Origin of the sequence: Mesorhizobium sp. BR1-1-16 (assembly GCF_020165495.1) — a bacterium.
Classification (GTDB): domain Bacteria; phylum Pseudomonadota; class Alphaproteobacteria; order Rhizobiales; family Kaistiaceae; genus Kaistia.
The window spans coordinates 1-111,601 of record NZ_JAIUIE010000001.1; the positions used below are offsets into that span (position 1 = coordinate 1).

Genomic DNA, 111,601 nt, shown 5'->3' on the forward strand with positions numbered 1-111,601 from the left:
GGGGGGGCGCCGAGATAATCATGGATGATCTCGCCCGCGACGAGCGTGAAATCGGCGCGCCAGAAGAATGCTTCCAGCGGCTCGACGACAGGCAGGCGGAAGATCGGCGCCTGCGCATTCGGCCGAAGCTCGACCGTCGCTGGCCCCTGCCAGCATTCGTGCACGACGACATCGGTCAGCTTGCGCGAGGTGATCTGGCGGATCGCCGGGCGGCCATCAATATGGTTGATCGCCTTCAGATTGAGATTGGTGGCGAAATCGAAATGGCGACGCATTTCCGAAGGATCGACGGCGCGCTGCTTGTAGGGCGTCGTCACGGTCAGCACGTCGATACCGTTGCGCGCCACCGTCCCGACGATCAGGTCGCCGCGCGCCTCCAGCGTCGGCTCGGCGAATTTTTTCGGCTGGCCATGCACTTCGCGGCCATGGGCGACGCCGCCATCGGACGCCAGGAACAGATACGGGGAATAGGCGCCGGAGCGGCCATTCGGCAGCTTCGCGCCGAACATGACATTGGCCTCGTGATACGGCCCGATCCAGCTCGTATCGTTCATCTTGTAGATATGGACCGCGACGACATCGCCGGTCGGCTCGACGGGTGGCGGGCACAGGAAGGCGACGGCCTCGGGGTCCGTCCGCCAGAAGACGGTCAGGATCTCGGCGTTGCGGAAGGTGAACGGGAATGGCGGGATGAACGGGGCATCCCACGGCGTCGAGAAACCGCCGCCCAGAATATCCTCTTCCGTGACTTTGGGGATGCCCCAGCGACGCTCAGTCATTTTGGCTCTTCATCATCATTGGGGTTGCGACTTCAATGAGGCCTGGGTTGAGGTGAGCACGTGGTTCATGTGCAGGATCATGGCTGCACGCGCGGCTGCGGGATCGCGACCCTTGATCGCTGCGACGATGGCGCGGTGATCCTCGATCGAGGTTGTGATCACGTCCGGCGTTTCCGAAGCGATCTTTCGAAATTCGAGGCCAAGCACGTTGAGGCTCTGCGCGGCGCGGGCCAGGAAGTCGTTGTCGGCAAGCTCGGCGAGGCGGCGGTGGAAGGCGGTATCGATTTCGCGATAGCGCTCCGGATCGTCCTTGGCCGTTTCCTGCGCCACAATCGAGGCTTCGAGCTCGGGCAGGGTGACCGGGTCTCCGCGCTCGGCGGCCAGCGCCGCAATCTCGCCCTCGATCAACCGGCGCGCCTCATAGAGCTTGCCGACTTCCGTGCCGCGGAGCGTCAGGAAGAAGGCGAGCGGCGCGAGCAGATCGCTCGCCTGGAGCTGCGAGACGAACACGCCGCCGCCATGGCGCACTTCCAGCACGCCGAGGACAGCCAGCGCACGCAGCGCCTCGCGCAGGGTCGGACGTGAAATCTCGAATGTTTCCGCGAGCTTGCGCTCCGAGGGCAGCTGATCACCAGCCTTCAGATTCCCGGTCGTGACGAGACCGAGGATGCGCGCGACCAAAAGGTCGGTCAGCCCCGTCCGCTTCAGCGGCATCTGCCCACTGAGATCGCTCGCAACCAAGCGCGCCACTCCCTCACTCACCGCGTCAGGCCACAGTCATCAGCGACAATTGGCCAAGTGGTCTGACCAATTATTGACCTAGCAGCCGTCCCGGTGCTAGTCAATCGATCACCGGAACCGGTCATTTGCGAAACGCTGTCATCCAGAGCCATACCCATGCGCCTCGGCCCGATCAGGACCTATGTCATTCGTTATCGCGACACCAATGATCACGGAAACCTGCGTCAGACGGTGCTCGTCCGCGTCGAGACGGTGGACGGCGTGGTCGGCTGGGGCGAAGGCATCGCCATGTGGCCGGAGGCCTGCTGGGCGACCAAGGTCCTGATCGACGGCGCCTTCGCGCAGCTTCTTCAGGGCGCCGCCGAGATCAGCATCGCCGATGCCTGGGCGATGATGCGCGGCCATGCGTGGTGGTACGGCGAAGGCGGGATCGCCTGCTTCGCCTATTCCGCGCTCGACATGGCGCTGTGGGATATCGAGGGCAAGATCGAGGGAAAGCCGCTCTACGAACTGCTCGGCGGCAAGGTGCATGACAGCCTCCCGGCCTATGCGAGCTGCCACGTCAACAAGGCGACCCGCGCGGCGAATGTCGAGGCGGTCGTCGACTATCAGCAGGCGGGCTTCGTCGGCGTCAAGCTCGGCTTCGGCAAGCGGGGCTTTTCCGATATCGGCCAGGACCCGGAGAATGACATCGCCTTCGTGCGCGAGCTCCGCGAGGCCCTCGGCCCCGATTTCGAGATCATCGTTGACGCCGGCAACGGCGTGAAATGGGACCGCGCCACCGCGATCGACACGGTGAGCCGGATGGCCGAATTTGGCATCGGCTGGATCGAGGAGCCGTTCTATCCGACGCAGATCGACGACTATCGGGCGCTGAAGGCGGCGGTCGCGGTCCCGATCGGCACTGGCGAGCGCGAATTCACCGTCACCGGCTACCAGCGGCTGATCGAGACCGGCACGGTCGATGTGCTCGGGGTGGATCCGTCCCGCGCCGAGGGCGTCACCGGCTTCCGCAAGATCGATGCGCTCTGCGGCGCCGCGGGGATCACCATCAACGCCCATGCCTGGAGCACGGCAATCCTGTCGGCTGCAAGTCTGCATCTCTCCCTTGCCTCGCCGAATGCGCGGTTGTTCGAACTGAAGCCGACCCGCGTCAGCGTCCAGGCCGACCTTGTCGATAGGCCGATCTGGCTTGAGGATGGCGCCGTTCACGCGCCCGAAGGCCACGGCCTTGGCATCACCGTCGATGAGGCCCTTATCGAGCATTTGGAACTGCGCTAGCCGGAAGCGGCCCATTCAGCAGACGCGCCGCAGCGGCACCGCGAACAGCGTTGCCACTCGTTCGAGCGCCGCTGCGTGCACACCCGGTGCCATCACGCCGTGATGCGTCGGGCCTTCGGCGGCCCAGGCCTTGATGAAACCGCGAAGACCGAGTGGGAAACGGACACGGCAATTGGTGTCGCCGAGCATCATGGGCGGACCCCCGACAATCTCGCCCTCGGCGACGACCATCACGAAGCGCCCGTCGCCATTCTGCGTCAGCGACAGCAGCGTCATCGGCCCGAGCTTCGGATAGGTCTGGGTCAGGAAGCCGGAACCGGTCTTGCCGTGGAAGACGGACGAATGCTTCAGCGTCGGCTTTTCCGCGGAAATCGTGACGTCGGCTGCGCCTGAATGGCCGAGGATGACGACATCGTCGTTGAAATCCATCGAATAGAGCTCGGCAAGGGTCGCCGTGCCGGCCACCGCCTTCAGCATCAGCATTGCGAGCGCCGTCTTGATATCCGCCTCGACCGGACAGGCGATTCCCTCCGCCATCAGGACAGAAAACGCCGGGTTGGATGCGGCAAGCACCGCTTCATGGTCCGCGCGCACCGCCCCTTCGTAGTGGTTCGGCAGGGCACAGAGCGCCTCGCGCGCGATCAGCCGGTCAAGGCCGGCGAGAACTCTCGCGATGGCCCCGAGCGGCGCGCCCTCGACATCCTTGGGGATCGCAAAGGCCGCGCGGAGCGCAGGCAGCCGCGCCTCGGCGTCGTCTTCGGACACGTCGGTGGCGGCCTTGGCGATATCGTCCCAGTTGAGGTGCTTCGTATAGGCGCCGAAGGCCGCGAAGAAGGCCGTCTCGTCGATCGAGAGATCGGTCATGCCCGGATAGGGGCGACCAAACAAGCCGAAGCTCTTGGTGCGCAGCGTGCGCCGTATCGAGGCGGCGTCGAGCCAGGACGAGAGTTCGCTGGCCAGAGCCGCGTCACCCTCGAGATGGCCGGTCACGACATCGAAGCGCTTGCCGATCCGCCGCAGCGAGGCGGTCATTTCCGGCAGTGCGGCGCAGGAGATCGCGACGCCGAGCCAGTCGCCGATGCCATGCACCTCGGCCATATCGAGCTTGCGGACGGACTGGACGTTGAGGAGAACGATCGGCACGTCGAGTTCGGCCACCGCGATCAGCAGCGGCTCGGAGGTGGCGTAGGTCGTCAGATGAACGAAGACGGCGTCGACATCGGCAGCGGCGAGGCGCGCTGCTGCGGCGCGGGCGCCGTCGATCGTATCGACGAGCCCGATCTCGATACGTTCGGCGGCCGGGCCGATGATGTCGAGGAGGCGGGCGTGGTGGCCCAGGATGGCGTCGCGCATGCCGGGAAATTGCGGCCAGTAGGCCGCGAGCCCGACGGCCAGGATGCCGATCCGCGGCTTCGCCTTGAGCGCCATCGATCTCCCTCCCAAGGCCTCCATGCGGATTTCGACCTATCACTTCGCAACTTGACTGACAAGTTGCGAAGTGAGATGCGTTTACCGCTGCGTCGTCTCGGAGGAGGGAAGCAGCTGGGAATTACGGGCGGCTCGGACCGCCTTGGGAGGATTAGAGCTATGAAGAAACTTGCCAGGGCGCTTGCGCTCGGGGTGGCCTCGGGCCTGCTGTTCTCGGCCGCCGCTCTTGCTGATGATTTCCACGGCTTCGACCCCGCCAAGTATGACGGCACGCGCCTTTCGGCGGACCAGTACAAGGCAATGGTCACCGATGCGATGGCGGTGAAGCCGCCCCGCAACGGCAAGAAATATGTGATCGGCTTCGCAAACCTGCAGCGCGACATAACTTTCGGCGTCGTCGTCGAGAAATCGATCCAGGCCAATGCAGATCTCGCCGGTGTCGAACTTCTTGTCGCCGACAACCGCCTCGACGGCCCGACCGCGCTCGCCAATGCCCAGTCCTTCGTGCAGCGCAATGTCGACTACGTGATCGAATTCCAGACCGACAGCAATTTCGGCCAGACGGTCATGAACGTCTTCAACGAGGACGGCACCAAGGTCGTCGCTATCGACATCCCGATGCCGGGCGCCACTTTCTTCGGCGCCAATAATCCGAAGTCGGGCTATATGAGCGGCTCCTATCTCGGCCAGGCCGCGATCGCCAAGTTCGGCAAGGATAAGGCGATGACGGGCTATTTCGTCGTCGGCGAGCTGCCGCAGTCGGGCGCGATCCCGAAGATGCGCACCGAGGGCCAGGTCAACGGCTTCCTTTCCGCGCTGCCCGATTTCGACAAGGCCAAGATGCTGCGGATCGATACCAAGAATACGCTGCAGGAATCCTACGCGCAGATGACGAACGTCCTCAGCCGCATTCCGGACGGCGTTCCGATCATGGTGACGGCGATCAACGACCAGTCGGCGATCGGCATGCTCCGTGCCATCAAGCAGGCCGGCCGCGAGGCCGATGCCGTGGTGGTCGGCAACGGCGCTGACGAGACCAAGGCGCTGGTCGACGAGCCGCAGCTCTATGGTGCAACGGGCTATTTCCCCGAGACCTACGGCAACTATCTGCTGCCGATCGCCCTGTCCTCGCTCGCCGGCAAGCCGCTGCCGCCGGCCGTGCTGGTCAGTCACGTGATGATCAACAAGGCCAATGTCTGCAAGTATTATCCGGACTTCAAATGCACGGATAAGGCCGAATTTGAGTATAAATTCCCGCAGGAAGCCTTCGAGGCCTATCTGACGGAACTGCGCAAGGAGCCTTTCCTGAAGGGCTTCGAGGATCTGGTCCCCGCGAACTGATCGAGGACGAGCCCGGGATGCGTGGCGTGCCGCGCATCCTGGAACTTCGGATCACTATTGCAGCGAGTTGAGGCCATGGCCGACAAAAGACTTCTCGACATGAGCGGCGTTCGCAAGTCGTTCGGCGGCGTCCCCGTCCTCGTCGATGTCGGCTTCCATCTCGATGCCGGTGAAGTGGTTGCGCTGCTCGGCGCGAACGGCGCCGGCAAGTCGACGCTGATGAAGATTCTCTCCGGAAACTACACCCGCGACGCCGGCGCGATCGCCATCGACGGCAGCCCGGTCGAGATTCGCTCCCCGGCTGATGCGCTGGCGCTCGGCATCCGCATGCTGCCGCAGGAACTCTCGATCTTCCCCGACATGACCGTCGCCGAAAACATCATGATCGGCGCAATGCCGCGGAAGGGCCTGCATGTCGATGCCGCGGCGATGGAAGCGCGCGCGACACAGCTTCTGAAGCGCCTCGGCCTCGACTGGCTGTCGCCGCGCACCCGCATGGGCACGCTCTCACATCATGTCCAGCGCATCGTCGAGATCGCCCGCGCCATGAACGGCAATGCGCGCGTCCTCATCATGGACGAGCCGACCGCCTCCCTCGCAGCCGAGGAAGTGCAGCTGCTGTTCGACATCATCCGCCGCCTCCAGGCGGAAGGCATCTCGATCATCTACATTTCGCATTACCTGAAAGAGGTGTTCGCGATCTCCGGCCGGGTCGTTGTCCTCCGCGACGGCCGCAATGCCGGCGATTTCGCCACTGCGCGGACCGATGTCGACGAGGTGCTGCACGCCATTGTCGGCAACCGCGTCGGCGATCTCTATCCGGCCTTCTCCGCCTCATCTGGCGCCGGCGACGACGTCGTTACCGTCGAGGGGCTCACCGTCGAAGGCTGGCTCCGTGGCGTCGATTTCACCGTCCGCCGCGGGACCATCACCGGTGTGCATGGGTTGATCGGCTCGGGTGCCGAGATGATCGGCCGCTCCCTTTTCGGCGCCGTGCCGCGCACGAAGATTGCGAGCGCCACAGTCGGCGGCAAGCCCTACACCATCACGACGCCCGGCAGGGCTGTCGAGGCCGGTCTCGGCCTCGTCGCAGCTGAGCGCAAGCGCGAGGGCATCATCGCGATGCTGACGCTGCGCGAGAATCTCTCGATCGCCAACATGCCGCTGTTCACGCGCGGCATGACCGTCGACCGCGAGAAGGAAGCGACGACAGCCGCCGAATGGATCCGCCGGCTCTCGATCCGCGCCCGCGGTCCCGAACAACCGATCGGCACGCTTTCGGGCGGCAACCAGCAGAAGGTCTGCCTCGCGCGCTGGCTACTCGGCGATCTCAGCGTACTGATCCTCGAGGAACCGACCCGCGGCGTCGATGTCGGCGCGCGGCAGGAAATCTACCGCCAGATCCGGCAATTGGCCGATCAGGGGCTCGGCATCTTGCTGATTTCCTCCGACGCCGAGGAAGTCGCCGGTCTTGCCGATCGCAGCATCGTGCTCGCCGGCGGCGTCGTCACCGAGACCTACGAGCAGCCGACCGATGCGTCGGCGCTCATGAGCGCGGCCAGCAAGCCTGCCGTCGCAGCCTGATTTCCAAGGAACGCCCCATGTCGCAGCACGTCAACACCACCGCCGCCGAACACAAGGCCATAACGACAGCGCAACGCTCGCGCAATCTGCTCGGCCATCCCTATGCCGGCGTGGTTATGCTGCTGGTCTTCTACCTGATCCTGGCCGCCGTCTTCACGACGCTTTCGCCCTACTTCCTGACCTTCAAGAACCTGGTCTCGATTGGCTCGAACATGGCCTTTATCGGCCTGATGGCGGCTGCCGGCACGCCGCTGATCATTGCCGGCGGCCTCGATCTCTCCGTCGCTGCCGTCGCCGGCATATCCGGCGTCGTGGTGGCGATGTGCTATGCCAACGGCATCGACATCTGGGTCTCCTGCGGCATCGCGCTGGTGATCGGAGCCGGCATTGGCGCCGGCAACGGCGCGCTGACCAACGGGCTTCGCCTCAACCCCTTCATCGTCACGCTTGGCACCATGTCGATCATCACCGGGCTGTCGTTGGTGTTGACCGGAGGCCTGACGCAGCCCCTGCTGACCGAGGGCTTCAACTGGATCGGCTCCGGCAAGATCTATGGCATGCCGGTGCCGCTCCTGATCATGCTCGTGATCTTTCTGCTGATCTGGTGGGTGATGGCGTTCACGCCGTTCGGCCGCTTCATCTATGCCTCGGGCGGCAATCCGGAAGCCTCGCGCATGCTCGGCATTCCGGTCGACCGGACACAGATGATCCTCTACGTCGTCTCGGGCCTCTCCGGTGCGCTCGCCGGCATCATCGTCGCCGCCATGCTCGGTGCCGCTGCCCCCGATTCGGTCGGAAAGCACCTTCTGACCGTCATCGCCGCGATCATCCTTGGCGGCACGTCGCTGTTCGGTGGACGTGGTTCGGTCTGGGGCACGCTGCTCGCCGTGCTGATCCTCGGGACGCTGAATAACGGGCTGACGCTTCTGAACGTTTCGAGCTTCTGGCAGGACGTTACCAAGGGCACAGTGCTGCTCCTCGCCGTTGGCCTCGACCAGCTGCGCGTCCGTTCGCAGAACTGAGGACAATGTCCATGAACCCGCTCGACCAGTTGAAGCCGATCGATACCAAGCCCTCCGCTTCCGAACGGGTGGCCGAGCGCCTGATGGCGCTGATCGCATCCGGCAATATCGCACCGGGAGACAAGCTCCCGAGCGAGAACGAGCTGACCAAGGCGCTGCATGTCTCGCGGCCCGTTGTTCGCGAAGCCCTTCGCGGCCTCGCCATGCTTGGTGTCGTCGAGAGCAAGCAGGGCGGCGGCTGCTATGTCACCGATCTGAAGCCGAACCGGTTGATGGCACCGCTCTCCTTCGTGCTGAGCCTGCAGGATTACAGCCTCGACAGCCTGTTCGCCGCCCGGACCGTGATCGATTGCGGCCTCGCGGCAAGCGCCGCACGCAACGTCACGGCATCGCAGCTGGAGCGCTTCGCCGAGCTGATCGAAGTTGCCTACCAGACCGTCCGTGACCCGGTCGCGTTTCGGTTGGCCGACAGCGAGTTCCACGAACTGATCGGCACGGCGTCGGACAACGCCTTCCTCGATCGCGTCTCGCGCTCGCTCTATAGCCTTGCCATCGACCAGCGTCGCAAGGCTTCAGAAACGCCCGGTGTCCTCGATCAGTCGGCCCGGGATCACGATGACATCGTCAAGGCGCTGGTTGCGCGCGACCCCGAAGCCGCACAGGCCGCGATGGCGGAGCATGTCGAGCACATTCGCAAGACCACGCTCGACGTGATGGGTGACGTGCCGCCCATTCCCTTCCGGTCGAGATAGGAGGTCGCCATGCTTCTCGAAGGCAAGCGTGCCATCGTCACCGGCGGCTCCCGCGGCATCGGTCGCGGCATCTCGCTGGAATTCGCGCGGCAGGGCTGCGACGTCGTGATCAACTATTTTGGCGCCGCCGATCATTACGTGACCCATGCGGAAGCCGCGGAGGAGGTCGTCGCCGAAATCCAGGCACTCGGCCGAAAAGCGATTGCTGTCGAGGGCGATATTGCCGATCCGCAGGTCAGCCATGACCTGGTGAAGAGCGCGGTCGAGGCCTTTGGTGGCGTCGATGTGCTCTCGTCAAATGCCGGCATCTGCCCGTTCCACAGCTTCCTCGACATGCCGCCGGAGCTTTTGCAGACAGTTCTGGGCGTCAATCTTTCCGGCGCCTTCTACATCACCCAGGCTGCGGCGAACCGCATGAAAGACCAGGGCCAGGGCGGCGCCATCGTCGCGACCTCCTCGATCTCTGCCCTTGTCGGTGGTGCCATGCAGACGCACTACACCCCCACCAAAGCCGGCGTGCACTCATTGATGCAATCCGTCGCCATTGCGCTTGGACCCTATGGCATTCGCTGCAATTCAGTCATGCCGGGCGCCATCGCCACCGACATCAACAAGGATGATTGGTCGGACCCGGCGAAGCGCGACTATCTGAACGGCCGCATTCCGCTCGGCCGGTTCGGCCAGCCCGCCGATGTCGCCAATGTCGTGGCGTTCCTCGCCTCCGACATGGCCGCCTATGTCACCGGCGCGTCGCTGCTGGTCGATGGCGGCCTCTACGTGAACCTGCAATAGGAGGCTCGAAATGCCCGAACGCATTGCCTTCCGCATGAAGGTCCACCCCGGCAAGATTGCCGAATACAAGAAGCGCCATGACGAACTCTGGCCCGATCTCGCCAAGGCGCTGAAAGATGCCGGCGTGTCGGATTATTCGATCTGGCACGATCCCGAGACGAACTATCTGTTCGCCACCCTGATCCGGAGCGACGACCACACCATGGCCGACCTGCCTGCGACCGACGCCAACAAGCGCTGGTGGGCCTTCATGGATGACGTCATGGATTACAATGACGACGGCACGCCGACGGCCGTCAATCTCACCCAAGTCTTTCATCTTTCCTGACAAACGCCGGACGGACGCGCCTCATGGCCAATCAATTTGAGATCACGGACGTCCGTGTCTATCTCGTCGAGAGCGAAGGCAATGGCGGCGATTATTTCCAGCAAGGCAAGGGCCACTGGCTGATCGACACACTGATCGCCAATCCGATGTCCGGCTATGAGAAATACAAGGCGTCGCGCTCGTCATGGGGCATCGGCGTGATGGGCTCGATCGTGGTCGAGATCGAGACGGCGAGCGGCGCATGCGGCATCGCAACAGGCTTTGGCGGCCATCCCGCCGCGTGGCTGGTGAAGAACCATTTCAGGCGCTTCCTCGTCGGCGAGGACGCGCGCAACGTCAACAAGATCTGGGACCAGCTGTTCCGCGCTTCGATGCCCTATGGCCGCAAGGGCATGCCGATCGCGACGATCTCGGTCGTCGACCTCGCACTCTGGGACCTCATCGGCAAGGTGCGCGGTGAACCGGTGTTCAATCTCATCGGTGGCCTCTGCCATGACGAGATCACCTTCTATTGCACCGGGCCGGAGCCCGCCGCCGTGCGTGACCTCGGTTTCTGGGGCTCGAAGGTGCCGCTGCCGCACAGCCATTTCGACGGCGAGGCCGGACTGGTCAAGAACATCGAATATCTCGCCGCGCAGCGCGCCAAGGTCGGCCCTGACTTCCCGTTGATGGTCGACTGCTACATGTCGCTGACCGTCCCCTATGCCATTCGGCTTGCGGAGGCGGCGAAACCGCTGGGCATCTATTGGTGGGAAGAGGTTCTTCATCCCGACGACATCGAGGGCTACCGGCTGCTGAAGCAGGCGCATCCAACGCTGACATGGACGACGGGAGAGCATGAATATACCCGTTACGGTTTCCGCCAGCTGATTGCGGATCGCACGATCGATATCCTTCAGCCCGATGTGATGTGGGTCGGCGGCATGACCGCGCTGCTGCAGATCGCGGCACAGGCCGCCGCCTATGACCTGCCGATCATCCCACACGGCAGCGGGCCCTACGCCTATCACTTCATCGGCAGCCAGCCGAACGTGCCGCTTTGCGAATATGTCGCGGCGAGCCCTGACGGCCGCTCAATCCGTCCAGTGTTCGGCAATCTCTTCACGGGCGAAGACCTGCCGCAGAACGGACGTCTCAAGATCAGTGACGCACCCGGTTTCGGTATGGAAATCGCCGACCGCGGCTTGCTCAAGCTTTTCGAGTAATTCTCTGCGGCGAATGGCTGAAGCTCGATGCAGCGTCGGCAGAGCGGATTGCAGAGCGTCCAAGCGGCGATCGTCCGTTAGGCCGGCGGTCCAAGCGCTCCCGCTACTTCTTGGGAAAGAGGAACGTGATCGCAAAGCGGGCGCCGAAGCCCTCCGGTCCATTCTCGGGGCTTTCGGCCCAATAGCGCAGCCCGGCGGTGAAGCTGATCGGCTGCTTGTTGACGGTGACGAGCTTGCTGACCATGGCGTTGATCGGCACGGACCAGGTGTCGCCGGTCCAGTCATAAGTGCTCTCGGTGTTGAGCGCGAAGGTCCAGGCGTCGGGCGTCGTATAGGAGATGAAGGGCTGCAGGAAGGTCGAGTTGACGTCGTTGCGGCTCGCATCGCCAGCGAACGACCAGATCTGGTTTGCGAGAATTCCATAAGTCCATGGGCCCGATTGCCGGAGCGCGACCCCGGTTGGTCCCGCGCCCCATTGGGCGCCGCCGAGAAGATCGTCTGTCGCCGTCGGGAGCAGAAATACCGGTCCGGCACCCCAGATGAGCCCGCCGGGGCCGGGTTGCTTCGGTGAGAAGAATAGACTTTGCACGGTGTCGCCGAGACCAAACTGCGTCCCCGTCTCGCCGGCGATATCTTCCTGCCAGGTCACCGGCAGGATGGTGCGCGAGATCATGTTCCAGTCATCGCCGATCGAGATCGGCACCACTGGCTGGAAGTTCATCAGGACGCGCGAGCCGTCGTCCGGTCCGAAACCCGTATCGTAGTTGAACTGGAACGGCACGCTGATCAGCGTGGCGATCGGGTTCGACAGTTGCTTGGCGAGATCGGCGTCCTGCGCAGAGGCCGGCTGCAGCAGCGCAGGCGCGAGCGTCGCCACCGCGACAGACATCAGTAGATTGCGTGACATCACTCGCTCCCTTGCGTCAAAGAATTCGACACGCTGAGACCATCTTCCGAAGCTTGGGTCTCATCATCTGCTAGGGCATCCTCTCAAAATCGCCCGGTTTCCAGCTGCCATCCATAGCCGCCGCTTCCGGCGCGTAGAGCCGCAGGATCGCGAAGAAGCCTTCGCCGGGATTGGTCGCCAGCCAGTTGCCGCCGCCTTCCGGTTTTTTCGGGCCGATGGTGAGGATTGTGCTGCCGTCCGTTTCCGTCGCCGGCTTGTCGAGCTTGCCGAAGGAGGGAAAGGGCTGGCCGTTTTCGAGGCCTGAGGCGTTTTCGGCCTTATAGAGCGTCACCGACCAGAATAGGCGGGCCGGAATGTCTGGCGGCAGCTTGAGCCGGTAGCTTTGGTCTCCGACCAGCGGCTCGCCCTTCGAGTCCTCGAAGGCCACCATGTAGAAGGCGCCCTTGCCGGGGGTCATCGACACCATGCCGGGGCTGATCGAGTAGTAGTCGGTGAACATCCAGGCGCGAGCGTCGAGCGCCCGGACGGGGGCGTCGCGCATCATGAAGTCGATGCCGACAGGAGCGTCCGGGTAGTGGCCGCTGAGGTTGTTGACCGGGTTGACCCATTTCCGATCTTCGAAGACGCGTAGATCCGCGCCGCCCACCTCCGGTCGCATGCCGATGACGCGGCTGGTCTTGTAGGCTGTCGTCGCCGCGGCATCGAGGATGGCGCGGGTCGCCGTGTCGGGCTCGAATGGTTTCCCTTGCACGATGCCGAGGCCTGCCAGCATCCCCAGCCAGTCGGGTCCGCCGAGGTTTGCCCCCTCATGGTCGACGAGCCACTTCAGGTCGTCAAAGGCCGAGGCGTTGGAGCGGGGCAGCATGTTGATCGACATGCCGGAAGCGTCGTGGAACTCCATCGCTTTCGCCTCGTCCTTCTTGCCGAGGGGGTAGAGCACCGACTGCTTCAGAAGATCGACGGCCGGGCTGGTGTCGCTCGGGTCCTGGTAGAAGGCGCGCAGGAAGATGAAGACGTTGTTGGTGCCGGACCGATAGACGTAGTAGCCGTCGGGGACGTCGCCCTTGTAGCCCGGTGGCAGGATCAGGAACTTGCCACCGGCGCCGCCATCCGGTCCGGGAAGCCCCACATCGCCGAAGAACTTGCCGCTGTCCTCGGGGATCGGCCGCTGCCACATGTCGAGCAGGATGCCCTGCATCTTCGGGGGCGCTTCGAAGACGAGCGGACCGGTCTCGGCAAGGTCGGCGAAGGTGATGCCATAGATCAGGTCGGAATTCGGCGTGGTGATGAGGGTCTTGGCGTCGAGCCGCTTCGACCAGATCTGCATCACGTTGTAGCCGGTACCGAAGGCGTCGTTGGCGCCGTCGCGCATGCCCATCGTGTTGAGGAGCGGCAGCGCCCACAGATAGGTCTGCGTGGCGCGCTGGAATGTGAGTTCGTCGAGAAGCGTCTTCGCCGTCGCGTCTGTGGGGCGATTGTGCTCGAAAGGCAGGTTCGCCAGCGCCTCGAAGCGCGCGTCGGCGGCCAGGGCCGGCGCAGCGAAAGTCACCAGGGCACAAAGGGTGGCGGACGATAGAACCGTAGTGCGCATCATCATTGCCTCCTTGATCCGACAGGCCGCGGCGACGTCATTCGACCTTCACGAAGTCGGGCAGCGCCCAGGACTTGTCGAAGAACGGCTCCGTCGGACCGTAGAACCGGAAATACGCGAACCAGCCCTTGTCGGCGTTGGTCTGGATCCAGTTCGCCTCCTTGCCCTCCGGGGCCTTGGGGCCGAAATAGACGTCGATCGATCCATCGGCATTCGTCGCGATATCCTCCTTCCGCGAGGAGATATCGGGACGTCCCTGTTCGGTGATCGGCATCTGCCGGGTTGCCTCGTCATAGGCTGTGACGGACCAGAAGCCTTTCGCCGGCGGATTGGGCGGAACGTGAAGCTTGTAGGTGTTGCTGCCGTTGAGCCAGTTGCCGTCGGCATCCTGATACGCGGCGATGTAGCGCTGACCGACGCCGGGCGTTTCGGTCAGCATGGCCTTGGAGATGACGACGGCCTCGTAGAACCACGCGGCGCGCTCATCGAGCTGGTCGTAAGTGTTGGCCCGCTGATCGACAGATACGACCAAGGCATGCTTCCAATGGGTGCCCGGCCAGAACGGCGGCTCCACGCGCTTGTCGGTCGTGTTGGCCTTCGCCATAGCTTCTCCGACCAAGACGCCGTCGCTCAGCAACTTCGTCTGACGCTCGTCAGGCTCGAACGGCTGGCCACGCTCGATGCCGAGAAACTTGAGCTGCGCCAGCTCCAGCCGGTCCCGGTCGTCAATCGGGTTCCGCTGGATGACTTCGTTCAGGCTGTCCCAATAGGCCATGCCGCGAGGAGGCATCTGGGTCCATTTCTTGTCCCCGGCGGGCCGTGCGAGCATCGGTTTGCCGGCGCCTTCTACGGTCCAGGTGTAGGTCTTGATCTGCGGGATGATCTCCGCGATCGCCTTTTCCTTGTCATCGCCGATCAGGCGAAATCCGGCCAGGACGTCACGGCTCGTCGCCTGCACCACGAAGTAGCCGGGCGCTTCGACCGGTCCATAGCCGGGCGGCATGATGAGATACTTGCCGCCCTTTCCTTTGTCGGGGCCAACGACGCCGAGATCGGCCAGGACGCGTTGCCAGTTGTCGAGGATCATGCCGGCGATGAGGCCGGGAGGCACCTCGATGACGAAGGGCCCCGTTTCCTTGAGGTCGATGAAGGTCGCGATGTAGGGGGTCGTGTAGTTGGGCGTCAGGATGCCGAGCTTCTCTGCGAAGTCGAGATAGGTCAGCATCTCGCCGCTCTTGCCGCCGAAGACGTTGTAGTGGGCCCGGCGCCATTCGTTCAGACCGACGGCCGGGATACCCCAGAGATAGGCCTGCGCAGCGCGCTGGAAATCCATTTCGTCATAGAGCTTTTGAACGGTCTCTCGCGAGGGATAGCCGCTCTCGAACGTTAACTTGCCGATCCGTGTACCGATGGACCCGTTTTCAGGGAGCGCCGCAGATGTGGCGTCGTCGGCCTGAGCAATGAAGGGGATCAGGGCTGTCGAGACCAGCAGGGCGGCAGCGCAGAGATGACGGGCGGTTTCTCTCATCGTTTCCTCCTCGAAGCGGTTCAATCCGAAGCGAGCCGAAGGCTTCCGATGTCCGATCCTAGAAGAACCCCAACAACGCCGATCGCGCTATGCAGTTTTTGCCAATCGTTAAGATGCCCGGTCGGTGGTAGTTTCGCGTGATCGAGCGAGCGTCTCACTCGGCAGTTCGCCAAATAACTCTCGGTATCGGCCGGCCAACCTTCCAACCTCACCAATGCCCCATTGGTTGGCGATCAGAGTAATTGTGCAGGCAGCTTCCACATCGTCGGCGAGAGCTTGGCGGATGCGGTGTAAGCGGACCCGTCGGACATAGGCCTGCGGGGTATCACCCAGGATGTCGTCAAAGGCTCGGTTCAATGTTCGCCGCGATGTGCCGGCTGCGGCCACGATGGCGTCCAGCGACAGCGGTTCGGACAGGTTCGCGTGGATGAATTCGCGCGCTCGCCTCACGATCTCGGCGTGGCGGTCGGGAGCGCGCCCGATCAGAGATACGGGTTGTCGGGCAAGATGCTGGATCAAAGCTGCAAGCAGCAGCGAAACGACATCGCCCTTGTCGGCCGCACCGTCGTGTATCCGTCGAAATGCGATCGCCAGCTTCTGCACACTTGCCTTGTCGAGAAGGCGATCGTGGATGCGCGATCCTCCAAGGGTCTCTTGATCGAGAATGAGATCCTGCCGACCGGCTTCCGCTTCCAGCCGTTCGGCCGAGAGTTGCAGCGCGACGTAAAGCGCTCCGTTCCCGTAAAGGGAGCTGTGCTCGTCCCCCGCGCTGAAAACCGCAACGCCTCCGGTCTCGACTTCGGTCTGCCATTGCCAACACCCCGGAACCAACCGGAGTCCCAGGCCCAGCGTAATCATGTTCTTCGACAGTGGGCCCGAAAGACCAACGCGCCCGTTTATGAGCCCGCTCGTGCAGGCGATCCCATCTTCCTCCGCGAATACCAGACTGCCGGAAAGCGGCATTGTGGACATCTGCACGGCTTCAAGATCCGCATCTCGAACTGCGTCGGCTAGGTCTTCAATACGGTCAATGCCTAACCGACTGAAGGATTTCCGACGACCAAAGTGGGATGGATGCCGAATAGACCCCATGGCTGCCTCGCTCTTTCGCGTCAGCGTCCGATTGCTTCTAGAATAGCTAGACTAGGACGCACACAACGACTTGGCGAGGACCACGCCAAACTCGAATTGATGATCAACCGGCCAACATCGTGGCTCGGCGCGCCATCCTCAGGAAGCCGACGCTTCTAGGCGCCATGTCGCGCTGTATTTCGCGTGGAGCTGCCGCGCCTCAGCGGAAACCGATGGAAACTGCGAAAAGCCAGTCGCAACGCGGCCGCAACATGAAAACGGCGCCACCAGGGCGCGGCGTTTCATAACGAACTGATTTCGTTGGCAGATCTTTGGTACAGCTGGGTGGTCTCGAACCACCGACCTCCGGAGCCACAATCCGACGCTCTAACCAACTGAGCTACAGCTGCCTATCCCAAAGCGAGCGGAACCTAGAAGTAATGCCGCTGCGTTTCAAGCCCTATCCGCGCCGTCGTCAACTGCTTTCGCAAGGCGTTGGCCGGATTGGGCTTTTTGCGGCCGCGACACAAAAAGGGCGCCGCGGCTGATGGCTGCGGCGCCCGATCCTGTTGGTCGCGACAGGCTCAGTTGAGCGTCGCGCCCTTGAAGGCCTTCTCGACGCTTGCCTTGACCGGGCGCGTCGCCTCGGTGACGAACTTCTGCGAGAAATCCTGCAGATCCTTGACCTGGGCGGTCAGGGCTTCGGTCTGCTTGCGGGCAAAGGCCATCTGAAGCTCGAGCGCTTCGGCGAAGGTCTTGGCGCCAATCAATTCCTTGTAGAACGCGAAGGTCGCGTCCGAATTCTGCTTGGCCGCGTCGAGCGACTTGTGGCCAAGTTCGACGGCGCCCGAGCGAGCGGTCTCGATCGTGTCTTCGAACGCCTCGGTCGCCTCTTCGGCGGCGGCCTTCATCTTGGCGTAGGCTTCCTTGCTGCCCGTCAGCGACTTTTCGGCGAAATCACGGAAGGCGGCCGGCATCTCGGCGCTCGGGATATTGAAGCTGAATGCCTCGAACGGCGCTTCAAAAGCCTTGGCAGCCTTGGCGGCAGCGGTCTTGGCGGGCTTGGTGGCGGGGGTATCGGTCATGGGGCTCTCCTTGAGAATGCATGGATCTCGAGAGCGCGGCAGCCGTACACATTCGTGATCGGCATCCGATCGAGATGCATCCTATATAGCCACGACCTTTGTGCGTTGCAACATCATTTTGCGACGCACAAGTGCGAAATTATGAATAGCCGCGATGGAAAGCCGCAATTTGCTTGGTGTCCAAATTAATGCGCGCCGGATTGACCGGGCGCTATGTTGCAGTGCGATGCACAAGAATGAGGCGCGGCTGAGCGAGGCCGCGCCAGTTCCTCAGGGCTTGATCTTTTGCGCTGCGTCCGTGGCGACCTTTGTCAGCACTTCGCCGACGGTTTTGGTCTGGGCCTGCGCTGCAGCGACCTGTCGCTGCACGAAGTCGCGATGGATCGATTGCAACTCCTCGACGGTGCGGGCGCGCACGAGCTTCTGCGCGAACTCGAATGAGGCGGCGACATTTTCTTCAAGGAAGCCAATCGCCTGGCGGTTGACGTCGCGCGCGCCTTCCTGGATCGACTTGGTCGACGTCTCGGCCTTGTCGACGGCCTTGACGGTCGCGGACATGAAGTCGTCGAATGCCTTGCGGGCCTGATCGACGCTCTTGTCGGCGAATGCGCGCATCGGTTCGGGAATTTCGAAAACGGTCTCGTCGGCCATGATGGTCCTCCTGCCCGGTTGGGAAAGGGAGCATAGCCCGATCCGGCCGGACTGGAAATGTGGGTCGCCGATTAACCACGCGCTGCAAGACTGCGGTGGGTGAGGCGGCCAGTGCGTGGACCTTGGCGCGCTACGGCTTTATTAGAGTATTGTTAAGCAAAGGGGCCTGCCAACACGGCGTGGACCCTTGGCGGGGAGCGCGACGCAGCATGAACGGACGCGACTATGCCTTTCTGGATCTGGCGGCGCTGCCGGCGGTCGGATCGGCGCTGCTTGCGCCGCGGCCGACGCTGCTGTTCCAGGCCGACGGCCGCCGCATCCTGTTTGCGAATGCCGCCGGTGCCGCGTTCTTCGGCGAGCGGCGGATGGAAGCACTGCTCGACCGCGCGTTTTCAGACGCACTGCCGGCCACGGAGCAGATCGCTCGCGCCGCGCGAAGCCTTGCTCCTGGCGCCAGCCGGCTCGAGCGTATCCGCTTCGCCGGCAGCGCTGGCTTCTCGAGCGTTGCAGCGGAATGCGTCCGCTTGACCCTGCCGGGCGGCGAGCCGGCTGTGCTTGTCCGCCTGCCGGAGCCGCGCGGGGCTGGTGATACCCACGATGCGGCGCACCGGCTGGTCGATCTGCTCGCCGCCGAGGATTGTCTTGTCGCCGTGCTCGACGCGAATGGCGCGACGATGACAGACAGCGGCGATTTCGATGTCTTTGTCGGCGAGTCCGCGATCACCGATCTGGTCTCCGCTTCGACCCTTGTTCCCGGACGGCCGCTGAAGCGGGCGATCCGCATCGGCGATAGTCGCCGGCCCGCGGGTCTTGCGGCCGTCGAGACCGCCGGCGGCCTCGTGCATCTCCTCGTGGTCGGGCCCGCCGAACGCGTCGAATGGGAAGGCGACGAAACGCTGCCGCTCACCGAGGCACAGACTGTGGCGCCGGTGGAGGCCGACGTGTCCGAGCCTGCCTCTTCCCCTGATCATGGCGTGGCGGAAAGTCCTGCCGCCGAGCCGGAATCGGCCGCCGCAAGCGACGAACCCGCCGAACCGGTGCCCGACCCTGCGCAGGCTGCCGAGCCTGAGCCTCTCGAGGCGGCTGTTGTCGAGGGCTTTGTCTTCGTCGAGCCGGCCGGCCCGGTTCGCTTCGTGTTCCAGATGGACGAAGCCGGGCGTTTCACCTTCGTCTCGCCGAATTTCGCCGAGATCGTCGGGCCGGCCGCTGCCATCGCGGTCGGCGAAAGCTGGGGCGAAATGGCTGCCCGGCTCGGCCTCGACCCGACAGGAGCCGTGGCCAGCCTCATCGCCCGCCGGGATACCTGGAGTGGCGTCTCCCTCGACTGGCCGGTCGAAGGGACCAATCGGCTGATTGCCGTCGATTTCGCCGCATTGCCGGCATTTTCACGCGAGCGCCTGTTTGAAGGCTATCGCGGCTTCGGCGTCATCCGCCCGATGGAGCGGCGTGAGCCCGCGACCGTATCGCCGCCGCGGCCGGCTCTTCCAAGCGCATCCGTTCCCCCGAGCGCGGGTCCTTCCAATGTGATCCGCCTCGCCCGCGCGGCCCCGGAGCAAGAGCGGCTCTCGCCGCCCGAGCAGGACGCCTTCCGCCGCATTGCTGCGGCGCTCGGTGGAACGCCGTCCAGCCGCCCGGCAGCCGAGCCATCCGCCGCCACAGCCTCTGGCCCGGTCGCTGACACGACCGCCGCGATCGAAGCTACCCCGCCTGTCGAAGAGATTGCAGGCGGCGAGGTTGCGGCGACGGGGCGGGTGGCGCCCGAAATTGCAGCCGAGGCGCATCAGGAAGAACAGCTGGTCCCGGCAGAACCGGCACCCGTCACGCCCGTCCCGGAGGCGAAATCGGAGCCGGTTGCAGAACCCGCAGCCACCGAGATCCAGCCCGAGGCTGCCCCAGTTGCCGACCCGGCATTGGGTAGCGCGGCGGCTCAGGACGGCACGCTCACGATCGCGGATGCCGAGGATCAGCCGGCGCCGGAGCTGATGCCGCCTGCGGAAGCCCCGGACGCACCGTTTGCCGAACCGCTGGCCGAGGCTGCGCCGGATCTGGTGCCAGACCAGGATCGGCGACCAATTGCGACCTCTGTGTCGAAGCCCGAGCCAGAGAGTGCGCATTTCATTTCGCCCGATAGCGCGCTGCTGCCGCTGATGCGGCGAGCCGAAACGGAGCTGGTTGGCGCGCGGCAGCGGATCGTCGAACTCGAGGCCATCCTCGACACGGCGACCGATGGCATCATCGTCGTCGACGAGGACGCGCGCATCGAGCGGATCAATCGGAGCGCCGAGGCGCTGTTCGGCGTCGAATCAGCCTCCGTCACGGGCCTCCGCCTGCCGGACCTGCTCGCCGAGGAGAGCCGCCAGTCGGCCCTCGACTACCTTGACGGTTTAGCGCGAAACGGCGTCGCCAGCGTGCTCAATGACGGTCGCGAGGTGATCGGCCGTGTGCCGCAGGGCGGGCTCATCCCGCTCTTCATGACGATGGGCCGCCTGCCCGAAACGGGCAAGTTCTGCGCCGTGCTTCGCGATATCACGCAGTGGAAGAACGCCGAGGGCGAACTGATCAATGCGAAGCGCGCCGCGGAAAGCGCTTCGATGCAGAAGTCGGATTTCCTCGCCAAGGTCAGCCATGAGATCCGTACGCCGCTTAACGCCATCATCGGGTTTTCCGAGGTGATGATGGAGGAGCGCTTCGGTCCGATCGGCACCGAGCGCTACAAGGAATATCTGCGCGATATCCATGTGTCCGGCGCGCATCTCATGAGCCTGCTGAACGATCTGCTCGACCTTTCTAAGATCGAGGCCGGCAAGCTCGACCTGACCTTCGAGGCGGTGGCGCTCAACGAGATCGTGATGGAATGCGTCGCGCTGATGCAGCTGCAGGCCAATCGCGAGCGGATCATCATCCGCACGTCGCTGTCGGGCCAGGTGCCGAACATCGTCGCCGACCCGCGCTCGATCCGGCAGATCGTGCTGAACCTCGTCTCGAATGCCGTGAAGTTCACGCTTGCCGGCGGACAGGTGATCGTCTCGACGGCGATGGAGCCGCATGGCGAGGTGACGCTGCGCATTCGCGACACCGGCATTGGCATGTCCGAGAAGGACATCGAGACGGCGCTGAAGCCGTTCCGCCAGCTCTCGTCCTCGCGCGAGCGGCGGAGCGACGGCACCGGGCTCGGCCTGCCTCTCACCAAGGCGCTGGTCGAGGCCAACCGCGCCGCCTTCGCGATCGACTCATCGGTCGGGCAGGGGACGCTGATCCGGATCACTTTCCCGGCGACCCGCGTGCTGGCTGGATAGACGCGCCGCCCCGATTGTCGCATTTTCGGATCGCGAGCGCTCCGCTTCGCTCGAAATGCTTCGGGACTTCATGCCAGATCTTCAGACCGTCCTCGACGAGATCACCGCCGATTTGAAGACCGCGAGCGAGCGCGGCGCCGTCGCGAGCTATATTCCGGAGCTGGCCAAAGTCGATCCGGGCCATTTCGGCATCGCGGTGCTGACGCCTGACGGGGCGATCCATGCGGCCGGCGATGCCGAGGTGCCGTTTTCGATCCAGAGCATCTCGAAAGTGTTCACGCTGACGCTCGCGCTCGGACAGGTCGGCGACACCCTTTGGAACCGGGTCGGCCGCGAGCCCTCGGGCAATCCATTCAATTCGATCGTCCAGCTCGAATATGAGCATGGCATCCCGCGCAATCCGCTGATCAATGCCGGCGCGCTGGTCGTGACGGACGTGATCCTCGCCGGCTACAGGCCGCGCGAGGCGATCGGCCTGATCCTCAGCTTCATGCGCTCGCTGGCCGGCGACGACAGCATTATCATCGATGTCGACGTGGCCCGCTCCGAGGAGGAGACCGGGTTCCGCAATCGGGCGCTCGCCAACTACATGAAGGCGTATGACAATATCCGCCATCCCGTCGAACTGACGACAGGCGTCTATTTCCATCAATGCGCCATCGCCATGAGCTGCCGCCAACTGGCCGTCGCCGGCAGCTTCCTGGCCGGGCAGGGGCGGCATCCGCTGACCGGCAACAAGGTGGTATCGGCCGAGCGGGCGCGGCGGATCAATGCGGTGATGCTGACCTGTGGCCATTATGACGGCTCAGGCGAATTCGCCTTTCGCGTTGGTATCCCCGGCAAGAGCGGCGTCGGCGGCGGCATCCTCGCGATCGTTCCCGGCAAGGCCTCGATCGCCGTCTGGTCGCCTGGCCTCAACACGGTCGGAAACTCGCTGCTCGGCTCGCGCGCGCTGGAGCGGCTCGCCAAGGCGATGGATTGGTCGGTGTTCGGGCCTTAGGGCGCAGCAGGCGGCCTATTCGCCAGTTGCTCAAAAGCCGTGGGATGCGAAAGCCCGCGCTCGAAATGGGCGAGAATGGCGGCCGCAGACTGTTCGGGCGTGAGCACCGATGTATCAAGTTCGAGATCGTAGATGCCGTGCGCATGCACGTCGCTCTGCCAGCGCTTGACCGGCTCAGGGACGGGAATCGTTGCGCTGCCGCGCGCATAAAGCGTTTCGCGGCCAGGCACTGCGATCTCGCGCCGCGCCATGATCACGTCGACGGGGCAATGGACGCCGACGAGCAGCGCCGGGAGTCCGCCGAGGCGTTGGGCGCAATCGGCAAGGATGCCCAGCGGCTGCGAATGGGCGTCGTGATGGCCAAGATCAGCGACCACGTCGAGGCCGAGCCGGCTATGCGCCGCGATCGATTCGTAGAGGGCGTCATAGAGGCGCGGCAGCAGCGGCTCGAGATCCGGCCGTTCACCACCTGGTCTGAGGCCGATCCCGGGCGAGAGACGCGGCGGCAGCATGCCGGCCATATGCGTGTCGACGCCGAGATTGATCCAGATGCCGTCCTCGCGTGCCTGCAGCGCCTTGACGATCGAGGATTTCCCCGATCGCGGCGCGCCATTGAGGACGACGATGCGGCCGGGTCGCATGGCGCTCACTCGGCCGCGATCCGCATCGAGAGGTTGTCCAGAGAGGACACGATGTGTTCCGCCAGCGCTTCGACCAGCGGTGTTGAGGGCCGGTTCGGCGCCCGCATCAGGCCGATTTCGCAGGGCGAAAGGCGCGGCAGGCCTTCGGCCTCGCCGAGAACGCGCATGCCGGGCCGTAAGGCCGATTCGGGCAGGACGGATATGGCGAGTCCGGCGAGAACGGCGGCGGCGAGGGCGGTCGAGTTGTTGGAGGCATAGAGCAGCCGGTTCTTTCGGCCGATTGTCCCGAGCGCTTCCATCGCGTCCTTGCGCCAGCAGCAGGTATCGCGGCCGAGCGCCAGCGGCAGTACCTCTTCCTCCTCGAGCCGATGCTGATTGGAGACGACCCAGAGCAGCGGCTCCTGGCGCACCACCTCGGCCGTCGTCGTGTCCTTGACGCTGGTCACGATGGCGAGATCGATCGATCCGGCGCGTAGACATTCGACCAGCTGCAGGGTCGGCTCGCAGACGACGGTCACCTCGACACGAGGATTGGAGCGCGAGAAGCGGGCGAGGATCTCGGGCAGAAACCGGTCGGCATAGTCATCGGGCGTGCCGAGGCGAACGCGGCCTGAGAGTTCGTCGTCGTCGAAGGCGGCGACGGTTTCGTCGGAAAGCCGGATCAGGCGGCGGGCATAGCCGAGCAGCCGCTCGCCTTCCTCGGTCAGCTTGGCGCTGCGGCCATCGCGGCCGAAGATCGGCTTGCCGATCCGCTCTTCCAGCCGCCGCATCTGCATCGAGACGGCTGACTGGGTCTTGTGCACCGTTTCGGCGGCCCGCGTGAAGCTGCCGGCGTCGCAGATCGCGACGAAAGTGCGGAGTTGGTCGAGATCGAGCATGGCGGCCATGTGCGATACCTCACATTTGCCCATCGCGTGGGCGATTGCCGAGCAAATTGCGCCACTTGGCAGGAAACGGGTGGCTGGCTGCCGCCGGGCGGTGCATCAAGACAGCAACGGCGCTGTCAAGCATCATCAATTCCGATGGCTGATATTAGAAACATTCGTTGGAATGATCAATGCGAATGCGCCAATGTTCGATTGTTCCCAGGGCGCATGCCGAGCAGCCCCTCCCGAAGAGCGGGAGGACCTCGAAGCGTCAGCCGATGGAGGCACACCATGACGACATTCGAGACGTTCACCACCGAGAGCCGTTCGACGGCGCGCCACGGAATCGCGGGTCTCATCGCGAACGCCTGCGCATCCGCAATGCTCCGTATTCGCGTCTGGAAAAATCGTCGCCAGGTAGCCCGCCTGCTGAGCTGGGACGATCACATGCTGCGCGATATCGGTCTGACACAGGGCGATGTCTACTGCGCCATGGCAACCCGCGTCGACGAGGATGCCTCGGTTCAGCTTTCGATGCTCTCGCTCGAGCGGCGCTTTGCCCGCAACGCGCAGATGCGCGAGCGCCTTGCCCATGGCGCCGAACTCCATGTCGGATCGGCGCGCTACCGGGCCAAGGTCTAGCCTCCAGCGAAGCGAGCCACCTCCCGCTTCGCCGCGAAATCCACCCCATCGGACTCCGGTTCCCGGCGTCCTGTTCCCTGCAGCCGGAACCCTCTCGATCCCCGGGGCGGTTCCGCACTTGGCCCGCCGTTCATCGGCGGGCCTTTTTCGTTTGGGTCAGTCCTTCTTCTGCGGCGCGAACTGATCGAAGATGTGCTCCATCGACTTCCAGTAGGCGTCGGTCATCGACCGGTTCGCATCGAACAGCCGGTCGATCACTTCCTCATTGCTGGCGGGCGCATCGGCAGCGGGCTCCGGCTCCTTCTCGGGCTCGGTGGTCTTGCCGAGAAAGCTGTTCATCAGCACGACGAATGGCAGATCGGGCTGCTTCTGGGCCTTGGGCTTCGGCGGCTGCGTCATGTCCTGCATGAAGCGCATGAACGGATTTTCGATCGTTTCCGTCTGTCGCTGCAGCCCGCCCATCATCATGTTGGCGACGACGGGCATCATGCGCCGCACCACGTCCTGCGTGATGCCGGTTGCCGCCTCGACCTGGAGCGAGACGGCCCGCGCGATCTCCGGCGAACCGAACAGCTTTTCGAGCATGCCGTTGCCATCGTCCATCGCCTTTGGCGACATCGCGGCGAAGGGATTGTCGAAATAGGATTGGTAGGGACCGCTGCCGAGCGCCTGCCAGAACGCGGCGACGCCGAACGGATCGGCGGCGTTCTTGCGCATGCCGAGCCAGAAGGCCGGCATCATCGCCTCGACGGCACGCGCCTGCTGTTCGGCCGACAGGCCGAACTCCTTCTGCATCATCGTGCCGAAAGAACTCTGCTGAGCTTCCCGCATCAGATCGAAGAAGGTTTTCATCGCATGCTCCCCTTGGAGCCGCCATGATCGGGCCGCGCCGGTCATTCGTCAAATCGGCACCGCGCCGGCTGCGTCAGCCGGCGCTCCCGTTGACCGGTCGCCTCAATGCGCCATGAGAATCGGGATCGACTGCTTGTGCAGCATGCCGCGAGTCGCGCCGCCGAGAATCCATTCGAGCAGGCGGCTGTGGCCATAGGCGCCCATCACGATGAGGCCGGCGCCTGTCTCGGTTGCCTGCTGGCGAAGCGCCGCGGCGACATCCTTGTGCGGATTGGGAATCGTGTGGGTCGTTGCCGCAATGCCGTGCCGGGCCAGATAGCCTGTCACGCGCTGGCCGGTCGGCAGGTCCTTGCCGTCATCGACGATGACGATGTCGACGGCATCCGCGGCGGCGAGGAAGGGAAGCGCCGAGCGAACGGCGCGGGCCGCGGTAATGGTACCATCCCAGGCGATGATGACGCGGCCAAGATTGAGGCTCGCGGGGGGCGCAGCGCGCGGAATGATCAGCAGCGGCGCGCCGGCATGGAAGAGAATCGCTTCGATCAGAGGCTCGCGCACGGGCTCGGGCTGGTCGCGATCGTCCTCGGCGACGATGACGAGATCGGCGAGCCGCAGTTCATGGACGACTTCATCGAGGCCGCCGGCCGAAATGATCTCGACGGAGCGCGTCTCTGCCGTGACGCCGTTCGCCTGGACCGCCGCAAGAAAGGCCGCATCGGCCGCCTTGGCGCCCCGCACAGCTTCGTTGCGGGCGCTGACCATGAAATCGACGGGGACCGGAGCAACGGCATAGCCAGGAACGACGGGATCATAGACGAGGCTGAGGCCCGTCAGATGGCCACCGAACCGCTTGGTGAGATCGATCGCCACGGGAAGGGCCGGCCGCTCGCCGCGCTGGTCGACGACGACGGTAATGTCCTTGATATCCATCCTGGCTCTCCTCGATCGATGCCGGCCCCCGGCCGTCAGACGTCAATAAGCATGCCGCCTGAATACTTCGCGAATATCGCCGTGCCAATCGCCATGATAGGCGGCGAGCAGGCGCTCGGCGGGCGTCATGCCGCTGGCGACCGTTTCCTGCAGCGGCGCGAGATAGACGCTTTCATCGACGCCTTCGCTGTTGAGCCGCGCGCGGCGCGCCAGCCCGGCGCGGGCGATCTCGACCATCTCGCCGGCGATCTCGCGCACTGTCCGCGTGCGGAACGGCGTCTTGAGGCCGAGACGGGGAACCATGTCGCGCAGGGACTGACGCTCTTCGGCGGTCCAGTCGGCGATGAGGTCATAAGCGGCGTCGAGCGCGGTCTGGTCATAGAGGAGGCCGACCCAAAGCGCCGGCAGGGCCGTCAACGTGCGCCATGGACCGGCGTCGGCGCCGCGCATCTCGATGTATTTCTTCAGCCGGACGTCGGGGAACAGCGTCGTCAGATGGTTGTTCCAGTCCGAGAGGGTCGCGCGCTCGCCCGGCAGCCCCGGCAGGCGGCCATCGAGCAGGTCACGGAACGACTGCCCGGCGACGTCATGGTAGAAGTCGCCGCGCTTCACGAAATACATCGGCACGTCGAGCGCCCATTCGACATAGGATTCGAAACCGAAGCCGGCGTCGAAGACGAAAGGAATGAGGCCCGAACGCTGGTTGTCGGTGTCGCGCCAGATTTCCGCACGGTTCGAAAGCAAGCCGTTGGCGGCGTTGTCGAGGAACGGCGAATTTGCGAAAAGCGCGGTCGCTACCGGCTGCAGGGCCAGCGAGACGCGCATCTTCTTGATCATGTCCGCCTCGTCGGCGAAGTCGAGATTGACCTGCACCGTCGAGGTCCGGAACATCATGTCGAGGCCGCGGGTGCCAACCTTCGGCATGTAGCGGGCCATGATCTCGTAACGCGACTTCGGCATTACCGGCGTCTCGGCCAGCGACCAGATCGGCGACGCGCCGAGGCCGATGAAGCCGATGCCGAGCGGCTCGGCGCATTCGCGGACCTGCGCGAGATGGGCGTGCAGTTCGCGGCAGGTCTGATGCACGGTCTCGAGCGGCGCGCCGGAAAGTTCGAACTGTCCGCCGGGCTCCAGCGAGATGGCGCCGCCGCCGACCGGATCGACCAGGCCGATGATCAGGCCGCGATCCTCGATCGGCTGCCAGCCGAGCAGGCCTTCCATGAGGCGAAGGATGCGCTCGATCCCGCGCGGACCCTCATAGGGAACCGGCGTGAGGTCATCCTTGTAGAAGCCGAATTTCTCGTGTTCGGTGCCGATGCGCCATTGGCTCTCCGGCTTGCCGCCTGACGCGATCGCCCCGATGAGATCGTCGCGAGATTCGACGATCGTGGAATCGGACACGTCGCGGGCCATGATGTCTCCGGCTTCGAAAAGGATCGGCACATTAGCTACGCCCTCGACGCTCGGCAAGGAAGGTCGTGACGGCAAATTCGCCGCGACCTCACATGGCTGGCTGTGGATCGCCGGATGGACGCGCCGCGGGAAATCATGCAGCGATAGTCCTGAGCCAGAACAGGAGGAACCCATGGCAATGGATGAACGGCAGGTCGCGGTCATCACCGGCGGAACGCGCGGCATTGGGGCGGCAATCGCAAAGGCCCTGGCGGCGCGCGGTGTGGATCTCGTCCTGTTCGGGCGCAATCGCGACGCTGAAGTCGACGCACTTCTGACCGAGCTCGGCGCCGTAACCACGGTCCATTTCGAATCGGGTGACGCCGGCGATCCCGAGACAGCCGAACGCCTCGTCGCAGCGACGCTCGCAAAATTTGGCCGCATCGACTATCTGGTGCCGGCGGCTGGTGGCGCAGTGCCCGGCACGGCGCTCTCGATCAGCCTTGATGCTTGGGACGAGGCGTTCCGCGTCCATGTCCACGCGCCATTCCACCTGTATCGCGCAGCCCATGCCGCGCTCGCAAAGCAGGGCGGGGCGATGCTGCTCGTGTCTTCAGTTGCCGGGTTACGAGGCTGCCCGGGCACGGTCGCTTACCAGACGGTGAAGGGCGCGCTGCCGCAGATGGGCCGTGCGCTTGCCCGCGACCATGGCCACGAGAACATCCGCGTGAACACCATCTGCCCCGGCATCATCGAAACGCGGTTCCATGCGGCGATGACGCCCGAGGCGCGGCAGAATAATCTCGACAACCGCATTCCGCTGCGTCGCTTCGGGACATCCGAGGACGTCGCCAGCGCAGCGGTCGAGCTGCTGACCAACCCCTTCATCACCGGAGAAACGCTGGTGGTCGATGGCGGCATGAGCATGCGGATGGTTTGACGGCGAAGCGGCGCGCGGGAACGAAAAAGCCTCAAGGGGCGTTCTTGTCTACGATCGGTGGCCGTGGTGCCGCCAGAAGACAAGGATAAAAGCCATGAAAATCCGCAGCTTGATCGGTTCCGCCGTCTTCGCCGTCGGCCTCGTGGCGGCAACCGCTGCCGGCGCCCAGGGCGTCATCATCGACCAGGGCGGCGTGCGCGTGGTGCCGCCGTCGCAGGAGGTGGCACCGCCGCCACCCGGCCGTTGGGACCGCGGTCCCGACTATGGCGCCAATGACGAGGAGATCGGTCCGCGTGAGGCGCGCCGCATCGCTCGGTCAGCCGGACTGATCGAGACCTATGGCGTCGATCGCCAGGGCCGCGTCTGGGTGGTGGAAGGCGCTGATCGTCGCGGCCGCGCCATGCGTGTCGTGATCAGCGCGCGCTCGGGCGACATCGTCAATGTCGACCGCGCCCGAAGGGGCTGATCAGCGGCGCCCTACAGACAGGTGCTGCGCGCAGCTTACCCGGATGGCTCGGTGTCACCGTCCGTTGCGTTATCTTTCTTGCGGATTGGCCGCGTCGCGGCCGCCCGCTCTTCGAACTGAAGCAGGCGCAGCGAGCTGATTTCAGCCCGCGCGCCTGCTTCCATATCGGCCTTGAGTGATGCTTCGACATAGGCGATATGCGCTCGCGCCGCCTGCCGGGCGACGTCGCTCTGGCCCGCGACGATCGCGGACAGCAATCCCCGATGCTGGGCGAGCAACTCGTCCCGGGAACCCGAATGACCATAGAGCCGGCTGCGGCTGTAGAAAACGCCGTCCGCGAGCAGGCGGTAGCAGGCCCGCAGCACATGGATCATGACGATGTTGTGTGAGGCTTCGCCAATCGCCTGGTGAAACTCGACATCGAGAGCAGCCTCGCGCCGGAAATCTGCCTCGCCATGCGCCGCCTCCATGGCCGAGAAGATGCGCGCCAGAATGGTGCGATCCGATTCTGTGGCGCGGGCTGCCGCCATGGCCGCTGCCGTCGCCTCCACCTCACGCCGGAATTCGAGATAGTCGGCGCCAGCCTTTTGTGAGCCGGCGATGAGATCGATCACCGGGCCGGCAAAGAGCGTCCCCTCGATCGGCGCGACATAATTGCCGCCGCCATGCCGGCTCTCGATCAGGCCGCGTCCCTCCAGCCCCTTCAATGCTTCGCGCAGCACAGGCCGGGAAACGTCCAGTCGCGCTGCCAGATCCCGCTCTCCTGGCAGCCGGTCGCCCGGATGCAGCACGCCTTCCAGGATCAGCAGTTCGATCTGCCGGCTGACTTCATCAGCGGTGGGGCGGGATTTGATGGGTTGAAACGGCATGAAGATGAGATTATGAGCCTTGGAAGGAGTGGTCAATTAAATGATCCAGTTTTCCGTCGCGCTGGCTGAAGCGGCGGGTTTCCAATAGATGGATGGCATCCATGTCTATCGCGACCGCGACTTCGATCGACGACCTCCGGCTGATGGCGAAGCGGCGCGTTCCCAAGGCCTTTTTCGAATATTGCGATCACGGCTCCTATGCCGAGGAGACGCTGAACGCCAACCGTGCCGACCTGAAGGCGCTGAGGCTGCGCCAGCGTGTGATGGTCGATGTCGCCAACCGCTCGACCGAAACGACCATCCTCGGTGAAAAGGTGGCTTTCCCATTTGCGCTTGCCCCGACCGGCCTGACCGGTATGCAGCATGCCGATGGCGAGATCCTCGCGGCGCGCGCTGCCGAGCGGGTCGGCATTCCGTTCTGCCTTTCCACGATGTCGATCTGTTCGATCGAGGACGTCGCCGCCGGGACCACGAAGCCGTTCTGGTTCCAGCTCTATGTCATGAAGGATCGCGGCTTCGCCAAGTCGCTCGTCGACCGCGCGATCGCCGCAAAGTGCAGCGCGCTGGTCTTGACGGTCGATCTGCAGGTACAGGGCCAGCGTCACCGTGACATCAAGAACGGCATGACCGTGCCGCCGCGTGTCACGCTGGCCAATGTGCTCGATATCGCCACCAAGCCGGACTGGGCTCTGAAGGTCCTGCGCGGCAAGCGCAAGACATTTGGCAATCTCGATGGCTTCGTGAAGGGCATGTCCGGCGTCAAGTCGCTCGGCCAGTGGATCGCGGGACAATTCGATCCCGCGCTCAACTGGAACGACGTCGCCTGGATCCGCTCGATCTGGCCCGGCAAGCTCATCATCAAGGGCGTGCTTGACGTCGATGATGCCCGCGCCGCTGCCGGGACGGGTGCCGATGCCATCGTCGTGTCCAATCATGGTGGCCGCCAGCTCGACGGCGCGCCCTCGGCCATCTCGACCCTGCCGCGCATCGTCGAGGCGGTCGGCGGCGACACGGAAGTGATGTTCGACAGCGGCATCCGGTCGGGTCAGGACGTGCTGCGCGCCCTCGCGCTCGGCGCGAAGAGCTGCATGATCGGCCGCGCCTTCCTTTACGGTCTTGGCGCGGGCGGCGAAGCCGGGGTGGCCAAGGCGATCGACATCATCGGCCGCGAACTGGACGTGTCGATGGCACTCACCGGTCGCCGCACGATTGCCGAGATCGACGGCACGGTCATCGATCGGGGCTAGCCGGCTGCCGGCTTCCTCCCTAGGCTCGACCGAATGATCGAGCTTTGGGACGGACAGATCGGTAATGGGCACGCTTCAATCCGGCGACAGGTCGCAGTTTCCTGATCCGGTCTTCCGCGACACGGTGTTGAAGCCGCTCTTCGACGGCGCACGGCATCACCACGCCGAGGCGCTGCGGCGCATCGATTTCGCCCATCTGGTGATGCTGGTCGAGACCGGCATTCTGGATCCCTCGCAGGGTGGCGCGATCGCCCGCGCGCTCATGGCGATGGAGCGGGAGATCGATCCTGCCGCGCTCGCCTATGGCGGCGATGTCGAAGACTACTTCTTCCACATGGAGAAGGAGCTGAAACGCCGCGCGGGTGCCGATACAGGTGGCCGACTGCATACGGCGCGTTCGCGCAACGACATCGACCATACCTTCCTGAAACTTGGTCTGCTCGCGCGCATCGACCCGTTTCTGGCGGCTCTCCGTCACCTGCTCCAGATGCTGATCGAAACGGCCGCGCGGGACCGGGATACGCTGATCGTCGCCTATACGCATGGGCAGCCGGCGCAGCCCTCGACCTATGGACATTATCTCGCGGCGATCATCGAGGTGCTGATCCGCGATATCCAGCGGATCGAAGCCGCCGGTGCGATCGTCGATCTCTGCCCGCTTGGCGCGGCGGCGATCACGACCACCGGCTTTCCAACCGATCGTCACCGTGTCGCGGAATTGCTCGGCTTCGTCGCGCCGCTGCAAAATTCCTATGCCTGCATCGCGGCGGTGGATTATCTGACGGCTACCTATGATGCGCTGGCGCTGGTCTTTCTTCATCTCGGCCGCCCAGTCCAGGACTTCCTGTTCTGGTCGAGCTTCGAGGTCGGCCAGCTCTATCTGCCGAACGCCTTCGTGCAGATCTCGTCGATCATGCCGCAGAAGCGCAATCCGGTGCCGTTCGAGCATTTGCGCCATCTGGCTGGCCAGACGGTCGGTCGCGCCCGCGCCGTCGTCGACCTCCTCCACAACACGCCCTTCACCGATATGACCGATAGCGAGGCGGAGACCCATGAGATGGGCTACCAGGCCTTCGAGGTCGGACTTCGTGTCCTCGCGCTGCTGACCGCAACGCTTGAGGCGGCGCGCATCGATCCGGAACGTGTCGCCGTCAATCTCGACCGCTCCTGTGCCACGATCACGGAACTTGCCGATCGCCTGGTGCGCGAGGAGGGGCTCCCGTTCCGGCTTGCCCATGAGATCGCCGCCGAGGTGGCGCGGGCGGTCGTCGCGGCGTCCGGAAGCTTGCAGCAAGACGGCTATCCCGCCTTCGTTGCGGCTTTCGAGGCTCATGTCGGGCGCCGCCCGGCGGCCGACATGGCTGCGTTCGCGGATATGGTGTCGCCGGAGGCGTTCATAGCCGTCCGCGATCGCTTTGGCGGCCCGGCGCCCGCGGCGCTCGATGCAGCGCTCGCCGACTATCGATCGGCGCTGGGGGATTTCGAACGGCGGGCCTGTGAAGCTGCGCAGCGCCGGGCCGATGCTGCGGCCATGCTCGCCCGCCGGGTCGAGGAGATCGCGCGCGGCTGAGGCAGGCGTGCCAGCGTGTCGCGGCGGGATCAAGCATCCTGAGAACTATGGTAGCGCAGTCCGGGGGGATCATGATGCGCGAAGGCCCGAGGCGGTTTGCCGACCATCCATTGCGGAATGCCGCGCTACACGAGGTGCATGCGCGGCCGTTCCACATGATCGAGGCGCCGCGCCTCGTCCTCCACTATGCGTTCATGACAGACACCGCGCAGTCGGATGCCGCGCGCCACGATCTCGCGGCGCTCTGCCGAAGGATCGGCGAGCCGCAGCCCGGGCCGGAGGCACGCCATCATGTGATGACGATTGCGGGCGGCTTCCTGCGCTGGGAAAGCCATGCCGAATTCACGACCTATAGCTGGGACGTGCGGGGAGGGGCCGGCGCGCTGCCGGCGGAGACGCCATTCGGGACCGCCTTCGAGCCCCCGGGGCCGCTGATGGTCGCGGCGCGGCTCGATCTCGTTGCCGACCTGCGCCCGCCGGCCGAACTCTTCGCGGCCTTCGACCCCGGATCGCTCGCCGCTTCACAGGCGGCCGGCGGCCGTGCCCTGATCGCCACCGATTTTCGCGAGGATGGCGATGGCTTCACCCGCCTCCTCGTCGTCGATCGCGGCCTCGGCCCGCAGGAGGCTGGCCCGCTGGTGCAGCGCCTGCTGGAGACCGAGACCTATCGCGTGATGGCCATGCTGGGTCTTCCCGAGGCGCAGCGGCTGCAGCCCGAGATCCGCCGCATCGAGACGCAACTCGTCGACGATACGCGCCGCTTCCGCAATAGCGGCGGCTTCGACACCAACCGTCTCCTGCTCGATGATTTGACTGCGCTCGCCGGCGATCTCGAGGCCGGCGCGGCGGAATCGGCGTTCCGCTTCGGCGCCAGCCGCGCCTATGCCGAGATCGTCAGCCTCCGCCTCAACGCCCTGGATGAGCAGCCGATCGAGGGCTATTCGAGCTTCACCGCGTTCCTCGCCCGCCGCATGGCACCCGCGATGCGCACGTGCCTGACGCTGGAGCAGCGCCAGCAGGATCTCTCGCGCAAGCTCGCCCGCGCCGCGGCTCTGCTGCGCGCCCGCGTCGATGTTGAGCTTTCGCAGCAAAATCGCGCGCTGCTCGATTCCATGAACCGCCGTGCCCGCCTGCAATTGCGGTTGCAGCAGACCGTCGAAGGACTTTCGGTCGCGGCCGTCAGCTATTATGTCGTCGGCCTCATCAGCCATCTCGCCGAAGGTGCACCGCTCTTTGGCCTTCACATCGAAGCCGGCGAACTCGCCGCGCTCGCCGTCATTCCCGTCGCACTCGCCGTCTGGTTCATGGTTCGGCGCATTCGCTCGCACCATTCGGCCGCGGCGGATGAGGAATAGCTCGGCGGTCGCGGGGCGAAGGCGTCAACCGCCGATCATCGCCTCGAGCCCGTCGTCCCATGCCGGATGCTCGCCATAGAGACCGGCGAGATAGTCGATGAACAACCGGACCTTGGCGGCGAGATAGCGACGGCTCGGATAGACGGCGTGAACCGCGACGCGGCGCGAGGTGCGATAGGCCGGCAGCACATGCACCAGTTGCCCGGTGCGAAGCTCCGGCCCGACATCCCATGTCGAGCGCAACGCGATGCCGAGACCGCCGAGCACGGCCGCACGCACCACTTCGTTTGAATTGGTCCTAAGCCGTCCGTCGATATGCACGGTCACCGGGCCGTCATTGCCCTCTAGGCGCCAAGGATCCTGTCCGGCGGTGGCGAGGAGCGCATGGCGCGACAGATCGGCGATGCTGGTCGGCGTGCCATGTCCCGTGAGATAGCCCGGCGTCGCGCAAAGCAGGCGATGATTGGGCGCCAGGCGGCGGGCGACGAGGCTCGAATCGGTCAGCTCCGCGATGCGGATCGCGACATCGACGCCCTCCTTCACGAGATCGACGAAATCATCGGAGAGCGCAAGATTGACCGTGAGGCCCGGATTGGCTTCGAGGAAGCGGCCGAGATGCGGCGCGACATGCAGCCTTCCGAACGACGTCGGCGCCGAGATCTTGAGCGTTCCCCGCGCGACATCCGAGCGGCGACTGACATAGGCCTCGGCCTCCTCGATCGAGGCGAGGATCTGCACGACGCGGTCATGGAAGCCGCGCCCGGCCTCGGTCAGCGCGATCTGCCGCGTCGTGCGCTGGAGGAGCCGCGTGCCGAGCCGCTCCTCGAGCCGCTTCAGCCGCTTGGATACGACGGCCGGCGAAAGGCCGAGTTCGCGCCCCGCCGCCGAAAGGCTGCCGGCGGTGATCACCCGCGCAAAGATTTCCATGTCTGTGAAGGCGCTCATGACCGGCATCGTGGCAATAAAAGCCGGCGATTTTCAACCCCAGGGAAACGATGATTGTTGGCGGCGCGGCTTTAGGCGATGGTGGCTCCGTCCTAGAGTGTTCATGCCGTTGCCGACCGGCGGGAGGAACCCATGTCAGCTATCCTGATGCCGAAGCCGGACGAGCGGGTGCTGGCCCGTCGTGACACGATCATTGCCGGCCTCGCGGCCCTGTTGCCACCCGAGGCGCTGATCACGTCCGAGGACGAGCGCCGCGCCTATGAGACCGATGCGCTCACCGCTTATCGGCAGATGCCGCTGGCGGTGGTCCTGCCGCAAACGACTGCGCAAGTCGCGGCCATCCTTGCCTTTTTGAATGCCGAGGGCGTCAAGGTGGTGGCGCGCGGGGCGGGGACGTCGCTCGCCGGTGGCGCGCTGCCGACGGCCGATGCCGTGGTGCTTGGCGTCTCCAAGATGAACCGGGTTCTGAATGTCGATATCCCCAATCGCACCATCCGCGTCGAAGCCGGGGTTACCAATCTCGGCGTTTCCGCCGCGGTCCAGCATCTTGGCTTCTTCTACGCGCCCGACCCGTCGAGCCAGCTTGCCTGCACGATTGCCGGCAATATCGGCATGAATTCCGGCGGCGCGCATTGCCTCAAATATGGTGTCACCACCAACAATGTGCTCGGCGTCAAGATGGTGATGATCGACGGCACGATCGTCGAGATCGGCGGCGAGGCACTCGATGCGGCCGGGCTCGACCTGCTGGGTCTGATTGTCGGCTCGGAAGGCCAGATCGGTGTCGTGACCGAGGCGACGCTGCGCATCCTGCCGCTCGCGGAGGGTGCGCGGCCCATGCTGATGGGCTTCCAGTCGGCCGAGGCATGCGGCGCCTGTGTCGCGGCAATCATCGGCTCCGGGATCATCCCGGTCGCGATCGAATATATGGACCGCCCGGCGATCCGCGTCTGCGAAGCCTTCGCTCATGCCGGCTATCCGCTTGATGTCGAGGCGCTGCTGATCATCGAGGTCGAGGGCTCCGAGGAGGAGATCGCCGATCTCATCTCGCGCATCACCGCGATTGCCGCCGAATTCAACCCGTCGACGCTGAAAGTGTCGCAATCCGAGGCCGAGAGCGCCGCGATCTGGAAGGGCCGGAAGTCCGCTTTCGGCGCCATGGGCCGCATCGCCGACTATATGTGCATGGACGGCACCATCCCGACCGGCCAGCTCCCACGCGTGCTCACAGGCATCGCCGATATCTGCAACGGCTACGGGCTCGAGGTCGCCAATATCTTCCACGCCGGCGACGGCAATCTGCATCCGCTGGTGCTCTTCAACGCCAACAAGCCGGGTGAGCTTGAGAAGGCGGAAGCCGCCGGCGCCGACATCCTGAAGCTCTGCGTCGAGGTTGGCGGCTGCCTGACCGGCGAACATGGCGTCGGCGTTGAGAAGCGCGAATTGATGGTGCACCAGTTCAACACGATCGACCTGGACCAACAGATGCGCATCAAGACCGCGCTCGATCCGCAATGGCTGCTCAATCCGCACAAGGTTTTCCCGCTCGAAGGACGACCAGTTTGACGTCCATACTTCTCCCCGACAGCGAGGCCGAGCTCGAGGCGATCATTGCCGAGGCCGCCGCGACCGCATCGCCGATCGCCATTCATGGCGGCGGGAGCCGCGATATCGGCCGGCCCGTTCAGGCGGCGCGTGTGCTGTCGACGCAGGCGATGACCGGCGTGACCCTCTATGAGCCGCATGAACTGGTCTTGTCCGCCCGCGCCGGCACGCCGCTTGCTGAGATCGAGGCGCTGCTCGACCAGAACCGCCAGCGCCTTGCTTTCGAGCCGATCGATTATCGGCCGCTGCTCGGCACACACGGCCAACCGACAATCGGCGGCGTCACGGCGTCGAATGCGAGCGGCCCACGGCGGATCCAGGCCGGAGCGGCACGCGATCATCTGATCGGGATCCGCGCCACCACCGGCCGCGGCGAGACGATCAAGTCGGGCGGCCGCGTGATGAAGAACGTCACCGGCTATGACTTCGTGAAGCTGCTCGCTGGCTCATGGGGGACGCTCGGCGTGCTGACTGAAGTGACCTACAAGCTGCTGCCGAAAGCGGAGACCGAGACGACGCTCGTTTTTGAGGGTCTCGACGATATCCGCGCCGTCGAGGCGATGACCACCGCGCTCGGAACGCCGTTCGAGATCACCGGCGCCGCGCATCTGCCGGGAACGCCTTCGCAGACGCTGCTCCGCTTCGAGGGCTTCGCCAATTCCTGCGAATATCGCACCGCGCGGCTGCGCGAGCTGCTCGCCGCCTTTGGCGATGCGGAGGCTGTTCGCGATGGCGCATCCGCCGATCTCTGGCGCGCCATCCGCGATGCGGGTCCGCTCGATGCCGGCGAGGACGAGGTCGTCTGGCGCATTTCGGTCAAGCCGACAGACGGCCCGGCGGTCGCCGCACGGCTGCATGCGGAACTCGGCGCACGCTACTTCTTTGATTGGTCGGGCGGGCTCGTTTGGGCCACGATCACGGGCCCGACGGACGGTGGCGCGGCGAGCGTGCGCAGCCTGATGGCGGCGCTCGGTGGCCATGCCACCATGATCCGCGCGCCGCATGGCCTCCGCGCCTCCATCGCAGCGTTCCAGCCGGAAGCGCCGGCGGTCAAGGCGATCACCCGCAGCATCCGCGAGAGCTTCGACCCGGCCGGCGTGCTTAATCCGGGACGGATGGGATAACAATGCAAACCTCGTTCACCCTCGCCCAGCTTGCCGATCCGGACACGCGCGAATCCGAGAAGATCCTTCGGACCTGCGTTCATTGCGGCTTCTGCACGGCGACCTGCCCGACCTATCTGCTGCTGGGCGACGAGCTCGACAGCCCGCGTGGCCGCATCTACCTGATCAAGGACATGCTGGAGGGCGGCAAGCCGGCCAATGACGAGGTCGTCAAGCATGTCGACCGTTGTCTTTCATGCCTTTCCTGCATGACGACTTGCCCATCGGGCGTGCACTACATGCATCTCGTCGATCATGCGCGGGCGCATATCGAGGAGACCTATCGCCGGCCCTTCGCCGATCGTGTGATGCGCAGCCTGATCGCGCATGTGCTGCCCTATCGCAGCCGCTTTCGGCTGGCGTTGGTCGGCGCTGCCGCGGCGCGGCCTTTCGCGCGCAGCATCGGACGCATGCCGGGCCTTGCCCGCATCGGCGCGATGCTGGCGCTCGCGCCGCGCTTTCCCTCGGGTCGCAGCACGTCCGAAGTGCCGGGCACCTTCACAGCGGAGGGGCAGCGGCGGGGGCGCGTCGCACTGCTCGCCGGCTGCGTCCAGCCGGTGCTCGATCCCGCCATCAACGAGGCGGCGATCCGCCTGCTGACGCGCATCGGCGTCGAAGTGGTCATCGCCAAGGGCGACAAATGCTGCGGTTCGCTGGCCCATCACATGGGCCGTTCGGACGATGCGCATGCGACCGCGAAGGCGACGATCGACGGCTGGATCGCCGAGATGGACGGCGCGGGGCTCGACGCCATCCTCGTCACTGCTTCCGGCTGCGGCACGACGATCAAGGACTACGGCTTCATGTTCCGAGAGGATCCGGCCTATGCCGAAAAGGCGGCGCGGGTCTCGTCCATCGCTCGCGACATCACCGAATATCTGGAAACGCTCAAGCTGGAGCGCGCCGCGCCGCCCGAGCCGCTGACCGTCGCCTATCACTCGGCCTGCTCGTTGCAGCACGGCCAGCAGATCAAGGTGACGCCGAAGACGCTGCTGCAGCGTGCCGGGTTCACCGTGCGCGACGTCCCCGAGGGTCATATCTGCTGCGGTTCGGCCGGGACCTACAACATGCTGCAGCCCGAGATTTCGGGCCAGCTCAAGGCGCGCAAGCTCGCCAACATTGCCAAGGTGAAACCCGACATCATTGCCGCCGGCAATATCGGCTGCATGACGCAGCTCGCCTCGGGCACGGCGACGCCGGTGGTGCACACGATCGAGTTGCTCGACTGGGCCTATGGCGGTCCGAAGCCTGAGGGCATCGCGTAAAGCCTTCTGCGAAAGCGCGGCATCTTGAGAATGCCGCGCCTTAGCGATGGCTGCGTCAGCGCCAGCCGAGCGCCGGTGCCACATGCTTCAGGATGGCCTCGATCACATGGGCGTTGTAGTCGACGCCGAGCTGGTTCGGGACGGTCAGAAGCAACGTATCCGCCGCCGCGACAGCTTCGTCCTGCTTCAGCTCCGCGATCAGCGCGTCCGGCTCGGCCGCATAGCTGCGGCCGAAGATCGCCCGCGTGTTCTCATCGATGAAACCAACCTGATCGCGGTCCTGCCCGCTGCGGCCGAAATAGGCGCGGTCGCGGTCGTCCATGATCGCGAAGATGCTGCGGCTCACCGAGACGCGCGGGGTCCGCTCATGGCCAGCTTCTTTCCAGGCCTCGCGAAAGGCTTCGATCTGTTTCGCCTGCTGGATATGGAACGGCTCGCCGGTCTCATCGTCCTTTAGTGTCGAACTCTGCAGGTTCATGCCCATCTTGGCGGCCCAGCGCGCGGTCGCGTTCGAACCGGCACCCCACCAGATGCGCTCGCGCAGCCCTGCCGAAAAAGGCTCAAGCCGCAGCAGCCCAGGCGGATTGGGGAACATCGGCCGCGGATTGGGCTTGGCGAAGCCTTCGCCGCGCAGCACGTCGAGGAACACCTCGGCATGGCGGCGACCCATATCCGCATCCGTCTGGCCCTCGGCCGGCGCATAGCCGAAATGGCGCCAGCCATCGATCACCTGTTCGGGCGAACCGCGGCTGATGCCGAGCTGGAGCCGGCCGCCCGAGATGATGTCGGCGGCGCCAGCATCCTCGACCATGTAGAGCGGGTTCTCATAGCGCATGTCGATGACGCCCGTGCCGATCTCGATGCGCTTGGTCTTGGCGCCGACGGCCGCGAGAAGCGGGAACGGCGAGGCGAGCTGGCGCGCGAAGTGGTGCACGCGGAAATAGGCACCGTCCGCTCCGAGTTCTTCGGCGGCGACGGCCAAGTCGATCGATTGCAGCAGCGTGTCGGAGGCCGACCGCGTGCCCGATTGGGGGGAGGGCGACCAGTGCCCGAACGAAAGAAAGCCGATCTTCTTCATGAATTGAACGCCCGTTGCCCGTGATTCTGTGTGCAGCACAGATGGCCGTTGCTGAAGCTCGGGGCAAGTCGCGCGGGCCTTCGGGCGCGGTGCGTTTCGATGGACGCTCTGTTCACTGCTCGGCGCTGCAGCGCAGATTGTTTGATCGCGTCAGCTTTCCGCTGGTGAAATCGAAGGTGGCCAGCGCCTCGATCACCGGGGTCAATCCATTCTTCTCGATCGAGGCGAGATCTTTGCAGTTCTTCTTGGTCGCCTTTTCGGCGCTGCCGGTCCAGAACACCACCTTGGATGAATCGATCTTGATATCGTCGTCGGAATAGCCGCCTGAAAAGACCTGTTTCTTGCTCGCGAGGTCATAGATCAGCAGGTCGCGGTCCGGACCGGTTCCCGCGTCGATCAGCAAATAATTGCCGACGAGCTTGAGCAGGTAAAACGCGTCGTCGCGAGATCCGACGACGAAGTCCGTCTTCAGCTTCTTGGTGCTGCAGGCTGGCTTCGGCGAGGCCGTGTTGTCACGCACGAGATAGGTGTTGCCGACATCCTCGCCATGCGAAACCTCGACGATCAGATAGGACGCATTCGAGGTGCATTTCGGCGCCGCTAGCGCTGGCGTTGCAAGGCCTGCGGCGAGGGCAATACCGAGGCCGATCGAGCCGCATAACATCCGTCTTGGCCAGGCAGCCATATTCCCCGTCTCCCATCCTGTTCGATCGAGCGGAAGCCCCCGCCAGATCGCAGGATGATCCGTGCGGATAGAGCCCCGCGTCAAGCGATAGCTGGTTCCACAAGCGCGCCCCGGACGATGATCCGCGCCAGACCGCGGGCCTCGTTCTCGATCGCTTCCGCCGACAGTCCACAAACGTCACCGAGCACCACTACGGTTTCGATCCCGGTCAGGAGCGCGAGGCCGTGAACGATGCGATCAAGCGCGGCGGGGGGGAGTTCGGTCGCAACCGGCGTGAGCGCTTGCCGGATCCAGCCCAGCCGCCGTCCGCCGCGCGGCGCCGCAGGCCGCTTTCCACCCCCAACCGAGACGCTGAGAAAGGTGCGGAAGAGCGCCTCGTTGGCCAGCACCAGCCCGATGATCGAGCCGACGATGATCTCGGCGCGTTCGGCGGGAGTGGCCTCATCAGGGGCCTGGGCAAAGCGGACTTCGGCAAATTCGCGGGCTATGGCATCGAGCACAGCCTCCTGCGCCATCGCCTCCGGCGCCGAGAAATAGCGATAGGCCGTGGCGCGCGAGATCTGGGCCCGGTCGGCCGCCTCGGCAACGGTGGGGTGCATTCCTTCCGCCAGAAGATCGCGCGCCGCCGCCAGCAGCGCATTCCGCGTCCGCTGTTTTTGTGCAACCCGCTCGAAACTCTCTTGACTGGCCACAGTAAAACCTCTTATGAGACAAATGTCGCGTAACGATAAAAATGTATCACCAGCAAGGGACTTTCGCAATCATGACTGCCCATCAGACCGTTCAGGCCCAGCCCAAGACCGTCCCCGAGACGATCCACCTGCTTGGCACGCTCGTCACCTTCCGCGCCCTCTCTGCCGATACGGAAGGCGCCTTCTCGCTGGTCGAGGCGCTGACGGCGCCCGGCCAAGGCACGCCGCCCCATCTCCAGCGTGATGACGCGGAAGCCTTTTACGTGCTTGAGGGAGAGTTCGAATTCATGCTCGCGGGAGCCACAGCGCGCAGCGGGCCGGGCGCGTTTCATTATGTGCCGCGCGGCGTTCCACACGGCTTTCGCAATCCGGGCGACAAGCCCGCGCGCATGCTGATCATCAATCTGCCGGGTGGCCTGCATGAGAATTTCTTCCGCGAAGCCGGCGATCCTGTCGCGGATAGTTCGGTGTTTCCGCCGATGACGCCGCCCGACATTCCCCGTCTGGTTGCCGCCGCGGGGCGCTATGGCATCGAGATGCTGCCGCCGGCATGACGCGGCAGCCCAATGCGATCCGGCAGGCTATTGCGCCTTCCGGATCGCGGCGACCGTCAGGTCGATAAGGGCGCTCGTGGTCGTCTTGGCCGGACGGCGCATATAGGTGACGAGGTCGTCGCCGATAGGGCTGGTCCAGCGCTTGTCGATCGCGGCCATGCCCTTCGCCGCGCCGATCGCCGACAGCATCTGTGCAGCGTTGCAGTCGACGTCATGGCCGCAGCCGCCGATAATCGCCAGCGTCTCGTCGAAATCGCCCTCGCCAAACCAGAGCGCGACAACCTGCGCCGCTGCATTTGGATAGGCGTGGATCCAGTTATATTCGACATATTCGGCGTCGCAGCGTGCCCAGGCTGTCTCCCAGTCGGGCGCGGTCTTCGCCGCCTCGAGCGCAAAGCGCACCACCGCGCCATATTCGGTGTCGGCCGGCATCAGCGCGACAGTTTCTTCGGTGAGTGCGCGGAAGTCGTTCGTGACAAATGCGCGGGCGACGAGCACGGCGTTGAACACCTCGCCGAGAATGCCGTTGCCGGTGTGCGAGACTTCGGCGTCCAGCCAGGCGAGACGCGCGGCCTCGCGGGCGCGGCCGGGCGCGACCATGCCGCAGATCGCGCCGCGCATCTGCGCGCCGATCCACTCGTCGAACGGATTGCCATCCTCGGCCGAAAGCGGCGGATAAAGGCCGCGCTTCAGATTGTCGAGGGCGATGGCTTCGGCTGACCAGGCGACGGGAATGAGCCCCACCCAGCGATCGGCGACATCGGCGCTGGTCACGGCATGGCCCTTGTCCTCGAAGGCATAGAGGAAGGCGAGCTCGAAGGTGATGTCGTCATTGTAGGTGTTCGGCGGCCGCATGTAGCGGTCGATCCGTCCGAAGGCGGCCTTCAGCTTTTCGGCCGTATAGCCTTCGAGCGCCGTGCCGACGGCCGCGCCGATGATCTGGCCCCACCAGGCGCCGGCGATCCGGTCGCGGAACCCATCCGCCCCGACGTCGACCGCGACATCGGCCGGAAAGGCTGCGCCGGCCGCGAATTCATCGAAGCGCGCGATGCGGCGCGTCTGTTGCGAGGGATGGTCCGGGTCAGGCGCAGCAGCGCGCAGGACAGCCTTGAGGCGCGCGTGAATCGCATGCAGTCTTTCGTAATCGCCGCGCGCGCAGGCCTCAAGGCCTGACTTGAGCAGATCCTCAAGCGGCGGGACGCGCCAGCCCTTGTTTTCAAGTGACTGCACGGCTGCGACGGCGAGGCTCTCGGGCGCGCCGGAGCCGGGCACATTCGATTGCCAGAACAGCTTCAGCCAGAAATCCTGTTCGCGAATCGCCGCCGACGCATCCCAGGTCTGCTCCTCTTCGGCCAAGAGAACCGGCTCGGCGTTGCGGAGGAGGTCGCGGGCGTATTCCCAGGCTTTCATCGAGGCTCCTGCTAGTGGATGTTCGCGGGCGTTTCCGCGAGCCGGCAGAGGTTAAGGGATTTCACCGGCCTGTCGACAGCCAAGCCGTTCGATATCGAGGAGTTTTCAACGATGGCGAGCTATGTCGCGCTGCTTTATTCGATCGTCCTCGGCGAGGGCCGACGCGTCATGATGGCCGATCTTCGCGCGATGGCCGCTGGACTGGGCCTTGGTCATCCCGAAACCGTGGTCGCCACCGGCAATCTGGTCTTCGACGCCGACGACACCCCGATCGCCACGCTGGAGCAGCAACTGGAAGCAGCCTTCGTCGCGCGGTTCGGCAAGCGGGTCGACATCATCCTGCGCGGTGCCTGGGCATGGCATCGGCTCGCGGCCGGCAATCCCTTCCGCGAAGCTGCTGCCGCTGATGGAAGCCTCGTGCATGTCCGCGTGATGCGGGAAAGGCTGACCGACAAAGAACTGGATCGCCTCGCGCCCTATGCAAGCGGGGGCGAGCAGATGCGCGTCGTCGATGGCGATCTCTGGATCCATTTCGCTGGCCAGCGGCCAAGCGAGGGTCGAATGCTGGGCCAGCTTTCGGCGCGCCGCGGCGGCATCGGAACGGTCCGCAACTGGAACACCGTCGTCAAGATCGCCGCGATGCTCGAGGCTCGCGGACAGGCAGCGGAACCCTAGTGATCATGCTCGGCGAAGGCGAGCGCCGCAGCCGTATCGCCGCTGATATGCGCCTTCAGGAACGCCTCGGTTTCCGGCAGCGCCAGATGGAATTGCGTCAGCGGCTCGACCTGCAACGTCAAGCGGTCGGCCTTGATGTCGAGGACATGTCCGCCCTTAAGGCGATCGCGCGAGATGAAATGAAAATGATAGCCGGCGACGCTGAACGGGCCTGAGAATTCCGGCGACCAGATGCCGACCAGCGTCCCCTCGATATCCGTCAGCGTGAATTCATGCTGGGTCTTCACCGCGTCGACGAGCTTGGTGCCCGGCGGCGGCGGGCTGACCGCGCGAGCCTTCACGGCTGCGAAGCGGCCATCGAGCCGCATCGCGTAGAAGATGTTGCCGGAAGCGCGGAACGGGTCGCAGAGCGCTTCGAGATGGGAAAAGCTCGTCACTTCGGCGATCGCCGCCTGCTGTTCGGAGGCGAAGCGCGTGACGATCGCGAAGGGCACGCCAGCGTCTTCCGGCGCTTCGGTGACGGTGCCCGAAACATCCGCGTGATAGGCGCGGCCATCGAGGATGATCATCTCGCCGTCGAGCCCAGTGAAGGTGCCGAGCCCGAAATCGCCATGGTCGAGGATCGTCGCGACGCTGGCCTCGCGGTCATAGACGCCGGCGACGAGTGCGCCTGACGTTGAAACCTGGAACACGGTGTGCAGCGATGTCTCGAAATAAGCCGCAAGCGCATCGCGGACGATGGCATCGAGGCTTCGGCCGGAGCGCGCGATCTCCGAATGGATGGCGGCGCGCAGAGAGGCCGGGAGCTTGATGTGCATAATGTCCGTGAGCCGGTTCGAAGTTGGAGTCGGCCGCACAGTGCGGCGCGGCGTCCGTCCTGGCAAGGCGCGCGGCAACGTTGCGCGCCTTTCTGCTCAGCCGTTCTCGGCCAGCTGTTTCAGCTTCGCCACCCGCGTCGGCTGGTCCTCTTCCAGCGAGATCGTGCTGGTGAGCGCGCCCTTGCCGTCCATCAGGTAGACGGTCGCCGTGTGGTTCATCGTGTAGTCTCCGCCCTCCGTCGGCACCTTTTCGTAGAAGACGCGATAGGCCTTGGCGAGACTGGCGATCTCGGCCGGTGTCCCCGAAAGACCGGTGATCCGGGGGTCGAAGGCCGAGAGGTATTCCTTGAGCGTTTCCGGCGTGTCACGTTCCGGGTCGACGCTGACGAACAGAACCTTGAGCTTGTCGGCGAGCGGGCCGAGCTGTTCGAGATCGAGTGTCAGGTCCGAAAGCGTCGTCGGACAGACATTGGGACAGCGCGTGAAGCCAAAGAACACGGCAAAGGGCTTGCCGCCGAGATCGGCATTGGTGAACCTTCGTCCGTCCTCCGCCGTCAGATCGATCGGTCCGCCGACCGGATAGCGTGGCGCCGATGGCGCCCCGCCATGCGTCAGATGATAGCCGATCATGCCGGAGACGCCGAGGGCGACGACCGCCGACAGCGCCATGAGGGCGAGCCGCGTCCGGCCGGCCATCTCAGTGATCCATCTTCATGCCGGGCATTGCGTCGCCGCCGTCATGCTTCATCGGCTTCGGATTGGCGCCGATCGCGTCGACGACGTAGTCGACCTCGACCGTGCCCGCCTTCTCGAAGGTGAGCGAGCCATGCACGTTGGTGCCCCGGACAAGCGGCCCCTTCAGGTCAAGGAGCATGAGATGCAATCCGTTCGGATCGAACGTCACCGTTCCATGCGCCGGAATGTCGAGACCGCCCTCGACCTGGCGCATCTTCATCACGCCGTCCTCGACGCTCATCTCGTGAATTTCGGCGCGTCCGGCGATCTCGACGGTTGCGCTGACGAGCTTGTCGGGGGTGTCGCCATCATTGGTCACGGTCAGATAGCCACCGGCGACCTTGGCGCCCGGCGGCGTCGCCCGCGACCAGGGATGGCCGATCTCGATCGCGCCGATCTTGTATTCATGCGCGGCGGCGGCATCGACACCGACCAACAGGAACGCCATCGCGAGAACGGCGATGCCGATCCGCTCTTCGGGGCTTACGAAAAGGCGGCGAAGCGCAACGCGCGCGGAACTGAGGCGGGAAAGCATGGGACTTCATCCTGAAAAAGACGGAACGGCCGCGCGGTGAAGGCCGGCGGCGAAGGGGCCGCGTCTGCGGCCAGCTGCGTTCAGGCGTCTGGAGGCGCGCGCGAGTGGAGCGGAGCCAATTCTGATCGCTCTAGACCGTCTTGCTTTGAAACCGCCGCTTCAAGCACCGCCAATTCATGACTGGTGCCGGGTAGGACGAACGCCGCCGGAGTTGGAACGGCGCCGCCAGTCATGGGGCAGCCGAGCGTGCAGCAATCGACAAGATGCGTCCGGTTGGACGGTTGGCTCGCAGGGCCGGCTGACGACGAGCTGCCTGCAGAGCCGCAGATGACGTCGCTGCGAAGCGCGATTTCGGCCTGCGCACCCGTCGCGAGGCCGCTCAGGAGCGCCTGAATGACGAGGAACAATGCGACGAGCATGACCGCGTCGTCCGCAAGTCCTCCTCTGCGCTGCGTCCGCGTCATCGCCGCCCTGGTCCGTTCCGCTCGGATGCTAGCGTTAGCACTCCGCGCAGCGGAGGCAAACGGCCGGCGGGGCGACATTTGCACCCACCGCCGGCAACGTCAGGATTCAACCGGCGAAAGCTCTTCCGTCACCACCGTGAACCGGGTCAGCACGTTCGGCCCGAATGTGTGGGTCAGCGGTACATCTCCGGCATCGCGGCCGCGCGCGATCAGGACGCGGCCGATGCGGCGCTTGTTGTTGCGCGGGTCGAAGACATGCCAGCGGCCGCCGAGATAGACCTCCATCCAGGCAGCGAGATCCATCGTGGCATAAGGCGGCGGCTCGCCGACATCCGAGATATATCCCGTGCAATAGCGTGTCGGGACGTTGAGCGCCCGGCAGAAGGCGACCGCGAGATGAGCAAAGTCGCGGCAGACGCCGACGCCATCCCGATAGGCGCCGGCGGCGGTGCGGAAGGGGCTTGCGAGCTGATAGTTGAACGTCAGGTGGCGATTGACGAAATTGCAGACCGTCTGAACCCGCTCCCAGCCAGGCGGCGTCGTTCCGAACAACCGCCACGCCTCGTCAGCGAGCTGATCGGACTCGCAATAGCGGCTCGGCAGCAGGAACATCAGCACATCGTCCGGCAGGTCTTCGATCGGATGCTGGATGGCACCGTAGTCGACCGGGTCAGGCAGACCGTCGTCCCAGATGATCGTCCGCGTGCCGAGCGTGAATGGCCCCGGAGGCGCCACGAGCCGGCAGCACTGGTTGCCGAACGTATCCGCATAGGCGGAGACGTTCACGACCGGGGTGGTGACAAGAGTATCGGGGTATTCAAGCGATGGCCCCAGCGAGGGGTGAACGTTCAGCATGACGATCATTGGTGTCGCCACCTGGAACTCGTAGCTGAGCTCCGTGCCGAGCCTGAGGCGCATGTGTGTTCCTTTTGTCCGCGATGTTGCGCCGCCATGGTGGCCGATCGGACTTGCGCCCGTGTCGCCCATGCAGAACGGACCCTGATCCCTCAATCGCCGTGAGGGCGCCCGGTTCCGGTCAGCCACGAAGCCGTGCAAGTTTGATGCCTCGCTGGCCCGCCGCAGGCATTCCGCCGGAAAAGCCTGCCGATACCGGTCATAGGCCGACATGGTCATGGCGTCCATGGCAGGCGGTCGAGCAAGCGTAAGGCCGACAGATTAAATTTGAGGCGTTTCCGATCCCCGACCGACGGCCTTGCGCCCGGCGCCGTCCATGCTAGGTTGCCCGCGTCTCATCGGGGTGCCTCGATCCGTGCGCGGATCCTGGCTGAGAGGCCTTCGGGCTAACCCGCGAACCTGATCCGGATCATGCCGGCGGAGGGATTGAGCCAAGCGCGGCCGGATCATCGTTCCGGAACCAAGGTAACGCGCCCAAGCCATCGTTCCGTCCTGCGCCAGAAGCCAAGGACGAAGAAGTGACCACGACCACCGACAATTTCTCGATCGATGCAGCCGCGGCTGCCCTTGCCGATATGCGCGCCATGCGGCCGCTCGTTCAGAACATCACCAATTTCGTCGCGATGACGATCTCGGCCAATGTGCTGCTTGCAGTCGGCGCTTCGCCCGCCATGGTTCATGCGCCGGACGAATCGGCGGACTTCGCGGCGATCTCGTCCTCGCTCGTGGTCAATATCGGCACGCTGTCGGAGAGCTGGGTCGACGGCATGCGCCGCGCCATCCTGCAAATGAACGAAGACGGCAAGCCCTGGGTGCTCGATCCCGTCGGTTGCGGCGCGACGCCCTATCGGACGGCAGTGGCGGCGGAGTTCGCCCGCCTTTCGCCGGCGATCATCCGCGGCAATGGCAGCGAGATCCTGAGCCTCGCCGGTGCATCCGGCGCAGGCGGCAAGGGCGCCGATTCGACCGCTCGCTCCGAGGACGCCGTCGAGGCCGCCAAGGCTTTGGCGCGCGAGACGGGCGCCGTGGTCGCCATCACTGGCGCCACCGATTTCGTCACCGATGGCACGCGCGTGATCGCCGTCGAGGGGGGCGATGCGCTGATGCCGCTTTCGACCGCTCTCGGTTGCGCCCTGTCGGCGACCGTCGCGGCCTTCGCGGCGGTCCGTCCGCCGTTTGAGGCCGCCGTCGCTGCGCTCGCCGTCTATGGCGCGGCCGGTGCCGTCGCTGCCGCGGACCTGAAGGGCCCCGGCCATCTGCCGGCCGCGCTCTGCGACGCGCTCTATGCCATCGATGCCGCAGCGCTCGCTGGCCATGCCAGCATCCGTGTGGAGGCCGCGTGATGGCAGCGCCCTTCGATCTCTCGCTCTATCTGGTGACCGATGCCGGCCTCGCCGGGCCGCGCGGCGTCGTCGAGACCGTGCGCGCGGCTGTGGCCGGCGGCATCACGCTTGTCCAGTTGCGTGACCCGGCAGCCAAGGGTCGGGCTCAGGTCGAGACGGCGGCGGCGCTCCTCGAAATCCTGCGCCCGCTCGGCATTCCGCTCATTATCAACGACCGGGTCGACGTGGCCCTTGCCGTCGGCGCAGACGGCGTCCATGTCGGCCAGAGCGATATTCCGGCGGCGATGGTCCGCGAGATGATCGGTCCCGACAGGATCCTCGGTCTCTCCGTTTCCTATGCTTCGGAACTGGCGGCGCCCGATCTCGGCTTTGTCGACTATCTCGGGGTCGGGCCGATCTATGCGACGCCGACCAAGACCAATGCCGCGCCGCCGATCGGCTTTGACGGTCTTGCCGCCCTGGCTGCCGCGTCGCCTCTGCCGGTCGTCGCGATAGGCGGGGTCAAGCAGGAGCATGTCGAGCCAATCCTCGCCGCTGGCGCCGCTGGTGTCGCGATCGTCTCCGCCATCATGGCCGCCGACGATCCGGCCGCTGCGGCAGCCGACTTCAGCGCCCGGATCAGACGCTTCCGCAGCGGCTGAAGCGATCGGATTTTTGCGCGGGTGGAAACAGTGCTCGTATCATTGTGCTTGTTTCGTTGAAGACGCCGAAGTGAGAAGGTGTCTTCCAACCCGCCGATCTGCTTGAGGAGAGAGTGATGTCCGTCCACGCCAACCGCCTCGTCGTCACAGGCGCTTCCGCCGAGCGCTATGATGAGATCCTGACGCCGGAGGCGCTGGCCTTCGTGGCCGAATTGCATGGCCGTTTCGATGGAAAGCGCCGGGCGCTGCTCGAATTCCGCAGCGAGCGCCAGAGCTTCTTCGACAATGGCGGCCTGCCGGATTTCCTGCCCGAGACCGCACATGTCCGCGACGGTGACTGGAAGGTTGCGCCGATCCCGGCCGATCTCACCGATCGCCGCGTCGAGATCACCGGCCCGGTCGATCGCAAGATGATCGTCAACGCGCTCAATTCAGGCGCCAAGGTCTTCATGGCCGATTTCGAGGATGCGTCCTCGCCGGTCTGGTCCAACATGGTCGAAGGCCAGTTGAACCTCAAGGATCGTTGGGCTGGCCAGATCGACTTCACCGATGCGAAGACCGGCAAGGCCTACAAGGTCGGCCCCCGCCCGGCCGTCCTCATCATCCGGCCGCGTGGCTGGCACCTGCCCGAGCGCCACATCACCTTCGACGGCGCGCCGGCCTCCGGCTCGCTGGTCGATTTCGGGCTCTACGTCTTCCACAACGCCAAGGCCGCGCTCGCGCAGGGCTCCGGTCCCTATTTCTACCTGCCGAAGCTCGAGAGCCATCTGGAAGCCCGTCTCTGGGACGAGGTCTTCAGTGCTGCCGAGGAATGGGTCGGCCTGGCGCATGGCACGATCAAGGCGACGGTGCTGATCGAGACGTTGCCGGCTGCCTTCGAGATGGACGAGATCCTCTATGAGCTTAAGGATCACATCGTCGGTCTCAATTGCGGCCGCTGGGATTACATCTTCTCCTTCATCAAGACGCTGCGGAACAATGCCGACTTCCTGATGCCGGATCGCGGCCAGGTCGTCATGGGCAAGGCGTTCCTCAAGGCCTATTCGGAACTCCTGATCAAGACCTGCCATCGCCGCGGCGCTTTCGCGATGGGTGGCATGGCTGCGCAGATCCCGATCAAGAACAATCCGGCAGCGAACGAGGCGGCCTTCGCCAAGGTCCGCGCCGACAAGGAGCGTGAGGCCGGTGCCGGCCATGACGGCACCTGGGTCGCGCATCCCGATCTCGTGCCCGTCGCCATGGAAGTGTTCGACCGGATGATGCCGACTCCGAACCAGCTCACGCGGCTGCGCGAGGAAGTGTCCTACGGCCAGAAGGACATGCTGGAGATTCACGAAGGCACGCGTACGGAGGAGGGCCTTCGGCACAACATCCGCGTCGGTGTTCAGTATATCGAGGCTTGGCTCCGTGGCCGCGGCGCCGTGCCGATCTACAACCTGATGGAAGATGCGGCGACGGCCGAAATCAGCCGCGCCCAGATCTGGCAGCAGCTGCATTTCGAGGCGACGCTCGAGGGCGGCGTCAAGGTGACGGAAGAGCTGTTCCGCCGCTGCCTGGCCGAGGAGATGGAGGTCGTGAAGGGCGAGATCGGGCCGGACAACTATGCGGCCGGTCGCTTCCCCGAGGCGATCGAATTGTTCTCGAAGCTCTCCACCGCCCCGACCTTCGAGGCCTTCCTGACGGTTCCGGCCTATGGCCTGATCGACTGATCGCTCAGGCGGCCGGGCGCGTCTCCACCGTGAGATGGGCGAGGCCGTGCATGCCCGAGAGGCGGCGGCGAATATCTGCCGCCTCGACATCGCCCGCGACGCTGACGATCGCCGCATGCGCGCCCGGACCGACGCGCCAGACATGCAGATCGGTCAGGCGCAGTGCCGGCCGTCCCGGTTGCGTCGTCCGCGGCAGAACGCGGTCGCGCAGAGCCGCCTCCATCCCCGGATCGCTGCGATCGAGCAGCACCGCTGCCGTTTCCCGGATCAGCGACCACGACCAGACCGCGATCACCACGGCGCCGACAATGCCCATCACCGGGTCGAGCCAGACCAGCCCGAGATAGCGCCCCGCGAGCAGCGCCGCGATCGCGAGCACGGAGGTCAGCGCGTCGGCCAGCACATGCACGAAAGCCGAGCGCAGATTGTTGTCGCGCTCGTCATGGGCGGCATGGGGATGATCATGATCCTCGCCGTCATGTTCATGATGACCGGCATGGTGGTGCGCGTGGTCATGCCCGTGGCCGTGATGGTGCCCATGCTCATGACTGCCGGCAAGCAGCAGCGCACTGACGAAATTGACCCCGAGACCGACCACCGCGATGACCGTTGCCTCGCCAAAGGCAACCGGCCCGGGCTGCATAAGCCTCAGGACGGATTCGACGCCGATGCCGAGCGCGATGAGGGCGAGAACGAGCGCTGACGCGAAACCGGCGAGGTCGCCGACCTTGCCGGTCCCAAAGGTGAAGCGCGGGTCGCGCGCATGGCGACGGGCAAAGCCGTAAGCGAGCGCGGCGACCCCGAGCGCCCCGGCATGTGTCGCCATGTGAAAGCCGTCCGCGAGCAGCGCCATCGAATTGAACGCGTAGCCGGCAATGATCTCGGCAGCCATCATGATAGCCGTGATCGCCACCACCCAGAGCGTCCGCCGCGCGTTTTCGTCGTGCCGGCTGCCGAGGAACACATGGTCATGTGTCAGTTCGTCGAATTCGCCGTCGAAACTCATGACGTTCTCCTCGCTCCGAAGCGCGCCTATCGGGCGTGGCGACGGATCACCGTGATCAGTTCATCGGCGCCAGCTGTCCGCGCGGCGTCGTCGAGTCCGGGCTTCGCCACATGCTCGCGGATGTGATCGGCGATGAGCTCATCCATCAGCCCGTCGAGCGCCCCGCGCACCCCCGCCACCTGATGCAGCACAGCCGCGCAGCCGGCATCGCCAGCGACGGCGCGCTCGACGGCAGCGATCTGCCCGGCAATCCGCCGAATGCGGGCGAGCAGCGGATCCTTGTTCGATGAGAGGTGCGACATAGGGTAGGGGTGTACCCTATATTTCCGGATATGAACAGTGCCGCCTCTCAGACGAAATGAGTCGTCTCGATCAGGCGCCTTGTGGGATTCGGTTTGTGACCAAGCTACCGGATTAGCTTCCTCAGGAAGCCCTTCGGCGGCTCCGGCCAGGCTGCAGAACGATGATAGCGGCGGGAACCAGGACCAGCGTTGCAAGGCAGGTGAACACCGTCAGCGCCAGGAAAGCGCCGGCGAGGCCGAAAAGGTCGCCGAGCCGGCCGAGCAACAGAACGGGCAGGCAATTGGCCAGATAGGCCGTCACATAGAAGGCCGAGACGAAGGTCGCGCGCTTGTCGGGTGGGGCGATGCGGTTGACGACGCCCGCGGCGCCGACAAAGGCCGCGCCATAGCCGATTCCGATCAGCACCGTTCCCAGGACGAAGCCGGTCGGGCTCGCCACTTCGATCGTGATCAGGCAGCCCAAGGTCGCGACCGCGACGATCACCGTGCCGCCGATCAGCGCCCGATCGGATGAAATCCGGCCTGAGGCCATCTGGCTGAGGCCGCCGACGAGTTGGAACACGGTGACGATCAGCCCGGCGGCGGCCATCGAGGGCAGATGCAGCAATTCGTGCACGAAGCTCGGCCCCAGCGAGGCGAAGCTCGACCCGACCGACCAGACGATGAACACCGACCCGGCGGCGATGGCGAAGGCGGCAAGTCGCGGCGCCCGGGGCGCGGTGGCGGCGGACGGTGCGGCCTGCTCGATCGGCGCAGCAAGACGGATGGGCCGCCACGGCGCGATGACAAGTCCGGCAAGAGCGGCCGCCGCCAGCGCTGCGATGATCAGGAAGGGCAGGCGCAGCGGATCGACGTCGAGCGCCAGGCACAGCGCCGATATGGCCGGACCAACCGCGCAGCCGATCGTGAACACCGATGTCGCCAATACCGCCGAGCGGCGTGTGTCGAGCCGGGGATCGAGTTCGATCAGCGCGGCATTCGCGGCGCCCGTTACCGCGCCCGTTCCGATGCCGGCGAGGAAGCGCCCGATGAACAGGGCATGGATATCGGTGGCGGTTCCGAAGACCAGCGCCCCCGCGATGACGACCAGCAGCGCGGCTCCGATGACCACGCGTCGATCGCGCAGACGGTCGGACAGGCGACCGAGCATGAGCAGCGCCAGCAGCGTGCCGCCAGCATAGACGGCGAAAATGGCGCTGATGGTGAAGGTATCGAGAGACCAGCGGGCCCGATAGACGCCATAGAGCGGCGAAGCGGCCGTACTGTTCAGCAGCGCCACCATGATGGCGAGCGCCACGAAGCTGCGGGCCGGAATATTGCGCGAAGGGGACAAGGCTTTCCAGGGCGCAGGACGACGCGCGAAAAGGGTGTCGGCGCTATCGTCCGGTGACGGGCACCCTTTATAGGATGACGCGCCCGCCGCGGCACGCGGCCATTCGGCGCGGCTTGCCGATCAGGCGGTTTCGATCGCCGGCTCGGCGGCCGCTTCCTCGATCTCGTCCTCGACCGGCTCGTCAGGCTCCTCGGCGGTGATCGAGAGGTTCTTCTCGATCTGGCGCAGAAGCTTGCGCAGACGCTTCACATCCTTTTCGTCGATGCCGGCGAGCGCTTCCTTTTCCAGCCGCTTCCAGCCGCGATCGACATCGGCGATCGTCTCGTTGCCCTGGGTGGTGAGGAAGACATGGGCCTGACGGCCATCGCCCTTCGAGGCGCGCCTTTCGACATAGCCTTGCACCGCCAGCCGGCTCACCATCTTGGTGACGGTGGGCGGCTGCACGGAAAGCGTCTGCGCGAGCTGGCTCATCGACAGCCCATCCTGCTCGGCGAGCGCCTTGAGAACGCTCTCCTGGCCAGGGTGCAGGCCAATGCGCACGAGGTGGCTGCCCGAGCGGCCGCGTGCGGCGCGCGCGGTCTGTGCGAGGCGGAAGGTGACGGTCTTACGATGGTTGAATGCCATGATGGCTTACCTTCGCCGAAAATCATGTCTGCTAGATGACACGGCAAAGCATCGCAGCGCCAGTCATCGCTGCAGACGAAGCCCGATCGTGGCTGTCGTGGTCGGATAGCTGCCGCCCTCGACTGCGCTGGCGAAATATTGCTGCTCGAGACGACCGACGATCCAGGCTTCGCGGTTCAGCTTCCAGGTGCCCTGGATGCCGGCTTCATAAGTGATCTCGTTCACGTCGGCGTCGATATAATGCTGGTGCTGCCAGCCGACATCCGCCGCGAGCGTGAAGTTGCGACGAACATAGCGTTCCACCGAAAGGCCGAGATCGTAGACGATGGTGCTGGACGCATTGATGTCGGTCGCGGGGTCGACGTAAGTCGCTGCGACAAAGGCGACCTGGGTCAGCGGCGAGGGCGACCAGATCAACGAGGCGTCGATGGTCGGCAGGTCGAAGGGCGCAAACCGCGAATCGTCGTAGGTTTCGTGCCTCCAGCCGAGCGCGATCTCGCCCTTGAGGATCGGATCGGCCGAATAGGCAATGCCGCCGCGCAGCGTGATGCCGCGACTGTTGCGGCTGTAGCCGGAGGGATCGTTCGGATTTTCGAAGAGCCGGTTGGAAATCTCAGCCTCGACGAAGGGTGCGATGGTCGGTGTCCACTGATAGCCGATGCGGGCCGCGGTGTTGATCAGCGTGTTGTCGAGATAGGCTTGCGTCACCGCGACGTTGTCGACCTGAAGCGGGTCGTAGCCGGTGTAGGTTGCCGTGCCTCGCAATTGCAGGACGGTTCGCCCGACGCTGCCATCAAGCGTTGCGCCGGCGTCGTAGGTGTTGATGCCAGGCGGGTTCTGGACACCCTCGGGATAGCCGAACTGGCTGCTCGATTGGGTGTCGTAGATGTAGTCCGCCTTCAGCCTCAGCGCCCAGTCGCGTGGCAGGTCGATCCGGCCGTTGGCCTCGACATAGAGGTTGGAATCGGGCTTGACGCTCGTGTCGGTGAAATACTCGTAGTCACCTTTCAGGCGAAACTGGAATTCGTTCGAGGCCCAGTCGGACTTCAAAAGGATGTCCGGTGCGATGGTGAGCGTGCCCGAGGGTCCGCCTGTCGAGGATTGCGCCGCGTTCGAGGTATAGCCGCCCCTAAGTTCCACCGCCGGCAACAGGATGAAGCTGCCCACGCGGATGCCGGTTGGATCATAAGCCGTCTCGTCGCGCGCATCGGACGTCTTGCTGCGCTTGGCGGGGCCATCGTCCTCATTGCCGGTCACGGGCTGCACGCCTTGCACGCGCGTGACCTTGCCATCTTCTGCCAGATCGGGGGTGGTTGTCGTCAGGTTGTCGTCGGTGGCGTCGATGCCCTGCTGGTTCGAAATCTCGACCGGCTGGCCGGAATCGGTGCCGCGCAGCGAGGAGAAATCGTCGCTGGTGTCGAAGGCTATGCCCGGCCCGCTGCCGTTCGCGACGCTTTGCGCGCGCGCCGCCGACATCGGTGCAAGCGCCGCGATCAGCGTCGCCGACAGAAGGGTCCGGTGGATGACGCGCATCGGCCTTGTCGTGTCCTTGCCAGCACGGCTTCAGGCCACTCCCGGCCCGGCTTTATGGTTTCCGAAATGTAAACGGGCTTGGTTAAGAGAAGGTTGTCATGGGCGCTTTCCAGCGGCTGGCGATTTTCGCCGGCGCGCGTGCTACACGATCGCTTCGATGAACGGGTTGAGTGCGGAGAACGGCATGGGTTCCGAGCGACAAGGCACCAAAGCGGGCGAGGATCAGACGCCCGGTGAGGCGCCGGCCATCGACGCGGTCGCTTCGGCACTCCGCACGGTCGCGAGCGAGCAGGCCGGCCTTGCCGAACTGGCGCGGGCGCTGGCCGGCGATCTCGCGGCGGATTTCGCCGCCGTCGTAAGTCTGATCCGCGCCGCGAAGGGCCGTGTCGTCGTTACCGGCGTCGGCAAGAGCGGCCATGTCGGCGTCAAGATCGCGGCAACGCTGGCCTCGACCGGCACACCCGCCTTTTTCGTCCATGCCGCGGAGGCGAGCCATGGCGATCTCGGCATGGTCGCGGCGGCGGACGATGTCATCCTGGCGCTATCCTGGTCGGGGGAGACTGCCGAGCTGCGGCCAATCGTCGAATATGCCGGTCGCTTCAGGAACCCGCTCGTCGCGATCACCGCCAACCCGGAAAGTTCGCTTGCCCGTCACGCGAGCCATGTCCTTCTGCTTCCACGCGCCGAGGAGGCCTGCCCGCATGGCCTGGCGCCGACGACCTCGGCGGTGATGCAGCTTGCGCTCGGCGATGCGCTCGCCATCGCTCTCCTCGAGGCGCATGGCTTCACGGCGCAGGATTTTCGTCTGTTCCATCCCGGCGGCAAGCTCGGCGCCAGCCTGCATTTCGTCACCGCGGTGATGCATGCGGGGGAGGCGATGCCGCTCGCGCCGCTGGGGACGCTGATGGGCGATGCGATCGGCGAAATGTCGGCGAAGCGTTTCGGCTGCGTCGGCATCGTCGATGGCGCGAACCGCCTGGTCGGCATCGTCACCGATGGCGATCTCCGCCGTCACATCGGTCCCGACCTCCTGTCGCGCCCGGTCGAGGCCGTGATGACCCGCGCCCCGAAGACGATCCCGCCCGACATGCTGGTCGGCACCGCGATCGATCTCCTCAACACGACGCGGATCACCGCCTTCTTCGTGGTCGAGGATGGCCGCCCGCTCGGCATCCTGCACATGCATGATCTCTTGCGGATCGGTGTCGCCTGAGACGGATCAGCGTCGCTGCGAACTCAGTCGAGCACCACCGTCGTCGGGCGCTCGCCACCGCGCAGCGGCCGCTCCTCCATCAGGAGCAGCAGCAAGAAGGAGATGATGATGCAGCCCGTCGCTGCGGCGAAGATCCCGCGGAAGGCGTCGGCGAGCGAGATGCTGGACCCGGCGCTGGCGATGAGGCTCTCGACGGAAACGCCGCCGGTCGCGCCGACGCCGGCCAGGAAGATGGCGCCGAACGTCGCCACCAGGATGGCACTGCCGAGGGCGCGCATGAAGTTCACCGTGCCGGTGGCCGTGCCCATGTGATGCGGCGCGACCGCGTTCTGCACCGCGACGACGGTGACTGGAAACAGCGTGCCGAGCCCGGCACCGACGACGACAAGCACGATCTCCATGCCGAACATCGGCAGTTGCCCCGCCGTGACCGTGAGGACGATCATCGCGAGTATGCTGATCGAGAGGCCGATCATCGGCGCCCGCTTGTAATGGCGCACGCGGGCCATGATCAGGCCGGACGTCTGCGCGCCCGCAACGGTACCGACCGAGAGCGGGATGAGTGCAAAGCCGGACGCGGCGGCGTTCATATGCAGCACCGACTGGAAGAACAGCGGCAAATAGATCGAGAGCCCGACCATGGTGCCGATGCCGAAGAAGCCGGCCAGCGTCGCGCTGGCGACGACGCGGTCGCCGAGGACGCCGAGCGGCAGGAACGGCTCCGGCGCCGTCATCAGCCGATAGGCGAACAGCGCCCACGCGACGATCGAACCGGCGAGGAGGCCGATAATCTCGCGTGACGACCAGGGATAGATCACCCCGCCCCAGCTCAGCGCCAGCAGCAGCAGCACGGCCGCCAGCACCAGGAGCCCGGCACCGGCATAGTCGAGCTTGTGGGCGCGCTCATGCCGCGGAAGCTTCTTCAGTGCGTTATAGGTCATGAAGAAGGCGAGCGCGCCGAGCGGCACGTTGATCCAGAAGATCGCTGCCCAACCGACCGATTGCGAGATAATGCCGCCGAGCACCGGCCCCGCGACGCTCGACAGCGCGAAGACGATGCCGAAATAGCCCATGTAGCGTGACCGCTCCTTGGGGGAGACGGCGTCGGCCGTGATGGTCTGCGCCAGCGAAATCAGCCCGCCGCCGCCGAGGCCCTGCACGAAACGGGCGACGATGAGCGCGAACATGCTCGGCGCCAGCGCGCAGGCGATCGACCCGATGATGAAGATGACGATGGCAGCGAGCAGCGTCGTCCGGCGGCCATGGATGTCGCTGATCTTGCCATAGAGCGGCGTCGCAGCCGTGGACGACAGCAAATAGGCCGTCACCACCCACGAGATGTTCTGGAGATCGCCGAGTTCACGTCCGATCGTCGGCAGCGCCGTTGCGACGATCGTCTGGTCGAGCGCGGCGAGAAACATCGCCAGCATGATCCCGATGATGATGGTTCGAACGGTGGCGTGGTCGAGCGGCGCGGGTTCGGCCCGGGTCGAGACGGAAGCATCCATGAAATGGCCATGTTGATTGGGGCCGTCATGCCCTGACGGGGCAGGCGGCCGAGGACAGTCCGTAAGGACACCGAATATTAGCGCGCTGGGCCCGTCATCTCAATGCGGAGCGGCCGAACTTTGTCGTTCGGCCGCTACTTCGTGCATGCGTGCCACATCAATGGCCGCCGCCGCCGCCCGCCGCGGCCCGTGCCGCCGGCTTCTGCGCCAAAGGAACGAGCAGGACGATCGCGGCGAAGAGCACCGCGAGCACGAGGAAGACGTCCGAAAACGCCATCACGAGCGCCTCGCGCTTGGCCGACTGCGTGATCATCTGCAGCGCCGCGAGTTCCGCGTTAGAGCCAAGGGCCGAGAAGCCGCGGCTCAGGGCAGCGAAGCGCTCGGTCGCAGCCGTGCTGCTCCAGGTGACGGTTTCGTGCAGGCGGGCGATGTGCAGGTCCCAACGGTCGTTGAGCAGCGTCGTGATCACGGCGAGGCCGACCGCGCCGCCAAGATTGCGGGTCAGGTTGAAAAGGCCGGAAGCATTCTTGATCCGCTCAGGCGGCAGGGTTCCAAGCGCCAGCATCGAAACCGGGATCATCGACGTCATCAGCGCGACACCGCGCAGCGCCTGCGGAATGAAGAGCTCCGTGAAGGCCCAGTCCTTGGTGATCGGCACCAGTTCGAGGCAGGAAAACGCGAACAGCGACAATCCGGCGGCCATCATCACGCGGGGATCGAGGCGCTGCGCCAGATTGCCCGCGATCGGCGCCGTGATCATCATGAAGATGCCGGTGACGAACATCGTCTCGCCGATCTGCAGCGAATCATAGCCGCGCACGCGCGCCAGATAGACCGGATAGAGATAGACGAGGCCATAGAGGCCGACGCCCAGCATGAACGAGAACAGCGACCCGGTCGCGAAATTGCGGTTGTTGAAGGCCCGGACGTCGACGATCGGCTCCTTCGCCGTCAGGACGCGCCAGAAGAAGGCGATGCCGGCGACGACAGCGACGATGGCCAGGATGGCGATCGACTCGTCCTGGAACCAGTCATTGGCCGACCCCTCCTCGAGCACATATTCAAGGCTGCCGAGAAAGGCCGCGAGTGTCGCAAGCCCGAAATAGTCGAAATGGTCGAGCAGCTTGAGGTTTGGCTTGTCCCAGTCGACGCAGGTGAGGACGCCGATGGTGACGGCGATGCCCGGCAGGACATTGACGAGGAACAGCCAGTGCCAGGAAAACAGGTTGGTGAGATAGCCGCCGATGGTCGGGCCAATGGTTGGCGCGAGCGTCGCGATCAGTCCGACGATCGCCGAAACCATGGCCTGACGGTTCTTCGGGAAGATCGTGAAGGCGGCCGCGAACACCGACGGGATCATGCCGCCGCCGATGAAGCCCTGCAGGCCGCGCCAGATGATCATCTCGGTGATCGTGTTCGCGGTCGAACAGCCGATCGAGGTGATGGCGAAACCGCCGGCCGCGATGGCGAACAGATACCGCGTCGAGAGCGCCCGTCCGAGGAAGCCGGACAGCGGAATCATCACGATCTCGGCGATGAGGTAGGCGGTCTGGACCCAGGAAACCTCGGACGAGGACGCCGAGAGGCCGGCCTGGATCTCTGCCAGCGAGGACGAAACGATCTGGATGTCGAGAATCGCCATGAACATGCCGACGCACATGGCGACGAAGCCGAGGATGCGGCGCGGCGTCATCACGGGCTGTTCGAATGCTGCTGGTCCGGCCATGGCAGGCGCTCCGGAATTCGCGTCGGCGGTCGGCGAGCGGCCTTTCCGGCGTTCTTGTGAACGGTTTGTCAAAGTCGAGAGGGGAAACAGCCGCCGGGGTAGGGACCGCGGATGTTTCCCCTCTCCTTTACCTCCCGGGGGAGGGTCTCGCTTCCTCCCGCAGGAGGATTCTCGCGTCAGTTGGCGACGGCGCCCTGTCCGGTGCGCTTGTCGATCTCGACGGTGACAGAAAGACCGGGGCGCAGTGCTCCGCCGGCGATAGCCGATGCCGGCACAGCGATGCGAACCGGCACGCGCTGCGTGATCTTGGTGAAGTTGCCGGTCGCGTTGTCGGGCGGCAGCAGGCTGAACACCGAGCCGGATGCCGGCGCCACGCTCACCACCTTGCCGTCGAAGCCCTCGCCGTCGGCGGCATCGACGGTGACATGGGCGACCGCGCCCGGCCGGATTCCGGCGAGCTGCGTCTCTTTGAAGTTCGCGTCAATATAGACTTCGGTCAGCGGCACCAGAGCCAGCAGACGCTGGCCCGCGGCGACGAACTCGCCTGGCTGAACCGCGCGATTGCCGACGACGCCATCGAAGGGCGCGCGGACGATCGTGCGGTCGAGATCGAGCTTCCGCTGGTCGAGCGCGGTGCGATACTGGTCGAGCTGGCGTTCGGCTTCAACGCGCTGGGCGGTCAGCACATCGACATTGGCCTCGGCAGATGCGAGGCCCGCCTTGGCCGCTTCGACCGCGGCTGCGGCTTTGTCGTTGGTCGCCTTGGCCTGGTCGACGGACTGCTTGCTGGCGAACTGGCTCGCATTGAGCTGCGTCGCGCGATTGAAATCGGCAACTGCCAGCTCACGGTCAGCATCGGCCGACGTAATCGACGCCTTGGCCTGATCGACGGCGGTCTTCGCGGCGGCAATCTGCTTGTCGATGCGGTCAAGCGCGGCCTGCTGCGAGGCAATCTGGTCCTCGGCCGCCGTGATGGCGACCTTCTGATCCGAATCGTCCAGATAGACGAGCGGATCGCCGGCCTTGACGGAGGCGTTGTCGACCGCGGTCACATTGGCGACATAGCCGGCAATGCGCGGCGCCACCACGGACGAATCGGCGCCGACATAGGCGTCGTCGGTCGAGACCATGAAGCGTCCGGTCGTCCACCATTCATGGCCGTAATAGCTGCCGGCGACGATCGCGACCAACGCAACGGCGCCAAGAATGAAGCGGCGCCGTCCGCCCTTTGCCGGCGGCTTCGTGGCCGGCGCAGGCGGCTGCTGCGCGACGGGCGCGGCGGCAGGCTCATGGACGGGGGGCGCCGCGGGCGTGGGGGAAGTCGGTGCTTCGGCAGTCTTACGTTGCACGGGTGCCAGATCGCTCGATCCGGTATCTCCGGCGTCCTCGACGAGGGCGATTTTGGCCATGGCCCGCTCCTTGAAGAAAGTCATTGACCGAACGGTTCGGTCAGTTGCGGCTTGATTTAGCGGAGCAGTACGCCTAAATCAAGATCGAACTGAACGGTTCGGTCATTTTTTCTACGCAGCTGGCTCGTATGGCCTTCATCGCGGTTGGTGGGGGAGAATGTTTTTGCTAGCGTTGCGCACGATCAAAGCCGAATCCGCTCGATGGACATCAATGGCCGCGAGTGCGGCAGAGAGGACAAGGACGTGATCAGTGCCGAAGCCGAGCTGATGGTCGGCGACCAGGGTGCCGCCGGACATGATCCGCGCAAGCGCAGGCAGATCCTGGACGGCGCGCGGGCCGTCTTTCTCGAAAAGGGCTTCGACGCGGCGAGCATGAACGACATCGCCCGCGTCGCCGGGGTGTCCAAGGGGACGCTCTATGTCTATTTCGAGGATAAGGAGCATCTCTTCGTCGAACTGATCTCGACCGAGAAGCGCGAGGAACTGTTCAGCGTCATCCAGCTCGACCACGACAATCACGACGTCGTGGCGGTGTTGACGGATTGCGGAACGCGGCTCGTCGAGATCCTGACGCGGCCTTACTATGTGCGGGCGATGCGCACCGTGTTCTCGATCGTCAATCGCATGCCGGAGATCGGCGCGGAATTCTACGGCCGCGGCCCGGCGCTCTGCGCCGAGCAGATCGCGGCCTATCTTCAGACCCAGGCCAAAGCCGGTGTGCTGGAGATCGAGGACTACGAACTCGCGGCGTCGCAGTTCATGGAACTCGCCCAGACCGGCGTGCTCAAGAAGTTGCTCTTCGGCATCATCACGACGCCGGATCCCGAGGAAATCCGGCAGCGTGTCGCGCACGCAGTCGACTTTTTCATGAAGGTCTACCGCAAGCCGGCAGGCTGATCGCTGCCGGATCTCCGGGACTGATGAAGGGCCGTCGCGCGCGTCAGCGCACGATCACCTTGGTGCCGACCGGCGTCCGTTCATAAAGATCGGAGACGTCATTATTGACCATGCGGATGCAGCCCGACGACACATTGTGGCCGATGGTCCACGGCTCGCTGGTGCCGTGGATGCGGAACATCGTGTCGCGGCCGCCGTCATAGAGATACATCGCCCGGGCGCCGAGCGGGTTCTGCGGGCCGCCCTTCATTGAGGCGGGCAGGATGCGGCCCTTCTGCTTCTCGCGCTGGCGCATTTCCGGCGGTGGTGTCCAGGTGGGCCATTCCGCCTTGCGGCCAACCTTGACCTTGCCTTGCCAGCCGAAGCCTTCGCGGCCGACGCCGACGCCATAGCGCATCGCCCGGTTGCCGTCCTCGACGAGATAGAGGAACTTAGCGTCTGAATCGATGACGATCGTGCCCGGCGCCTCTTCGCTGACATAGCGCACACGCTGGCGCTTGTATTTTGCAGGAACGGCAGCGCCGGGAACCGCCTCGACGGGCTGGATGTCGAAGCCGCCTGAGAACAGCTTGCGGAAAAACCCCTCGGCATGCGCATCGCCTGCCGTCAGCGTGATCGCGGCTGCCAGGGCAGCCATCCGAATCGTGTTCCAGCCAGCCATCGAACCCTCCGTTTCTTGGTCTTCTACGCTGCCGGGTGAGAACCCGGCCGCGATCTGGACGATAAAAAAGCCTGCCGGTCGCGGCAAGCGACGCCGATCACATGACGATGACGCGTGTGCCGACGCCGACGCGCTCGTAGAGATCGGTCACGTCCTCGTTGCGCATGCGGATGCAGCCTGACGAGACCGCCTTGCCGATCGACCACGGCTCGTTTGAGCCGTGGATGCGATAGAGCGTCGAGCCGAGATACATCGCGCGGGCGCCGAGCGGATTATTGGGGCCGCCTTCCATGTGAACGGGCAGGCCTGGGCGGCGCTTGCGCATTTCCGGCGGCGGCGTCCAGCCGGGCCATTCGGCCTTGCGCGTGATGCGGTGCTCGCCGGCCCATTCGAAGCCTGGCTTGCCGACGCCGACGCCATAGCGGCGGGCCTGGCCACCGGGCTCTACGAGATAGAGATAGCGGGCATTGGTGTCGATGATGATCGTGCCCGGCCTTTCGGGGCCGCTATAGGCGATCACCGCCGGCAGGAAAGCCGGGTCGAACTGCCGGCTCGCAGGCTTTGCCGCGCGTTGCTGCGGGATCGGAACCGGCGTGATGCTGGAGACCATGACCGGCGCGACCGGCTGGCGAACGGTGCGCTGCGAGATGACCGGCCGCTTCTTGCCCGGTGCATATTGCAGCAGCCAGGGCTCCGACAGATCGGGGCTCAGCAGCACGGGCGGACGCGGCACATAGCGGTCGCTGGCAGCATGGGCCGCCCCGGGGATAGCGACGACGGCTGCAAGCGCTGCGGAAAGGATGAGGTTTCGCATGGACGTACTCGACACAAGGCGTCTGGCGACGGGGTTGGCGTCTGGCGACAAGGTTGCGGCAGGCGGGCGCACCAATGCCCGCCTCTTGGACCGGCCGCACGCGGCGCTCCGGCTTCGAGGCAAGACTGAGGCACAGGCTGGAAAAGAAGGATGAACGCGCCGTTTCGGCTCGCATCGTGGTGAATTTTCGGTTAACCGGCCGGCTCTTGCAGCCGCTGCCGGAACCGGGCTAAACAAGAACAAACATCGAACGGGGGTCGAGATGGAGCTACCGGACGGGGTCGTGGCGGGAACCGATGGCCGACCGCGCTGCTGGTGGAGCAGCGGACTTCCCGACTACGAAGCCTATCACGACGGCGAGTGGGGCAGGCCGGTCACCGAGGATCGGCGCCTGTTCGAGAAGCTCTGCCTCGAGGGTTTCCAGTCCGGACTGTCCTGGCTCACAATCTTGCGCAAACGCGAGAGTTTCCGCCGTGGCTTTGCGAATTTCGAGCCGGCGGCGGTGGCTGAGTTCGGCGACGCCGATATCGAGCATCTGCTGGCAGACGCCGGCATTGTCCGCCACCGCGGCAAGATCGTCTCGACGATCAACAATGCCCGCCGCGCGCTTGATCTCATCGCGACGGAAGGTTCGCTCGCCGCCTATGTCTGGAGCTTCGAGCCGTCGGCGGCGGAGCGGCCATCGCGCTTCGATCGGGCTTCGCTCACCGCCGCCTCGACATCGCCGGCCTCAGTTCGCATGTCGAAGGACCTGAAGAAGCGCGGCTGGAGCTTTGTCGGGCCGACGACCGTCTACGCCTTCATGCAGGCGATGGGCCTCGTCAACGACCATCTGGAAGGCTGCCCCTGCCGGAGCGAAGCCCTCGAATTGCGCGCCGAACTGGTCCCGCCCGTCCGCAAGGTTCAGTGAGGGCGCGCCGCAAGAAGGCTTCGGTCGTCGTGAAGTCTTGATTGCCGGGGTGACCCCGGCAATGACCGTTCGGAAGGACCGACTTATGCCGGCATCTGCCCGTCGAGGCGGCCGAGCAGGCGCGCGGCGAGCGGGCTGGTCGCGGAAAACACCATGTCGAGGCGCGTGACCGTGACGCTGCGGGCGCCGGCGCCGGTGCGAAGCCATTCGGCGCACTGGTAGACCTTGGATGCTGGGCAATGCAGCGTCAAAGGCCCGTGCCCGGTGCCGAACGGCGCCGTGGCTCCGAAGCGGTCGTGGGCGACCATCGCCGCGCCCTCGCCATCGCTGACATCGGCGCGGATCTCGCGCAATGAACGGCCAGCCGCCTCCGCTTCGATCCGGTCGAGGATGGTGCGCAGCGCCCCGCGCGCGCCACCGCTCCAGTTGGCAGCGATCGAGGCGACGAGATGCGCTTCCGAGCGCAGGATGACGCCGTCGCCGATAACCTTCAGCGCATTGGCGGCAAGGGTCGACCCCGTCGTCGTGATGTCGACGATCAGATCGGCGGCGCCGGATGCAGGCGCCCCCTCGGTTGCGCCGAGGCTTTCGACGATCCGATAATCGGCGATCCCGTGCTCATGGAAGAAGCGCCGGGTCAGGTTCACATATTTCGTGGCGACAGTGAGCCAGCGGCCATGGCGCGGGCGGAAATCTGCAGCGACATCATCGAGATCGGCCATACTGCGCACATCGATCCAGCCCTCGGGCACGGCGACGACGACATCGGCATGACCGAAGCCGAGCGGCAACACGAGGTCGAGCCGTTCGGCGAAATCAGGCACTTCCTCCTCGACGAGGTCACGCCCGGTGACGCCGAGATGCACGGTGCCCGCAGCCAGTTCCCGCGTGATCTCGGAGGCCGAGAGATAGGCGATCTCGACATCGCCCAGGCCGGTGATGCTGCCGCGATAGGAGCGCTCGCTCCCGGCCTGCTGCACAGGAAGTCCGGCGCGCGTGAAAAAGGCGTTGGCGTTTTCCTGCAGCCGGCCCTTAGAGGGGACGGCGAGCACGAGCGGGGCGGTCATCGGGCCTCCTCCTTGACGCGGTCGAGCCAGAGGGCGAATCCGACGGCCGGCACGCTGGCCTTGGCGCCGAGCGCCGGCAGCAGGCGGTCATAGCGGCCGCCACCGACAACAGGCTGGCCGCTGATACCGGCGGGATCGTGAATTTCGAAGACGAAGCCCGAATAATAGTCGAGCCGGCGGCCGAAGCTGGCCGAAAAATGCAGCCTGGCAATGTCGATGCCACGGCGGGCGAGACCTTCCGAGCGCTTCTCGAAGCTGTCGAGCACGGTGGCCATGTCGATATTTTCGTCGGTGGCGAGGCTTCTGAGGTCAGCGAGCGCCGCTTCCGGCGTTCCGGAAACGGCGAGGAAACGTCCGATCACCGCGCGGGCGCGGTCATCGAGACCGGCTCCGGCCGCGAGCGAGGATTGTTCGAGGAAACGATCGGCGATCTCGCCGGCCGCGCGCCCGCCGACCGAGCGAATGCCGGCAATCGAGAGAAGATCCTCGACGATCCGATGCGCCGCCTCATGGTCGGTGCCGTCAAGCGCCGAGAGGAAGCCGGCATGCGCCGGCGCCTCGGCCGACTTGCCGCCCGAGAGCCGCTCGATGGCCGCTTCGAGGCGTGCATCATCGCCAAAGGCGCGTGCGAGGCGTCGCTTCCAGACCTGGGCGATGCCGAGCGCATCGATCACAGCCGAGAACAGCAGCGAATCGCCGATGCGGACATCCGGAGCGTCGAGCCCGTAGAGGCCGACGGCGTCGATGGCGAGCGCCAGCACGTCGGCATCAGCCGTGATGCGATCCGTCCGGCCGAGCGATTCAATGCCGGCCTGGTGGAATTCACCGCTGGCGCCGATCCGGTGCCGGAACACCGGCCCGATATAGGCATAGTCGGCCATGCGGTGCGCATCGCCGGTCGCAAGGTGATGCAGGCAGACGGGAATCGTGAACTCGGGCCGCAGGCAAAGTTCGCGGCCATCCACGCCCGACGTCATGTAGAGTCGGCGGCGCAGATCCTCGCCGGCGACCTCGAGGAATACGGTCGCATCGGAGAGAATCGGCGGATCGAGGAAACGATAGCCCGCCTCGGAGAGGAGGATGCGCAGCGGGGCGCTGTCGACGGTCATGCGGTACCTCCCTCGACGATACGCCTCACAGCCTCGACCATGTCGGCCTCGGCCACCTCGAACTGCGCCGGCCGACCTTCGCGCCAGGCCGCGTTGTCGGCGATCCCCGCCGACATCTGCTTGCCGAGCGCGAGATCCTTGATCTGCACGACGCCCTTGGCCAGTTCATCGCCGCCCTGGATGATCACGCAGGGGCTGTTGCGCTTGTCGGCATATTTGAGCTGCGCCTTGGGGCCGGAGCCGCCGAGATAAAGCTCGGCGCGGATGCCGGCGTCGCGGAGCGTCTTGACCATGCGCTGATAGTCGCCCACCCGGTCGCGATCGAAGATGGTGACGACGACAGGGCCGGGTTCCGGCGTGGTGGAAATCTTGCCGAGCGCGGTCAGCGCTGCCATCAGGCGGGAAACGCCGATCGAGAAGCCTGTGCCCGGAACGCTTTCCGACCGGAAGCGCCCGACCAGCCCGTCATAGCGCCCGCCACCGCCGATCGAGCCGAAGCGCGCCGGCTCGCCCTTGTCGTTGACCGTCTCGAACAGCAACTCGGCCTCGAAGACCGGGCCGGTATAATATTCGAGGCCGCGGACGACGGAGGGGTCGATCTTGATGCGCTCCGGGCCATATCCCGCTGCGCTTACGAGCGACTGGATCTCCGCAAGTTCGCGTAGTCCATCCGCTTCAATCCCGGACGCGTCGGCCGAAGCGCCGGCCTCTGCGGTCAGCCTCGCGACGACCTTATCGATCGCGACCTGATCCAGACCCGCACCCTTCGTAAAATCGCCGCTCTCATCCTTGCGGCCGGCGCCGAGCAGAAGCCGCACGCCTTCCGGGCCGAACTTGTCGAGCTTGTCGATCGCGCGAAGCACGGTCAGCCTTCGGCCGGCGTTCTCTTCACCCGCAAGCCCAATTGCGTCCATGACGCCGTCGAGCACCTTGCGGTTGTTGACGCGGATGACGTATTGGCCGCGCTCGAGGCCCAGCGCCTCCAGCGTGTCGGCCATCATCATGCACATCTCCGCGTCGGCGGCCGGCGAGGCGGCGCCGATCGTGTCGGCGTCGAACTGCATGAACTGGCGGAAACGGCCGGGGCCGGGCTTCTCGTTGCGGAACACCCAGCCCGCGCGATAGCTGCGATAGGGCTTCGGCAGCGCGTCGAAATTCTCGGCGACAGTGCGGGCGAGCGGCGCCGTCAGGTCGTAGCGCAGCGACAGCCACTGTTCGTCATCGTCCTGGAACGAGAACACGCCCTCATTCGGCCGGTCCTGATCGGGCAGGAACTTGCCGAGCGCATCGGTATATTCGATCAGCGGTGTTTCCACCGGTTCGAAGCCATAAAGCTCGTAGACGGCCTTGATCTTCGCGACCATGGCCTCGGTCGCCTTGATCGTGCCGGCATGGCGATCGACGAGCCCGCGCGGGAGCCGCGCCTTCAAGGCGTTCGTCTTCTTGATATCGGCCATGTCGTTCATTCCCGTGTCGCGCGCCCCGGTTCCGGAGCGGTGCGTTTCGTACCCCATCGACCCCCTCGGGGCAACCTTGGGGCCCCCAAACGAAAAGGCCGCCCCGAAGGGCGGCCTTGACGAAACGCTGAGGCGCGGAGGCTCAGAACGCGCGGCCGAGCTTGGCGTCGACCGAATACTGGTTGGCGCCGCGGAACACGAAATAAAGCGAGGCGAAGAACCACAGCGCCGGATATTCGAAGCCGCCGCCCTGGGCGAAGAAGCCGTTGCCGATATGGACGCTCATGACGGCGACCGCGAGAACGATGGTCGTCGCGACGGCCGCCGGCCGGGTGAAGAGACCGATGGCGAGCAACAAGCCGCCAACGAATTCGCCGAGGCCGGCGAGAACGGCGAGCGGCACGGCCGGCTCGAGGCCGATCTGGCTGAAGAAGCCCGCGGTGCCGGCGATGCCGCCGCCGCCGAAGAGGCCAAACAGCTTCTGGGCGCCATGCGGCACCATCCAGAGGCCGACGGCGACGCGCAGCAGCGCTTCGAACAGCGGCGTGGCACGGGAATATAGGCCGCCAAGGGCAGGCACGATGAGCTTCTGGCTGGAAAGATCGGTCAAGGAACGCACTCCGGAGAGGTGAATAGCTGACCGCTATCTACAGCATTTGGATTGTCTCTGAAAACTACCCGACGAACTACACACTGTTCAATTTTAGTGGACGATCTCGTGATCGCCTGTGAGGGCAGCCACGAGATGTCCTTGAGGATCAGGCAGGGATTGTTGTCGGCGCGGCGTCTTCGATCAGCGTATGCATGCCTTCGTCCGCGCCGATGAGGCGGAGGAAGCGCTGATGCAGCGGCACGAGGCTGGAGCGATGGCCGATCGAGACGACGGTCGTCTCCGGTAGGCGATCGGCGATGAGCTTGTAGATATCGGCCTCGCCGGCCTCGTCGAGCGCGCTGGTCGCTTCATCGAGCAGCAGCCAGTCGGGCTTCGCCAGCAGGGCGCGCGCAATGGCGATTCGCTGCTGCTCGCCGCCCGAAAGCCGATTGCCCCAATTGGCCGGCTCGTCGAGCTCGGCCAAAAGCCGCGCGAGGCCGACGGCGCCGAGCACATCGCTGACGTCCGAATCGGAGATCGCCTCGGGCTCGCGCGGATAGGCGAGGGCGGCCCGCAGCGTACCGAGCGGCATATAGGCGTTCTGCGGCAAGATGAGCAGATCGGCATTCTCGGGGATATGCACGCCGCCGCCGCCGAACGGCCAGATGCCGGCGAGCGCCCGGAAGAGGCTGGTCTTGCCCGATCCGGACGGGCCGGTGACCAGCACGCTCTCACGCGGCTGCAGCGTCAATTCGGGCACCTCGACGACCGGGCGGCCATCCGGCAGGCGCACGACGAGATTCTCGATGGCGAGGCTGGCGGCGCTGTTGTCGGCGGCAAGCTTCGGGCCCTGTTCGGCCTCGGCCTCCACGGTGACCAGCGAACGGTCGAAGCCATCAAGACGATCGACGACGGCCTTCCAGTTGGCCAGTGTGTCGTATGCTGTGACGAAGAACGAAAAGGCGGCCCGCACCGTGCCGAACGCCGATGCGGTCTGCATCAGTCCGCCGAGGTCGGTGGTTCCGGCGAAATAGAGCGGGCTCAGCACGAAGAATGGGAAGATGATCGCGATCTGGCCGTAACCGCTCTGAAAGAAGTTCAGCCATTTCTGGCGCAGCATGAGCTGAAAGAAATTGCCGACGACGTTCTGGAAGCGCCCACCGAGCTGCGCGCGTTCCGCCGGCTCGCCTTGCAGCAGGGCGATTTCCTCGCCGTTTTCGCGGTCCCGCACGAGCGCGAAGCGGAAGTCTGCTTCATAGCGCTGCTGCATGAAGTTGAGATGCACCAGCGGCTTGCCGATCCAGTGCGCGAAGAATGTGCCGACGATCGCATAGGCCAGCGACGTCCAGACGAGATAACCGGGGATGTAATAGCTCTGCCCGAAAAGCACGAGCGGCTTGTCGGAGGAGAGGCCCCAGAGAATGAAGATGAACGAGACCAGCGTGACGATCTGTCCAAGCATCGCAACGCCGATGGATAGCGTTCCGTCGACGAATTGCTGCGTATCCTCTGCGATACGCTGATCCGGGTTGTCGGCCGCGTTCTCAGAAAGGCGCATCCGGTAGTGCCGGGCTCCGCCCATCCAGCGGCCGAGATAGCGCCCGACCATCCACTCCCGCCAGCGGATGCGCAGCCATTGCGACATGTAGGTCTGGTAGACGCCGGAGAGAATCGAGAGCGCCGCGATCCAGCTGAAGACGAAGAAGAGCTGGTAGGCGAAGGCGTCCCAGTTCTTGTTCTGCAGCGAATTATAGAAATCGTTGTTCCACTTGTTGAAGCGGACGTCGAGCCATACGCCAAACAGCTGCAGGCCGATGACGATGGCGAGCATGCCGAGCGCGAACCATTTCTGCTCGGATTTGAAATAGGGGACGGCTAGCCGCGCGATCGTCCTAAAGGCATCGCGGATGGCGCTCAGCTTCATCGTCGGCTCCGATATCAAGGGCAGGACGGGTCACTATGGGGATCGTCGTCTGTCGGCGTGCTTGCCGGAACATTACCGGAAGATGACAGCCGCGTCCGCGCGGTCGCCGCGTGGCGTCGTGATGGGCAGGACTGCTGGCAGGTTTCGGTCTTGCCGCCCGGATCGGGAACGGCAGGTCGAATCGGGAACGGCCGATCCGCGATGACGCGGACACCGGAGCGCGGCGATTCGAGAAGTTCGCCGTGGTGGCTCCGGCCTAGAAAGGCCAGAGCTTGGTGATGTCGAACTTCTTCATCTTGGCCTTTGGCGGATCCGACATCGGCGCATTCGGATCGGGCTCGCGATAGGCGACCGGCGGCTCGGTCAGATATTTGCGGACCGGATTGCCATTGGCGTCAACCGAGCCGCGCTTGCTCTTGTGCAATTCGTCCCAGGCCTGCTTGCCCTCGGCGCGACGCTGCGCGTCATAGGCATTGGCGCTCGCCTGCGCATTGCCGATCGATGTCTGGCCGGCGGGCAGGATGAAATTCGGCGACGGCTTGCCGAACGAGGCCTGCTTGGCCTGCTTGCGCTGCTGCGCATCGACATCGGGATCCTTCGGCCAGTTCGGGTCGGATTCGACCGAAGCCACGGCTGTGGTTGTGGCCGCAGAGCCCGGCACCGGCAATGTGCTGGCATTGGGCGGTGCCACGATATTGCCGCGCGGCCGATAGTCGATCGGCGGCGCCTTGCTGCCGCCAAGGCTGGCGATGCCCATCAGGTCGGACACCGTCTGCTGCTCGGGCGAGATACCGGTGCCATAGGTCGTGCCCGAACAGGCAGCGACGAGGCCGGCCAGGATGCTGATGGCCGGCAGGGCGGCAAGACGCGGAATGCTGAATGCGAGCATGTCGACGGGTTACTCCTCGGCGCCCGACGGTGGACGCAGCATGATCGCCGCAGTTTAGGACGATGAAACGGGCAAAATTCCGGCACGCGTGTGCGGCCGTTCTAAGCGATCGTTTCTCCCTCGGCAACATCGCTGCTGCCCGCGAGGCGCAGATCGACATCCGAGCCGGGCCCGGCGGCAGCCAGAATGGCGCGCGCGGCCAGTGAATCGAGGTCCATCTGCGCGATGAGCGCGTCGATCGAGGTAAAGCGCTCCTCGCCACGCAGGAAGGCGTGAAACGTGACCGCGACCGTCTCGCCATAGAGATCGCCCGCGAAATCGAACACATGCGCTTCGAGGATCACAGCGCCATTGTCGAAAGTGGGCCGGCGGCCATAGCTCGCCACACCGGGAAGGACGGTGCCGTCGGCGCGCGTCAGTGTGACCGCATAGATGCCGAGTGCCAGGCCGCAATCGGCGGCGAGGCGGATATTGGCCGTCGGATAGCCGAGTTCCCGTCCCCGCTTGTCGCCATGCTGCACGGCCCCGACTACAAACCAGCGATAGCCAAGCTCGTCATTCGCGAGCGCGATATCGCCTTCTTCGAGCAGGCTGCGGATGCGGCTCGCCGAATAGGGGGCGCCGAATGCGTCCGTGACAGCGCCGACCACCGTCGTGGTGAAGCCGTGCCGTTCGCCGGCGCTGGCAAGGAAAGCCGGCGAGCCCAGCCGGTCGTGCCCGAACTGGAAGTCGTGCCCGACGACGACCGCCGTGATGCCGAGCCGCTTGACGAGCACATCGGCGACGAACTCCTCGGCGCTGACATTCGCGAATTCGGTGTCGAACTTGGCGACGACCACGCCGTCGAGACCGAAGGCGCCGGCCAGCCTCGCCTTGGCATCGAGCGGCGTCAGGCGGAACAGAGGTTCACCGGGACGCAGCACCGTGCGCGGATGCGGCTCGAAAGTCAGCATCAGCGCCGGAATTCCGCGGGCATCCGCCTCGTTCCGGCTGGCGGCGAACAATGCATGATGGCCGCGATGCATGCCGTCAAAATTGCCGATGGCGAGCGCGGCGCCGCGCAGCCGTGCCGGGACATCGTCGAGCGGGATGAGGGGAGCCGCCGTCAGCATCGGTCCGCCGTCGAGATCCTGAGTGAAAGGGCCGGCGCTCCGACGGCGCCCATGCGCAGCGGAAACTGGCCGCTGGGCGCGTGTCCGTCAAGGCGGCGCGAGACCGTCATGCGCACGGTTCTCACCAGATGAGCCCCGGCAGGAAGGCCGTGGCTCCGAGGCCTTCGTCGGCGAGAAACCGGTGCACCGCCGCGATATCAGGCGCATCGGCCGGTCCGAAATGGCCGGAATGGATGCCGCCGGTCACGAACAGAACATCGATGTCGTGGCGGAACGCGCCCGCAAGGTCGGTCGGCGCGCCATCGCCGATCGCCAGGACTCGGTCGCGGGCCACCGGGCCGCCGCGGATCGCGGCGACGCGTTCGAGGGCCGCCTCATAGATCGGCGCGTGCGGCTTGCCAGCGACGGACGTCGATCCGCCAAGCGCTGAATAGCGCGCCGCCAGCGCACCGGCGCAGTAGACCAGCTGGTGGCCCCGCTCGACCACGATGTCAGGATTGGCGCAGATCATCGGAAGCCCGCGCACCGCCAGAGCCGCAAGCTCTGCCTCATAATCTTCAGGCGTTTCATGAATGTCGTCCCGCAGCCCCGTGCAGCAGACGATCTCGGCCTCCTCCACGCTCGAAAGCGGCAGGTCGAGGCCGTCATAGAGCGTCAGGTGCTGGGCCGGCCCGATATGGCGCAGCCGGGCAGGCGCCTTCTCGGCCAGAAGTGCGCGCGTGACGTCCCCCGAGGTGACGATCGCATCATAGGATGTCGCGGCAACGCCGAGTTCGGCAATCTGCTCGATGATGAAGGGACTGGTGCGCGGCGCATTGGTGATGAGGACCACGGTCCCCCCGGCAGCGCGGAACGCCGCCAGAGCTTCACGCGCGGGCGGGAAGGACGCCATGCCGTTATGCAGCACGCCCCAGACATCACACAGCACCGCGTCGTAGCGCGGCGCCAGGGAAGCGAGACCCGGCACGGGGCCGGGCGCAGAATAATTGGCCATGCGAAGCGCCTATTGGTTTGCAGCGCGAGGGTCAAGCAGAACGCGGATGGTTCCAGCGCGATTATGCATTGTTGCATTGCAACAATATTGCTGCAATGCAACACAAATTTGGAACTCTTTGTTTACCCTGTTCTGCCAGTCTCCATTGCGACAGCGGGAATGCCGCGTCGGAAGAGGGGTCTTCCTGAAATGGGGTTTGTCGGCGGCTCGCAAGGGCCCGTCCAGATTGTGATCGTCGATGCCGATCCGGTGCAGCGCCGGATCGCCGCCGGCCACGCAAGCTTGCTCGCTGGCACGAGCGACGCGCCTGTGGCGTTCGCGACGCGTGCGGAGGCAATCGGCATGCTCGCCAGCGACAAGCGCGCCGTGGTGCTCGCCGATCTCGAAACCGTGGGCGGCGTCGAGGCCCTGACGATCTTCGCTGAAGGCTCCTCGCGGGTGATCGCCACCAGCGCGCGCGGCTCGCTGAATACGGCGGTTGCAGCGATGCGGGCTGGCGCCGTCGATTATCTGCAGAAGCCTTTCGGTGCCGCCGCTCTCATCGAGCGGCTGGAAGCGGCCATCAGGGCCTGGGACTTCAGAGTCGCCCCTGAAGCGGAGAAGCCTGAAGCGACGGGGCCGGCCGGTGCCACCGAGCCGCAACGCGAAGGCTTCGAGAATTTCGTCGGGCGTTCCCCGGCCATGCTCACGGTGTTCGAACAGATCGAGCGCATCGCGCCGTCGCGTGCGCCCGTGTTCATCACCGGCGAGAGCGGCACCGGCAAGGAAGTCTGCGCCGAGGCGCTGCATGCGCGCTCCGGCCGGGGCGGCAAGCCGTTCATCGCCATCAATTGCGGCGCGATCCCGAAAGATCTCATGGAAAGCGAGATCTTCGGCCATGTGCGCGGCGCCTTCACAGGCGCGACTGAGACGCGGGCCGGTGCGGCCGAGCTCGCCGATGGCGGCACGCTGTTTCTCGATGAGATCGGCGAGATGGATCTCGGCCTGCAGGCCAAGCTGCTGCGCTTCATCCAGAGCGGCACGGTACAGCGGGTCGGCGATGCCGCCGTGCGCCGCGTCGACGTGCGCATCGTCAGCGCCACCAATCGCGATCCCTTTGCCGAGATCGCGGCCGGGCGCTTCCGCGAGGACCTGTTCTATCGGCTGCATGTCCTGCCGATCCACATGCCGCCGCTGCGCGAGCGCGGCGAAGACATCCTTCTGCTCGCAAGCACCTTCCTCTCCCGCTATGCCGCCGAGGAAGGGCGCTCGTTCCGCGGCTTCGCTGCCGATGCTGCCGAGCGGCTGATCCATCATCCCTGGCCGGGCAATGTTCGCGAACTCCAGAACGCGATCCGCCGGACCGTGGTGCTCAATCATGGCGGCGAGGTTGCGGCCGCAATGCTTCCGGCAACGATTCGCAGCAGCGCCGCGCCCGGTCTCGTGGAAGAGTCGCCGAGCCCGCCCCGCCGGGACGCCGCGCCGATCATGCCGTTCTGGGAGCAGGAGCGCTCGATCATCGAAAGCGCCGTCGGCGCCTTCGCGGGCAATATCGCACGCGCGGCTGCTGCGCTCGAAATCAGCCCTTCGACGATTTATCGCAAGCGTCAGGCCTGGCAGGAAAAGCGGACGGCCTGAGCCGACCTCGGCCTTTCATGCTCAGCCACCGAAATGCTTGCGCCAGGCGTTGCGGGACGGCATGTTCCGCCTGAACGGGCTGTTCTTGGGCGTGTTTTTGCGCCTTGCGAGGGGTGGGTCATGAGGTCAAGGGCGTCCCGGCTTTCCGGGATCGCGGCGGCGGGTGCGTTCGTGCTCGCCATGTCGGGGCTGGCGGCAACGGCCGGCGAAATCGCCAGCAAGGCGAGCGAAGCCGAGACGCTGCTGGGTGAGGGCAAGCTGCCCGAGGCGGTCGATGCGCTCGACGCGTCGGTGGAAGCCTTCTGGAAGGTAGCGCCGCTCTCGTTCCGCAAGGCACTGTTCGTCGACAGCGTCACCGGCTTCGGCGAATACCAGCCTAGGGCCGATTCGACCTTTGCGCCGAAGACCGAACTGAAGATCTACGCCGAGCCGGTCGGCTTCGGCTGGAAAGAGGTCCCTGACGGCGAGACCGTCACATTCCGGACCTCGATCGAGATCCGCAGCGAGAAGGGGCTGATTCTCGCCAAGTCGGCGTCGCCGGCGGTGCTCCAGAAGACCAGCCGAAGCAAAAGCCGCGATTTCCACATCACAGTCACCTTCGATCTGCCCGCTCTGAAGCCGGGCGCCTACAGATTGATCCTGACCGTCACCGATGAGGCGACCGGCAAATCCGCTCCGATCGAGCTACCACTGACTATTTCCTGAGGACAACGAGTGAGCGCATGTGATGTCGCTCACTGCGCCCGACCGGCAACCATGGTGGAGACGGTCGTCCGCCGGCTGTCCCGGGAACCATCGGGAGCCTCCATGGCAAGCGTCTATGATTTGAAGCCGCGTTTCCAGGCGCTGCTGCGTCCACTCGTTCGTCAACTGGCGCGCGCCGGCATCACCGCCAATCAGGTCACCCTTGCCGCGGCGCTGCTGAGCATCGCGGCCGGCGTGGCTCTCGTAGTGTTTGCGGGCAGCCGCGCCAGCCTCCTGCTGATGCCACTCGTTCTCTTTCTGCGCATGGCGCTGAATGCCATCGACGGCATGCTCGCGCGCGAGCATGGGCAGAAATCCCGGCTCGGCGCGCTCCTGAACGAGATCGGCGACGTGGTGTCAGACGGCGCGCTCTATCTCGCGCTGGTGCCCGCCTTGGCGCCCTTCGGCGCAGCGCCAGCGCCAATCATCTTCTTCGTCTTCGCGGCCATGCTGACCGAATTCACAGGCGTGCTCGGTCTGACGATCGGCGGCTCGCGGCGCTATGACGGCCCGATGGGTAAGTCGGACCGCGCCGCCGCCATTGGCTTCCTCACCTTCATTCTTGCCATCGGCGTCCGTGGCGGAGTCTGGGTGGATATCGTCATGATGCTGCTGGCGCTTCTCGCGGTGTGGACGTCGGTCCGACGCGCCCGAGCCAGCCTTGGAGAAGCCTCATGAGCGGCCAGACTATGATTGATTTCCTGGCTGGGCGCGGTGTTCCCGTCCCACTCGCCGCAACCATCGCCGTCATTCTGGCCGGGCTCGTTTTCGCGTCGGTGTTTGTGCGTCTGCGGCGGCCGGCCGATGAAGCCGGCGCCGCCAAGCGGCGCGAGTTGAAGGCGCGAATCCGCTCCTGGTGGGTGATGGTGACGATCCTCGTCGCCGCCCTCCTGGTCGGGCGGACCGCGATGGTCGTCCTGTTCGCTTTTGTGAGCTATCTGGCGCTCAAGGAATATCTGACCATCATCCCGACCCGCCGCGCTGATCGCGTCGTGCTGCTCATCGCTTACCTCGCCGTGCCCATCCAGTATTACTGGGTTGGCACGGCCTGGTACGGCATGTTCGTCATCTTCGTGCCGGTCTATATGTTCCTGATCCTGCCGGGCGCACTCGTGCTGCGCGGCGAGACCAGCGGCTTCCTGAAGGCGGCGGGTACGCTGCATTGGGGGCTGATGATCGCTGTGTTCGCGCTCAGCCATGCGGCCTATCTGCTCGCCGTCCCGCCGCCGGGCTCGCATGAGGGCACAGGAGCCGGCCTCCTCGTCTTTCTCATCGTGGTGACCGAATTCAACGATGTCGCGCAGTTCATGTGCGGACGGAAGTTCGGCCGCCGCAAGATCACGCCGAAGGTCTCGCCCAACAAGACCGTCGAGGGCTTTCTCGGCGGGCTGGTCGCGACTGTCCTGCTTTCGGCAGTGCTGGCGCCCCAACTGACGCCGATCACGATGCCGGCCGGCGCCGCGATCGGGGCGCTTCTGGCCGTTGCCGGCTTCTTCGGCGACATCGTCATGTCGGCGATGAAGCGCGACCTCGGCATCAAGGATACAGGCACCATGCTGCCCGGCCATGGCGGCATTCTCGACCGCATCGACAGCCTGGTCTTCACGGCGCCGCTGTTCTTCCACACTGTCCGCTACTTCTATTTCTGAGCGACGGCATGCGTCTCCATCTCCGCTCGCTCCTCCGACTGCTGTTCTTCGCGCTGGTCGTCAGGCCGTTCCTGCTGATCGCGATCGGCCTTGCCGTGCGTCATCCCGAGCGGCTCCCCAAGAACGGACCGCTGATCATCGCGGCCAATCACAACAGCCATCTCGATACGCTGGCGCTGATGGCGCTGTTCCCGCTGCGCCGGCTTCGCCGCGTTCATGCCGTGGCAGCCGCCGACTATTTCCTGCAGAACCGCTTCCTGAAGTGGTTCGCGGTCGATCTTCTCGGCATCATTCCTGTCGAGCGGGGGTCGGGCAAGGGTGGCAAGGACCCGCTGGCCGGCGCGCTCGAAGCGCTCGACCGCGGCGAGATTCTCATCATCTTTCCGGAAGGGTCACGCGGGGAGCCGGAACTGCGCCAGGCTTTCAAGCGCGGCATCGGCTACATCGCCCGCAGACGGCCGGATGTTCCGGTGCTGCCGGTGTTCCTGCGCGGGTTCGGCCGTGTGCTGCCGAAGGGCGATCATCTTCCTGTCCCATTCTTCTGCGACATCGTCGTCGGCGCCCCGATGCAGGGCGTGGGCGAAGGCTTCATGCAGCGGCTGGAAAAGGCCGTCGACGACCTCGCCGCCGAGACGCCAAGCCCTGAATGGGTGTGAGTGCGGCGAACAAAAATGCGGCCCGGATTTCACCCGCGCCTTGACATTCCGACCCCCGCCTCCTAGATCGACTGCGCACGTTGGCACTCGCCTATCGGGAGTGCTAACAGCCCAGTTCACCTGAGGTTCCGCTTGGAGCGGAATTTTCACGCGAGGAGAAAATTACGATGGGTTTCCGTCCTCTGCATGACCGCGTTGTCGTCCGTCGCCTTGAAGGCGAAGAGAAGACCAAGGGCGGCATCATTATCCCGGACACCGCCAAGGAAAAGCCGCAGGAAGGCGAAGTCGTCGCCGTCGGCCCGGGCGCCCGTGACGAGGCCGGCAAGCTGGTCGCTCTCGACGTCAAGGCTGGTGATCGCATCCTGTTCGGCAAGTGGTCGGGCACGGAAGTCAAGATCGACGGCGAAGATCTCCTGATCATGAAGGAGTCTGACATTCTTGGCGTGATCGAGACCAAGGCTGCCGGCAAGAAGGCCGCGTAAGGTTCACTCCTTAGCGCGGTTTTTTATTGTCCAGTTAGCATAACAAGGGAGCAGGCCACATGGCTGCCAAAGACGTAAAGTTCTCCGCCGATGCGCGCGAAAAGCTGCTGCGCGGCGTCGACATCCTCGCCAACGCCGTCAAGGTCACGCTGGGTCCGAAGGGCCGCAATGTCGTGATCGAGAAGTCGTTCGGCGCGCCCCGCATTACCAAGGACGGCGTCTCCGTCGCCAAGGAGATCGAGCTCGAGGACAAGTTCGAGAACCTCGGCGCGCAGCTGCTGCGCGAAGTCGCCTCGAAGACCAACGACAAGGCCGGTGACGGCACGACCACGGCGACCGTTCTCGCCCAGTCGATCGTCAAGGAAGGCGCCAAGGCCGTTGCGGCCGGCATGAATCCGATGGACCTGAAGCGCGGCATCGATATGGCCGTGACTGAAGCCGTCAAGGATCTCGAGAAGCGCTCGAAGAAGATCAAGACTTCGGAAGAAGTCGCTCAGGTCGGCACCATCTCCGCCAATGGCGAGAAGGAAATCGGCCAGATGATCGCTTCGGCGATGCAGAAGGTCGGCAACGAGGGTGTCATCACCGTCGAGGAAGCCAAGACCGCCGAGACCGAGCTCGAAGTCGTCGAGGGCATGCAGTTCGACCGCGGCTACCTCTCGCCCTACTTCATCACCAATGCCGAGAAGATGGTCACGGAACTCGATGATCCGTACATCCTCCTGCACGAGAAGAAGCTCTCGAACCTGCAGGCGATCTTGCCGGTGCTCGAGGCTGTCGTTCAGTCGGGCAAGCCGCTCCTGATCATCTCGGAAGACGTCGAAGGCGAGGCTCTGGCCACGCTCGTCGTCAACAAGCTCCGTGGCGGCCTCAAGGTCGCAGCCGTCAAGGCTCCGGGCTTCGGCGATCGCCGCAAGGCCATGCTTGAGGACATCGCGATCCTCACCGCTGGCCAGGTGATCTCGGAAGACCTCGGCATCAAGCTCGAGAACGTCACGCTTGCCATGCTCGGCCGCGCGAAGAAGGTCACGATCTCCAAGGAGAACACGACCATCGTCGACGGCAGCGGCAAGAAGAAGGAAATCGAGGGCCGCGTCGCGCAGATCAAGGCGCAGATCGAGGAGACTTCCTCGGACTACGACAAGGAGAAGCTCCAGGAGCGTCTCGCCAAGCTCGCTGGTGGCGTCGCCGTCATCCGCGTAGGCGGCTCGACCGAGGTTGAGGTCAAGGAGCGCAAGGACCGCGTCGACGACGCGCTCAATGCGACCCGCGCGGCCGTTGAAGAAGGCATCGTCCCCGGTGGCGGCGCTGCTCTCTTGCGCGCCAAGAAGGCCGTCGAGAAGCTGAAGTCCGACAATTCGGACATCGAAGCCGGCATCAAGATCGTGCTTCGTGCGCTTGAGGCTCCGATCCGCCAGATCGCCGAGAATTCCGGCGTCGAAGGCTCGATCGTCGTCTCCAAGGTCCTCGAGAACAAGTCGGACACGTTCGGCTTCGACGCCCAGAACGAAGAGTTCGTCGACCTGGTTCTCGCCGGCATCATCGACCCGACCAAGGTCGTCCGCACGGCGCTGCAGGACGCGGCTTCGGTCGCTTCGCTGATCGTCACCACCGAGGCGCTCATCGCCGATCTGCCGAAGCCGGCTTCCGGCGCTCCGCAGATGCCGGGCGGCGGCGGCATGGGCGGCATGGACTTCTAGGAAGTCCGATCTCCCAAGAGTTCAGGAAGGGCGCGGCGCAAGCCGCGCCCTTTTTGTTTTGCGGTTGGCCTCAAGCTTCCGTCACGGCAATGCTGTCGCGTGAGAACGGCGCGAGCGTTGCCTTTTCCTGCCCGCTCTCGACGATCATGCCGGACAGCGCCGCGACAGGCGCGACGAGGAAAGGCGAGACGGCGCCGATCTTCTCGGAGGATACCAGCGCGATCGTCTCGGCGGCCTGGCCCATCAATTGCCGCTTGATCGCGGCCTCCTCGATATCGCCGGTGGTCAGCCCCGCTTCGGCGTGGATGCCCGTGACGCCGAGGAAATAGATGTCGGCCCGGATGCGGGCGATCTGTTCAGCGGCGATGGCCCCGACCGCGACGATTGAATGGCGGAAGAGCCGTCCGCCGATGATGATGACCTCGACCGCCTGATGCGGCATCAGCGCCAGGGCCGTGCTCGGCGCATGCGTGACGATCGTCGCGCGGAGGCTAGGTCGAAGATGCCGGGCAACTTCCAGCGCCGTGGTGCCGCCGTCGAGGATCACGACCTGGCCGTCCTCGACCATCGCCGCCGCCGCGCGCCCGATCGCCCGCTTTCCGTCTGGGCCGATCGCCTGTCGCGCGGCGAAATCGGCAACGCCGGGGCTCGCCGGCAGTGCGCCGCCATGGACCCGTTGCAGCAGGCACTCTCCGGCCAGCTCGCGCAAATCGCGCCGGATCGTGTCTTCCGAGAGGCCGAGTTCCTGGCTAACGGTCTTGGCGACGACACGGCCGTCGCGCTTCAGCATGTCGAGGATGTGGCGTTTGCGCTCGCTGGTCAGCACGGCATCGATCCCTGCACGATATTGCACGAAAACACACAATCGCGTATAAACGCGGATGTTCGTGCAATCCTGTGTAGAGAAAGCTGTTGCCCATGTCGACAAAGTCCGCGCCTGCCGCCGTACCCATGATCATCCTCGTCGCCGGTCCCTATCGTTCGGGGACGGGGGATGATCCTGCCCGCATGGCCGCCAATCTCCGAACGCTCGAAGCGGCGGCATTGCCGCTGTTTCGCGCCGGCCATATCCCGCTGATCGGCGAATGGCTGGCCCTGCCTCTCATGGCGGTCGCCGGATCAACCGCGATCGGCGATGCCGTCTATGAGGAGATCGCCTATCCGGTCGCCCATCGGCTGCTGCCGCGCTGCGATGCTGTGCTGCGCCTTCCGGGCGAGTCCAAGGGCGCCGATCTCGACGTGAAGATCGCCCGCGAGCGCGGCCTCAAGGTCTATCACCGCATCGCGGACGTGCCAGGTTGCGCCGTGCCGTCCATCTAGTTCGTGCAATTTCGTGCAGAGTTATCGACGCTGCCTGAAAAAGTCGCGCAGCAGCGCCGATGCCGCGCCTGCGGCGATGCCGTCATAGACCTCGGGCGCGTGGTGGCAGGTCGGCTGGCTGTAGAGGCGAACGCCGCTTTCGACGGCTCCGCCTTTCGGATCGGTCGCCGCATAATAGAGGCGTCGGATACGGGCGAACGAGATCGCCGCGGCGCACATCGGGCAGGGCTCCAGCGTCACATAGAGGTCGGCGCCGACGAGCCGTTCCGAGCCCAGCTTTGCCGCAGCTTCGCGGATGACCAGCATCTCGGCATGAGCGGTCGGATCCTTCAGCTCCAGCGTGCGGTTTCCGGCGCGGGCGATGATGATGCCATCGAGCACGATGACCGCGCCGATCGGCACTTCGCCGCGTTCAGCGGCCAGCCTTGCCTCGGCGAGCGCCTCCGCCATCGGCGAAGGGGCCGTTTCGCCGGTCGGCTCCTGCGTCTCATCGCTCATGCCGTCTCGCCTCGCTGGCGGCGCTCTGTTAAGGAAGCGGCCGAGGTGATTACCCATGAAGCCGCCGAAGAAACGCATAGACGACGCCGCCGCCCATCGCCAGAGCAGCGCTGAGGCCGAGACGGAGGGCGAACGCATCGCCAAGGTGCTGGCCCGCGCCGGGCTCTGCTCGCGCCGCGATGCCGAACGCTGGATCGAGGACGGCCGCGTCGCGATCAATGGAACGGTCCTGACGACGCCTGCGGTCAATGTCGGCCGCAAGGACAAGGTGACCGTCGATGGCGTGCCGCTGCCGGCGCGCGAACGCACGCGGCTGTGGCTGTATCACAAGCCGCGCGGCCTCGTGACGACGGCGCGCGATCCCGAGGGGCGCCCGACGGTGTTCGATGCGCTGCCGGAGCATATGCCGCGCGTTGTCGCGGTCGGCCGGCTCGATATCAACACCGAGGGACTGCTGCTGCTGACCAATGACGGCGGTCTCGCCCGCGTGCTGGAACTGCCCTCCACCGGCTGGCTGCGCCGCTATCGCGCCCGCGCCTGGGGCGAGGTGCTGCAGCCCGATCTCGACAGGCTCAAGGACGGCGTCACCATCGACGGTATGCTCTATGGCGCCATCGATGCCCAGCTCGAGCGCATCCAGGGTAGCAATGTCTGGGTCGCGCTGGCGCTGCGCGAGGGCAAGAACCGCGAGGTCAAGAATGTGCTCGCTAATCTCGGCCTCGACGTCAACCGCCTGATCCGCATCTCCTATGGCCCGTTCCAGCTTGGCGATCTGCCTGAGGGCGAGGCGGTCGAGATCAAGGGCCGCGTGCTGCGCGACCAGCTCGGCCAGAAGCTTGCCGACGAGGCCGGCGCCGATTTCGATGCGCCGCTCCGTGAAACCGGGCGGCCATCCCGTGCTTCGCAACGGTCTCAGGATGCGGAGACTGCCGACCGGGATCAGGAACGGCCGGCTGGCCGTGAACGGCCGCAGCGGCGCGAGCGCGTCGAGCCGGAGGGGGATCATCGCCTGAAGCGGCCGAAGCCTGCAGCCTCGCGCCTGCGCGAGACGACGCTGGAAGAACCGGCCCGCCCGGCGCGCGGGGGCCGTGTCCGTTCGGAGCGTCCCATTCCCACGGCAGAAGGCGAGGGGCGGGGCGATCGGCCCCGTCGCGGTCCCGGCCGTATCGACAGCGAGGCTGCTGCCACGCCGCGCGGTTCCGTCCGTGCCGAGCGCGGCACGCGCGGCCGGGCGCGCTTCGAGCATCCCGCCCCAGAAGCGGATGAAGGCAAGCCGGCTGAAAAGCCGCGTGGTCGTTCAGGTTCGCGTTCTCAAGAGGATCGCCCGCGGTCGCAGCGCCATGGCGAAGGCCGACTGACGGCCGGCAAGCCTGTCGGCGCGCGTCCCGCCCGCAGCGAGCGGCCGCAGACATCGCGCCCTGCGCGCTCCGGCGCCGGCGAAAAGCCCTCCCATGGCGAGCGTCCGCCGCGCCGTGAGAAGCCGGCCGGCGGCGAGCGCGCCTCCTATGGCGACAAGCCCGCTTACGCCGACAAGCCCTGGCGAAACGAAAAGCCAACGCGCGGCGGCGACAAGCCGGCGCGCGGCGACCGCCCATCGCGTGACGACGCGCCGCGCGGCAAGCGGCCGGGCTTCAAGGGCGCTGCGCCCGGCGCCGGCCCTGCCGGTGACAAGCGGCCCGGCGGACGCGGTCCCGGTCGTCCGAAGACGCGGGGCACGGATGGCGGCGGCGGTTCGACGGGAGGTGGCGGTGCGAATCGTCGGAGGTGAGTGGCGCGGCCGCACGCTGGGCGCGCCGAAGAGCCAGGCGATCCGTCCAACCTCCGACCGCCTGCGTGAAAGCCTCTTCAACGTGCTCGCGCATGGCTATGACCACAAGGTGGCCGGCGCGCGCGTGCTCGACCTCTTCGCGGGGACGGGCGCGCTCGGCCTCGAAGCGATGTCGCGCGGCGCCAGCTATGCACTCTTCGTCGATGAGGGCGTCGAGGCGCGTGGCCTGATCCGGCAGAACATCGAGACACTTGGACTGACAGGCCGGACGCGACTGTTCCGGCGCGACGCCACCAAGCTCGGACCGGCCGGCACTGTCGCTCCCTTCGATCTCGTCTTCGCCGATCCGCCCTATGATCGGGGCCTCGGCGAGCCGGCGCTCGCGTCGGCAGTCGCGGGGAATTGGCTGGCGCCCGGCGCGCTTATCGTGCTGGAGGAAGCGGCCGACGTGATCATCGAACCGGTCGATGGCCTCGAACGGGTCGAGCGCCGCGAGGCCGGCGACACGCAACTGCTGTTTTTCCGATTCGCCGACCGCAGCTGATATTTTCCTCGCCTCGCCGTTAAGACTATCCTAGGCTTTGTGTCCGGGGGCAGTGGTAACGCGTGTCGAGGACTGATGGACCAGCGTAGCTTGATCCCTGACCGAACCCGCTTTTTGGCGGCGCCGCACCTGTTCATCGCCCTCCTTGTCGTCGTCTGTCTTGCGGGTTTCGCAAGGACGCCGGCCTTTGCCGACGAACCCGTCCGCATCGCGCCCGACGCGACGACCTTCACGCTCGACAACGGCATGCAGGTGGTGGTGGTCCCGGATCACCGGGCACCGATCGTCACCCACATGGTCTGGTACAAGATCGGTGCTGCCGACGATCCGCCGGGCAAGTCCGGCATCGCTCATTTTCTTGAACACCTGATGTTCAAGGGTACCAAGGCGCATCCGGCCGGCGAATTCTCTTCCAAGGTTTCCGAAGGCGGCGGCCAGGAGAATGCCTTCACCACGGCCGACGCCACAGCCTATTTCCAGACGATCGGCAAGGAACGCCTCGGCACGGTCATGGCCTTCGAGGCCGACCGCATGGAGGGGCTTGATCTCTCGGAAAAGACCGTCCTGTCGGAGCGCGACGTCATTCTTGAGGAACGGCGGATGCGGATCGACAACGATCCCGGCGCTCTGCTCGGCGAGGCGATGAACGCCGCGCTGTACCAGAACCATCACTACGGCATCCCCACCATCGGCTGGATGCAGGAGATGCAAGGCCTGACCGCAGCCGATGCGCTGGCGCAGTACCGCCACTACTACACGCCCAACAATGCCATCCTGGTTGTCGCCGGCGACGTCACGCCGGAGGAAGTGCATCGCCTCGCGGATGTCACATTCGGCAGGGTGCCGCGCCGCTCGGAACCTGGTGAGCGCAACCGGCCGAAAGAGCCGCCGCCGCTCGCCGCGCGCTCGGTCGATCTTGTCGATTCGCGCGTCAGCCAGCCGTCCTGGCAGCGCGACTATCTGGTGCCGTCCTACTCGTCAGGCAAGCCCGGCGAAGCCGAGGCGCTCGACGTGCTTGCCGATATTCTTGGCCGCGGCACCACCAGCCGTCTTTACCGCGCTCTCGTGATCGACCAGGGGCTCGCGACGTCCGCCGGCTCTTATTACAGCGGCGAGGCGCTCGACTATGGCCGCTTCGGTGTCTATGCCAGCCCACGCGGTGACGTGCCGCTCGCCAAGCTCCAGACGGCCGTCGATGCTGTGATTGCCGACATTCGCGACCATGGCGTCACGGCCGAGGAGCTTGCATCGGCCAAGCAGCGGACGCGGGCCCAGGCCATCTACGCCCAGGACAGTCAGGCGATGCTCGCCCGCATCATCGGCATGGCGCTCGCGACCGGTCAGCCGCTCGACGCCGTTCAGGGCTGGCCCGCCCGCATTGGCGACGTCACGGTGGAAGATATCTCGGCCGCCGCGAAAACCTTTCTTGACGTACGCCGGTCTGTGACTGGTACGCTGACCCCCGCACCGGCCGAAGGCCGCAGCTGATACGAACGGAGATCGACCTTCATGGCCAAGCTTCTCGTCCGCCTCGGCATGGCCGTATTCGGCCTTCTGGTAATTATTCCCGCGAGCCAGGCCATGTCGATCCAGAAGGTCGTTGGCCCGCCCGGTGTCGAGGCCTGGCTGGTCGAGGACTACACGGTCCCGATGATCGCGATGGACTTCGTGTTTGCCGGCGGCGCGGCACAGGACCCTGCCGACAAGCCGGGTGTCGCCAATATGCTGTCGAGCCTGCTCGACGAGGGGGCGGGCGCCATGAAGAGCGCCGCCTTTCAGAAGGCACTCGATGATCGCTCGATCAGCATGAGCTTCGATGCTGGCCGCGACGGGTTCTACGGAGATCTGAAGACGTTGTCGGAGAATCGCGACGAGGCCTTCGGCCTGCTCGCCGCTGCGTTGCAGGCGCCGCGCTTCGACACCGAGCCGGTCGAGCGCATTCGTGCCCAGATCGCGGCGAGCATCAAGAACGACGCCAGCGACCCGCAGGCGGCGGCAACCCTTGCGGTCTGCGCCAAGGCCTTCCCCAACCATCCCTATGGCCGGCCGCTTGACGGCACGTCCGACAGCCTCGCTGCCATTTCGCGTGACGATCTCGAGGCCTATCGCAGTCATGTCTTCGCCCGCGACAATCTCAAGGTCGCTATCGTCGGCGCGATCAGCCCCAAGGACGCGACTGCGATGCTGGCACGCGTCTTCGGACCGCTGCCGGACCGCGCGCAGCTGACGCCCGTTGCCGACATCGTGCCGCAGGCCGGCATCATCGCCATCGACCAGCCCAATCCGCAGACGCTGATCCGCTTCGGCGGGCCAGGCATCAAGCGCAACGATCCCGATTTCATGGCGGCTTATGTCGTCAATCACATCCTCGGCGGCGGTACGATGTCGTCGCGGCTCTACACCGAGGTCCGAGAGAAGCGCGGTCTCGCCTATACGATCTCGACCTCGCTGGTAACGCTCGCCCACGCAGATGCCTTCGCCGGTGGAACCGCGACCCGGGCCGATCGCGCGCCCGAGACAATCGCGCTGATCAAGGATCAGATTGCCCGCTTCGCTGCTGAAGGCCCCACCGAGGCGGAACTCGCCAAGGCCAAGAGCTACATGATCGGCTCTTATGCGCTGCGGTTTGATTCATCGAGCAAGATCGCGCGCCAGATCCTCGGCATCATGGTCGACAATCTCGGCATCGACTATGTCGAGAAGCGCAACAGCCTGATCGAGGCTATCTCCATCGATGATGCCCGCCGCGCGGCTCGCCGCCTGTTCTCCGAAGGCACCACGATGGTGGCAACGGTTGGACCGGCCAAGACGAAGACGGCGACTGCGGAAACGTCGGTCCCGCCGCAGCTCTGAGCGGCGCGGACTATTCCGCCGCCTCGGCGGTCGCCTTTTCGGCGGCCTCGTTGAGCGCCTTGGACCGCCGCTTGGGTTCGACCAGCGGCTCCGGCTTCAGTTTGCCTTGGATGTCCGTGTAGGAGATCTTGCCGCCGCTCATCTGGATGGCGAGGCGCGCCGCCTCGCGTTCGCGGATCGTCTCCGCAACGTCAGCGATATGGCTTTCGTCATAGCCGAGGCCTTCGAGCGACTTCATGCCGAAGGTGAAGGCCGACTCATAGGTCTCGCGGATCTCGAAATCGACGCCCTGCTGGCGCAGTTTCAAGGTGTGCTGGCGGTCATAGGAGCGCACATAGAGCTTCGAAAGCGGGAATTCCGAACGGATCAGCTCGACGATCAGGTCGGTCGATTCCCGTTTGTCCGTGCAGACCACGACGAGGTCGGCATGTTCGATGCCGGCTGCGCGCAGCACGTCGAGCCGCGTTCCGTCGCCATAATAGACCTTGAAGCCGAACCGCGCCGCGCTCCGCACCATGTCGGCGTCCGAATCGATCGCAGTCACGTCGATGCCTTCGGAAAGAAGGAACTGCGCGGTGATCTGGCCGAAGCGGCCGAAGCCGATCATCAGGACGCGCCCTTCGAGCCCGTCGGCAACGTCGAGATCGTCGACATTGGGCTTCGGCTCCGGCAGCCACTTCAGTGCCATCACGGTGAGCGGCGTCAGCGCCATCGAGATGATCACGGTCGCGGTCAGGATGGCATTGGTGCGGCCGTCGATGATGCCGGCGGTGGTTGCGGCGGCATAGAGCACGAAGGCGAATTCGCCGCCCTGCGCCATCAGGGCCGCGCGCGACAAGGCCTCCTTGCGATTGGCGCGGAAGAGCCGGGCGATGCCGAAAATACCGATCGCCTTGACGATCATGTAGCCGATGACGGCGGCGAGGATGATGTGCCAATCCGAGACCAGCACGCCGAGATCGAGCGACATGCCGACGCCCAGGAAGAAGAGGCCAAGCAGGATGCCGCGGAACGGTTCGATATCCGCCTCGAGCTGATGGCGGAAACTCGATTCCGACAGCATCACGCCGGCGAGGAATGCGCCCATCGCCATGGAGAGGCCGCCGAATTGCATCGCCAGCGCCGATCCGAGCACGACGAGCAGCGCCGCGCCTGTCATCACCTCGCGCGCATTAGCGCCCGCAAGGATACGGAACATCGGATTGAGCAGCCAGCGTCCGGCAGCGACCAGCGCCGCGACGCAGCCGAGCGCGATCAGGCCCGAGAGCCAGAAGGGTTGATGCGCGTCGCTGCTCGTCGCGGGTCCGATCAGGACCACGATCGCCAGCAGCGGCACGATCGCAAGGTCCTCCAGCAGCAGGATCGAGACGATGCGCTGGCCCGAGGGCGAGGCGGTGTCACCGCGCTCGTCGAGAAGCTGCATCACCGTCGCAGTCGACGTCAGCACGAAGCCCATGCCGGCGACGAAGGCGGCGGCGAGCGGTAACCCGACCGCGACGCCGATCAGCGTCAACAGAGCGCCGCAGGCGACGACCTGTGCGAGGCCGAGGCCGAAGATCTCGCGTCGGAGTCCCCAGAGCCGCGTCGGCCGCATTTCGAGGCCGATCACGAACAGGAACATCACGACGCCGAGTTCGGCGACATGCAGGATTGCCTGTGGGTCGGTGAAGAAGCCAAGCCCGAACGGCCCTATGGCGACGCCTGCGGCGAGATAGCCGATGACCGAGCCGAGGCCGATCCGCTTGAAGATCGGCACGGCAACGACCCCCGCTCCAAGCAGGACAACGAGCTGGGCGAGGTCGGCGCCCTGGACTTCGGCAGCCATCAAAAGGTCTCCGTCGCGTGAGGTCATACGATGGGGCGAGGTCGTGCCGGATGCAAGCCGGATGCCGGCTCCCGGCGTGCGCTGCTGGAGCTCCTCGATGCGTCGCGCGCTGCCTTGCCGCAAGGGGTTGTTCCAGAACGCCCCGATGCCTACTAGAGGGGGAACACGGAGACCACGTGATGACAGCCCTTCCGGACCAGTCCCGCCTCGTCGATCGCGCCGCCGCGCTGGTTGAGGCCGCCCGCCGCGCCGGCGCCGATTCCGCCGATGCCTTCGCCGTCCGTCGCGTCGGTCTTTCGATCGATATCCGCAACGGCAAGGTCGACGAGACGACACGCTCGGAAAGCGACGACGTGGCGCTGCGCGTCTTCATCGGCAAGCGCCACGCCAGCGTCTCGACCAATGGTATCGCCCCGCCCGACGAACTGGCCGCGCGCGCGGTGGCGATGGCGCGGGTTGCGCCGGAAGACCAGTTCGCCGGCCTCGCGCCCGCGGATAAGCTCGCCAAATCCTGGCCTGATCTCGACCTGATGGATTCTTCGATCCCCGATCCTGACATGCTCACCGAGCGTGCGCGGGCGGCAGAGGCGGCGGCCCTCGCGGTCAGCGGGATCTCGAAATCGGGTGGCGCTTCTGCCGGCTGGGGCCTGACCGGCGCGGTGATCGCAACGTCGCACGGCTTTTCCGGCGCCTATCTCGGCTCGCGCAGCAGCGTCTCGATGACGGCGATCGCCGGCGAGGGCACGGGCATGGAGCGCGACTATGACGGCGACTCCAAGGTCTATGCGAGCGACTTGCGCGCGCCCGAAGCGATCGGCCGCGAAGCTGCGGAGCGGGCGGTACGCCGACTCAACCCAGCCCGGCTGCCGACGGGACGCGGCCACGTCGTCTATGATCCCCGTGTCGCCGTCAGCCTGATCGGCCATCTCGCCGGTGCGATCAACGGCGCCGCCATCGTGCGCAAGACGAGCTTCCTGCAGTCGGCGCTCGGCACCGCGGTTTTCGCGCCTGGCATCCGCATCAACGATGATCCGCGCCGCCTGCGCGGCCTCGGTTCACGGCCGTTCGACGGGGAGGGCGTCGCCTCCGAAGCGCTCGACCTCGTTGCGGATGGTGTATTGCAGACCTGGCTGCTCGACAGCGCCACGGCACGCGAACTCGGCCTTGAAACGAATGGCCGCGGCTCGGGCGGCGGCGGCGGCCCGCACACGACCAATATGACGCTGCTGCCGGGCGCGGTCAGTCGCGACCAACTGCTCGCCGATATCGGCGAAGGCGTCTATGTCACCGAGCTCATCGGTCACGGCGCCAATGGCGTGACCGGCGACTACAGCCGCGGCGCCGGCGGCTTCCGCATTTCCGGCGGCAAGCTGGCCGAGCCGGTGTCCGAGATCACCATCGCCGGCAATCTCAAGGACATGTATCGGCGGCTCATCGTGGCCGACGACCTCGAATATCGCTACGCGTCCAATGCGCCGACCGTCGCGATCGAGGGGATGATGATTGCCGGACGCTGACGCCGCCTCACTTGCCGAGGATCTCGCGCTGATCTCGGCGGCGGCCATCGAGGCGGGCCGCATCGCGCTCGGCTTCTTCGGCAACAATCCGCGCGCCTGGACCAAGGGCGGCGATTCGCCGGTCACCGAAGCCGACATTGCCTCCGACCGCTCGCTCCATGCCGCGCTGACCGCGGCTCGGCCCTCCTATGGCTGGCTGTCCGAGGAAAGCGCCGACACGCCGGAGCGGCTTGGCCGAAGCCGCGTCTTCGTCGTCGATCCGATCGACGGGACGCGTGGCTTCATGGAAGGCAATATCGACTGGTGTGTTTCGGTCGGGATCGTCGAAAAGGGGAGGCCGCGCGTCGGCGTCCTCTTCGCGCCGGCGCGGCAGGAGCTGTTCGAGGCGACGCGCGGCGGCGGCGCGCGGCTGAACGGCGCGACGATCGCCTCGTCCAGGCCTGCCGAAGGCGCGGCCCTGCATTTCGCCGGCCCTCTCCGGCATATGCGGGCGTTGTCCGGTGCGGGCTTTGAAGTCGCCGATCGCCGTGTCACGCCCTCGCTGGCCTATCGGCTCGCGCTGGTTGCCGCCGGCCGCATCGACATCGCAACGGCATCCGGAGATGCACGTGACTGGGACCTTGCGGCAGCAGACCTTTTGGTGCACGAAGCAGGCGGAACGCTGTGCGATGCGGAAGGCGCGCCCATCCGCTACAATCGGCCTGATCCGCGCCATCCCGCGCTGATCGCGGCGTCGCCGAAGCTCGCGGCCGAGGCTGTAGGGCCTGTCGCCGGAGCCGAGGCTGCCGCCGCGCTGCTCAGGCGTTCCTGATCGGGTGGCTTCACCCGGATGTGATTGTCGCAAAGGAGATCGGCGAAGATGCCGGAGACCAAGAAACAGCTCCTCCATCTGGTGTTCGGCGGCGAGCTCAGCTCCGTCGACGCGGCCGATTTCGCCGACCTCTCCAAGCTGGACATCGTCGGCATCTATCCCGATTACAAGACCGCCTATGACGCCTGGAAGCAGGCTGCGCAGGGCACGGTCGACAGCGCCCAGACGCGCTATTTCATCGTGCATCTGCATCGCCTGCTCGATCCAGATGCGACCGGCGCCTGATCGGTCCCCGCGGAGCCTTGGTCGCGCGACGAAGGCGGGTGATCGAGGATGAATGCGATCGTGAATGACCAGGCCCCCATCGGGTCGGCCGACGAGCCGGCCAGCCAGCCGGCGCCGAAGCCGAGAACGCCGAAACACGTGCTGAAGAAGCTCGGCACGTCCGATCGCGCCGTGCGCGTCGCCGGGCTTGCGGCTGTTGCCTATCTGAAGCTCGTCCGAGCCACCAGTCGCATCACCTTCGAGCCCCAGGACCCGCTGGAAGCCTATCGCGCGTTCCTGCCCGGCATCATGACGATGTGGCACGGACAGCACCTGATGGCGCCCTTCGTGCCGAGCAAGGGCTTCAACCTGAAGGTGATGGTGTCGCGCCATCGCGATGGCGAGATCAACGCGATCATCGCCGAGAAATTCGGTTATGGCACCATCCGCGCTTCGGCAGCGCGCACCCCCTCGCGCACCATCGAGAAGGGCGGGCTGCGCGGCTTCCTGGAAATGAAGAAGGCGCTGGCCGAAGGCGTCACGGTCGCGATGACGGCTGATCTCAGCCATGCCGAATCGCGTCGTGCGGGGCCAGGCATCATCGCGCTCTCGCGTGTCTCGGGCCGGCCGATCCTGCCGATCGCGCTCGCGACTTCCCGCCGTCTCGTCCTCGAGAACTGGGATCGCACCACGATCAACCTGCCTTTCAGCCGCGGCTCGTGCATTTTTGGCACGCCGATCGCCGTGCCGGGCGATGCCGACGAGGCCGTGCGCGAGGAAAAGCGGCAAGAGCTCGAGGCCGAGCTCAACCGGATCACCGCCATCGCCTATGAGCGCGTCGGCGGCAAAGATGACTGACGTAATCGGCAGCAGCGCGCGCGGGCTCTATCGCCTGGCGGGCTACGCCGCGATGCCGTTGGTGCCGCTGCTTCTCGCCTGGCGAACGCGGAAGGGCAAGGAAGAGCGCACGCGGCGTGACGAGCGCTATGGCCGGCCGTCGATCAATCGCCCGGCGGGACCGCTGGTCTGGATTCATGTCGCGAGTGTCGGCGAGACGAATGCCGTCATGCCACTGATCGCGCGGATCGCCGCCGAGGGGCTGACGGTTCTGCTCACCAGCGTGACGGTGACCAGCGCCCGTGTCGCTGCCCAGCGCCTGCCGCGCGGGGCGATTCATCAATATGCGCCGCTCGACATCCAGCCCTTCATCGATCGCTTCCTCGACGCCTGGAAGCCGGATCTGGCGCTGTTCTTCGAGTCGGAACTCTGGCCGACCACGATGACCCGCCTCGCGGCGCGGCGCATCCCGGAGATCCGCATCAATGCGCGCATGACGCCACGCTCCTTCCGGCGCTGGCGCCGGTTCGGCGGCGCCATGGCACCGCTGTTCGAAGGCGTCGAACTGGCTCTGGCGCAGAGCGATGGCGATGCCGAACGGCTGCGCGCCCTCGGGCTCAAGCAGGCGCGCTCGGTCGGCAATCTGAAATTCGACGTGCCCGCGCCCGGAGCCGAGCCTGTGGCCCTGGAAGATTTCCGCCGCGAAACAGAAGGCCGCGCCGTCTTCGTCGCCGCATCGACGCATGAGGGCGAGGAGACGGTGGTCGCTGAGGCGCATCGCGCGGTGCGGGTAGGGCGGCCGGATTTCCTCTCCGTCATCGTCCCGCGCCACCCGGTGCGCGGCCCAGCGCTCGCGGCAAACCTTGCCGCCGCGGGGTTCTCCGTGGCGCTCCGCAGCCGCGGCGACCCGGTGACCGACGCGACCGATCTTTACATCGCCGATACGTTGGGCGAACTTGGGCTCTTCTACCGCGCCGCGCCGGCCGCCTTTATCGGCGGCACGCTGGTGCCGGTCGGTGGACACAATCCGATCGAGGCGGCGCTGCTCGAAACGGCCATCCTGCATGGGCCGCAGGTCGAGAACGCCGCCGAGATCTTCAAGGCGCTCGACCGGGGAACGGGCAGGGCGCCCGTCACCGATGCAGAGAGCCTCGCCGCGGCGCTCGACGAACTTTACGCCGACCCGGCGGCGCTCAGGGCGCTGGCCGAGCGCGGAACGGCAGCGCTGGCGCCGTTCTCGGGCGCGCTTGATGCGACGCTTGCGGCGCTTCGCCCCTATCTGGCGCCGCTGGTCGTGGCCGCGAGCCTCGGCCAGCGCGATATGGTGCGCATGCGTCGCGCCCGGGCGGGCAAGACCGCGGGCCGCAAGTCGTGATCACCGCGCCGCGCTTCTGGTGGCGGCGGCGCGGCGGTGTAACATCGCTGGCGCTGATGCCGGTTGCGGCGATCTGGTCGGCCGTTTCAGGCGCGCGGATGCTCCGGCCGCCGCTCGTCCGCGCACCATTGCCGGTCATTTGCGTCGGTAATTTCGTCGTCGGCGGCGCCGGCAAGACGCCGACGGCGCTTGCGATCGCGGATATCGTCAAGGATCTCGGCTTTCGGCCCGGCTTCCTGACGCGCGGTTATGGTGGCCGCGTCACGGCTGCGCATCTCGTCGATCCGGCGCGCGATGATGCGGCTCTCGTCGGTGACGAGGCGCTGCTTCTCGCTGACAAGGGGCCCGTCGCGGTGGCGGCGGACCGGCCGAAGGGCGTGCCGTTGCTGGAAGCGGCGGGTGTCGACTGCATCATCATGGATGACGGCTTCCAGAACCCCTCGCTCGCCAAGGACTTCAGCCTCGTCGTGGTGGACGGTGTCGCGGGCATCGGCAACGGCAAGGTCATGCCAGCGGGGCCGCTCAGGGCGCCGCTGAGGACACAGCTCGTCCGCGCGGATGCCGTGCTGATCGTCGGTACCGGCGAGGGCGGCGATCATGTCGTGCGCGTCGCGGCGCGAGCCGGGCGGGTGATCCTCCGCGCGTTCCTAGAGCCGGCCCGCCCTGACTTTGTCGATGGCGGTCGCTATCTCGCTTTTGCCGGCATTGGTCGGCCCGAGAAGTTCTTCGCCTCGCTCGAGGCGGCTGGTGCCGAAATCGCGGGGCGCGAACCCTTCCCCGATCATCACCCCTTCAGCGACGCTGATGCCGCGCGGCTGCTGGCCCGCGCCGCAGCGGATGGGTTCCGTCTCGTCACCACGGCCAAGGACCATGCACGGCTCCGCGGCACGTCTGGCGCGCGGCTTCAGCTCGCCGAGAAAGCGGAAGTGTTCGGTGTCCGCATGCGCTTCGAGGATGAGGCGCGGATCAGGCGGCTGCTCGAACGCGCGCTGAAACAGGCTGCCGGCTTGCCCTCAACGGGACGGTAGCGACAGCAGGCGCGTCCTTGCGGTGATCTCAGACCAGCCCGAGCGCCTTGTGGCGGGCGAGCGAGGCGGCTGCGTCGGCATAGGCTTCCTGCTGCGCGACGCTCCAATAGCGGAGTTCGTCGAGCGGAATGGCGACGCCGGTCACGGCGCAGCGCACGAAGGCGCCGGGCGACAGGATCTGGTAATCGCCATCGAGATAGCGGATGCGGGCTTCGCCGCCGCGGCCGGTATTTTCCATGCGGTTCATGGCTGTCCTTATGCTGCGAAACCGCCGGCTTCGCAATCGCCGACCTTATCGGCGTCCGAACAGCCGCTCGATATCGGAGAGTTTCAGCTCGACATAGGTCGGCCGGCCGTGATTGCACTGGCCGGAGCCGGGCGTCGCTTCCATTTCGCGCAGCAGCGCGTCCATCTCTTCGGGACGAAGCTGGCGACCGGCGCGCACCGAGCCATGGCAGGCCATCGTCGCCGCAACGTGATCGAGCTTTTCGGCAAGGCGCGTCGAGCCGTCCCATTCCGCGAAATCATCGGCGAGATCGGCCAGCAGCGCCGCGCTGTCGACGCTGCCGAGCAGCGCCGGCGTTTCGCGCACGGCGACGGCGCCGGGCCCGAAACCCTCGATGACAAGGCCAAGTTCCGCCAGTTCTTCGGCGCGGGCGATGAGCCGCGCAACGTCTTCGGACGGCAGGTCGACGATATCGGGAATGAGCAGGATCTGCCGCGCCGCGCCGGAACGGGCGAGCGCCTGCTTCAGCCGCTCATAGACCAGCCGCTCATGCGCCGCATGCTGGTCGACGATGACGATGCCGTCCTCCGTCTGTGCGATGACATAGGTGCTGTGAACCTGCGCCCTGGCCGCGCCGAGCGGCCTTGCGATCCGCGCATCGGCGGGGCTGTCATGCGCGCGCGCATCGGCCGAGGGCTGATTGACCGCTTCGAAGCCGGTTTGCGGTTCGGCAAAGCTCGGCGCCTCCCAGGCATAGGCCGCCGCGCTGCGCGCTGCCGCATAGGCCGGGCGCGAGGCATGGGCGGATGAGAAAGGAGGCGGCGTGCCGGGACGGAAGGCGGCAATAGTGGCGCCGCCGCCGGTCGACGTCGCGCGATGTCCCGATTGATGGATCGCCTGTCTGAGCGCGCCGACGATCAGCCCGCGCACGAGGCCCGGATCACGAAAGCGCACATCAGCCTTGGCGGGATGGACATTGACGTCGACCTCATGCGGATCGAGCATCAGCTGGAGCGCGGCGACCGGATGGCGGTCGCGGGCCATGACATCGGCATAGCCGGCCCTGAGCGCGCCGATGAGCAGCTTGTCGCGCACCGGGCGACCATTCACGAAGAGATATTGCTGCAGCCCGTTGGCCCGGTGGAAGGTCGGCAGGCCGGCCTGGCCGGCGAGCCGCACGCCTTCGCGCGCCGCATCGATGATCATGGCGTTATCGGCGAAGTCGCGCCCGAGCACTTGCGCCAGCCGCTCGGCGAAACCGCCATCGCCGGTCGAAGGCAGGTCGAGCGCCGTGCGATCGCTGCCCGAGAGGTTGAAGCGGATTTCCGGATGCGCCATGGCAAGGCGCTTCACGACATCGGTGATCGCGCTCGCCTCGGCGCGTTCGCCCTTCATGAATTTGAGCCGCGCTGGTGTCGCGAAGAAAAGGTCGCGGACCTCGACGCGCGTGCCCTTCGCAATCGCCGCCGGGCGCAGCGGCTCGACGATGCCGCCCGAGACCGCGACTTCCCAGCCATGCGGCTCGCCGGCATGGCGGCTGGAAATCGAAAGCCGCGCCACCGCGCCGATGGAAGCGAGCGCCTCGCCCCGAAAGCCGAGCGTGCGGATATCGAGCAGGTCGTCGGCAAGCTTCGAAGTCGCATGGCGCTCGACGGCAACAGCGAGATCGGCCGCGTCCATGCCCGAGCCGTCATCGGTGATTCGGATCAGCGCGATGCCGCCGCCGGCCGTGACGATCTCGATCCGCTTGGCGCCGGCGTCGATGGCGTTTTCAACGAGTTCCTTGACGACGCTCGCCGGCCGCTCGACCACTTCGCCGGCAGCGATGCGGTTGATCATGTCGTCGGTGAGGCGGCGGATAGGCATCGGCGGACTCTGCCGGATTCGGGCGTCCGGGGAAAGTCCGGCTTGGTTGGTGCGCGCTGTGAATTCGCCGCTTCGGCAATTCGTGCGAGGCATTTCTCCGCATGACCGATTGATCGCCGTCAGCAATTCGATGATCTTGACCGATCTAGCGATGGTTGTAGTTTCGATATTCGACTCGGGTCATCGATATCGGGGAATGTCAATGACGGAGCGCCTAATTACAGATCGGCAGCCGGCAGGGAATGGGCCTCCGAAAATCGACCCGTTCCGTCCCTTGATCCATTTTCTGATTGGTCATATCGCCTTTGTGCTGGCGATCCTGGCCGCGATGTTCACGTCGCTTCCCAAGAAGGGCGAGGAGTTGGTTCCGCCGCTCGGCATGGTGCTGGGTGGGGTGCTGTTCTGGATGTCGATCTCGGGCCTGCTCGGCGCGATCTGCGCTCTGATCGCCCACCTGCTGAAGACCAGCTACCTCTTGCAACGCGAAGAATGCCGCAGGCCGCCCTCCAGCTTTCTTGTGGCCTGCCTCGGCCTCCTGCCGATCATCCCGGGCGTTTTCGCCGTCGCCTATGCCATGCGTGGCGGCGCGGCGATGCTGGCGGGAATTCCGACCCTGCCCGACATGTCCTCTCTGCCCGCGCTGGTCTTCTAGGAGGGGCCGAGGCGGGTTATCGCGCGAGCGCCCGCCAACCGATATCCGACCGGCAGAACCCCTCCGGCCAATCGATCGCCGCCACAGCCTCATAGGCACGCTCCTGTGCCTCGCGCAGCGTGGTGCCGCAAGCCGAGACATTAAGCACGCGTCCGCCCGCCGAAATGAGCCCGTCAGGTGTCGCTGCCGTCCCGGCTTGGAAGACTTCGGCGCCGGGCACGGCCTGCGCTGCTTTGAGACTGCCGATCGGCGTGCCTTTCTTATAGCTGCCGGGATAGCCCTTGGCGGCCATGACCACGGTGAGCGCCGCCGCATCGCGGAAACAGGGAACCTCCCCCTCGAGGCGGCCTTCGGCTGCGGCCAGCAGGAGATCGAGCAGGTCGCTCGTCATCCGCATCATCAGCACCTGGCATTCAGGATCGCCGAAGCGGACATTATATTCGATGAGCTCCGGCCCCTTGGCCGTAATCATCAGCCCTGCGAAGAGCACGCCCTGGAACGGCGTGCCGCGCGCCGCCATCGTCGCGACCGTTGGCCGGATGATCTCGGCCATCACGCGCTCGATCATCGCTTCGGTCATCACGGGAGCTGGCGAATAGGCGCCCATGCCGCCGGTGTTCGGGCCCTGATCGCCATCGAAGGCGCGCTTGTGGTCCTGCGCGGCGCCGAACGCGATCGCCGTCGTGCCGTCGGCGATGGCGAAGAAGCTCGCTTCCTCGCCAACAAGGCATTCCTCGATCACCACCTCGGCGCCGGCCGCGCCGAAAGCGCCGTCGAAACAGGCGTCGATGGCCTCGATCGCCTCGTCCAGCGTCTCGGCGACCACAACGCCCTTGCCGGCCGCGATGCCATCCGCCTTGACGACGATCGGCGCGCCCATCGCGCGCGCATAACCGCGCGCCGGCTCGGCCTCCGTGAAGCGCTGATAGGCGGCCGTCGGAATGCCGGCTTCCGCGCAGAGATCCTTGGTGAAGCCCTTGGAGCCTTCCAGCGCCGCCGCCGCCTTGCTCGGCCCGAACACGGCGATGCCGGCAGCGGTGAGCGCGTCGGCAAGGCCCGCCACCAGCGGCGCCTCGGGCCCGACCACCACGAGATCGACAGCCTCGCGCCGGCAGAAATCGACGATCGCGGGATGATCATCGGCATCGAGCGCACAGAGCAGCGCATATTCGGCGATCCCCGGATTGCCCGGCGCCGCATAGAGCCGCTTCAATCGCGGCGACTGCGCCAGCTTCCAAGCGAGCGCATGCTCACGCCCGCCAGAACCGATCAGGAGAACATTGAGGCGCGTATCGGTCATGGATCGGTCCCCGCAAGGCTTTCGGCGGCAAAATGGCGAGAGCCGCGCTTAGCAAGCGGGACGGGGAATGTCGAGGGCGGGGGGATGATGCGGTTGGCGTGCGGTTGGGGCGGACGACGTTCATGCAAGGTCGGACTTGCAAATCAACGGGCTACCGAAATCCGCTTGCGAGATACGACTGCCGGCTGCTTCCGAGCCCATTTCGGTCGTTCGAGGTGCTTCCTTCGCCACTGGAAACTTGCCATTCGTTTGTTCCCCACGGAGGGCTGAGCCGGTCTGTTGAGTGAACTACTGCTTGTCGGGAGCGGAATCAGAAACCAGACGCGCGAGAAAAATAGTCGGTCCGAATCTCGATCGGTGCGCGGAACCTAGTAGCAAAGATAACTTTGCTACTCGATAGCGCCCAAGACGCTGTTCTTGAAAGAAGCGCGGTTACAGTGACCTAGAAGATGCTGTGGTCCACACGCGTCGGGCGCGCCATTCACCGCGGCATCGTCAAGCCCACAGCGTTGTTCGGAGATTGCTTGACGACTATATCGATGTGAACATCACCTCAACCATGAGTCGGCCAAGTGGCGCCATTCAGATATCGCAGCCGCATCAAGGAATTCAACGAGGCCTTCACCAAACAAGTTTCGGCCGATCTGCAGAAGCGGCGCGACGAACTCATCTCTCCCCGGAACGCGCAGAAATTCCAGCATGGCCGTATGTGGAGGACAAAGCCTACCGAGCACGGCGACGAGGCTGGCGAAATGCAGGCGCATTCGTTCGAAGTCCGCTCCCACTTCGACGACGTCGTCAACCACGATCTTGCCAAGTTCGTTGAGACGAGAAAACGTTTGATCGAGGGTCTGACGGCGCAGTTACAAGCTTCCCTCTACCAGACGATCAGCCAGTCCACCGAGAAGTCCGGAAATACAGTTGTCGTCGGCCCGGGTCAGTCTCCTGCCGACGCCTTCCTGGCCGCCCTTGAGATGATCGAGTTTGGCATCGACGAGAATGGCGAGGTCAGTCTGCCGCAGATCCACATGGGACGAGATGCCTTTGAAAAGACTATCGCCGATCTCGAAACGCGGGGACCGGAGTTCATCGAGCGCGTCGAACAGGTGAAGGCGCAGAAGTCCGAACTCGCCAGACAGAGGGAAAGCGACCGACTTGCGAGATTCCCTCTGGCCTGGGAGGGAGACTCGCTTTGAGAGTTCTGATCGCCAGCGGTTGCGACGGCTACGACAATCCGCCCCTCCGGCCTCTTGCGGGCGCGGAAAACGACGCAGCGACAATCTTCGAGCACCTCGTGGCAAAGAACTGGGGGGAGTACGACCAGGCGCGGTCGAAGCTGCTGCTGTCGCCGACGATGGCGGCGTTGCGATCAACCATTGAAGCCGCACTCTTTTCCGGCGCGCCCATCGAGGAACTGACGTTCTTCTTTGCCGGACACGGTGGAGTGAAGGACAACGGCTACTTTCTTTGCCTGAAGGATACTGACTTCGGCCGGATGTCGCTGAGCGCCCTGTCGATGACAGAGCTGTTCAGCTGGATAACCGAGGCGAAGATCCGTCACACCAATCTGATTATCGACGCCTGCCACGCAGGTGGCGTCGTGCATGACATTGGCGTCCTCCTCAACCCCAATATCATTGGAAAGGCTGGATCATTGGCCATTTCGATCTTGGCAGCGGCGGGGTCCGATCAATATGCGGGTGAGTCGGATGGAGCCGGGCATTGCTCGACAACGCTGATGTCGTGCCTGAGAGGAGAAACGCCTGTCCAGACAACCCGACCGTCGCTTGACCTAGTGGAGGTTGGACAAGTCGTGTCAAGAATGATGAAGGGCACAGAGCAGTCTCCGGTCTGCTGGGGTATCAATCTCTTCGGCATTTCCCAACTTGCTAAAAATCCACGCTTCTCCGGAGGTAGTGCACACATTAGCGAAACGTTCCCCGGTCTCGCTTCGGACGGGGCAGGCAACGAGCATATCCGCGCCGCTTCCGCTGCAATTTGGGAGCAGTATCTATCGCTTACCAGAGAGTTTGACGCCGAGCGGTTTCTCGATGTCGTTCAGCCAGTCTGCGCGAACCTAGAGGAGGAGCCTGCAGTCGCTGCGGCTTTCATAAATGGGCTGGCCGCGACATTCGGCGCCCGCATAGCCGCAACGGGCGATGACTTTGACGTTGCCAGACTCCAATCTGCGTGCGCGGTCGCGCTTCTGCCAATGGCTGGGTCCAGCACGCACTGCGCCGATGCGATCATGCAACTATCGAAACAGGTCGTTGCGTCCATACGCGAGGGGACCGATCAGCTTTTGGAAGACTTTGCCGAAAGCTCCTATGCGTTACTCTCGAAGGACGGCGGCACCGCCGACTACTACTTCCTGCCGTTGCGAGTGATGAGCATCCTGGGTTGGCTCGGTGCCGCGGTCCACATCCAGATCATCTCCGGCGAGAGCACAGCGCTGATCGCTCCGAAGGCGTCCGACCTCGTGCGCCTTATAATGGCGCACTACAGCAATTCGATCGTGCCGGTGTCTGACGAGATAACCCCGTTCTACGTGGCTTTTGCGGCTGCCGCCGGTGTCCTAGGCTGCGAGGAGGAGTTGGAATCGATGTCCGGCCTGCTGCTCAGTATTCTTCATCAACGTGGCGGGCGGATCGCTAATCCGGGGCTTAAAGGCAAGGACGCGCTGCGGTTTCTAACCGCCGTGACCGAGGGACGTTGTGATGACTTCCGGAACCTTCTAGCGAATCCGACCAGTCTCTTGCCAGCGGTGCTTTTGATTATGGACCGAAGCGGACTTGCCTCTATCGCCGACGGTGCGATGAAGGGCTTCGACCACATAAATATCAACATCTTTGTCCCCAATGACTTCAGCACATTCGGAGTAGGCTTAATCGAGGACGGGACGAACTTCTCGCTAAACATTGGCCACACTGTGTTCAGCGTCGGTGACCTCGTCGCCGAATGGTTGAAGATTGAAACGCATCTGAGCGCCGACGCGATACTGACGTCTCCCGCGGCCCAGATTTCCAGTGTTCTTGCCTCCCTGCTGCGTCCGGATCGCGTCGCATGGTTTCTAGTTGCCGGACAGGCCTCAAAGCCATCCTAACCGGTCTGTCCGCTCCCCAACCCTTCTCGGCCGTTCTCGCAGGCGGCATGCAAGTCCAACCGATCTGTGCTCACGCTCAACGGCAGTCACGCAGCTCCGAGATTAAACGACGTTCTCCCGGCGACTTATCCGCTCTTCTGCTATTGCCGGGCCTGACCCGGCAATGACCGAAGGGAGAGCGTGGGGCGCGGCGGCTCCTGATTGTCGATCCGCCCAATGTTTCGCACTGGCGCCCTTGGCTGGTATGCCTCATGCCGCTGGCGTTCCGACAATCCCCCCAACCCCCGCCAACAGGAGACCGCATGCAGCCGCTTATTGTCCTCGCCGAGGCGCCGCAGGAAGCGGATCACCAAGCCATTCTCGCGGCTCTGATCGCCTATAATGATGTGGCCGGCGGGCCTTCCGGCTATGAGCCTGTCGCCGTGCTGGTGCGTCATCCAGAGACGGGCGCGACGATCGGCGGGCTGTGGGGGCGGATCATTTATGACTGGCTGTTTGTCGAGCTGCTGGTCGCGCCTGACGAATTTCGCGGGACGGGTCTCGGCACCAAGCTGATGCAGACCGCCGAGGCGAAGGCGCGCGCCAGCGGCTGCGTCGGCGTCTGGCTCGATACCTTCGCCTTCCAGGCGCCGGAATTCTATCGGCGCCTTGGCTATGAACAGTTCGGCACCTTGCCCGATCATCCGAAGGGGCAGAGCCGCCATTTCTTCATGAAGCGGCTCGGCGCCGGGGCCTGAGGGCGCCTATTTCGGGTAGTCGAGATCCGGATACCAGTCCGGTGCGCGCCCTTCGGGGCGCACGTCCAGCATGTGCCAGAGCGGGGCGAGTTCCGGCGCGCCGCGCGGGTCCTGGCCGGGATCGCCCTCGGTCATCTCGCCGCTCCAGAAATGGCGGATCGTGCCGTCGCGTCGCGTGAAGACGTGCATGCCCGGAATGTCGCCGCCATCATCGCCGACGGCGTGGAAATCGCGCGACCAGTTGCCGTTGGCATCGCTATAGAGCTTCAGCGCCTTCCAGCCGCGCTCTTTCTTGAACGCCTTCAGCCTTTCGATCGGCGAGCGCGCGACGACGGCCAGCGCCATCTGCTGCATGACGTCGTTGCCATTGCCTTCGAGCGCGCCCAGCAGGTTGGTGCACATCGGGCAGGGGCGGGCGCGCTGCGGCCCGAACATGAAATTGTAGATCGCGAGCGTCTGGTGGTCGCCGAACAGTTCGGCGAAGGCGATCTCGCGCCCGTCCTCGGCAATGAAGCGATAGTCGCCCGTCACCGGCGCGCCGGGCGGAAGCTGGCGCCGCAGTTCGGCGACCCGCTCCGTCAACCGGCGCAATTCATATTCCTCGGCCAGCAGTTTCTGCCGCGCGGCTCGATATTCGGCGCTCTCGTTGAGGATGCGCACCGGGTTGCGGGCGGCCAGTTCGGCGGCCGGCAGAAGCGTCTCTGTCATGTTGTGGTCCTCCACAGATCCTCGAGGCGGGGGCGCTGCAGCGCCGTTTCCCTGGTCAAGGACGATCGGGCGCCTGCTCTCCCGACGGGCCCTCGGCAAAAATGTGTCATGATCGGCCGCGAATGCAACACTATCTGGAAGCCGCCGGTTCCGGGGCGCGGCGGCTGCGCGTATAAGGGCGACGACGCGTGAGTTGGGGATCGTCGATGCCGCAGCCAAATACCGCCGATGCGCCTCAGGTCGCCGACGCCGCGCGCGGCAATGCCGTCGATCGCTTTGCGCCCCATTGGCTGAAGCCCTATGCGCGGCTGGCGCGCTGGGATCGTCCGATCGGCTGGCAATTGCTGCTGCTGCCCTGCTGGTGGTCGGCCGCGCTGGCGAGCGGCGCAGCGAATGCGCCGCTGCCGAATCTCTTGCATGGCCTCTTGTTCTTCATCGGCGCGGTCGCGATGCGCGGCGCTGGCTGTACCTATAACGACATCGTCGATCGCGACCTTGACGCCGGCGTCGCCCGCACGCGCTCGCGGCCGATCCCGAGCGGGCAGGTCAGCGTCCGGCAAGCCAAGCTGTTCCTGCTGTTGCAGGCTCTGGTCGGCCTCATGGTGCTGTTGGCGTTCAATGCGTTCACGATCCTCGTCGGCTTTGCCTCGCTCGGCGTCGTCGCGGCCTATCCCTTCATGAAGCGGATCACCGACTGGCCGCAATCGGTGCTCGGTCTCGCTTTTTCGTGGGGCGCGCTGATGGGCTGGGCCGCATGGTTCGGCAGCCTTTCGGCCGCCCCGCTGCTGCTCTATGCCGGCGGCGTCGCCTGGACGATCGGCTATGACACGATCTACGCGTTGCAGGACAAGGAAGACGATGCGATCGTCGGCGTCCGCTCGACGGCGCGGCTGTTCGGGGATCGCGCGCCGCTTTATGTCGGCTTCTTCTATGCGGGGGCCGTAGCGCTTTTCGCCGCCGCGCTGCTCTTCGCGCAGGCCGGGCCGCTGGCCTATCTCGGCCTGGCCGCCGGCGCAGTGCAGCTCGGTTGGCAGGTGGCGCGGATCGATCTGGACGATGGCGCGCTGCAGCTCAGGCTGTTCAAGTCCAACTGGCCCTTTGGCCTCATCTTCCTCGCCGGGCTGCTGCTCGACGGGTTACTGGGCGCCGCCGGAACCTGAGCGGATCAGTCGCGGGCAATGATCTCGTTGATCTCGACGCGCGCGGTCTCGCCCTTCGCACCAACCTTGCGACGCTTCAGGAAGCGGGGACGGCGGCGCTTCATCGAAGCGACCATGCGGCGCGCCCGCGGCGCCTGGATATCAAGGCCGCCGAGGCGCGGCATCGCCTCGCGCACGGTGCCATCGGTCTCGATGATCAGCAGCGGCAGGCCGAGCGCCTTGCCCCAGGCCTGCCAATCGGCCGCGACATCCTCGCCATCGCCGAGATCCTCGACGGAGGCGAGCGGCAGCGACATCGCGCTGTCGGGATGCATCAGTTCGATCTCGGTCCGCAGCCGGTCGGTAACGGCATCGATCGTCATCCGGACGGCAACGCCGCGAAAGGCCTGGATCGGGCAGGCGAGCGTCGCGTCGATGCCGCCGAGCGGCCGCTTGACGGTGACGCGGTCACGGCCGAGCACGATGGCGGCAACGCCGTTCGGATGCGACAACGCCGCGGAGTAGCGGACGGGAAGGGAGAACGGATCGAGCCGGAGATCGCGCTGCGTGGCGTTCGTATTGGCGGCGTGGCGTCCCATTCTGTGCCTCACTCTCAGTGGTTAACGAATTCCGAAGCGGTGGTCCGAAGACACCGGACCGCCGCGTCCGTGGAGAGCAGAATGGCATGCGGAGAGCCGTTTCCCCTTAAGGAACGTGGTTAATATCCCTTGGTTTCAGAGAGGGTTAGCAGGGCGTGACCGCATAAGGTTGACGGGAAGTTTCACGCCGCCCGCCAGCGGTCATCGGACGAAGGTATTCCGGACCCGTCGCGACATCAGCACATAGGCGCCCCAGAGGAGCCCGACGCCGAACTCGACCGCCATCGGTAACAGCACCGCGCGTGAGATGAGGCGGGACGGGTCCATGCCGAGAAAGGCGATGGCGAGCAGCGGTTCAAGCCGGCCGATCAGGAAATAGGCGACGACCGCAGTGATGAAGAGCGGCACGAATTGCGCCTTGCGCAGCGCCAACGCGGCAAGGACGAGGAGCTGCAGGAAGAAGGCGGCGCCGTAAAGCGCGAGGTCGGTAATGACGAGGCCGCGGTGAGCCTGCCAGACGGGACCGCCGAAGAGCGCCGCCATTTTCATCAGCGTATCGATCATCCGCGCGGTGACGAGCAATTGCCCGATCACCAGCAGCCAGAGCCAGCCGCCGAAGCCGGTCGGCTCGGCCCGCGCGGTTTTCGATTGTGCAGCCGGCCGACGAGCGCGCGTCTTCGGAGAGGCGCCCGCCTTTCCGGATGACTGCCGGGCCTTCCCGGCGCCAGCGCGCGGCGCGGCCTTGCGGGTCTTCTTGGCCGCGGTCACGCGCTCAGAGCATCTTGCCGGGATTGAGGATGCCGTTCGGATCAAAGGCGGCCTTGATGGCGCGCATCATGTCCATGGCCACGGGACCCTTGACGTCGGGCAAGAGGTCGCGCTTCAGCCGGCCGATACCGTGTTCGGCCGAAATCGAGCCCCGATAGCTGGCGACGATGCCGTGCACGAGCGCGTTCATCTTCTCCCAGCGTGCGAGGTATTCCGCCTTGTCGGCGCCCAGGGGCTGCGTGACATTGAAGTGAATATTGCCGTCGCCGAGATGCCCGAACGGAACGGGCCTGCAGCCGGGCACCATTGCCTCGACGGCCGCGATCGCTTCGTCGAGGAACTCAGGCACCCGCGCCACCGGCACGGAGACGTCGTGCTTGATCGAGCCGCCTTCCGGCTTCTGCGCCTCCGACATGCCATGCCGCAAATGCCAGAAGGCCTTGCGATCGGCGATCGACTGGGCAATGGCGGCGTCGCTGACCATGCCCGCCTCGAATGCCGCGCCGAGGACATCTTCAAGCGCTGCGCTGGCCTGCTCGTCGGAATGGCCGGATGCTATCTCGATCAGGACATACCAGGGTGACGCTTCTGCCAGTGGGTCGCGCGTACCCGGCAGATGGTCGAGCACCATCTGCAGCCCGATGCGCGGCATCAGTTCGAAGCCGGTGAGATCGTGTCCGGCCCGCTCGCGCGCCTGCGTGAACAGCGAGAGCGCAGCTGCCGGGCTTTCCACGGCCGCGAAGGCGATTGCCTGGCCGCGCGGTCGCGGGTAGAGCTTCAGGACGGCTGCCGTCACGACGCCGAGCGTGCCCTCGCCGCCGATGAAGAGCTGCTTGAGGTCGTAGCCGGTATTGTCCTTGCGGAGGCCCGTCAGCCCCTCCCAGATGCGGCCATCGGCCAGCACCACTTCCAGCCCGAGCACGAGGTCGCGCGTATTGCCATAAGCGAGGACGGCCGTGCCGCCAGCGTTGGAAGAGATATTGCCGCCGATGCGGCAGGAGCCCTCGGCGCCGAGCGACAACGGGAACAACCGCCCGGCTTCTTCAGCTGCGGCCTGGACGTCGGCCAGAATAGCGCCTGCCTCGGCCGTCAGCGTGTAGCCTTCGGCGTCGACCGCGCGGATCCGCGTCATCCGGTCGAGCGAAAGCACGATCTCGCTGCCGCTCTGGTCCGGCACCTGGGCGCCGACGAGGCCGGTATTGCCACTCTGCGGAACGATGGCCACACGCGCATCATTGGCGAGAGCGAGGATCGCCGAGACCTCCGCAGTCGATCCCGGCCGCAGCACCAGCGGCGTTGCGCCGGGAAAGCGGTCGCGCCATTCGGTGCGGTAAGGCAGCGTCGCCTCGGCATCGGTGAGCGCATGCGCGGGGCCGACGATCGCCGCGAAGCGATCGATCAGAGCGGGGGTAGGGCGGGTCAGGGAGGAGGCGCTGGACATGGCCGCGGAGACTATCCGCAAGCACCGCCGCCGTCATGAGGGTTTCTCAATCCGTCGCGGGATGACGAATGACGTTCAGGAAGTGTGATCCGATCCGGTCCGCCTTCGCTTGAAGCGAAAAAACGCCTGTGCGATAGGAGGCTCGCGTCCCCCACGCCAATAGAGAGATAATGCATGCAACAGGCCGGCGGAATCATGAAGGGCAAGCGCGGGCTCCTGATGGGCCTTGCGAACAACCGTTCGATGGCCTGGGGCATTGCCAAGTCCTGTCACGAGCAGGGCGCCGAACTGGCCTTCACTTATCAGGGCGATGCGCTGAAGAAGCGCGTGGAGCCACTGGCGGCTGAAGTGGGCGGCCTGGTGGTCGGCCATTGCGATGTCACCGATGCTGAGTCGATCGACGCGGTTTTCGCCGAGGTCGAGCGCGTCTGGGGCTCCCTCGATTTCATCGTCCATGCCATTGGCTTCTCCGACAAGGATGAGCTGACCGGCCGCTATCTCGATACGAGCGAGGCCAATTTCACGAAGACAATGCTGATCTCGGTCTATTCGCTGACCGCCGTGACGCAGCGCGCCGAGAAGCTGATGACCAATGGCGGCTCGGTTTTGACGCTGACTTATTACGGCGCCGAAAAGGTGATGCCGAACTACAATGTCATGGGCGTCGCCAAGGCCGCGCTCGAGGCGAGCGTCAAATATCTCGCCGTCGATCTCGGGCCGAAGAATATCCGCGTCAATGCGATTTCGGCCGGCCCGGTCAAGACGCTGGCCGCATCCGGCATCGGCGACTTCCGCTACATCTTGAAGTGGAACGAATACAACGCCCCGCTGCGCAGGACCGTTACGATCGAGGAAGTGGGTGATTCGAGCGTCTACTTCCTGTCCGATCTCTCGCGCGCCGTCACCGGCGAGGTCCATCATGTCGATTCCGGCTATCATGTCGTGGGCATGAAGGCCGTCGATGCGCCGGATATTTCCGTCATCAAGGACTGATAGGCTCTCCAGCAGTCAGGTCACATCGGGGCGAAGAGTGCCGCGCATCGTCTTTATCCGGCACGGCGAGACCGATTGGAACGCCGAAGGGCGCTTCCAGGGCCAAATGGACATCCCGCTCAATCAGCGCGGTCGCGCCCAGGCTCGCCGCAACGGCGAGGCGCTGATGGCGCACATGCCGGAGGCGGTCGATTTCGATTTCGTGTCGAGCCCACTGGCCCGTACGCGCGAGACGATGGAGATCGTGCGTGGAGCGATGGGCCTCGATCCCGCCGCCTATCATCTCGAGCCCATCCTGAAGGAAATCACCTTCGGCCATTGGGAGGGCTATACGGCGTCCGAACTCGACGCCCTTTGGCCTGATCGCGTCGCGGCCCGAGAGGCCGACAAATGGGGCTTCACGCCGCCATTTGGCGAGAGCTATTTAGATCTTTCCATCCGCATCGGGGCCTGGCTCGACACGCTCGAGAACGATACCGTGGCCGTGTCGCATGGCGGGGTCTGCCGCGTTCTGCAGGGGCTGCTGGTCGCGGTCGATCCGCAGGACGTCACGATGCTCAACATCCGTCAGGATCGCGTCATGGTCTGGGATGGCACCGAGGTGATCTGGATCTAACGAGATCCCATCGCGGGCATGTAGGAGAGGCGAGATGCGCCGTCTGAGGGATTGGTTTCGAAGCGAGCGTCCCGCCTTGCCCCAGTCGCCATCCGATCCGGCGACGACGCAGGTGATCAGGTTCTACGATGATTTCGCTGATTATGATGCGCAGGCGAAGAGCGGCTGGCTTGGACCGCAGGTGTCGTTCGGCCTCGTCTATCCTCATCTTGCCAAGGGCCAGCGCATCGTTGATTTCGGCGTGGGCACCGGCCTCGGCGCGGCGCTGTTTCGCAAGGCCGGCTGCACCATCACAGGGCTGGACGCTTCGGCGGGATTGCTGGAGGCATGCGCTGCGAAGGGTGTCTGCGAGGCGCTGCACCTGCACGATCTCAACCGTGCACCTTATCCGATCGGCACCGGTTCTGCAGATCACATCATTTGCAATGGCGTGCTGCATTTCATTCCCGATCTCGGCGTCGTCTTCGATGAGGCTGCGCGAATCCTGCGCCCGGGCGGGGCATTCTATTTCGATGTCGCCCGCATCCTCTCGCCGGAAAATCCCGCGGCGCGCCAAGGCATCGCCACCGGTTCGGGTCAGCGGATGATCCTGCATCCCGACGCCACGATAATGCCGCTTCTGGCCGAGCGAGGACTCACGGTCTCGACGAGCCTGCCTTATTTCTTCTTTTACGAGATGTTCGAGATCGATGGCGCGGTGACGCTCACGCGCCTGCATTTCCAGGCCTATCTCTGCCACAAACCGGGCTGAGCCCGGCCGGCCGCTGGCGCTCAAAGCAGTCCTGAAGAGCGGTATGATTATCCCGGGCCGTTCGCTCGGGATCGACCGGGCTGCTCGAACTCCGAGCTTGACGGATCGAGCATCGGCGCATCCGTCAGCTTCGCGGCAGGCGGCGAAGCTTTTAGGTCTTGGGGGTGGCGCGACCTGTCATTACTGCGAACCTGGTCACAGGCCGTGAGTCGCCATCCCCAGCCGGTTCGGCGCAGGAAGTCCCGACCGGCAAGACGGCCTCCCTGGGGTGGGGGAGGCCGTCTCGGCGAGGTCAGGGGTCGACTGTTTCCAGCAGGCCGGTATCAGTCAGTCAGTTAGCGCGGTCCGGATCGAACGCGCCGATGCCCTGATTGTTGCCGGTGTAGGTCACGCCGATATTCTCGCCGGGTATGAAACCGATCAGCACGGTCGGATTCGAGAACGTGTAGGTCTGCCCGTTCTGCAGCGTCAGTGTGCCTGTCGCGGGATTGACCTGGCTGATGGTGCCCTGGGCTTCCTGGGCGGCCATGGCAGAGCCAGCCGAAACGAGGAGGCCGATCGTAGCGGCAGCTATCATAAGTCCACGCATGGTATTCACTCCGTATTCCCGTTTGTGCGGCTCACGCGGGTGTGGAGCAGTTCCCTACCGATCCGCCGCGCCCGTTGCCGACACCGGTGAAATGGGCCTGCTGCGCTGAAGATGAAAGTCACAAGGATGTGACTGATCATGCCATTGAAATTGCTCAAACC

At 65.3% G+C, this 111,601-nt stretch carries 107 protein-coding genes, 1 tRNA gene and 1 riboswitch; of the genes, 53 read left to right on the top strand and 55 right to left on the bottom strand.

The genetic code is table 11. From position 1 onward, the window contains the following. Positions 1-779, bottom strand: a 779-nt coding sequence (locus LB518_RS00005; protein ID WP_224571613.1) for an acetoacetate decarboxylase family protein, incomplete at its 3' end; no start/stop codon positions are given. Positions 780-794: 15 nt separating this feature from the next. Then, on the bottom strand, positions 795-1,529 hold the full coding sequence (locus LB518_RS00010) for a FadR/GntR family transcriptional regulator (protein ID WP_224571615.1): 735 nt from the start codon (positions 1,527-1,529) through the stop codon (positions 795-797). Between the two features lie 147 nt (positions 1,530-1,676). On the opposite strand from LB518_RS00010, the gene LB518_RS00015 reads away from it, so the two are divergent. Beyond that, positions 1,677-2,801 carry a mandelate racemase/muconate lactonizing enzyme family protein gene (locus tag LB518_RS00015; RefSeq protein ID WP_224571617.1) on the top strand — a complete coding sequence of 375 codons (1,125 nt, stop codon included), beginning with the start codon at positions 1,677-1,679 and terminating at the stop codon, positions 2,799-2,801. Positions 2,802-2,816: 15 nt separating this feature from the next. Here LB518_RS00015 and LB518_RS00020 read toward each other — a convergent pair whose 3' ends face one another. Beyond that, positions 2,817-4,229, bottom strand: a complete 1,413-nt coding sequence (locus tag LB518_RS00020) for a hypothetical protein (protein ID WP_224571619.1) — start codon at positions 4,227-4,229, stop codon at positions 2,817-2,819. A gap of 159 nt (positions 4,230-4,388) precedes the next feature. Here LB518_RS00020 and LB518_RS00025 point away from each other — a divergent pair, with 159 nt between their 5' ends. The 7 genes from LB518_RS00025 to rhmD all read left to right on the top strand — a co-directional run bounded on the left by LB518_RS00025 (position 4,389) and on the right by rhmD (position 11,253). Continuing rightward, entirely contained in the window at positions 4,389-5,570 is a 1,182-nt protein-coding gene (locus LB518_RS00025; RefSeq protein ID WP_224571621.1) for a sugar ABC transporter substrate-binding protein, read from the top strand. 75 nt (positions 5,571-5,645) lie between these two features. Then, positions 5,646-7,154 (top strand): sugar ABC transporter ATP-binding protein, encoded by a 1,509-nt coding sequence (locus LB518_RS00030; protein ID WP_224571623.1) that lies wholly within the window; start codon positions 5,646-5,648, stop codon positions 7,152-7,154. 17 nt (positions 7,155-7,171) lie between these two features. Then, positions 7,172-8,176: an ABC transporter permease gene (locus LB518_RS00035; protein ID WP_224571625.1), complete on the top strand. Its 1,005-nt coding sequence runs from the start codon at positions 7,172-7,174 to the stop codon at positions 8,174-8,176. Positions 8,177-8,187: 11 nt separating this feature from the next. Next, positions 8,188-8,928 (top strand): FadR/GntR family transcriptional regulator, encoded by a 741-nt coding sequence (locus LB518_RS00040; RefSeq protein ID WP_224571627.1) that lies wholly within the window; start codon positions 8,188-8,190, stop codon positions 8,926-8,928. Positions 8,929-8,937: 9 nt separating this feature from the next. Beyond that, positions 8,938-9,720: an L-rhamnose 1-dehydrogenase Lra1 gene (gene lra1, locus LB518_RS00045; protein ID WP_224571650.1), complete on the top strand. Its 783-nt coding sequence runs from the start codon at positions 8,938-8,940 to the stop codon at positions 9,718-9,720. A 10-nt stretch (positions 9,721-9,730) separates the two neighbouring features. Next, positions 9,731-10,048 carry an L-rhamnose mutarotase gene (gene rhaM, locus LB518_RS00050; protein WP_224571652.1) on the top strand — a complete coding sequence of 106 codons (318 nt, stop codon included), beginning with the start codon at positions 9,731-9,733 and terminating at the stop codon, positions 10,046-10,048. A 23-nt stretch (positions 10,049-10,071) separates the two neighbouring features. Beyond that, the gene (gene rhmD, locus LB518_RS00055; protein WP_224571654.1) at positions 10,072-11,253 is read left to right on the top strand and encodes an L-rhamnonate dehydratase; all 1,182 of its coding nucleotides are present in this window, start codon (positions 10,072-10,074) and stop codon (positions 11,251-11,253) included. Positions 11,254-11,356: 103 nt separating this feature from the next. On the opposite strand, the gene LB518_RS00060 is transcribed toward rhmD, so the two are convergent. From LB518_RS00060 to LB518_RS00090, 7 genes are all read right to left on the bottom strand, one after another. Continuing rightward, positions 11,357-12,142 carry a transporter gene (locus LB518_RS00060; protein ID WP_224574212.1) on the bottom strand — a complete coding sequence of 262 codons (786 nt, stop codon included), beginning with the start codon at positions 12,140-12,142 and terminating at the stop codon, positions 11,357-11,359. An 88-nt stretch (positions 12,143-12,230) separates the two neighbouring features. Continuing rightward, a complete protein-coding gene (locus LB518_RS00065) occupies positions 12,231-13,754 on the bottom strand; it encodes a DUF1254 domain-containing protein (protein ID WP_224571656.1) in 1,524 nt (507 codons plus the stop codon). Between the two features lie 34 nt (positions 13,755-13,788). Continuing rightward, complete coding sequence (locus tag LB518_RS00070) at positions 13,789-15,279, bottom strand: DUF1254 domain-containing protein (protein ID WP_224571658.1); 1,491 nt, start codon at positions 15,277-15,279, stop codon at positions 13,789-13,791. A 108-nt stretch (positions 15,280-15,387) separates the two neighbouring features. Continuing rightward, on the bottom strand, positions 15,388-16,251 hold the full coding sequence (locus tag LB518_RS00075; protein ID WP_224571660.1) for a helix-turn-helix domain-containing protein: 864 nt from the start codon (positions 16,249-16,251) through the stop codon (positions 15,388-15,390). 432 nt (positions 16,252-16,683) lie between these two features. Beyond that, positions 16,684-16,760 (bottom strand) — tRNA-His (locus LB518_RS00080). A 174-nt stretch (positions 16,761-16,934) separates the two neighbouring features. Beyond that, positions 16,935-17,435, bottom strand: coding sequence for a phasin (locus LB518_RS00085; RefSeq protein ID WP_224571662.1), 501 nt, complete (start codon positions 17,433-17,435; stop codon positions 16,935-16,937). 270 nt (positions 17,436-17,705) lie between these two features. Next, positions 17,706-18,086, bottom strand: a complete 381-nt coding sequence (locus tag LB518_RS00090) for a phasin family protein (RefSeq protein WP_224571664.1) — start codon at positions 18,084-18,086, stop codon at positions 17,706-17,708. A 209-nt stretch (positions 18,087-18,295) separates the two neighbouring features. Here LB518_RS00090 and LB518_RS00095 point away from each other — a divergent pair, with 209 nt between their 5' ends. Together LB518_RS00095 and LB518_RS00100 are read left to right on the top strand one after the other, a co-directional pair. Then, positions 18,296-21,382 (top strand): ATP-binding protein, encoded by a 3,087-nt coding sequence (locus tag LB518_RS00095; RefSeq protein WP_224571666.1) that lies wholly within the window; start codon positions 18,296-18,298, stop codon positions 21,380-21,382. A gap of 70 nt (positions 21,383-21,452) precedes the next feature. Beyond that, a complete protein-coding gene (locus tag LB518_RS00100) occupies positions 21,453-22,382 on the top strand; it encodes a glutaminase (protein WP_224571668.1) in 930 nt (309 codons plus the stop codon). Here LB518_RS00100 and LB518_RS00105 read toward each other — a convergent pair. Further along, positions 22,379-23,023: a chloramphenicol phosphotransferase CPT family protein gene (locus LB518_RS00105; protein WP_224574214.1), complete on the bottom strand. Its 645-nt coding sequence runs from the start codon at positions 23,021-23,023 to the stop codon at positions 22,379-22,381. The two genes, LB518_RS00100 and LB518_RS00105, sit on opposite strands and share 4 nt — an antisense overlap. Positions 23,024-23,028: 5 nt before the next feature. Beyond that, positions 23,029-23,910 carry a LysR substrate-binding domain-containing protein gene (locus LB518_RS00110; protein ID WP_224571670.1) on the bottom strand — a complete coding sequence of 294 codons (882 nt, stop codon included), beginning with the start codon at positions 23,908-23,910 and terminating at the stop codon, positions 23,029-23,031. 270 nt (positions 23,911-24,180) lie between these two features. Between LB518_RS00110 and LB518_RS00115 the strand changes: the two genes are divergently transcribed. Beyond that, a complete protein-coding gene (locus LB518_RS00115) occupies positions 24,181-24,531 on the top strand; it encodes a DUF1127 domain-containing protein (RefSeq protein ID WP_224571680.1) in 351 nt (116 codons plus the stop codon). A gap of 156 nt (positions 24,532-24,687) precedes the next feature. On the opposite strand, the gene LB518_RS00120 is transcribed toward LB518_RS00115, so the two are convergent. The 3 genes from LB518_RS00120 to LB518_RS00130 all read right to left on the bottom strand — a co-directional run bounded on the left by LB518_RS00120 (position 24,688) and on the right by LB518_RS00130 (position 27,726). Next, entirely contained in the window at positions 24,688-25,383 is a 696-nt protein-coding gene (locus LB518_RS00120; RefSeq protein ID WP_224571682.1) for a DUF937 domain-containing protein, read from the bottom strand. 102 nt (positions 25,384-25,485) lie between these two features. Beyond that, positions 25,486-26,313 (bottom strand): universal stress protein, encoded by an 828-nt coding sequence (locus LB518_RS00125; RefSeq protein WP_224571683.1) that lies wholly within the window; start codon positions 26,311-26,313, stop codon positions 25,486-25,488. A 42-nt stretch (positions 26,314-26,355) separates the two neighbouring features. After that, positions 26,356-27,726, bottom strand: coding sequence for a glutamate--cysteine ligase (locus LB518_RS00130; RefSeq protein ID WP_224571685.1), 1,371 nt, complete (start codon positions 27,724-27,726; stop codon positions 26,356-26,358). A gap of 172 nt (positions 27,727-27,898) precedes the next feature. Here LB518_RS00130 and LB518_RS00135 point away from each other — a divergent pair, with 172 nt between their 5' ends. Together LB518_RS00135 and LB518_RS00140 are read left to right on the top strand one after the other, a co-directional pair. After that, a complete protein-coding gene (locus LB518_RS00135) occupies positions 27,899-28,645 on the top strand; it encodes an SDR family NAD(P)-dependent oxidoreductase (protein ID WP_224571687.1) in 747 nt (248 codons plus the stop codon). A 94-nt stretch (positions 28,646-28,739) separates the two neighbouring features. Then, entirely contained in the window at positions 28,740-29,111 is a 372-nt protein-coding gene (locus tag LB518_RS00140) for a hypothetical protein (RefSeq protein ID WP_224571689.1), read from the top strand. A 35-nt stretch (positions 29,112-29,146) separates the two neighbouring features. On the opposite strand, the gene LB518_RS00145 is transcribed toward LB518_RS00140, so the two are convergent. Further along, complete coding sequence (locus LB518_RS00145; RefSeq protein WP_224574216.1) at positions 29,147-29,980, bottom strand: FadR/GntR family transcriptional regulator; 834 nt, start codon at positions 29,978-29,980, stop codon at positions 29,147-29,149. Positions 29,981-30,087: 107 nt separating this feature from the next. Here LB518_RS00145 and LB518_RS00150 point away from each other — a divergent pair, with 107 nt between their 5' ends. The 3 genes from LB518_RS00150 to LB518_RS00160 all read left to right on the top strand — a co-directional run bounded on the left by LB518_RS00150 (position 30,088) and on the right by LB518_RS00160 (position 34,152). Then, a complete protein-coding gene (locus LB518_RS00150; protein ID WP_224574218.1) occupies positions 30,088-31,227 on the top strand; it encodes an alpha-hydroxy acid oxidase in 1,140 nt (379 codons plus the stop codon). 64 nt (positions 31,228-31,291) lie between these two features. Next, positions 31,292-32,797 carry an argininosuccinate lyase gene (locus LB518_RS00155; protein ID WP_502845765.1) on the top strand — a complete coding sequence of 502 codons (1,506 nt, stop codon included), beginning with the start codon at positions 31,292-31,294 and terminating at the stop codon, positions 32,795-32,797. A 74-nt stretch (positions 32,798-32,871) separates the two neighbouring features. Beyond that, the gene (locus LB518_RS00160; RefSeq protein ID WP_224571690.1) at positions 32,872-34,152 is read left to right on the top strand and encodes a DUF3422 family protein; all 1,281 of its coding nucleotides are present in this window, start codon (positions 32,872-32,874) and stop codon (positions 34,150-34,152) included. A gap of 24 nt (positions 34,153-34,176) precedes the next feature. Here the strand turns inward: LB518_RS00160 and LB518_RS00165 are convergent, their stop codons facing one another. Then, positions 34,177-35,106, bottom strand: coding sequence for a LysR family transcriptional regulator (locus LB518_RS00165; protein ID WP_224571692.1), 930 nt, complete (start codon positions 35,104-35,106; stop codon positions 34,177-34,179). 123 nt (positions 35,107-35,229) lie between these two features. Between LB518_RS00165 and LB518_RS00170 the strand changes: the two genes are divergently transcribed. Genes LB518_RS00170 through glcF form a run of 3 tightly spaced genes read left to right on the top strand, consistent with a single transcriptional unit; the run spans position 35,230 to position 39,130 of the window. Continuing rightward, on the top strand, positions 35,230-36,663 hold the full coding sequence (locus tag LB518_RS00170) for an FAD-linked oxidase C-terminal domain-containing protein (protein ID WP_224571694.1): 1,434 nt from the start codon (positions 35,230-35,232) through the stop codon (positions 36,661-36,663). Then, positions 36,660-37,826: an FAD-binding protein gene (locus tag LB518_RS00175; protein WP_224571695.1), complete on the top strand. Its 1,167-nt coding sequence runs from the start codon at positions 36,660-36,662 to the stop codon at positions 37,824-37,826. The genes LB518_RS00170 and LB518_RS00175 overlap by 4 nt, the downstream gene beginning before the upstream one ends. A 2-nt stretch (positions 37,827-37,828) precedes the next feature. Next, entirely contained in the window at positions 37,829-39,130 is a 1,302-nt protein-coding gene (gene glcF / locus LB518_RS00180) for a glycolate oxidase subunit GlcF (protein WP_224571697.1), read from the top strand. A 55-nt stretch (positions 39,131-39,185) separates the two neighbouring features. Here glcF and LB518_RS00185 read toward each other — a convergent pair whose 3' ends face one another. From LB518_RS00185 to LB518_RS00195, 3 genes are all read right to left on the bottom strand, one after another. Next, a complete protein-coding gene (locus LB518_RS00185) occupies positions 39,186-40,208 on the bottom strand; it encodes an LLM class flavin-dependent oxidoreductase (protein WP_224571699.1) in 1,023 nt (340 codons plus the stop codon). A gap of 112 nt (positions 40,209-40,320) precedes the next feature. Further along, a complete protein-coding gene (locus tag LB518_RS00190; protein WP_224571701.1) occupies positions 40,321-40,893 on the bottom strand; it encodes a hypothetical protein in 573 nt (190 codons plus the stop codon). 80 nt (positions 40,894-40,973) lie between these two features. Next, a complete protein-coding gene (locus LB518_RS00195) occupies positions 40,974-41,654 on the bottom strand; it encodes a TetR/AcrR family transcriptional regulator (protein ID WP_224571703.1) in 681 nt (226 codons plus the stop codon). Between the two features lie 2 nt (positions 41,655-41,656). Here LB518_RS00195 and LB518_RS00200 point away from each other — a divergent pair, with 2 nt between their 5' ends. Next, a complete protein-coding gene (locus LB518_RS00200; RefSeq protein ID WP_224571704.1) occupies positions 41,657-42,139 on the top strand; it encodes a cupin domain-containing protein in 483 nt (160 codons plus the stop codon). A 27-nt stretch (positions 42,140-42,166) separates the two neighbouring features. Here LB518_RS00200 and LB518_RS00205 read toward each other — a convergent pair whose 3' ends face one another. Further along, a complete protein-coding gene (locus tag LB518_RS00205; protein ID WP_224571706.1) occupies positions 42,167-43,549 on the bottom strand; it encodes an ADP-ribosylglycohydrolase family protein in 1,383 nt (460 codons plus the stop codon). Positions 43,550-43,660: 111 nt separating this feature from the next. Here LB518_RS00205 and LB518_RS00210 point away from each other — a divergent pair, with 111 nt between their 5' ends. Continuing rightward, entirely contained in the window at positions 43,661-44,224 is a 564-nt protein-coding gene (locus LB518_RS00210) for a DUF1697 domain-containing protein (protein WP_224571708.1), read from the top strand. Here LB518_RS00210 and budA read toward each other — a convergent pair. From budA to LB518_RS00230, 5 genes are all read right to left on the bottom strand, one after another. After that, entirely contained in the window at positions 44,221-45,042 is an 822-nt protein-coding gene (budA, locus tag LB518_RS00215) for an acetolactate decarboxylase (protein ID WP_224571710.1), read from the bottom strand. The genes LB518_RS00210 and budA overlap by 4 nt on opposite strands. A gap of 96 nt (positions 45,043-45,138) precedes the next feature. Beyond that, positions 45,139-45,738 (bottom strand): SCO family protein, encoded by a 600-nt coding sequence (locus LB518_RS00220; RefSeq protein WP_224571712.1) that lies wholly within the window; start codon positions 45,736-45,738, stop codon positions 45,139-45,141. 1 nt (position 45,739) lies between these two features. After that, positions 45,740-46,312 carry a copper chaperone PCu(A)C gene (locus LB518_RS00225; RefSeq protein WP_224571714.1) on the bottom strand — a complete coding sequence of 191 codons (573 nt, stop codon included), beginning with the start codon at positions 46,310-46,312 and terminating at the stop codon, positions 45,740-45,742. Between the two features lie 80 nt (positions 46,313-46,392). After that, the gene (locus tag LB518_RS24790; protein WP_353619921.1) at positions 46,393-46,854 is read right to left on the bottom strand and encodes a DUF2946 family protein; all 462 of its coding nucleotides are present in this window, start codon (positions 46,852-46,854) and stop codon (positions 46,393-46,395) included. A 21-nt stretch (positions 46,855-46,875) separates the two neighbouring features. Then, positions 46,876-47,694: a transglutaminase-like domain-containing protein gene (locus LB518_RS00230; RefSeq protein ID WP_224571716.1), complete on the bottom strand. Its 819-nt coding sequence runs from the start codon at positions 47,692-47,694 to the stop codon at positions 46,876-46,878. 326 nt (positions 47,695-48,020) lie between these two features. Beyond that, a riboswitch (TPP riboswitch) is annotated at positions 48,021-48,134 on the top strand. Positions 48,135-48,209: 75 nt separating this feature from the next. On the opposite strand from LB518_RS00230, the gene thiM reads away from it, so the two are divergent. The 3 genes from thiM (at position 48,210) to aceB (ending at position 51,384) form a co-directional block, all read left to right on the top strand. Then, positions 48,210-49,034 (top strand): hydroxyethylthiazole kinase, encoded by an 825-nt coding sequence (thiM, locus tag LB518_RS00235; RefSeq protein WP_224571718.1) that lies wholly within the window; start codon positions 48,210-48,212, stop codon positions 49,032-49,034. After that, positions 49,034-49,675 carry a thiamine phosphate synthase gene (thiE, locus tag LB518_RS00240; RefSeq protein WP_224571720.1) on the top strand — a complete coding sequence of 214 codons (642 nt, stop codon included), beginning with the start codon at positions 49,034-49,036 and terminating at the stop codon, positions 49,673-49,675. Before thiM ends, thiE begins: the two co-directional genes overlap by 1 nt. Positions 49,676-49,791: 116 nt before the next feature. Next, positions 49,792-51,384, top strand: coding sequence for a malate synthase A (gene aceB / locus LB518_RS00245; RefSeq protein ID WP_224571722.1), 1,593 nt, complete (start codon positions 49,792-49,794; stop codon positions 51,382-51,384). Between the two features lie 4 nt (positions 51,385-51,388). Here the strand turns inward: aceB and dmeF are convergent, their stop codons facing one another. The 5 genes from dmeF to LB518_RS00270 form a co-directional block, all read right to left on the bottom strand. After that, positions 51,389-52,390 carry a CDF family Co(II)/Ni(II) efflux transporter DmeF gene (gene dmeF, locus LB518_RS00250; protein ID WP_224571731.1) on the bottom strand — a complete coding sequence of 334 codons (1,002 nt, stop codon included), beginning with the start codon at positions 52,388-52,390 and terminating at the stop codon, positions 51,389-51,391. Positions 52,391-52,416: 26 nt separating this feature from the next. Then, entirely contained in the window at positions 52,417-52,692 is a 276-nt protein-coding gene (locus LB518_RS00255; protein WP_224571733.1) for a metal/formaldehyde-sensitive transcriptional repressor, read from the bottom strand. Between the two features lie 121 nt (positions 52,693-52,813). Beyond that, complete coding sequence (locus LB518_RS00260; protein WP_224571735.1) at positions 52,814-54,025, bottom strand: MFS transporter; 1,212 nt, start codon at positions 54,023-54,025, stop codon at positions 52,814-52,816. A gap of 120 nt (positions 54,026-54,145) precedes the next feature. Then, positions 54,146-54,649, bottom strand: a complete 504-nt coding sequence (locus LB518_RS00265) for a MarR family winged helix-turn-helix transcriptional regulator (protein ID WP_224571737.1) — start codon at positions 54,647-54,649, stop codon at positions 54,146-54,148. 63 nt (positions 54,650-54,712) lie between these two features. Beyond that, positions 54,713-56,182, bottom strand: coding sequence for an outer membrane beta-barrel protein (locus LB518_RS00270; RefSeq protein WP_224571739.1), 1,470 nt, complete (start codon positions 56,180-56,182; stop codon positions 54,713-54,715). Positions 56,183-56,366: 184 nt separating this feature from the next. Here LB518_RS00270 and LB518_RS00275 point away from each other — a divergent pair, with 184 nt between their 5' ends. Continuing rightward, positions 56,367-57,395, top strand: coding sequence for a KpsF/GutQ family sugar-phosphate isomerase (locus LB518_RS00275; protein WP_224571741.1), 1,029 nt, complete (start codon positions 56,367-56,369; stop codon positions 57,393-57,395). Between the two features lie 23 nt (positions 57,396-57,418). On the opposite strand, the gene LB518_RS00280 is transcribed toward LB518_RS00275, so the two are convergent. The 3 genes from LB518_RS00280 to LB518_RS00290 form a co-directional block, all read right to left on the bottom strand. Then, on the bottom strand, positions 57,419-58,903 hold the full coding sequence (locus tag LB518_RS00280) for an MDR family MFS transporter (RefSeq protein ID WP_224571743.1): 1,485 nt from the start codon (positions 58,901-58,903) through the stop codon (positions 57,419-57,421). 157 nt (positions 58,904-59,060) lie between these two features. Next, complete coding sequence (locus LB518_RS00285) at positions 59,061-60,629, bottom strand: DHA2 family efflux MFS transporter permease subunit (protein ID WP_224571745.1); 1,569 nt, start codon at positions 60,627-60,629, stop codon at positions 59,061-59,063. Positions 60,630-60,805: 176 nt separating this feature from the next. Next, on the bottom strand, positions 60,806-62,038 hold the full coding sequence (locus LB518_RS00290) for an HlyD family secretion protein (RefSeq protein WP_224571747.1): 1,233 nt from the start codon (positions 62,036-62,038) through the stop codon (positions 60,806-60,808). A 243-nt stretch (positions 62,039-62,281) separates the two neighbouring features. Here LB518_RS00290 and LB518_RS00295 point away from each other — a divergent pair, with 243 nt between their 5' ends. Next, on the top strand, positions 62,282-62,935 hold the full coding sequence (locus LB518_RS00295; protein ID WP_224571749.1) for a TetR/AcrR family transcriptional regulator: 654 nt from the start codon (positions 62,282-62,284) through the stop codon (positions 62,933-62,935). A gap of 43 nt (positions 62,936-62,978) precedes the next feature. On the opposite strand, the gene LB518_RS00300 is transcribed toward LB518_RS00295, so the two are convergent. Further along, complete coding sequence (locus LB518_RS00300; protein WP_224571750.1) at positions 62,979-63,596, bottom strand: L,D-transpeptidase; 618 nt, start codon at positions 63,594-63,596, stop codon at positions 62,979-62,981. A gap of 97 nt (positions 63,597-63,693) precedes the next feature. Beyond that, positions 63,694-64,410, bottom strand: coding sequence for a L,D-transpeptidase (locus LB518_RS00305; protein ID WP_224571752.1), 717 nt, complete (start codon positions 64,408-64,410; stop codon positions 63,694-63,696). A gap of 262 nt (positions 64,411-64,672) precedes the next feature. On the opposite strand from LB518_RS00305, the gene LB518_RS00310 reads away from it, so the two are divergent. After that, positions 64,673-65,320 (top strand): DNA-3-methyladenine glycosylase I, encoded by a 648-nt coding sequence (locus LB518_RS00310; protein ID WP_224571753.1) that lies wholly within the window; start codon positions 64,673-64,675, stop codon positions 65,318-65,320. An 83-nt stretch (positions 65,321-65,403) separates the two neighbouring features. Here LB518_RS00310 and hisG read toward each other — a convergent pair whose 3' ends face one another. The 8 genes from hisG to LB518_RS00350 all read right to left on the bottom strand — a co-directional run bounded on the left by hisG (position 65,404) and on the right by LB518_RS00350 (position 74,464). After that, positions 65,404-66,387: an ATP phosphoribosyltransferase gene (hisG, locus tag LB518_RS00315; RefSeq protein WP_224571755.1), complete on the bottom strand. Its 984-nt coding sequence runs from the start codon at positions 66,385-66,387 to the stop codon at positions 65,404-65,406. After that, positions 66,384-67,496: an ATP phosphoribosyltransferase regulatory subunit gene (locus LB518_RS00320; RefSeq protein ID WP_224571764.1), complete on the bottom strand. Its 1,113-nt coding sequence runs from the start codon at positions 67,494-67,496 to the stop codon at positions 66,384-66,386. The genes hisG and LB518_RS00320 overlap by 4 nt, the downstream gene beginning before the upstream one ends. Continuing rightward, positions 67,493-68,953 carry a histidine--tRNA ligase gene (gene hisS, locus LB518_RS00325; RefSeq protein ID WP_224571766.1) on the bottom strand — a complete coding sequence of 487 codons (1,461 nt, stop codon included), beginning with the start codon at positions 68,951-68,953 and terminating at the stop codon, positions 67,493-67,495. The genes LB518_RS00320 and hisS overlap by 4 nt, the downstream gene beginning before the upstream one ends. Positions 68,954-69,095: 142 nt before the next feature. Next, entirely contained in the window at positions 69,096-69,563 is a 468-nt protein-coding gene (locus LB518_RS00330; RefSeq protein ID WP_224571767.1) for a DoxX family protein, read from the bottom strand. A 148-nt stretch (positions 69,564-69,711) separates the two neighbouring features. Next, positions 69,712-71,469, bottom strand: a complete 1,758-nt coding sequence (locus tag LB518_RS00335; protein WP_224571769.1) for an ABC transporter ATP-binding protein/permease — start codon at positions 71,467-71,469, stop codon at positions 69,712-69,714. Positions 71,470-71,725: 256 nt separating this feature from the next. After that, the gene (locus LB518_RS00340; protein ID WP_224571771.1) at positions 71,726-72,358 is read right to left on the bottom strand and encodes a hypothetical protein; all 633 of its coding nucleotides are present in this window, start codon (positions 72,356-72,358) and stop codon (positions 71,726-71,728) included. 101 nt (positions 72,359-72,459) lie between these two features. Continuing rightward, the gene (locus LB518_RS00345) at positions 72,460-73,470 is read right to left on the bottom strand and encodes a bifunctional riboflavin kinase/FAD synthetase (RefSeq protein WP_224571772.1); all 1,011 of its coding nucleotides are present in this window, start codon (positions 73,468-73,470) and stop codon (positions 72,460-72,462) included. A gap of 121 nt (positions 73,471-73,591) precedes the next feature. Then, positions 73,592-74,464, bottom strand: coding sequence for a TIGR01459 family HAD-type hydrolase (locus LB518_RS00350; protein ID WP_224571774.1), 873 nt, complete (start codon positions 74,462-74,464; stop codon positions 73,592-73,594). A gap of 159 nt (positions 74,465-74,623) precedes the next feature. On the opposite strand from LB518_RS00350, the gene LB518_RS00355 reads away from it, so the two are divergent. From LB518_RS00355 to groL, 7 genes are all read left to right on the top strand, one after another. Beyond that, positions 74,624-76,081: a sigma-54-dependent transcriptional regulator gene (locus LB518_RS00355; protein WP_224571776.1), complete on the top strand. Its 1,458-nt coding sequence runs from the start codon at positions 74,624-74,626 to the stop codon at positions 76,079-76,081. A 120-nt stretch (positions 76,082-76,201) separates the two neighbouring features. Continuing rightward, the gene (locus tag LB518_RS00360) at positions 76,202-76,786 is read left to right on the top strand and encodes a hypothetical protein (protein WP_224571778.1); all 585 of its coding nucleotides are present in this window, start codon (positions 76,202-76,204) and stop codon (positions 76,784-76,786) included. Positions 76,787-76,888: 102 nt separating this feature from the next. Beyond that, on the top strand, positions 76,889-77,503 hold the full coding sequence (locus tag LB518_RS00365; RefSeq protein WP_224571780.1) for a CDP-alcohol phosphatidyltransferase family protein: 615 nt from the start codon (positions 76,889-76,891) through the stop codon (positions 77,501-77,503). Continuing rightward, the gene (locus LB518_RS00370) at positions 77,500-78,474 is read left to right on the top strand and encodes a phosphatidate cytidylyltransferase (RefSeq protein WP_224571782.1); all 975 of its coding nucleotides are present in this window, start codon (positions 77,500-77,502) and stop codon (positions 78,472-78,474) included. Before LB518_RS00365 ends, LB518_RS00370 begins: the two co-directional genes overlap by 4 nt. An 8-nt stretch (positions 78,475-78,482) precedes the next feature. After that, complete coding sequence (locus LB518_RS00375; protein ID WP_224571784.1) at positions 78,483-79,130, top strand: lysophospholipid acyltransferase family protein; 648 nt, start codon at positions 78,483-78,485, stop codon at positions 79,128-79,130. A 167-nt stretch (positions 79,131-79,297) separates the two neighbouring features. Further along, entirely contained in the window at positions 79,298-79,612 is a 315-nt protein-coding gene (gene groES / locus LB518_RS00380) for a co-chaperone GroES (protein ID WP_073051528.1), read from the top strand. Between the two features lie 59 nt (positions 79,613-79,671). Continuing rightward, positions 79,672-81,312: a chaperonin GroEL gene (gene groL / locus LB518_RS00385; protein ID WP_224571785.1), complete on the top strand. Its 1,641-nt coding sequence runs from the start codon at positions 79,672-79,674 to the stop codon at positions 81,310-81,312. A 70-nt stretch (positions 81,313-81,382) separates the two neighbouring features. On the opposite strand, the gene LB518_RS00390 is transcribed toward groL, so the two are convergent. Next, positions 81,383-82,138, bottom strand: a complete 756-nt coding sequence (locus tag LB518_RS00390) for a DeoR/GlpR family DNA-binding transcription regulator (RefSeq protein ID WP_224571787.1) — start codon at positions 82,136-82,138, stop codon at positions 81,383-81,385. Between the two features lie 125 nt (positions 82,139-82,263). Here LB518_RS00390 and LB518_RS00395 point away from each other — a divergent pair, with 125 nt between their 5' ends. Next, positions 82,264-82,632: a TIR domain-containing protein gene (locus LB518_RS00395; protein ID WP_224574221.1), complete on the top strand. Its 369-nt coding sequence runs from the start codon at positions 82,264-82,266 to the stop codon at positions 82,630-82,632. 21 nt (positions 82,633-82,653) lie between these two features. Here the strand turns inward: LB518_RS00395 and LB518_RS00400 are convergent, their stop codons facing one another. Then, the gene (locus LB518_RS00400; protein ID WP_224571789.1) at positions 82,654-83,130 is read right to left on the bottom strand and encodes a nucleoside deaminase; all 477 of its coding nucleotides are present in this window, start codon (positions 83,128-83,130) and stop codon (positions 82,654-82,656) included. A 55-nt stretch (positions 83,131-83,185) separates the two neighbouring features. Between LB518_RS00400 and LB518_RS00405 the strand changes: the two genes are divergently transcribed. The 4 genes from LB518_RS00405 (at position 83,186) to LB518_RS00420 (ending at position 88,295) form a co-directional block, all read left to right on the top strand. Beyond that, complete coding sequence (locus LB518_RS00405) at positions 83,186-84,898, top strand: pseudouridine synthase (protein ID WP_224571791.1); 1,713 nt, start codon at positions 83,186-83,188, stop codon at positions 84,896-84,898. Continuing rightward, a complete protein-coding gene (gene rsmD / locus LB518_RS00410; RefSeq protein ID WP_224571793.1) occupies positions 84,879-85,442 on the top strand; it encodes a 16S rRNA (guanine(966)-N(2))-methyltransferase RsmD in 564 nt (187 codons plus the stop codon). Before LB518_RS00405 ends, rsmD begins: the two co-directional genes overlap by 20 nt. Positions 85,443-85,517: 75 nt before the next feature. Further along, positions 85,518-86,930 carry a M16 family metallopeptidase gene (locus LB518_RS00415; protein WP_224571795.1) on the top strand — a complete coding sequence of 471 codons (1,413 nt, stop codon included), beginning with the start codon at positions 85,518-85,520 and terminating at the stop codon, positions 86,928-86,930. A 21-nt stretch (positions 86,931-86,951) separates the two neighbouring features. Further along, entirely contained in the window at positions 86,952-88,295 is a 1,344-nt protein-coding gene (locus LB518_RS00420; protein WP_224571797.1) for a M16 family metallopeptidase, read from the top strand. Positions 88,296-88,305: 10 nt separating this feature from the next. On the opposite strand, the gene LB518_RS00425 is transcribed toward LB518_RS00420, so the two are convergent. Then, entirely contained in the window at positions 88,306-90,120 is a 1,815-nt protein-coding gene (locus tag LB518_RS00425) for a monovalent cation:proton antiporter-2 (CPA2) family protein (RefSeq protein ID WP_224571799.1), read from the bottom strand. A 179-nt stretch (positions 90,121-90,299) separates the two neighbouring features. Here LB518_RS00425 and LB518_RS00430 point away from each other — a divergent pair, with 179 nt between their 5' ends. From LB518_RS00430 to lpxK, 6 genes are read left to right on the top strand one after another with little or no spacing between them, the layout of a single operon-like run. Beyond that, the gene (locus tag LB518_RS00430) at positions 90,300-91,637 is read left to right on the top strand and encodes a TldD/PmbA family protein (RefSeq protein ID WP_224571801.1); all 1,338 of its coding nucleotides are present in this window, start codon (positions 90,300-90,302) and stop codon (positions 91,635-91,637) included. Next, the gene (locus LB518_RS00435; protein ID WP_224571802.1) at positions 91,624-92,448 is read left to right on the top strand and encodes a 3'(2'),5'-bisphosphate nucleotidase CysQ; all 825 of its coding nucleotides are present in this window, start codon (positions 91,624-91,626) and stop codon (positions 92,446-92,448) included. Before LB518_RS00430 ends, LB518_RS00435 begins: the two co-directional genes overlap by 14 nt. 48 nt (positions 92,449-92,496) lie before the next feature. Further along, positions 92,497-92,733, top strand: coding sequence for a DUF4170 domain-containing protein (locus tag LB518_RS00440; protein ID WP_224571805.1), 237 nt, complete (start codon positions 92,497-92,499; stop codon positions 92,731-92,733). A 48-nt stretch (positions 92,734-92,781) separates the two neighbouring features. Continuing rightward, on the top strand, positions 92,782-93,570 hold the full coding sequence (locus tag LB518_RS00445; RefSeq protein WP_224571806.1) for a lysophospholipid acyltransferase family protein: 789 nt from the start codon (positions 92,782-92,784) through the stop codon (positions 93,568-93,570). Then, positions 93,563-94,924: a 3-deoxy-D-manno-octulosonic acid transferase gene (locus tag LB518_RS00450; RefSeq protein WP_224571808.1), complete on the top strand. Its 1,362-nt coding sequence runs from the start codon at positions 93,563-93,565 to the stop codon at positions 94,922-94,924. The genes LB518_RS00445 and LB518_RS00450 overlap by 8 nt, the downstream gene beginning before the upstream one ends. Beyond that, complete coding sequence (gene lpxK / locus LB518_RS00455) at positions 94,921-95,952, top strand: tetraacyldisaccharide 4'-kinase (protein WP_224571809.1); 1,032 nt, start codon at positions 94,921-94,923, stop codon at positions 95,950-95,952. The genes LB518_RS00450 and lpxK overlap by 4 nt, the downstream gene beginning before the upstream one ends. A 28-nt stretch (positions 95,953-95,980) precedes the next feature. Here lpxK and LB518_RS00460 read toward each other — a convergent pair whose 3' ends face one another. Then, on the bottom strand, positions 95,981-96,199 hold the full coding sequence (locus LB518_RS00460) for a DUF2093 domain-containing protein (protein ID WP_073051516.1): 219 nt from the start codon (positions 96,197-96,199) through the stop codon (positions 95,981-95,983). A gap of 45 nt (positions 96,200-96,244) precedes the next feature. Continuing rightward, positions 96,245-98,044, bottom strand: coding sequence for a DNA mismatch repair endonuclease MutL (mutL, locus tag LB518_RS00465; protein ID WP_224571811.1), 1,800 nt, complete (start codon positions 98,042-98,044; stop codon positions 96,245-96,247). A gap of 202 nt (positions 98,045-98,246) precedes the next feature. On the opposite strand from mutL, the gene LB518_RS00470 reads away from it, so the two are divergent. Further along, on the top strand, positions 98,247-98,696 hold the full coding sequence (locus tag LB518_RS00470) for a hypothetical protein (RefSeq protein ID WP_224571813.1): 450 nt from the start codon (positions 98,247-98,249) through the stop codon (positions 98,694-98,696). 16 nt (positions 98,697-98,712) lie between these two features. Here LB518_RS00470 and purD read toward each other — a convergent pair whose 3' ends face one another. Then, the gene (gene purD, locus LB518_RS00475; protein ID WP_224571814.1) at positions 98,713-99,996 is read right to left on the bottom strand and encodes a phosphoribosylamine--glycine ligase; all 1,284 of its coding nucleotides are present in this window, start codon (positions 99,994-99,996) and stop codon (positions 98,713-98,715) included. 572 nt (positions 99,997-100,568) lie between these two features. Here purD and LB518_RS00480 point away from each other — a divergent pair. The 3 genes from LB518_RS00480 (at position 100,569) to LB518_RS00490 (ending at position 103,836) form a co-directional block, all read left to right on the top strand. Further along, the gene (locus tag LB518_RS00480; RefSeq protein WP_224571816.1) at positions 100,569-101,192 is read left to right on the top strand and encodes a hypothetical protein; all 624 of its coding nucleotides are present in this window, start codon (positions 100,569-100,571) and stop codon (positions 101,190-101,192) included. After that, entirely contained in the window at positions 101,189-103,099 is a 1,911-nt protein-coding gene (locus LB518_RS00485; RefSeq protein ID WP_224571818.1) for a caspase family protein, read from the top strand. The genes LB518_RS00480 and LB518_RS00485 overlap by 4 nt, the downstream gene beginning before the upstream one ends. Positions 103,100-103,401: 302 nt before the next feature. Further along, positions 103,402-103,836: a GNAT family N-acetyltransferase gene (locus LB518_RS00490; RefSeq protein ID WP_224571820.1), complete on the top strand. Its 435-nt coding sequence runs from the start codon at positions 103,402-103,404 to the stop codon at positions 103,834-103,836. 6 nt (positions 103,837-103,842) lie between these two features. On the opposite strand, the gene LB518_RS00495 is transcribed toward LB518_RS00490, so the two are convergent. Next, the gene (locus tag LB518_RS00495; protein ID WP_224571822.1) at positions 103,843-104,544 is read right to left on the bottom strand and encodes a DUF899 family protein; all 702 of its coding nucleotides are present in this window, start codon (positions 104,542-104,544) and stop codon (positions 103,843-103,845) included. Between the two features lie 206 nt (positions 104,545-104,750). Here LB518_RS00495 and ubiA point away from each other — a divergent pair, with 206 nt between their 5' ends. After that, positions 104,751-105,704, top strand: coding sequence for a 4-hydroxybenzoate octaprenyltransferase (ubiA, locus tag LB518_RS00500; RefSeq protein WP_224571823.1), 954 nt, complete (start codon positions 104,751-104,753; stop codon positions 105,702-105,704). Positions 105,705-105,709: 5 nt separating this feature from the next. Here ubiA and LB518_RS00505 read toward each other — a convergent pair whose 3' ends face one another. From LB518_RS00505 to LB518_RS00515, 3 genes are all read right to left on the bottom strand, one after another. Then, positions 105,710-106,282 carry a DUF6101 family protein gene (locus LB518_RS00505; RefSeq protein ID WP_224571825.1) on the bottom strand — a complete coding sequence of 191 codons (573 nt, stop codon included), beginning with the start codon at positions 106,280-106,282 and terminating at the stop codon, positions 105,710-105,712. A 201-nt stretch (positions 106,283-106,483) separates the two neighbouring features. Continuing rightward, positions 106,484-107,050 carry a DUF2569 family protein gene (locus LB518_RS00510; protein WP_224571827.1) on the bottom strand — a complete coding sequence of 189 codons (567 nt, stop codon included), beginning with the start codon at positions 107,048-107,050 and terminating at the stop codon, positions 106,484-106,486. 4 nt (positions 107,051-107,054) lie between these two features. After that, positions 107,055-108,491, bottom strand: coding sequence for an FAD-binding oxidoreductase (locus tag LB518_RS00515; protein WP_224571829.1), 1,437 nt, complete (start codon positions 108,489-108,491; stop codon positions 107,055-107,057). Between the two features lie 174 nt (positions 108,492-108,665). Here LB518_RS00515 and fabI point away from each other — a divergent pair, with 174 nt between their 5' ends. From fabI to LB518_RS00530, 3 genes are read left to right on the top strand one after another with little or no spacing between them, the layout of a single operon-like run. Next, the gene (gene fabI / locus LB518_RS00520) at positions 108,666-109,484 is read left to right on the top strand and encodes an enoyl-ACP reductase FabI (RefSeq protein WP_224571831.1); all 819 of its coding nucleotides are present in this window, start codon (positions 108,666-108,668) and stop codon (positions 109,482-109,484) included. A gap of 37 nt (positions 109,485-109,521) precedes the next feature. Further along, positions 109,522-110,100, top strand: coding sequence for a histidine phosphatase family protein (locus LB518_RS00525; protein WP_224571833.1), 579 nt, complete (start codon positions 109,522-109,524; stop codon positions 110,098-110,100). 34 nt (positions 110,101-110,134) lie between these two features. Beyond that, complete coding sequence (locus LB518_RS00530; RefSeq protein ID WP_224571834.1) at positions 110,135-110,851, top strand: class I SAM-dependent DNA methyltransferase; 717 nt, start codon at positions 110,135-110,137, stop codon at positions 110,849-110,851. Positions 110,852-111,182: 331 nt separating this feature from the next. Here the strand turns inward: LB518_RS00530 and LB518_RS00535 are convergent, their stop codons facing one another. Beyond that, positions 111,183-111,440 (bottom strand): DUF1344 domain-containing protein, encoded by a 258-nt coding sequence (locus LB518_RS00535; protein ID WP_224571836.1) that lies wholly within the window; start codon positions 111,438-111,440, stop codon positions 111,183-111,185. Between the last annotated feature and the right edge of the window lie 161 nt (positions 111,441-111,601).

What these genes read in the sequence shown, in the direction of transcription:
- LB518_RS00015 (WP_224571617.1), top strand. Translation starts at nt 1,677, where the DNA reads ATGCGCCTCGGCCCGATCAGGACCTATGTCATTCGTTATCGCGACACC.
- LB518_RS00020 (WP_224571619.1), bottom strand. Translation starts at nt 4,229, where the DNA reads ATGGCGCTCAAGGCGAAGCCGCGGATCGGCATCCTGGCCGTCGGGCTC.
- LB518_RS00025 (WP_224571621.1), top strand. Translation starts at nt 4,389, where the DNA reads ATGAAGAAACTTGCCAGGGCGCTTGCGCTCGGGGTGGCCTCGGGCCTG.
- LB518_RS00030 (WP_224571623.1), top strand. Translation starts at nt 5,646, where the DNA reads ATGGCCGACAAAAGACTTCTCGACATGAGCGGCGTTCGCAAGTCGTTC.
- LB518_RS00035 (WP_224571625.1), top strand. Translation starts at nt 7,172, where the DNA reads ATGTCGCAGCACGTCAACACCACCGCCGCCGAACACAAGGCCATAACG.
- LB518_RS00040 (WP_224571627.1), top strand. Translation starts at nt 8,188, where the DNA reads ATGAACCCGCTCGACCAGTTGAAGCCGATCGATACCAAGCCCTCCGCT.
- lra1 (WP_224571650.1), top strand. Translation starts at nt 8,938, where the DNA reads ATGCTTCTCGAAGGCAAGCGTGCCATCGTCACCGGCGGCTCCCGCGGC.
- rhaM (WP_224571652.1), top strand. Translation starts at nt 9,731, where the DNA reads ATGCCCGAACGCATTGCCTTCCGCATGAAGGTCCACCCCGGCAAGATT.
- rhmD (WP_224571654.1), top strand. Translation starts at nt 10,072, where the DNA reads ATGGCCAATCAATTTGAGATCACGGACGTCCGTGTCTATCTCGTCGAG.
- LB518_RS00060 (WP_224574212.1), bottom strand. Translation starts at nt 12,142, where the DNA reads ATGTCTGTCGCGGTGGCGACGCTCGCGCCTGCGCTGCTGCAGCCGGCC.
- LB518_RS00065 (WP_224571656.1), bottom strand. Translation starts at nt 13,754, where the DNA reads ATGATGCGCACTACGGTTCTATCGTCCGCCACCCTTTGTGCCCTGGTG.
- LB518_RS00070 (WP_224571658.1), bottom strand. Translation starts at nt 15,279, where the DNA reads ATGAGAGAAACCGCCCGTCATCTCTGCGCTGCCGCCCTGCTGGTCTCG.
- LB518_RS00075 (WP_224571660.1), bottom strand. Translation starts at nt 16,251, where the DNA reads ATGTCCACAATGCCGCTTTCCGGCAGTCTGGTATTCGCGGAGGAAGAT.
- LB518_RS00085 (WP_224571662.1), bottom strand. Translation starts at nt 17,435, where the DNA reads ATGACCGATACCCCCGCCACCAAGCCCGCCAAGACCGCTGCCGCCAAG.
- LB518_RS00090 (WP_224571664.1), bottom strand. Translation starts at nt 18,086, where the DNA reads ATGGCCGACGAGACCGTTTTCGAAATTCCCGAACCGATGCGCGCATTC.
- LB518_RS00095 (WP_224571666.1), top strand. Translation starts at nt 18,296, where the DNA reads ATGAACGGACGCGACTATGCCTTTCTGGATCTGGCGGCGCTGCCGGCG.
- LB518_RS00100 (WP_224571668.1), top strand. Translation starts at nt 21,453, where the DNA reads ATGCCAGATCTTCAGACCGTCCTCGACGAGATCACCGCCGATTTGAAG.
- LB518_RS00105 (WP_224574214.1), bottom strand. Translation starts at nt 23,023, where the DNA reads ATGCGACCCGGCCGCATCGTCGTCCTCAATGGCGCGCCGCGATCGGGG.
- LB518_RS00110 (WP_224571670.1), bottom strand. Translation starts at nt 23,910, where the DNA reads ATGGCCGCCATGCTCGATCTCGACCAACTCCGCACTTTCGTCGCGATC.
- LB518_RS00115 (WP_224571680.1), top strand. Translation starts at nt 24,181, where the DNA reads ATGACGACATTCGAGACGTTCACCACCGAGAGCCGTTCGACGGCGCGC.
- LB518_RS00120 (WP_224571682.1), bottom strand. Translation starts at nt 25,383, where the DNA reads ATGAAAACCTTCTTCGATCTGATGCGGGAAGCTCAGCAGAGTTCTTTC.
- LB518_RS00125 (WP_224571683.1), bottom strand. Translation starts at nt 26,313, where the DNA reads ATGGATATCAAGGACATTACCGTCGTCGTCGACCAGCGCGGCGAGCGG.
- LB518_RS00130 (WP_224571685.1), bottom strand. Translation starts at nt 27,726, where the DNA reads ATGGCCCGCGACGTGTCCGATTCCACGATCGTCGAATCTCGCGACGAT.
- LB518_RS00135 (WP_224571687.1), top strand. Translation starts at nt 27,899, where the DNA reads ATGGCAATGGATGAACGGCAGGTCGCGGTCATCACCGGCGGAACGCGC.
- LB518_RS00140 (WP_224571689.1), top strand. Translation starts at nt 28,740, where the DNA reads ATGAAAATCCGCAGCTTGATCGGTTCCGCCGTCTTCGCCGTCGGCCTC.
- LB518_RS00145 (WP_224574216.1), bottom strand. Translation starts at nt 29,980, where the DNA reads ATGCCGTTTCAACCCATCAAATCCCGCCCCACCGCTGATGAAGTCAGC.
- LB518_RS00155 (WP_502845765.1), top strand. Translation starts at nt 31,292, where the DNA reads ATGGGCACGCTTCAATCCGGCGACAGGTCGCAGTTTCCTGATCCGGTC.
- LB518_RS00160 (WP_224571690.1), top strand. Translation starts at nt 32,872, where the DNA reads ATGCGCGAAGGCCCGAGGCGGTTTGCCGACCATCCATTGCGGAATGCC.
- LB518_RS00165 (WP_224571692.1), bottom strand. Translation starts at nt 35,106, where the DNA reads ATGCCGGTCATGAGCGCCTTCACAGACATGGAAATCTTTGCGCGGGTG.
- LB518_RS00170 (WP_224571694.1), top strand. Translation starts at nt 35,230, where the DNA reads ATGTCAGCTATCCTGATGCCGAAGCCGGACGAGCGGGTGCTGGCCCGT.
- glcF (WP_224571697.1), top strand. Translation starts at nt 37,829, where the DNA reads ATGCAAACCTCGTTCACCCTCGCCCAGCTTGCCGATCCGGACACGCGC.
- LB518_RS00185 (WP_224571699.1), bottom strand. Translation starts at nt 40,208, where the DNA reads ATGAAGAAGATCGGCTTTCTTTCGTTCGGGCACTGGTCGCCCTCCCCC.
- LB518_RS00190 (WP_224571701.1), bottom strand. Translation starts at nt 40,893, where the DNA reads ATGGCTGCCTGGCCAAGACGGATGTTATGCGGCTCGATCGGCCTCGGT.
- LB518_RS00200 (WP_224571704.1), top strand. Translation starts at nt 41,657, where the DNA reads ATGACTGCCCATCAGACCGTTCAGGCCCAGCCCAAGACCGTCCCCGAG.
- LB518_RS00205 (WP_224571706.1), bottom strand. Translation starts at nt 43,549, where the DNA reads ATGAAAGCCTGGGAATACGCCCGCGACCTCCTCCGCAACGCCGAGCCG.
- LB518_RS00210 (WP_224571708.1), top strand. Translation starts at nt 43,661, where the DNA reads ATGGCGAGCTATGTCGCGCTGCTTTATTCGATCGTCCTCGGCGAGGGC.
- budA (WP_224571710.1), bottom strand. Translation starts at nt 45,042, where the DNA reads ATGCACATCAAGCTCCCGGCCTCTCTGCGCGCCGCCATCCATTCGGAG.
- LB518_RS00220 (WP_224571712.1), bottom strand. Translation starts at nt 45,738, where the DNA reads ATGGCCGGCCGGACGCGGCTCGCCCTCATGGCGCTGTCGGCGGTCGTC.
- LB518_RS00225 (WP_224571714.1), bottom strand. Translation starts at nt 46,312, where the DNA reads ATGCTTTCCCGCCTCAGTTCCGCGCGCGTTGCGCTTCGCCGCCTTTTC.
- LB518_RS24790 (WP_353619921.1), bottom strand. Translation starts at nt 46,854, where the DNA reads ATGTCGCCCCGCCGGCCGTTTGCCTCCGCTGCGCGGAGTGCTAACGCT.
- LB518_RS00230 (WP_224571716.1), bottom strand. Translation starts at nt 47,694, where the DNA reads ATGCGCCTCAGGCTCGGCACGGAGCTCAGCTACGAGTTCCAGGTGGCG.
- thiE (WP_224571720.1), top strand. Translation starts at nt 49,034, where the DNA reads ATGGCAGCGCCCTTCGATCTCTCGCTCTATCTGGTGACCGATGCCGGC.
- aceB (WP_224571722.1), top strand. Translation starts at nt 49,792, where the DNA reads ATGTCCGTCCACGCCAACCGCCTCGTCGTCACAGGCGCTTCCGCCGAG.
- dmeF (WP_224571731.1), bottom strand. Translation starts at nt 52,390, where the DNA reads ATGAGTTTCGACGGCGAATTCGACGAACTGACACATGACCATGTGTTC.
- LB518_RS00255 (WP_224571733.1), bottom strand. Translation starts at nt 52,692, where the DNA reads ATGTCGCACCTCTCATCGAACAAGGATCCGCTGCTCGCCCGCATTCGG.
- LB518_RS00265 (WP_224571737.1), bottom strand. Translation starts at nt 54,649, where the DNA reads ATGGCATTCAACCATCGTAAGACCGTCACCTTCCGCCTCGCACAGACC.
- LB518_RS00270 (WP_224571739.1), bottom strand. Translation starts at nt 56,182, where the DNA reads ATGCGCGTCATCCACCGGACCCTTCTGTCGGCGACGCTGATCGCGGCG.
- LB518_RS00275 (WP_224571741.1), top strand. Translation starts at nt 56,367, where the DNA reads ATGGGTTCCGAGCGACAAGGCACCAAAGCGGGCGAGGATCAGACGCCC.
- LB518_RS00280 (WP_224571743.1), bottom strand. Translation starts at nt 58,903, where the DNA reads ATGGATGCTTCCGTCTCGACCCGGGCCGAACCCGCGCCGCTCGACCAC.
- LB518_RS00285 (WP_224571745.1), bottom strand. Translation starts at nt 60,629, where the DNA reads ATGGCCGGACCAGCAGCATTCGAACAGCCCGTGATGACGCCGCGCCGC.
- LB518_RS00290 (WP_224571747.1), bottom strand. Translation starts at nt 62,038, where the DNA reads ATGGCCAAAATCGCCCTCGTCGAGGACGCCGGAGATACCGGATCGAGC.
- LB518_RS00300 (WP_224571750.1), bottom strand. Translation starts at nt 63,596, where the DNA reads ATGGCTGGCTGGAACACGATTCGGATGGCTGCCCTGGCAGCCGCGATC.
- LB518_RS00305 (WP_224571752.1), bottom strand. Translation starts at nt 64,410, where the DNA reads ATGCGAAACCTCATCCTTTCCGCAGCGCTTGCAGCCGTCGTCGCTATC.
- LB518_RS00310 (WP_224571753.1), top strand. Translation starts at nt 64,673, where the DNA reads ATGGAGCTACCGGACGGGGTCGTGGCGGGAACCGATGGCCGACCGCGC.
- hisG (WP_224571755.1), bottom strand. Translation starts at nt 66,387, where the DNA reads ATGACCGCCCCGCTCGTGCTCGCCGTCCCCTCTAAGGGCCGGCTGCAG.
- LB518_RS00320 (WP_224571764.1), bottom strand. Translation starts at nt 67,496, where the DNA reads ATGACCGTCGACAGCGCCCCGCTGCGCATCCTCCTCTCCGAGGCGGGC.
- hisS (WP_224571766.1), bottom strand. Translation starts at nt 68,953, where the DNA reads ATGGCCGATATCAAGAAGACGAACGCCTTGAAGGCGCGGCTCCCGCGC.
- LB518_RS00335 (WP_224571769.1), bottom strand. Translation starts at nt 71,469, where the DNA reads ATGAAGCTGAGCGCCATCCGCGATGCCTTTAGGACGATCGCGCGGCTA.
- LB518_RS00340 (WP_224571771.1), bottom strand. Translation starts at nt 72,358, where the DNA reads ATGCTCGCATTCAGCATTCCGCGTCTTGCCGCCCTGCCGGCCATCAGC.
- LB518_RS00345 (WP_224571772.1), bottom strand. Translation starts at nt 73,470, where the DNA reads ATGCTGACGGCGGCTCCCCTCATCCCGCTCGACGATGTCCCGGCACGG.
- LB518_RS00350 (WP_224571774.1), bottom strand. Translation starts at nt 74,464, where the DNA reads ATGGCCAATTATTCTGCGCCCGGCCCCGTGCCGGGTCTCGCTTCCCTG.
- LB518_RS00355 (WP_224571776.1), top strand. Translation starts at nt 74,624, where the DNA reads ATGCCGCGTCGGAAGAGGGGTCTTCCTGAAATGGGGTTTGTCGGCGGC.
- LB518_RS00360 (WP_224571778.1), top strand. Translation starts at nt 76,202, where the DNA reads ATGAGGTCAAGGGCGTCCCGGCTTTCCGGGATCGCGGCGGCGGGTGCG.
- LB518_RS00365 (WP_224571780.1), top strand. Translation starts at nt 76,889, where the DNA reads ATGGCAAGCGTCTATGATTTGAAGCCGCGTTTCCAGGCGCTGCTGCGT.
- LB518_RS00370 (WP_224571782.1), top strand. Translation starts at nt 77,500, where the DNA reads ATGAGCGGCCAGACTATGATTGATTTCCTGGCTGGGCGCGGTGTTCCC.
- LB518_RS00375 (WP_224571784.1), top strand. Translation starts at nt 78,483, where the DNA reads ATGCGTCTCCATCTCCGCTCGCTCCTCCGACTGCTGTTCTTCGCGCTG.
- groES (WP_073051528.1), top strand. Translation starts at nt 79,298, where the DNA reads ATGGGTTTCCGTCCTCTGCATGACCGCGTTGTCGTCCGTCGCCTTGAA.
- groL (WP_224571785.1), top strand. Translation starts at nt 79,672, where the DNA reads ATGGCTGCCAAAGACGTAAAGTTCTCCGCCGATGCGCGCGAAAAGCTG.
- LB518_RS00395 (WP_224574221.1), top strand. Translation starts at nt 82,264, where the DNA reads ATGATCATCCTCGTCGCCGGTCCCTATCGTTCGGGGACGGGGGATGAT.
- LB518_RS00400 (WP_224571789.1), bottom strand. Translation starts at nt 83,130, where the DNA reads ATGAGCGATGAGACGCAGGAGCCGACCGGCGAAACGGCCCCTTCGCCG.
- LB518_RS00405 (WP_224571791.1), top strand. Translation starts at nt 83,186, where the DNA reads ATGAAGCCGCCGAAGAAACGCATAGACGACGCCGCCGCCCATCGCCAG.
- LB518_RS00415 (WP_224571795.1), top strand. Translation starts at nt 85,518, where the DNA reads ATGGACCAGCGTAGCTTGATCCCTGACCGAACCCGCTTTTTGGCGGCG.
- LB518_RS00420 (WP_224571797.1), top strand. Translation starts at nt 86,952, where the DNA reads ATGGCCAAGCTTCTCGTCCGCCTCGGCATGGCCGTATTCGGCCTTCTG.
- LB518_RS00425 (WP_224571799.1), bottom strand. Translation starts at nt 90,120, where the DNA reads ATGGCTGCCGAAGTCCAGGGCGCCGACCTCGCCCAGCTCGTTGTCCTG.
- LB518_RS00430 (WP_224571801.1), top strand. Translation starts at nt 90,300, where the DNA reads ATGACAGCCCTTCCGGACCAGTCCCGCCTCGTCGATCGCGCCGCCGCG.
- LB518_RS00440 (WP_224571805.1), top strand. Translation starts at nt 92,497, where the DNA reads ATGCCGGAGACCAAGAAACAGCTCCTCCATCTGGTGTTCGGCGGCGAG.
- LB518_RS00445 (WP_224571806.1), top strand. Translation starts at nt 92,782, where the DNA reads ATGAATGCGATCGTGAATGACCAGGCCCCCATCGGGTCGGCCGACGAG.
- LB518_RS00450 (WP_224571808.1), top strand. Translation starts at nt 93,563, where the DNA reads ATGACTGACGTAATCGGCAGCAGCGCGCGCGGGCTCTATCGCCTGGCG.
- LB518_RS00460 (WP_073051516.1), bottom strand. Translation starts at nt 96,199, where the DNA reads ATGAACCGCATGGAAAATACCGGCCGCGGCGGCGAAGCCCGCATCCGC.
- mutL (WP_224571811.1), bottom strand. Translation starts at nt 98,044, where the DNA reads ATGCCTATCCGCCGCCTCACCGACGACATGATCAACCGCATCGCTGCC.
- LB518_RS00470 (WP_224571813.1), top strand. Translation starts at nt 98,247, where the DNA reads ATGACGGAGCGCCTAATTACAGATCGGCAGCCGGCAGGGAATGGGCCT.
- purD (WP_224571814.1), bottom strand. Translation starts at nt 99,996, where the DNA reads ATGACCGATACGCGCCTCAATGTTCTCCTGATCGGTTCTGGCGGGCGT.
- LB518_RS00490 (WP_224571820.1), top strand. Translation starts at nt 103,402, where the DNA reads ATGCAGCCGCTTATTGTCCTCGCCGAGGCGCCGCAGGAAGCGGATCAC.
- LB518_RS00495 (WP_224571822.1), bottom strand. Translation starts at nt 104,544, where the DNA reads ATGACAGAGACGCTTCTGCCGGCCGCCGAACTGGCCGCCCGCAACCCG.
- ubiA (WP_224571823.1), top strand. Translation starts at nt 104,751, where the DNA reads ATGCCGCAGCCAAATACCGCCGATGCGCCTCAGGTCGCCGACGCCGCG.
- LB518_RS00505 (WP_224571825.1), bottom strand. Translation starts at nt 106,282, where the DNA reads ATGGGACGCCACGCCGCCAATACGAACGCCACGCAGCGCGATCTCCGG.
- LB518_RS00515 (WP_224571829.1), bottom strand. Translation starts at nt 108,491, where the DNA reads ATGTCCAGCGCCTCCTCCCTGACCCGCCCTACCCCCGCTCTGATCGAT.
- fabI (WP_224571831.1), top strand. Translation starts at nt 108,666, where the DNA reads ATGCAACAGGCCGGCGGAATCATGAAGGGCAAGCGCGGGCTCCTGATG.
- LB518_RS00530 (WP_224571834.1), top strand. Translation starts at nt 110,135, where the DNA reads ATGCGCCGTCTGAGGGATTGGTTTCGAAGCGAGCGTCCCGCCTTGCCC.
- LB518_RS00535 (WP_224571836.1), bottom strand. Translation starts at nt 111,440, where the DNA reads ATGCGTGGACTTATGATAGCTGCCGCTACGATCGGCCTCCTCGTTTCG.